Annotated in this window: 109 protein-coding genes and 1 pseudogene (2 of these 110 only partly in view); 39 read left to right on the forward strand and 71 right to left on the reverse strand. The window is 62.3% G+C overall.

The annotated features are described in order from the left end of the window. Positions 1 to 343, forward strand: the 3' end of a protein-coding gene (locus EKN06_RS05160) for a metal-dependent hydrolase (RefSeq protein ID WP_127611743.1). The gene continues 482 nt to the left of window position 1, outside the view; only the last 343 of its 825 coding nucleotides appear in the window; its start codon lies beyond the left edge, outside the window; the stop codon is at positions 341 to 343. Here EKN06_RS05160 and EKN06_RS05165 read toward each other — a convergent pair. The 3 genes and pseudogenes from EKN06_RS05165 to rplU all read right to left on the reverse strand — a co-directional run. Continuing rightward, complete coding sequence (locus EKN06_RS05165) at positions 340 to 732, reverse strand: hypothetical protein (RefSeq protein ID WP_127611744.1); 393 nt, start codon at positions 730 to 732, stop codon at positions 340 to 342. The two genes, EKN06_RS05160 and EKN06_RS05165, sit on opposite strands and share 4 nt — an antisense overlap. A 205-nt stretch (positions 733 to 937) precedes the next feature. After that, the gene (rpmA, locus tag EKN06_RS05170; protein WP_127611745.1) at positions 938 to 1207 is read right to left on the reverse strand and encodes a 50S ribosomal protein L27; all 270 of its coding nucleotides are present in this window, start codon (positions 1205 to 1207) and stop codon (positions 938 to 940) included. Between the two features lie 35 nt (positions 1208 to 1242). Then, positions 1243 to 1590 (reverse strand): annotated as a pseudogene (rplU, locus tag EKN06_RS05175) (50S ribosomal protein L21); the annotation flags it as partial. Positions 1591 to 1854: 264 nt separating this feature from the next. On the opposite strand from rplU, the gene EKN06_RS05180 reads away from it, so the two are divergent. Beyond that, positions 1855 to 2397, forward strand: coding sequence for a hypothetical protein (locus EKN06_RS05180; protein WP_127611747.1), 543 nt, complete (start codon positions 1855 to 1857; stop codon positions 2395 to 2397). A gap of 1 nt (position 2398) precedes the next feature. Here EKN06_RS05180 and EKN06_RS05185 read toward each other — a convergent pair whose 3' ends face one another. From EKN06_RS05185 to coxB, 15 genes are all read right to left on the reverse strand, one after another. Then, on the reverse strand, positions 2399 to 2857 hold the full coding sequence (locus tag EKN06_RS05185; protein ID WP_338068068.1) for a molybdenum cofactor biosynthesis protein MoaE: 459 nt from the start codon (positions 2855 to 2857) through the stop codon (positions 2399 to 2401). A 1-nt stretch (position 2858) separates the two neighbouring features. After that, positions 2859 to 3104 (reverse strand): MoaD/ThiS family protein, encoded by a 246-nt coding sequence (locus tag EKN06_RS05190; protein WP_127611749.1) that lies wholly within the window; start codon positions 3102 to 3104, stop codon positions 2859 to 2861. Positions 3105 to 3108: 4 nt separating this feature from the next. Continuing rightward, the gene (gene moaA, locus EKN06_RS05195) at positions 3109 to 4116 is read right to left on the reverse strand and encodes a GTP 3',8-cyclase MoaA (protein WP_127612008.1); all 1008 of its coding nucleotides are present in this window, start codon (positions 4114 to 4116) and stop codon (positions 3109 to 3111) included. An 18-nt stretch (positions 4117 to 4134) separates the two neighbouring features. Further along, the gene (locus tag EKN06_RS05200) at positions 4135 to 4458 is read right to left on the reverse strand and encodes a Rossmann fold domain-containing protein (RefSeq protein ID WP_240654606.1); all 324 of its coding nucleotides are present in this window, start codon (positions 4456 to 4458) and stop codon (positions 4135 to 4137) included. Beyond that, a complete protein-coding gene (locus tag EKN06_RS05205) occupies positions 4458 to 4829 on the reverse strand; it encodes a dihydroneopterin aldolase (RefSeq protein ID WP_127611750.1) in 372 nt (123 codons plus the stop codon). Before EKN06_RS05205 ends, EKN06_RS05200 begins: the two co-directional genes overlap by 1 nt. Further along, positions 4826 to 5725: a class I SAM-dependent methyltransferase gene (locus tag EKN06_RS05210; RefSeq protein ID WP_127611751.1), complete on the reverse strand. Its 900-nt coding sequence runs from the start codon at positions 5723 to 5725 to the stop codon at positions 4826 to 4828. The genes EKN06_RS05205 and EKN06_RS05210 overlap by 4 nt, the downstream gene beginning before the upstream one ends. Before the next feature lie 13 nt (positions 5726 to 5738). Further along, entirely contained in the window at positions 5739 to 7145 is a 1407-nt protein-coding gene (gene thrC / locus EKN06_RS05215; protein ID WP_127611752.1) for a threonine synthase, read from the reverse strand. 11 nt (positions 7146 to 7156) lie between these two features. Further along, a complete protein-coding gene (locus EKN06_RS05220) occupies positions 7157 to 7762 on the reverse strand; it encodes an SURF1 family protein (RefSeq protein ID WP_240654607.1) in 606 nt (201 codons plus the stop codon). Further along, complete coding sequence (locus EKN06_RS05225) at positions 7759 to 8202, reverse strand: DUF983 domain-containing protein (RefSeq protein WP_127611753.1); 444 nt, start codon at positions 8200 to 8202, stop codon at positions 7759 to 7761. The genes EKN06_RS05220 and EKN06_RS05225 overlap by 4 nt, the downstream gene beginning before the upstream one ends. Continuing rightward, positions 8202 to 9023: a cytochrome c oxidase subunit 3 gene (locus EKN06_RS05230; RefSeq protein ID WP_127611754.1), complete on the reverse strand. Its 822-nt coding sequence runs from the start codon at positions 9021 to 9023 to the stop codon at positions 8202 to 8204. The genes EKN06_RS05225 and EKN06_RS05230 overlap by 1 nt, the downstream gene beginning before the upstream one ends. 145 nt (positions 9024 to 9168) lie before the next feature. Then, positions 9169 to 9744, reverse strand: coding sequence for a cytochrome c oxidase assembly protein (locus EKN06_RS05235; protein ID WP_127611755.1), 576 nt, complete (start codon positions 9742 to 9744; stop codon positions 9169 to 9171). Beyond that, positions 9741 to 9905: a hypothetical protein gene (locus EKN06_RS15590; protein ID WP_164843873.1), complete on the reverse strand. Its 165-nt coding sequence runs from the start codon at positions 9903 to 9905 to the stop codon at positions 9741 to 9743. Before EKN06_RS15590 ends, EKN06_RS05235 begins: the two co-directional genes overlap by 4 nt. After that, entirely contained in the window at positions 9902 to 10840 is a 939-nt protein-coding gene (locus tag EKN06_RS05240; protein WP_240654608.1) for a heme o synthase, read from the reverse strand. Before EKN06_RS05240 ends, EKN06_RS15590 begins: the two co-directional genes overlap by 4 nt. A gap of 120 nt (positions 10841 to 10960) precedes the next feature. Next, positions 10961 to 12655 carry a cytochrome c oxidase subunit I gene (gene ctaD / locus EKN06_RS05245; RefSeq protein ID WP_127611756.1) on the reverse strand — a complete coding sequence of 565 codons (1695 nt, stop codon included), beginning with the start codon at positions 12653 to 12655 and terminating at the stop codon, positions 10961 to 10963. A 28-nt stretch (positions 12656 to 12683) separates the two neighbouring features. Further along, positions 12684 to 13712 (reverse strand): cytochrome c oxidase subunit II, encoded by a 1029-nt coding sequence (gene coxB, locus EKN06_RS05250; protein ID WP_127612012.1) that lies wholly within the window; start codon positions 13710 to 13712, stop codon positions 12684 to 12686. A 311-nt stretch (positions 13713 to 14023) separates the two neighbouring features. On the opposite strand from coxB, the gene pyrE reads away from it, so the two are divergent. The 7 genes from pyrE to ruvX are packed head-to-tail and all read left to right on the forward strand — an operon-like array spanning position 14024 to position 19658. After that, positions 14024 to 14605, forward strand: coding sequence for an orotate phosphoribosyltransferase (gene pyrE, locus EKN06_RS05255; RefSeq protein ID WP_127611757.1), 582 nt, complete (start codon positions 14024 to 14026; stop codon positions 14603 to 14605). Between the two features lie 12 nt (positions 14606 to 14617). Continuing rightward, positions 14618 to 15403, forward strand: a complete 786-nt coding sequence (locus EKN06_RS05260; protein WP_127611758.1) for a pyridoxine 5'-phosphate synthase — start codon at positions 14618 to 14620, stop codon at positions 15401 to 15403. Next, on the forward strand, positions 15400 to 15837 hold the full coding sequence (gene acpS, locus EKN06_RS05265) for a holo-ACP synthase (RefSeq protein WP_127611759.1): 438 nt from the start codon (positions 15400 to 15402) through the stop codon (positions 15835 to 15837). The genes EKN06_RS05260 and acpS overlap by 4 nt, the downstream gene beginning before the upstream one ends. After that, a complete protein-coding gene (lepB, locus tag EKN06_RS05270) occupies positions 15837 to 16763 on the forward strand; it encodes a signal peptidase I (RefSeq protein ID WP_127611760.1) in 927 nt (308 codons plus the stop codon). The genes acpS and lepB overlap by 1 nt, the downstream gene beginning before the upstream one ends. Further along, positions 16763 to 17899, forward strand: a complete 1137-nt coding sequence (locus EKN06_RS05275; RefSeq protein WP_127611761.1) for an AI-2E family transporter — start codon at positions 16763 to 16765, stop codon at positions 17897 to 17899. Before lepB ends, EKN06_RS05275 begins: the two co-directional genes overlap by 1 nt. After that, positions 17899 to 19188 carry a DUF3089 domain-containing protein gene (locus tag EKN06_RS05280; RefSeq protein WP_127611762.1) on the forward strand — a complete coding sequence of 430 codons (1290 nt, stop codon included), beginning with the start codon at positions 17899 to 17901 and terminating at the stop codon, positions 19186 to 19188. The genes EKN06_RS05275 and EKN06_RS05280 overlap by 1 nt, the downstream gene beginning before the upstream one ends. Next, positions 19185 to 19658, forward strand: a complete 474-nt coding sequence (ruvX, locus tag EKN06_RS05285) for a Holliday junction resolvase RuvX (RefSeq protein WP_127611763.1) — start codon at positions 19185 to 19187, stop codon at positions 19656 to 19658. The genes EKN06_RS05280 and ruvX overlap by 4 nt, the downstream gene beginning before the upstream one ends. 290 nt (positions 19659 to 19948) lie before the next feature. Here ruvX and EKN06_RS05290 read toward each other — a convergent pair whose 3' ends face one another. From EKN06_RS05290 to argH, 4 genes are read right to left on the reverse strand one after another with little or no spacing between them, the layout of a single operon-like run. Beyond that, complete coding sequence (locus tag EKN06_RS05290; protein WP_127611764.1) at positions 19949 to 20728, reverse strand: precorrin-2 dehydrogenase/sirohydrochlorin ferrochelatase family protein; 780 nt, start codon at positions 20726 to 20728, stop codon at positions 19949 to 19951. Between the two features lies 1 nt (position 20729). Continuing rightward, positions 20730 to 21989 (reverse strand): diaminopimelate decarboxylase, encoded by a 1260-nt coding sequence (gene lysA / locus EKN06_RS05295; protein WP_127611765.1) that lies wholly within the window; start codon positions 21987 to 21989, stop codon positions 20730 to 20732. A gap of 6 nt (positions 21990 to 21995) precedes the next feature. Next, positions 21996 to 22250: a hypothetical protein gene (locus tag EKN06_RS05300; protein ID WP_127611766.1), complete on the reverse strand. Its 255-nt coding sequence runs from the start codon at positions 22248 to 22250 to the stop codon at positions 21996 to 21998. Next, the gene (gene argH / locus EKN06_RS05305) at positions 22247 to 23629 is read right to left on the reverse strand and encodes an argininosuccinate lyase (RefSeq protein WP_127612013.1); all 1383 of its coding nucleotides are present in this window, start codon (positions 23627 to 23629) and stop codon (positions 22247 to 22249) included. Before argH ends, EKN06_RS05300 begins: the two co-directional genes overlap by 4 nt. A 55-nt stretch (positions 23630 to 23684) precedes the next feature. Here argH and EKN06_RS05310 point away from each other — a divergent pair, with 55 nt between their 5' ends. Further along, positions 23685 to 24296 (forward strand): TlpA family protein disulfide reductase, encoded by a 612-nt coding sequence (locus EKN06_RS05310; protein ID WP_338068070.1) that lies wholly within the window; start codon positions 23685 to 23687, stop codon positions 24294 to 24296. Between the two features lie 18 nt (positions 24297 to 24314). On the opposite strand, the gene EKN06_RS05315 is transcribed toward EKN06_RS05310, so the two are convergent. After that, on the reverse strand, positions 24315 to 25115 hold the full coding sequence (locus tag EKN06_RS05315; protein ID WP_127611768.1) for a universal stress protein: 801 nt from the start codon (positions 25113 to 25115) through the stop codon (positions 24315 to 24317). 236 nt (positions 25116 to 25351) lie between these two features. On the opposite strand from EKN06_RS05315, the gene EKN06_RS05320 reads away from it, so the two are divergent. Then, positions 25352 to 25759, forward strand: a complete 408-nt coding sequence (locus tag EKN06_RS05320; RefSeq protein ID WP_127611769.1) for a DUF3775 domain-containing protein — start codon at positions 25352 to 25354, stop codon at positions 25757 to 25759. Beyond that, a complete protein-coding gene (locus EKN06_RS05325) occupies positions 25759 to 26304 on the forward strand; it encodes a YbhB/YbcL family Raf kinase inhibitor-like protein (protein WP_205693808.1) in 546 nt (181 codons plus the stop codon). The genes EKN06_RS05320 and EKN06_RS05325 overlap by 1 nt, the downstream gene beginning before the upstream one ends. A gap of 14 nt (positions 26305 to 26318) precedes the next feature. Here EKN06_RS05325 and EKN06_RS05330 read toward each other — a convergent pair whose 3' ends face one another. The 4 genes from EKN06_RS05330 to EKN06_RS05345 all read right to left on the reverse strand — a co-directional run bounded on the left by EKN06_RS05330 (position 26319) and on the right by EKN06_RS05345 (position 28901). Continuing rightward, on the reverse strand, positions 26319 to 27215 hold the full coding sequence (locus EKN06_RS05330) for a helix-hairpin-helix domain-containing protein (RefSeq protein WP_127611770.1): 897 nt from the start codon (positions 27213 to 27215) through the stop codon (positions 26319 to 26321). Positions 27216 to 27224: 9 nt separating this feature from the next. After that, positions 27225 to 27794, reverse strand: a complete 570-nt coding sequence (locus EKN06_RS05335) for an HPF/RaiA family ribosome-associated protein (RefSeq protein ID WP_127611771.1) — start codon at positions 27792 to 27794, stop codon at positions 27225 to 27227. Positions 27795 to 27832: 38 nt separating this feature from the next. Next, positions 27833 to 28279, reverse strand: coding sequence for a DUF2267 domain-containing protein (locus EKN06_RS05340; protein ID WP_127611772.1), 447 nt, complete (start codon positions 28277 to 28279; stop codon positions 27833 to 27835). A gap of 139 nt (positions 28280 to 28418) precedes the next feature. Continuing rightward, positions 28419 to 28901, reverse strand: coding sequence for a response regulator (locus EKN06_RS05345; protein ID WP_127611773.1), 483 nt, complete (start codon positions 28899 to 28901; stop codon positions 28419 to 28421). A 402-nt stretch (positions 28902 to 29303) separates the two neighbouring features. Between EKN06_RS05345 and EKN06_RS05350 the strand changes: the two genes are divergently transcribed. After that, entirely contained in the window at positions 29304 to 29729 is a 426-nt protein-coding gene (locus EKN06_RS05350) for a BLUF domain-containing protein (RefSeq protein WP_127611774.1), read from the forward strand. On the opposite strand, the gene EKN06_RS05355 is transcribed toward EKN06_RS05350, so the two are convergent. Further along, positions 29711 to 31306, reverse strand: a complete 1596-nt coding sequence (locus EKN06_RS05355) for a bifunctional aminoglycoside phosphotransferase/ATP-binding protein (protein ID WP_127611775.1) — start codon at positions 31304 to 31306, stop codon at positions 29711 to 29713. The genes EKN06_RS05350 and EKN06_RS05355 overlap by 19 nt on opposite strands. Positions 31307 to 31553: 247 nt before the next feature. On the opposite strand from EKN06_RS05355, the gene EKN06_RS05360 reads away from it, so the two are divergent. The 5 genes from EKN06_RS05360 (at position 31554) to EKN06_RS05380 (ending at position 42497) form a co-directional block, all read left to right on the forward strand. After that, complete coding sequence (locus EKN06_RS05360) at positions 31554 to 32591, forward strand: universal stress protein (RefSeq protein WP_127611776.1); 1038 nt, start codon at positions 31554 to 31556, stop codon at positions 32589 to 32591. Beyond that, positions 32591 to 40807 carry a GH36-type glycosyl hydrolase domain-containing protein gene (locus EKN06_RS05365; protein WP_127611777.1) on the forward strand — a complete coding sequence of 2739 codons (8217 nt, stop codon included), beginning with the start codon at positions 32591 to 32593 and terminating at the stop codon, positions 40805 to 40807. The genes EKN06_RS05360 and EKN06_RS05365 overlap by 1 nt, the downstream gene beginning before the upstream one ends. Positions 40808 to 40951: 144 nt before the next feature. Continuing rightward, the gene (locus EKN06_RS05370) at positions 40952 to 41371 is read left to right on the forward strand and encodes a CBS domain-containing protein (RefSeq protein WP_127611778.1); all 420 of its coding nucleotides are present in this window, start codon (positions 40952 to 40954) and stop codon (positions 41369 to 41371) included. A gap of 12 nt (positions 41372 to 41383) precedes the next feature. After that, positions 41384 to 42076, forward strand: a complete 693-nt coding sequence (locus EKN06_RS05375; protein ID WP_127611779.1) for a hypothetical protein — start codon at positions 41384 to 41386, stop codon at positions 42074 to 42076. Then, positions 42060 to 42497 carry a baeRF12 domain-containing protein gene (locus EKN06_RS05380; protein WP_127611780.1) on the forward strand — a complete coding sequence of 146 codons (438 nt, stop codon included), beginning with the start codon at positions 42060 to 42062 and terminating at the stop codon, positions 42495 to 42497. Before EKN06_RS05375 ends, EKN06_RS05380 begins: the two co-directional genes overlap by 17 nt. On the opposite strand, the gene ppsA is transcribed toward EKN06_RS05380, so the two are convergent. Further along, complete coding sequence (ppsA, locus tag EKN06_RS05385; protein WP_240654609.1) at positions 42472 to 44898, reverse strand: phosphoenolpyruvate synthase; 2427 nt, start codon at positions 44896 to 44898, stop codon at positions 42472 to 42474. The genes EKN06_RS05380 and ppsA overlap by 26 nt on opposite strands. A gap of 26 nt (positions 44899 to 44924) precedes the next feature. Then, a complete protein-coding gene (locus tag EKN06_RS05390; RefSeq protein ID WP_127611782.1) occupies positions 44925 to 45287 on the reverse strand; it encodes a response regulator in 363 nt (120 codons plus the stop codon). Positions 45288 to 45730: 443 nt separating this feature from the next. On the opposite strand from EKN06_RS05390, the gene EKN06_RS05395 reads away from it, so the two are divergent. The 3 genes from EKN06_RS05395 to EKN06_RS05405 are packed head-to-tail and all read left to right on the forward strand — an operon-like array spanning position 45731 to position 48404. After that, positions 45731 to 47068 (forward strand): erythromycin esterase family protein, encoded by a 1338-nt coding sequence (locus tag EKN06_RS05395; protein WP_127611783.1) that lies wholly within the window; start codon positions 45731 to 45733, stop codon positions 47066 to 47068. A 2-nt stretch (positions 47069 to 47070) separates the two neighbouring features. Further along, positions 47071 to 47736: a dienelactone hydrolase family protein gene (locus EKN06_RS05400; protein WP_127611784.1), complete on the forward strand. Its 666-nt coding sequence runs from the start codon at positions 47071 to 47073 to the stop codon at positions 47734 to 47736. After that, positions 47733 to 48404 (forward strand): phosphoribosyltransferase, encoded by a 672-nt coding sequence (locus EKN06_RS05405; protein ID WP_240654610.1) that lies wholly within the window; start codon positions 47733 to 47735, stop codon positions 48402 to 48404. The genes EKN06_RS05400 and EKN06_RS05405 overlap by 4 nt, the downstream gene beginning before the upstream one ends. A 167-nt stretch (positions 48405 to 48571) precedes the next feature. On the opposite strand, the gene EKN06_RS05410 is transcribed toward EKN06_RS05405, so the two are convergent. After that, positions 48572 to 49195, reverse strand: a complete 624-nt coding sequence (locus EKN06_RS05410) for a CC0125/CC1285 family lipoprotein (RefSeq protein ID WP_127611785.1) — start codon at positions 49193 to 49195, stop codon at positions 48572 to 48574. A 219-nt stretch (positions 49196 to 49414) separates the two neighbouring features. On the opposite strand from EKN06_RS05410, the gene EKN06_RS05415 reads away from it, so the two are divergent. The 3 genes from EKN06_RS05415 to EKN06_RS05425 all read left to right on the forward strand — a co-directional run bounded on the left by EKN06_RS05415 (position 49415) and on the right by EKN06_RS05425 (position 52859). Next, entirely contained in the window at positions 49415 to 51316 is a 1902-nt protein-coding gene (locus EKN06_RS05415) for a PAS domain-containing sensor histidine kinase (protein ID WP_127611786.1), read from the forward strand. Then, the gene (locus EKN06_RS05420) at positions 51306 to 52097 is read left to right on the forward strand and encodes a response regulator transcription factor (RefSeq protein WP_127611787.1); all 792 of its coding nucleotides are present in this window, start codon (positions 51306 to 51308) and stop codon (positions 52095 to 52097) included. The genes EKN06_RS05415 and EKN06_RS05420 overlap by 11 nt, the downstream gene beginning before the upstream one ends. Before the next feature lie 111 nt (positions 52098 to 52208). Next, positions 52209 to 52859 carry a BON domain-containing protein gene (locus EKN06_RS05425; RefSeq protein ID WP_127611788.1) on the forward strand — a complete coding sequence of 217 codons (651 nt, stop codon included), beginning with the start codon at positions 52209 to 52211 and terminating at the stop codon, positions 52857 to 52859. A gap of 152 nt (positions 52860 to 53011) precedes the next feature. On the opposite strand, the gene EKN06_RS05430 is transcribed toward EKN06_RS05425, so the two are convergent. The 4 genes from EKN06_RS05430 to EKN06_RS05445 form a co-directional block, all read right to left on the reverse strand. After that, positions 53012 to 53812, reverse strand: a complete 801-nt coding sequence (locus tag EKN06_RS05430) for a universal stress protein (RefSeq protein WP_127611789.1) — start codon at positions 53810 to 53812, stop codon at positions 53012 to 53014. A 113-nt stretch (positions 53813 to 53925) separates the two neighbouring features. Next, positions 53926 to 54228, reverse strand: a complete 303-nt coding sequence (locus tag EKN06_RS15780) for a hypothetical protein (protein WP_127611790.1) — start codon at positions 54226 to 54228, stop codon at positions 53926 to 53928. A 14-nt stretch (positions 54229 to 54242) separates the two neighbouring features. After that, the gene (locus EKN06_RS05440; RefSeq protein ID WP_127611791.1) at positions 54243 to 54725 is read right to left on the reverse strand and encodes an Hsp20/alpha crystallin family protein; all 483 of its coding nucleotides are present in this window, start codon (positions 54723 to 54725) and stop codon (positions 54243 to 54245) included. Positions 54726 to 55043: 318 nt separating this feature from the next. Continuing rightward, the gene (locus EKN06_RS05445) at positions 55044 to 55625 is read right to left on the reverse strand and encodes a GNAT family N-acetyltransferase (protein WP_164843936.1); all 582 of its coding nucleotides are present in this window, start codon (positions 55623 to 55625) and stop codon (positions 55044 to 55046) included. A 214-nt stretch (positions 55626 to 55839) separates the two neighbouring features. Between EKN06_RS05445 and EKN06_RS05450 the strand changes: the two genes are divergently transcribed. From EKN06_RS05450 to EKN06_RS05460, 3 genes are all read left to right on the forward strand, one after another. Next, positions 55840 to 56985, forward strand: coding sequence for an AI-2E family transporter (locus EKN06_RS05450; RefSeq protein ID WP_164843937.1), 1146 nt, complete (start codon positions 55840 to 55842; stop codon positions 56983 to 56985). A gap of 78 nt (positions 56986 to 57063) precedes the next feature. Then, positions 57064 to 57825 carry an SDR family oxidoreductase gene (locus tag EKN06_RS05455; protein WP_127611794.1) on the forward strand — a complete coding sequence of 254 codons (762 nt, stop codon included), beginning with the start codon at positions 57064 to 57066 and terminating at the stop codon, positions 57823 to 57825. 35 nt (positions 57826 to 57860) lie between these two features. After that, positions 57861 to 58052: a hypothetical protein gene (locus EKN06_RS05460; protein WP_127611795.1), complete on the forward strand. Its 192-nt coding sequence runs from the start codon at positions 57861 to 57863 to the stop codon at positions 58050 to 58052. Here the strand turns inward: EKN06_RS05460 and EKN06_RS05465 are convergent. Genes EKN06_RS05465 through acsA form a run of 5 tightly spaced genes read right to left on the reverse strand, consistent with a single transcriptional unit; the run spans position 58049 to position 63251 of the window. After that, positions 58049 to 58327 (reverse strand): acyl carrier protein, encoded by a 279-nt coding sequence (locus tag EKN06_RS05465; RefSeq protein ID WP_127611796.1) that lies wholly within the window; start codon positions 58325 to 58327, stop codon positions 58049 to 58051. The genes EKN06_RS05460 and EKN06_RS05465 overlap by 4 nt on opposite strands. After that, entirely contained in the window at positions 58324 to 59616 is a 1293-nt protein-coding gene (locus EKN06_RS05470) for a dihydrolipoamide acetyltransferase family protein (RefSeq protein WP_240654611.1), read from the reverse strand. Before EKN06_RS05470 ends, EKN06_RS05465 begins: the two co-directional genes overlap by 4 nt. Continuing rightward, entirely contained in the window at positions 59537 to 60511 is a 975-nt protein-coding gene (locus tag EKN06_RS05475; protein WP_127611798.1) for an alpha-ketoacid dehydrogenase subunit beta, read from the reverse strand. Before EKN06_RS05475 ends, EKN06_RS05470 begins: the two co-directional genes overlap by 80 nt. Further along, on the reverse strand, positions 60508 to 61503 hold the full coding sequence (gene pdhA / locus EKN06_RS05480) for a pyruvate dehydrogenase (acetyl-transferring) E1 component subunit alpha (protein ID WP_127611799.1): 996 nt from the start codon (positions 61501 to 61503) through the stop codon (positions 60508 to 60510). The genes EKN06_RS05475 and pdhA overlap by 4 nt, the downstream gene beginning before the upstream one ends. Next, positions 61500 to 63251, reverse strand: a complete 1752-nt coding sequence (gene acsA, locus EKN06_RS05485) for an acetate--CoA ligase (RefSeq protein ID WP_127611800.1) — start codon at positions 63249 to 63251, stop codon at positions 61500 to 61502. The genes pdhA and acsA overlap by 4 nt, the downstream gene beginning before the upstream one ends. A 160-nt stretch (positions 63252 to 63411) precedes the next feature. Between acsA and EKN06_RS05490 the strand changes: the two genes are divergently transcribed. Beyond that, entirely contained in the window at positions 63412 to 63987 is a 576-nt protein-coding gene (locus tag EKN06_RS05490) for an NAD(P)H-dependent oxidoreductase (RefSeq protein ID WP_127611801.1), read from the forward strand. 55 nt (positions 63988 to 64042) lie between these two features. Then, positions 64043 to 66685: a cation-translocating P-type ATPase gene (locus EKN06_RS05495; protein ID WP_127611802.1), complete on the forward strand. Its 2643-nt coding sequence runs from the start codon at positions 64043 to 64045 to the stop codon at positions 66683 to 66685. A 6-nt stretch (positions 66686 to 66691) separates the two neighbouring features. Here EKN06_RS05495 and EKN06_RS05500 read toward each other — a convergent pair whose 3' ends face one another. The 6 genes from EKN06_RS05500 to EKN06_RS05525 form a co-directional block, all read right to left on the reverse strand. After that, a complete protein-coding gene (locus EKN06_RS05500) occupies positions 66692 to 67873 on the reverse strand; it encodes an efflux RND transporter periplasmic adaptor subunit (protein WP_240654612.1) in 1182 nt (393 codons plus the stop codon). Further along, entirely contained in the window at positions 67870 to 70236 is a 2367-nt protein-coding gene (locus tag EKN06_RS05505; RefSeq protein WP_240654613.1) for an ABC transporter permease, read from the reverse strand. Before EKN06_RS05505 ends, EKN06_RS05500 begins: the two co-directional genes overlap by 4 nt. Continuing rightward, positions 70230 to 70958 carry an ABC transporter ATP-binding protein gene (locus tag EKN06_RS05510; protein ID WP_127611803.1) on the reverse strand — a complete coding sequence of 243 codons (729 nt, stop codon included), beginning with the start codon at positions 70956 to 70958 and terminating at the stop codon, positions 70230 to 70232. Before EKN06_RS05510 ends, EKN06_RS05505 begins: the two co-directional genes overlap by 7 nt. Positions 70959 to 71038: 80 nt before the next feature. Continuing rightward, a complete protein-coding gene (locus EKN06_RS05515) occupies positions 71039 to 72073 on the reverse strand; it encodes a sodium:calcium antiporter (RefSeq protein ID WP_127611804.1) in 1035 nt (344 codons plus the stop codon). A gap of 64 nt (positions 72074 to 72137) precedes the next feature. Beyond that, positions 72138 to 74591 carry a cation-translocating P-type ATPase gene (locus EKN06_RS05520; RefSeq protein ID WP_164843938.1) on the reverse strand — a complete coding sequence of 818 codons (2454 nt, stop codon included), beginning with the start codon at positions 74589 to 74591 and terminating at the stop codon, positions 72138 to 72140. Between the two features lie 22 nt (positions 74592 to 74613). After that, a complete protein-coding gene (locus EKN06_RS05525; protein WP_205693809.1) occupies positions 74614 to 75051 on the reverse strand; it encodes a universal stress protein in 438 nt (145 codons plus the stop codon). Between the two features lie 206 nt (positions 75052 to 75257). On the opposite strand from EKN06_RS05525, the gene EKN06_RS05530 reads away from it, so the two are divergent. The 4 genes from EKN06_RS05530 to EKN06_RS05545 all read left to right on the forward strand — a co-directional run bounded on the left by EKN06_RS05530 (position 75258) and on the right by EKN06_RS05545 (position 80152). Then, entirely contained in the window at positions 75258 to 75623 is a 366-nt protein-coding gene (locus tag EKN06_RS05530; protein ID WP_127611807.1) for a PilZ domain-containing protein, read from the forward strand. A 202-nt stretch (positions 75624 to 75825) separates the two neighbouring features. After that, positions 75826 to 77031, forward strand: coding sequence for an acetyltransferase domain-containing protein (locus EKN06_RS05535; protein WP_127611808.1), 1206 nt, complete (start codon positions 75826 to 75828; stop codon positions 77029 to 77031). 243 nt (positions 77032 to 77274) lie between these two features. Beyond that, positions 77275 to 78597, forward strand: a complete 1323-nt coding sequence (locus EKN06_RS05540) for an NAD(P)/FAD-dependent oxidoreductase (protein ID WP_127611809.1) — start codon at positions 77275 to 77277, stop codon at positions 78595 to 78597. Positions 78598 to 78829: 232 nt separating this feature from the next. Continuing rightward, positions 78830 to 80152: an NAD(P)/FAD-dependent oxidoreductase gene (locus EKN06_RS05545; protein ID WP_127611810.1), complete on the forward strand. Its 1323-nt coding sequence runs from the start codon at positions 78830 to 78832 to the stop codon at positions 80150 to 80152. A gap of 63 nt (positions 80153 to 80215) precedes the next feature. Here EKN06_RS05545 and EKN06_RS05550 read toward each other — a convergent pair whose 3' ends face one another. The 9 genes from EKN06_RS05550 to EKN06_RS05590 are packed head-to-tail and all read right to left on the reverse strand — an operon-like array spanning position 80216 to position 90062. Further along, entirely contained in the window at positions 80216 to 81679 is a 1464-nt protein-coding gene (locus EKN06_RS05550) for an aldehyde dehydrogenase family protein (RefSeq protein WP_127611811.1), read from the reverse strand. Positions 81680 to 81736: 57 nt separating this feature from the next. Next, positions 81737 to 82135, reverse strand: a complete 399-nt coding sequence (locus EKN06_RS05555; protein WP_127611812.1) for a RidA family protein — start codon at positions 82133 to 82135, stop codon at positions 81737 to 81739. A gap of 2 nt (positions 82136 to 82137) precedes the next feature. Continuing rightward, entirely contained in the window at positions 82138 to 83325 is a 1188-nt protein-coding gene (locus tag EKN06_RS05560; protein ID WP_127612018.1) for an alanine racemase, read from the reverse strand. A gap of 7 nt (positions 83326 to 83332) precedes the next feature. After that, entirely contained in the window at positions 83333 to 84178 is an 846-nt protein-coding gene (locus tag EKN06_RS05565) for a GNAT family N-acetyltransferase (RefSeq protein ID WP_240654614.1), read from the reverse strand. Further along, the gene (locus EKN06_RS05570) at positions 84175 to 86025 is read right to left on the reverse strand and encodes an ABC transporter ATP-binding protein (protein ID WP_240654615.1); all 1851 of its coding nucleotides are present in this window, start codon (positions 86023 to 86025) and stop codon (positions 84175 to 84177) included. Before EKN06_RS05570 ends, EKN06_RS05565 begins: the two co-directional genes overlap by 4 nt. Then, on the reverse strand, positions 86022 to 86846 hold the full coding sequence (locus EKN06_RS05575) for an ABC transporter permease (RefSeq protein WP_127611814.1): 825 nt from the start codon (positions 86844 to 86846) through the stop codon (positions 86022 to 86024). Before EKN06_RS05575 ends, EKN06_RS05570 begins: the two co-directional genes overlap by 4 nt. Next, complete coding sequence (locus tag EKN06_RS05580; protein ID WP_164843940.1) at positions 86843 to 87823, reverse strand: ABC transporter permease; 981 nt, start codon at positions 87821 to 87823, stop codon at positions 86843 to 86845. The genes EKN06_RS05575 and EKN06_RS05580 overlap by 4 nt, the downstream gene beginning before the upstream one ends. Then, positions 87823 to 89373 (reverse strand): ABC transporter substrate-binding protein, encoded by a 1551-nt coding sequence (locus EKN06_RS05585; RefSeq protein WP_127611816.1) that lies wholly within the window; start codon positions 89371 to 89373, stop codon positions 87823 to 87825. Before EKN06_RS05585 ends, EKN06_RS05580 begins: the two co-directional genes overlap by 1 nt. Continuing rightward, positions 89370 to 90062 (reverse strand): haloacid dehalogenase type II, encoded by a 693-nt coding sequence (locus tag EKN06_RS05590; protein WP_127611817.1) that lies wholly within the window; start codon positions 90060 to 90062, stop codon positions 89370 to 89372. The genes EKN06_RS05585 and EKN06_RS05590 overlap by 4 nt, the downstream gene beginning before the upstream one ends. 1150 nt (positions 90063 to 91212) lie before the next feature. Between EKN06_RS05590 and EKN06_RS05595 the strand changes: the two genes are divergently transcribed. Together EKN06_RS05595 and lptB are read left to right on the forward strand one after the other, a co-directional pair. Continuing rightward, positions 91213 to 92361 carry a hypothetical protein gene (locus EKN06_RS05595; RefSeq protein ID WP_127611818.1) on the forward strand — a complete coding sequence of 383 codons (1149 nt, stop codon included), beginning with the start codon at positions 91213 to 91215 and terminating at the stop codon, positions 92359 to 92361. Positions 92362 to 92428: 67 nt separating this feature from the next. After that, positions 92429 to 93193, forward strand: a complete 765-nt coding sequence (gene lptB / locus EKN06_RS05600; RefSeq protein WP_276317268.1) for an LPS export ABC transporter ATP-binding protein — start codon at positions 92429 to 92431, stop codon at positions 93191 to 93193. A gap of 93 nt (positions 93194 to 93286) precedes the next feature. Here lptB and terL read toward each other — a convergent pair whose 3' ends face one another. From terL to EKN06_RS05615, 3 genes are read right to left on the reverse strand one after another with little or no spacing between them, the layout of a single operon-like run. Beyond that, positions 93287 to 94699: a phage terminase large subunit gene (gene terL, locus EKN06_RS05605; protein WP_127611820.1), complete on the reverse strand. Its 1413-nt coding sequence runs from the start codon at positions 94697 to 94699 to the stop codon at positions 93287 to 93289. Continuing rightward, entirely contained in the window at positions 94696 to 95172 is a 477-nt protein-coding gene (locus EKN06_RS05610; RefSeq protein ID WP_127611821.1) for a DUF5681 domain-containing protein, read from the reverse strand. Before EKN06_RS05610 ends, terL begins: the two co-directional genes overlap by 4 nt. Further along, positions 95169 to 96638: a site-specific DNA-methyltransferase gene (locus EKN06_RS05615; protein ID WP_127611822.1), complete on the reverse strand. Its 1470-nt coding sequence runs from the start codon at positions 96636 to 96638 to the stop codon at positions 95169 to 95171. The genes EKN06_RS05610 and EKN06_RS05615 overlap by 4 nt, the downstream gene beginning before the upstream one ends. A 354-nt stretch (positions 96639 to 96992) precedes the next feature. On the opposite strand from EKN06_RS05615, the gene EKN06_RS05620 reads away from it, so the two are divergent. Then, on the forward strand, positions 96993 to 97730 hold the full coding sequence (locus EKN06_RS05620) for a phage terminase large subunit family protein (protein ID WP_127611823.1): 738 nt from the start codon (positions 96993 to 96995) through the stop codon (positions 97728 to 97730). A 209-nt stretch (positions 97731 to 97939) separates the two neighbouring features. Here the strand turns inward: EKN06_RS05620 and EKN06_RS05625 are convergent, their stop codons facing one another. The 5 genes from EKN06_RS05625 to EKN06_RS05645 all read right to left on the reverse strand — a co-directional run bounded on the left by EKN06_RS05625 (position 97940) and on the right by EKN06_RS05645 (position 102627). After that, entirely contained in the window at positions 97940 to 98869 is a 930-nt protein-coding gene (locus EKN06_RS05625; protein ID WP_127611824.1) for an electron transfer flavoprotein subunit alpha/FixB family protein, read from the reverse strand. Further along, entirely contained in the window at positions 98869 to 99615 is a 747-nt protein-coding gene (locus EKN06_RS05630; protein ID WP_127611825.1) for an electron transfer flavoprotein subunit beta/FixA family protein, read from the reverse strand. Before EKN06_RS05630 ends, EKN06_RS05625 begins: the two co-directional genes overlap by 1 nt. Before the next feature lie 412 nt (positions 99616 to 100027). Next, entirely contained in the window at positions 100028 to 100885 is an 858-nt protein-coding gene (locus EKN06_RS05635; protein WP_127611826.1) for an HTD2 family dehydratase, read from the reverse strand. 3 nt (positions 100886 to 100888) lie between these two features. After that, positions 100889 to 101590 (reverse strand): SDR family NAD(P)-dependent oxidoreductase, encoded by a 702-nt coding sequence (locus EKN06_RS05640; RefSeq protein ID WP_127611827.1) that lies wholly within the window; start codon positions 101588 to 101590, stop codon positions 100889 to 100891. Then, complete coding sequence (locus tag EKN06_RS05645) at positions 101587 to 102627, reverse strand: alpha-hydroxy acid oxidase (RefSeq protein ID WP_164843942.1); 1041 nt, start codon at positions 102625 to 102627, stop codon at positions 101587 to 101589. The genes EKN06_RS05640 and EKN06_RS05645 overlap by 4 nt, the downstream gene beginning before the upstream one ends. A gap of 201 nt (positions 102628 to 102828) precedes the next feature. Between EKN06_RS05645 and EKN06_RS05650 the strand changes: the two genes are divergently transcribed. Both EKN06_RS05650 and EKN06_RS05655 read left to right on the forward strand, forming a co-directional pair. After that, positions 102829 to 104163 (forward strand): MFS transporter, encoded by a 1335-nt coding sequence (locus tag EKN06_RS05650; protein ID WP_240654634.1) that lies wholly within the window; start codon positions 102829 to 102831, stop codon positions 104161 to 104163. A 19-nt stretch (positions 104164 to 104182) separates the two neighbouring features. Further along, the gene (locus EKN06_RS05655) at positions 104183 to 105877 is read left to right on the forward strand and encodes an MFS transporter (protein WP_127611830.1); all 1695 of its coding nucleotides are present in this window, start codon (positions 104183 to 104185) and stop codon (positions 105875 to 105877) included. Here the strand turns inward: EKN06_RS05655 and EKN06_RS05660 are convergent. Genes EKN06_RS05660 through EKN06_RS05670 form a run of 3 tightly spaced genes read right to left on the reverse strand, consistent with a single transcriptional unit; the run spans position 105874 to position 108760 of the window. After that, on the reverse strand, positions 105874 to 106713 hold the full coding sequence (locus EKN06_RS05660) for an SDR family NAD(P)-dependent oxidoreductase (protein ID WP_164843945.1): 840 nt from the start codon (positions 106711 to 106713) through the stop codon (positions 105874 to 105876). The genes EKN06_RS05655 and EKN06_RS05660 overlap by 4 nt on opposite strands. Next, positions 106698 to 107237, reverse strand: coding sequence for a nuclear transport factor 2 family protein (locus tag EKN06_RS05665; RefSeq protein ID WP_164843946.1), 540 nt, complete (start codon positions 107235 to 107237; stop codon positions 106698 to 106700). Before EKN06_RS05665 ends, EKN06_RS05660 begins: the two co-directional genes overlap by 16 nt. Continuing rightward, positions 107234 to 108760, reverse strand: coding sequence for an aldehyde dehydrogenase family protein (locus EKN06_RS05670; RefSeq protein ID WP_205693810.1), 1527 nt, complete (start codon positions 108758 to 108760; stop codon positions 107234 to 107236). Before EKN06_RS05670 ends, EKN06_RS05665 begins: the two co-directional genes overlap by 4 nt. 113 nt (positions 108761 to 108873) lie before the next feature. On the opposite strand from EKN06_RS05670, the gene EKN06_RS05675 reads away from it, so the two are divergent. Continuing rightward, positions 108874 to 109818 (forward strand): SDR family NAD(P)-dependent oxidoreductase, encoded by a 945-nt coding sequence (locus EKN06_RS05675; protein WP_276317269.1) that lies wholly within the window; start codon positions 108874 to 108876, stop codon positions 109816 to 109818. A gap of 62 nt (positions 109819 to 109880) precedes the next feature. Here the strand turns inward: EKN06_RS05675 and EKN06_RS05680 are convergent, their stop codons facing one another. From EKN06_RS05680 to EKN06_RS15600, 5 genes are all read right to left on the reverse strand, one after another. Continuing rightward, entirely contained in the window at positions 109881 to 111053 is a 1173-nt protein-coding gene (locus EKN06_RS05680; RefSeq protein WP_127611834.1) for an acyl-CoA dehydrogenase family protein, read from the reverse strand. Continuing rightward, complete coding sequence (locus EKN06_RS05685) at positions 111050 to 111961, reverse strand: hypothetical protein (RefSeq protein WP_127611835.1); 912 nt, start codon at positions 111959 to 111961, stop codon at positions 111050 to 111052. The genes EKN06_RS05680 and EKN06_RS05685 overlap by 4 nt, the downstream gene beginning before the upstream one ends. A gap of 46 nt (positions 111962 to 112007) precedes the next feature. Beyond that, complete coding sequence (locus EKN06_RS05690) at positions 112008 to 112973, reverse strand: phytanoyl-CoA dioxygenase family protein (protein WP_127611836.1); 966 nt, start codon at positions 112971 to 112973, stop codon at positions 112008 to 112010. A 156-nt stretch (positions 112974 to 113129) separates the two neighbouring features. Beyond that, positions 113130 to 113537: a Zn-ribbon domain-containing OB-fold protein gene (locus EKN06_RS05695; protein WP_164843948.1), complete on the reverse strand. Its 408-nt coding sequence runs from the start codon at positions 113535 to 113537 to the stop codon at positions 113130 to 113132. A gap of 1 nt (position 113538) precedes the next feature. Then, positions 113539 to 114448, reverse strand: the 3' portion of a protein-coding gene (locus tag EKN06_RS15600; RefSeq protein WP_164843949.1) for a thiolase family protein. Its footprint extends 167 nt past the window's final position; only the last 910 of its 1077 coding nucleotides appear in the window; the start codon falls outside the window, past its right edge; the stop codon is at positions 113539 to 113541.

A 114448-nucleotide genomic window follows, 5' to 3' on the forward strand; every position in this document is an offset into this window, starting at 1 on the left:
CGAGCACAAGGCCGTGGCCTACGACACCTACCTCAGCGCGACGCGGGACTGGCCGCGTTTCCGCCGATGGAAATTGAAGGCGCTGCTCATGTTGCTGACGACGCGCAACTTCCTGCGACTGCGTTATGGCGGCGCGGTCGAGCTCCTGCGCCAGGACGGCATCACCGGATGGCGGGCACACTGGGGCCTGCTGCGCTATGCGTTCGTGTCGCCGGGCATGGTTCGGCGCATCATCCCGGCGTGGATCGCCTATTTCCTTCCCGGCTTCCACCCATGGAACCATGACGACAGAGCCCTGATCGCCAAGGCTCTTAGTCAAAAGATCCTAGCCAAAGATTCCTAGGCTGCGATCAGCGGACGCATTTCGGGCATCGCCCCCCTGTCGGAAAGCGACGGGAGGCTGGTGGTCAGCTGAGCCAAGGCGTCTTCCGATTCCGCGAACAGACCCAGATGACGCCAAGGCGGCGCGAGCCAGACCTGAGCCTCCCACACACGCCGCAGCGGATGCAGCAGCGCCGTCCCGATCAGCTTTGCACCATAAGCAAATGGCCCAGTGACGGCTGGTCCAGATACGGCTGGCCCAGTTACGGCCGGCAGGGTGATGACAAGCCCGTAACCGATCGCTCCCACGCGCAGTGGATCGTGCCGCGTCGGGACGGCAATCCGCGACAGCGCCGCGCGATCTTCCGGCCAGGCCGGGCGTATGAACAAGTTCTCGCTACGAATGAACATGGCTGCTCAATCCCTTCAGGCGCGGCATGGATGCCACGCGCGCGTTGCATATTCGTGGCAAGCCGGCCCTTTTCGAACCGGCTGCCAAGTGCAGGGAGAGCAAATGAAAAAGGGAGACGGGCTATGGGCCCCTCTCCCTTTGCGGCCGGTCCGTCAAAGAACCGGCGGGGCCATCCCGTTAGGATGGCCCGTAATCGACCATCCGTTACTCGGCGGCTTCCGCCATCGCTTCGACCGATACGAACTTGCGGCCGAGCTTGCCCTGATGGAAGCGGACCTGTCCTTCGGTGAGTGCGAACAGCGTGTGATCGCGGCCAATGCCGACATTGCTGCCGGGATAGAACTTCGTACCGCGCTGGCGGACGAGGATATTGCCGCCGATGACAGCTTCGCCACCGAACTTCTTCACGCCAAGGCGACGGCCGGCCGAATCGCGACCGTTACGCGATGAACCGCCTGCTTTTTTATGTGCCATGGTTTAATGCTCCGAATTCGTGTTGGCGGCGATCAGGCCGCGTCTTCAGTCTTTTCATCGGCCTTCTTCGCGGCGGCCTTCTTGGCGGCGCCGACCGAAGTGATGCGCAGCAGCGTCAGCTGCTGGCGATGGCCGTTCTTGCGACGATAGTTGTGGCGGCGACGCTTTTTGAAAACGATCACCTTTTCCGACTTCGCCTGCGCGATGATCTCTGCCGAGACGATCACTTTGGATGCGTCTTCAAGCGTTTCGCCTTCGCCGGCGAGCAGGATGTCGCCCAGCGTGATCGTGTCGCCGGCTTCACCCGCCAGCTTCTCGACCGCGATCTTGTCTCCTGCGGCAACGCGATACTGCTTGCCACCCGTGCGCACGATTGCGAACATTTTCTTCAAACCCGTTATCTGCGCCCGTTCCATGAGATTTGGAGGACCGGACCAATTGCCGTTCCCGCAGATGCCATGTCTGGGGCGATGAACCGGTCGCCGCGCAATTGCCACGCCACGAGCCGGATTGAGCGCTGCCCGTTAATCGAGAAGGTCAGCCCTGTCAACGCGGGATTGGGGGATTTGTCCCCATAACGCCCACTTCCGGCGACGAAACAAAGGTGGGTGCTGGCGGGCGCAAATCAACCTGCTATGGGAGGCGGGATGCTGAACGATTTCAACTCCCACCTGTCCCGCGCGCTGGTTACCGCCCTTACCATGGCCGTACTTTCGGGATGTGCCGCCGATACGACGAAATATCCTTCGCTCGCCCGGCGCGACGCAGAACGGATGACCGGCGGTGCCGCCGTGGCAGAGCCGACCGAAACAGCACCTGCCACACCTGCGCCGCCGCCCGCCGACCTGCCGGGCAAACTGGCTGCCATCGAACGTGCCGCCAATTCGTCGCACGAGACGTTCCTGTCGCGCGAAGCCGTCGCCCGCAGCCGCGCACGTGCCGCGGCGGGATCGGCACCGGGCACATTGTCATGGTCCGACGCAGAAGTTGCCCTATCCAGCCTCGAATCGGCGCGCAGCGATACGATGTTCTCGCTGGCCGATCTCGATTCGCTGCTGGCGACCGGCGCGGTTTCGCAAGCCGATACCGGCATTCCGGCGGGCCTTCCTGCAATCGCGGCCTCGCGCGAGCGGGTCGCAGCGCTGGTGGCGGCCGAAGATGTCGTGCTGGCGCAATTGCGCGGGCTTTAGTTCAGGGTACGTCCTGCCAGCGGGTCAGGTCGGCATGGTCGCTGTCGCGCGGTTCGATCCAGCGCCAGCCTTCGCCGGTTTTTTCCCGTTTCCAGAACCACGCGCTGCTTTTCAGGTGATCCATCAGGAAATCCGCCGATGCGAAAGCATCGCGGCGATGTTTCGCGGCACAGGCGACCAGCACGATCGGATCGCCCGGCATCATTACTCCGACGCGGTGGACTACCAGCACCGCCATCAACGGCCAGTGCGATTCGGCCCGCACGACAAGCTGTTCCATGCCCGGCAAAGTGAGCGGTGCGAAATGGCGAAGTTCCAGCGCCTCTACCGCGTCGCCGGGTTCCTGGCGCACTTGGCCCAGAAAGCTGACGATACCGCCCGCGCTTTCGCGGCCATTGGCAAAATCCGCCAATTCGGCGTGCGGATCGAACGCCCCGCCGGCAATGCGCACCCGGCGCAAGTTAGCCCCCGCTGACGGGAGGGAGGAAAGCGAGCTCGTCACCGTCGCCGGCCATGACCTCACCCGGCGCGACAAGGTTGCCATTAAGCGCCATGCGAATTTTCGCGCCGACCAGTGCGACCGCCAGTTCAGGCTCCAGCCGTTCGGCGATCGCGGCGAGCGTCAGCGGTTCCGCGACATCCAACGCGATTTCGCCCGCGCCCGCGACATCCTCCAGCGGTCCCAAGAACAGCAGCAGCAAGGCCATCGAATCAGCCGCCCGTCACCGACATGTGTCGGGCAAGCGCAGGAGCCTCGCCCTTTTCGCGAATCGCGAAGTTGTGCCGATGGGGCTTTATCGTCATCGCCTCGGTCAGCGCGGCATGCAGCGCCGCATCGGGATCATCGGACCGCACGGCGGCGCGCAAGTCCACCTGCTCCCGCCCGCCGAGGCAAGCGTACAGTTGCCCGGTCGTGGTCACCCGGACCCGATTGCAGCTGTCGCAGAAATTGTTCGTCAATGGCGTGATGAGGCCGAGCCGCCCGCCCGTCTCCTCCACTGTCACATACCGCGCCGGGCCGCCCGACCGGTGCGCATCGTCGCGCAGCGTCCAGCGCCGTTCCAGCGTTTCACGCACTTGGGTGAGTGGCAGGTAATGATCGACCCGTTCGCCATCGACCTCGCCCAACGGCATGACCTCGATCAGCGTCAGTTCGTGCCCTTCGCCATGCGCCCAGGCGATGACGTCGGCGATCTCGCCTTCGTTCACGCCCTTCAGCGCAACGGTGTTGATCTTGACCGCAAGGCCCGCCGCCTTGGCCGCCGCGATGCCGTTCAGCACTTGCGAAAACCGGTCGCGGCGCGACAGTTCGGCAAACCGTTCGGCGTCCAGCGTGTCGAGCGAGACGTTCACTCGCCGCACGCCCGCTTCGAACAGGTCTTCGGCAAATTCGTCAAGCCGGGTGCCGTTGGTCGTCAGCGTCAGTTCGTCCAGCCCGTCGCCCACCTTGCGGCCCAGCGCGCGAACAAGGTCGATCATGTCCCGCCGCACCAGTGGTTCGCCGCCGGTCAGTCGGATCTTGGTCACGCCGCGCGCGATGAAGGCAAGCGCGACCTTGTGAAGTTCTTCAAGCGAGAGCACTTCTGCCCGCGGCAGGAACTGCATCTTTTCCGGCATGCAATATTGGCAACGCAAATCGCACCGGTCCGTCACCGAAAGGCGCAGATACGTGATGCGGCGTTGAAAACCGTCGATCAAAGGTGAATTGCCGGAAACCATCACGTTCGAAATGACAGATCATCCGGCAATGAGCAATTGCCCTGTGATGCCTTCGTTGCCCGCAAGGAAGCTGATCGTCGCTGCAATCGCGGTTTCGTCCGGCTCAGTTCCAGCTGGAGCAACCGCATTTATCCGCAGCGGCGCATATTTGCGAGCCAGCGCGGCGATCGCTTCGTTGCGCCAGCGGTGCGGTTTACCCTCCGCATGATCGAAACGGACAACGATCGATTCGCCATCAACCAACGCGGCTTCGATCTGCGGCAATATTTTTGTGTGAAAGCGGGCCGCGGCGGCAAGCGGTTCTGCGCCGCGCATTTGCGCCTGAATGACCCGCCCCGTCATCAGCGGCGGTTCCGCACCAACGTCATGCCGATCTTCTCGTCCGCTTCGGCAATAGCCAGCTTGACGATCTTGACGGTGACCTTGCGAACGCGCTCATCCTGTAGAAACAGCGTTTCGCAGATGTGTTCGCCGACCGCTTCGATCAGTTTGAAATGCACGCCCGGTGGCAGCGCGTCAGTGGCCGCGAATTTCAGGTCCATGTAGTTCTTGCTGGCGCCAAGCGGCGTGTCGGGGTCGAACCGTTCGACCATCGCGAGATCGACTGCGATGGATATCCGCAACGGCTGCGGCTTACCGGTTTCTTCGGAATAGATTCCGGTCAGAACGTCAACGACGAGATCGTCGATCTCAAGCGTCAGGCTGTCGGTCATTGCTGGCCCTCGTCGTTGACCCAGCGCGCAAAGATCGCGGTAGGGAGGATGCGGGACCCATCGCCGGATTCGCGCACGGCGAGCTCACCATGTTCGATCCGGCCGGGCAGCCCGTCGAATTTTTCGGCGAGCAGGCCTGCAAGCGCGAGCGAGCTCATCCGCACGGCATAGGCGGTCAGGAACAGAAACCGCGAATCGGCGTCGAGCAATTGGCGGCAATCGGTGACGAGGCCGGGCAAGGCATCCTCCAGCCGCCACACCTCTCCCGTCGGGCCGCGCCCGAATTTCGGAGGGTCAAGGATAATGCCGTCATACCGTCGCTCGCGCCGCACTTCGCGCGCCGTGAATTTGACCGCATCGTCGACCAGCCACCGGATCGGCGCGTCCGACATGCCCGACAGCGCCGCGTTCTCGCGCGCCTGCGCCACCGATTTCTTGCTCGCGTCGACATGTGCGACGCGGCCCCTGCGGGCAAGGCTGAGCGAACCGACGCCGGTATAGCCGAACAGGTTTAGGCAGAGCGGATCGTCCAACCCATCAAGCTGTGCGTCCATCCAGTCCCACACCGGGGCCATGTCCGGAAAGAAGCCGAGATGCCGGAACGGCGTGCACTGCGCGGTGAAATTGACCCCGCGCCAGCTGAGCGGCCAGCCGTCGCGCGGGACATTGCCGATGAAATGCCAGCGCCCGCCGCCATCTTCATCGCTGGCGGGGATGAATTCGCCGTCAGCATCCCACTGCGCGATGCGCGGCGTCCACATCGCCTGCGGTTCGGGGCGAATGAAGCGATATGGTCCATACGATTCGAGCTTGCGGCCATCGCCGCTGTCGAGCAGGCGATAACCGTCCCAGCCCTCTCCGGTCAGGAGCGTCGGGATTTCGACCAGTTCCGCCATCAGCGCGGCCCCGTCATGACGGGCTGGCGGTGGCCCGCTCGGCAACGAAGGCAGCCACGGCTTCGTATGTGCCGGGCAGTTCTTCGTAACGTTCCTCACGCTCAAGCAAGTCGCCGATACGCGGCGGCAGCGCAGGGGTCTGGCCGATCGCCTTTTCCACTGCCGGCCCAAACTTCGCGGGATGCGCCGTGGCCAGCGTCACCATCGGCACGCCCGCGGGAAGCTTGGTGGCCAGTGCCGCGTGCAGGCCGATGCCGGTATGCGGATCGATCACCTCGCCGCAATTTTCCCATGCCCATCGCATCGCCGCCGCGGTCTGGTCCGCATCGGCGCGTTCGGACGAGAACAGCGCCGCCGCCCCGTCACGCTGCGCATTGGTCAGCTGCATCGCCCGGGTCGTTTCGAACCCGCGCATCTGGTCTGCCAGGGCGATCCCGTCGCGCCCGCCGGCATCGAACAACAAGCGCTCGAAGTTCGACGAAACCTGAATGTCCATCGACGGGGCATCGGTCGGCGTGACGCCGTGGGCGGAATAATCGCCGCTGGAAAGCGCGCGGTGCAGGATGTCGTTGATGTTGGTCGCCACGACAAGGCGTTCGATCGGCAGCCCCATTTTTGCTGCGACGTACCCGGCGAAGACGTCACCGAAATTGCCGGTCGGCACACTGAACGCGACTTTGCGATAGGGCGCGCCCAGCTGAACCGCAGCGGCGAAATAATACACCACCTGCGCCATCAGCCGCGCCCAGTTGATCGAATTCACCGCGCTTATCCGGAACCGCCCAGTCATCTCCGTATCGCCGAACATGCGCTTCACCATCGCCTGCGCATCGTCGAAACTGGCGTCGCAGATGGCGATGTTGTGGACGTTAGGCGCGATCATGCTGGTCATCTGGCGACGCTGCACTTCGGACACCCGGCCCTTTGGGTGCAGCATGAAGATATCGATCTTCGCCCGCCCCGCCACCGCGTCGATCGCGGCGGAACCGGTATCGCCGCTGGTCGCGCCGACGATCGTCAGATGCTGTTCGCTGTCCTTCAGGAATTCCTCGAACAACAGGCCGAGCAACTGGAGCGCGACATCCTTGAACGCCAGCGTCGGCCCATGGAACAATTCAAGCAGCCACTGCGTCTCGTCGAATTGCTTCAACGGGGTAACCGCCTTGTGGGCAAAGGTGCCATAGGCCTGCGTCGTCAGTTCCAGCAGCCGTTCGGGCGCGATGCAGTTTCCGACAAACGGCTGCATGACCCGCGCCGCGAGTTGCGCATAGGGCAGACCCGCCATCGCGGCGATTTTATCCTTGGCGAACGTCGGCCATGCGCGCGGCACGTAAAGCCCGCCGTCACTAGCCAACCCGGCCAGCGTGGCGCCACGAAAATCGAGCGCTGGCGCGCTACCCCTGGTCGAAACATATTCCATGGGCCGCGCGCCTACCCCTGCTCGCCCCGCTGCGCAAGCCGCCGCTTTAGCGCGAGGCCATAGATTACCAGCGCCGTGGCCGCGAAGAAGAACCACTGGAAAGCATATGCCAAATGGTTGTTGGGAATTTCCGCGGGATTGGGCGCGCCCATCGCGGCAAGCCCGGCCAGCGGCGGATCGGCGATCAGGCGAACACCGCCCTCACCGAGCGGTGCGATCGTACCGGCAACTTTGTCGCCTGCCCACTCGCGCGGGGCGGGATCGAGCGTCCAGCCCAATACCACTTCGGCCTCGCCGCCATCGACCGCGCAACGTGCCGTCAGCGCCCATCCGGCCTGTCCGTCCGCGCTGCGACCGCTTACCGCGCCGGTGGACAGCACGTTACGGCAGTCGAGGGCGCTACGGCGATAGAGCCAGCGGTGCGGATCGGAATCCGCCAGCGGAAAGGCCACGGGTTCGGTCGACCGCGCCGCTTGAGCATAACGGTCGAGAAGCGCTTCCTTCCACTGGAGCCGTTCCAACTGCCAGATGCCCAGACCGATCATCGTCGCGACGGCGGCCAGCACGACGATGGTCGCAAAGACGGGGATGCGCCCGAACTGGCGAATGTTGCTCACGATTCGCTTTCGTCAGCCTCATGCCGGGCGGGTTCGACATCGCGGCTTCCCGCCTCGCGTGCGTCACGCCGAAATTCGACGACCATCAGCGCACCCTTGGCGACACGCAGGCCATAGACGACCATGATTGCCGTCAACGGCACCCAGATTATTGCATGGACCCAGAACGGAGGGTGGAAAGCCTGATCAAAGACGATGGCGGCCACCGCCAGCACGGTGCCGATGGCCAGCGTCAGGAACGCGGCGGGACCGTCGCCGACATTGAAACTCGCGTAATCGAGCCCGCACTTGCCGCATGTGTCGGCAAAGTTGACGAGGCCCGAAAACATCGTGCGAGCGCCGCAGCGCGGGCATTCGCCCAGCGCTGCGGATTTCATCACCGAAGACGCAGCGGGGACCGGCGGTTCATCCGGCAACCCGCTGTCGTGCAAATTGTTCATCAGTGAACCGGAGCGCCTGCACCGCCCCAGATGTATACCGAGACGAAGAGGAACAGCCACACGACGTCGACGAAGTGCCAATACCAGGCGGCCGCTTCGAAGCCGAAGTGCTGCTTGGGCGTGAAGTGGCCCTTGTAAGCGCGCACGAGGCAGACGATCAGCATGATCGTGCCAACGATGACGTGGAAGCCGTGGAAACCGGTCGCCATGTAGAACACCGAGCCGTACGTGTTCTGACCGAACACGAAAGGCGCGTGGGCATATTCGTAGGCCTGGATCGCGCTGAAGATCAGGCCCAGGATAATGGTCGCCCACAGGCCCTTTTTCAGGCCGTCACGGTCGCCATGGATCAGCGAGTGGTGCGCCCAGGTGACGGTCGTGCCCGAGCAAAGCAGGATCAGCGTGTTGAGAAGCGGCAGGTCCCAAGGGTCCATCACCGCTTCAATCGCCTTGGGCGGCCACTGACCCCCGACCACGTCGGTCAGGGCCGACGGGAACAGCGAAAAGTCGAAAAACGCCCAGAACCAGCCGACGAAGAACATCACTTCCGAAGCGATGAACAGGATCATGCCGTAACGCTGGTGAAGTTGCACCACCGGGGTGTGCGAACCTTCGTGCGCTTCCTTCACTATGTTGCCGAACCAGTTGTACATCGCGATCAGCACGCCAAGCAGGCCCGCGATCAGCAGATATTCGCCAAAGCGATATTCATGCATGAACAGCGCAAGACCCGAGGTCATCACCAGCGCGCTGAACGAGAGGATGAACGGCCAGGGATCCGTCGGCAGGATATGATAGTCGTGGTTCTTGGTGCCGGCCATTTCGTGTCTTCCCCTGAAAATTCAGCCTTGGTGCACAGCGAAGGCATGGCTTCGCCCGGATGGTTGAGCGCGGCCTTTAACCCCGCCTGCGCGGGCGGTCCAGAGCCTTTGAGCGGGTTTTACGCCCAAATTGCCCGAAACACCCTTAGCCCTTCGTGCTTTCGTAAAATGTGTAGCTCAATGTGATCTGTTCGATGTCGGCGGTGTCGGGATCGTCGATGATCGCCGGGTCGACGTAGAACAACACGGGCATACGCACTTCTTCGCCGGGCTGCAGCGTCTGTTCGGTGAAACAGAAACATTGGACCTTGGTAAAATATATGCCTGCCTGCACCGGCGTCACGTTGAACGTGGCGGTCCCGGTAATCGGGCGGTTCGAATTGTTCTTCGCGAGGAACGTCGCCATGTCGCGCGCGCCGATCGTCACCGTCTCTGTCGCGCGTTCGGGCCGGAAATCCCAGGCAAGGCCCGGCGCTGTATTGGCATCGAAGCGAATCGACATCTGTTTGTCGGTGATGGCGACGGCATTGGCCTGCGCTGCGTCGACCCGCTGCGTCGTGCCGTTGAGCCCGGTTACCTGACAGAACATGCGATAGAGCGGGACCGAGGCGTACCCCAGCCCCAACATGGCAAGAGCGATGCCCAGTGCGGAAAGTCCTACTTTTGCATTGCTCTTGGGCGTGTTGCTGTCAGAGGGCGTAGCGAAATTGGCGGAGGTCATTTCGCCTGCTCCGCGGCGGCGGCGGCCCGCGTTTCCGCGTCGGGAAAGCGCACGATGGTCAGCGCGAAGAACAGCACCACCAAGCCGACCAGAACGAGGCCCAGCGCCTTGTTCCGCGACCTCTGGCTGGCCTGCAGCTTTTCCTGTTCTTCGGGCGTCATGCGATCCATCCTGCGTTAGCGGCGAACCTGTCGACGACGAGCACGCCGAACAGGGCAAAAAGATAGAGTATCGAAAAAGCGAACAGCCGCTTTTCAGGCTTCATCGCATCGTCAACCGCGCTGGTTCGCAAGCCGACGGGCAGCGAAAAGCCGACGAAGGCCAGCGAAAGCGCGATCGCGCTGATGCCGTAGATCACGCCGGCTCCGCCGAGGAACCAGGGCGCCAGCGCCACCGGGGTCAGCAGGATTGCGTAGATCAGGATCTGGCGGCGCGTGGAGGTTTCGCCGGCGACGACCGGCATCATCGGGATGCCGACGGCGGCGTAATCCGTCTTAACGAACAGTGCGAGCGCCCAGAAGTGCGGCGGGGTCCACATGAAGATGATCGCGAACAGCACGATGGGCATCAAGGTCACTTCCTGCGTGACCGCGATCCAGCCGATCAATGGCGGAAACGCCCCTGCCCCGCCGCCGACGACGATGTTTTGCGGCGTGCGCGGTTTGAGCCAGATCGTGTAGACGACCGCGTAGTACACAATCGAGATCGCCAGCAGCGCCGCGCTGAGCCAGCCAGCCGCCAACCCCATGATCATGACCGACCCAGCCGAAAGGGCGATGCCGAAGTCGCGCGCGTTGGTCCGGTTGATGCGACCCGCGGGAATCGGGCGCTGCGCGGTGCGCTTCATCCCTGCATCGATTTCGGATTCGTACCACTGGTTAAGCGCAGCGGCCCCGCCTGCGCCGACAGCAATGCACAAGATCACGGCGAATCCGATCACGGGATTGATGTGGCCCGGTGCCGCCAACAGCCCGCACAGGCCGGTGAAAACCACCAGCGACATCACGCGCGGCTTCGTCAGCGCGAGAAAGTCGCGCCATTCGGTCGGCAGTGCAACGGAATGATCGGCGGTGATCATCGGCGTCCTATGAACCATGCGGCCCCGCGTTTGAAGGGCCGAATTGCGAAGCCGCGAAATGCGGAACATCGCTTCAAGCAGAACGCCCCGGGAATGGTCCCGGGGCGTTCGTCTTTGTGCGTCTGATGCCCGGCGCGCTTAGTGAGCGGCCTTGTCGTCGATGACAGGCAGGGTTTCGAACTGGTGGAACGGCGGAGGGCTGGACAGCGTCCATTCCAGCGTCGTGGCACCTTCGCCCCAGTAGTTGGGAGCAGCCTTCTTGCCCGCGACCAGCGAGTAGATGACGTTAACGAAGAAGATCAGCATCGAGACCGACATGATCATGTAGCCATCGGTCGCAACCTTGTTCCACAGCTCGAACGCCGGAGTGTAGTCAGGGTAGCGGCGCGGCATTCCCTGCATGCCCAGGAAGTGCATCGGGAAGAACAGCGTGTTCACGCCCACGAAGAAGAACACAAACTGCAGCTTGGCGAGGAATTCGCTGTGCATTTTGCCGAACATCTTCGGGAACCAGTACCACCAGCCGGCAAACAGCGCGGTGACCGCACCCAGCGACAAGACGTAGTGGAAGTGCGCCACCACGTAGTACGTATCGTGAAGGTTGTCGTCGATGCCGCCGTTGGCCAGCACGACGCCGGTGACGCCGCCCACGGTGAACAGGAAGATGAAGCCCAGCGCCCACCACATCGGCGACTTGAATTCGAGGCTACCGCCCCACATCGTCGCGATCCACGAGAAGATCTTGATGCCGGTCGGGACCGCGATGACCATCGTGGCGGCCGTGAAGTACATCTTTTCGTTAACCGACAGCCCGACCGTGTACATGTGGTGAGCCCACACGATGAAGCCGACGACGCCGATCGCGACCATGGCATAAGCCATGCCGAGATAGCCGAAAACGGGCTTCTTGCTGAAGGTCGACACGATCTGAGACACGATGCCGAAGCCCGGCAGGATCATGATGTAAACTTCGGGGTGACCGAAAAACCAGAACAGATGCTGGTAAAGGATCGGGTCGCCACCACCGGCAGGATCGAAGAACGTCGTGCCGAAGTTGCGATCGGTCAGGAGCATCGTAATCGCGGCGGCCAGCACAGGAAGGGCGAGCAACAGCAGGAACGCAGTGACCAGCACCGACCACACGAACAGCGGCATCTTGTGCAGGGTCATACCCGGCGCGCGCATGTTGAAGATGGTGGTGATGAAGTTGATCGCGCCCATGATCGAGGCGGCACCTGCAAGGTGCAACGAGAAGATCGCAAAGTCGACCGCCGGCCCGGGTGAGCCCGAAGTCGACAGCGGAGCATAAACGGTCCAGCCGGTGCCTGCGCCCATGCCCGTGCCGCCCGGCATGAACGCCGAGGTCATGAGCGAGATGAAGGCAAAGAAAGTCAGCCAGAACGAGATGTTGTTCATCCGCGGGAACGCCATGTCGGGCGCGCCGATCATGAGCGGAACGAACCAGTTGCCGAAACCGCCGATGACCGCGGGCATGACCATGAAGAAGACCATGATCAGGCCGTGCGCCGAGATCAGGACGTTCCACAGGTGCAGCGTTTCGTCGAAATTCGCCCCGTTGCCACCAAGGAAGCTTGTCCACCAGCTGAGATACTGGATCCCGGGTGCGGCGAGTTCGGCGCGCATGATGCCTGACACCGCGCCGCCGATGACACCGGCGAAGATCGCGAAGATCAGGTAAAGCGTGCCGATATCCTTGTGGTTCGTCGACATGAACCAGCGCTGGAAGAACGGCGGCTTGTGATCGGCATGGCTATGCAGATCGTGCGCGTCGTCGTGAACCGGCAGGGTTTCGGGAGTTGCGGTAGTTGCCATGGTCTTGCCCTATGCGGAATTTCTTGGCTCAGGCCGTCGTGCTGTCGGCGGCGGCAGGCTTTTCAGCCTCGGGTGCGGTCTTGTCGGAAGGCGCGGCTACCGCTGCTGCGGCAGGAGTAGCTGCAGCCGGCGCCGCTTTTGCTGGCGCCTGCTTGCTCGACGGAAGTTCGCCACCCTGTTCGAGCACCCAGGCTTCGTACTGGGCCATCGGCAAAGCTTCGACCGCAATCGGCATGTAGCCATGGCGTGCGCCGCAAAGTTCCGAACACTGGCCGTAGTAGACACCCGGTTCCTTGATGAACATCGTCTTTTCGTTCAGGCGACCTGGAACGGCATCCAGCTTGAACCAGAGCGAAGGCACCGCGAACGAGTGGATCACGTCCATGCCCATCGTCTGGATCCGGATCGGCACGCCGACGGGAACGACCATGCGATTGTCCACCGCCAGTTGCGAAGGCTCGCCGTTGGCGATCGCCTCTGCCTCCGGCAGCATGTTCGAAATGACCTCGAACCCGCCGTTGTCGGGATATTCGTAGCCCCAGTACCACTGGTAGCCGTTTACCTTGACCGTCACCGCATTCTTGGGCGGCGATTCGTATTGAGTCGCAAGAAGGTCGATCGACGGCACCGCGATGCCGAGCAGAATGAGCACCGGCAAACCGGTCCAGATCACTTCGATCAGGGTATTGTGGCTGGTTTTCGAAGCGACCGGGTTACGGCTCTTGCGATAACGCACCATGACCCAAAGCATCAGCAGCAGGACGAACAGCGTGATGACCGTGATAAGCGGCATCAGGATCGCATCGTGCATCCAAGAACCATAGTCGCCGATCGGCGAGTACTGGTCCTGGAACCAGATCGCGCCGTCCTCCGGCATGCCTTTGCCCGGCGTCGGTTTCATCGGAACATAGCCGCCGGTCGCCACCTCTGCAGCCGCAGCAGTCGCTACCGCGACGGGTGCGTCGGCGGTTGCAACGGCAGCCATGGCCACCTGAGGCAGGATGGCCAGCGAAGTCGCGGCCCCTGCGATAAACTGAACAGTACGGCGGATTCCCATCACCAGTCTGTCGCCTTCCTTGCGTATTTTCAAAACAATCGGACCCCGCTGCAACTGCAGGTCGGGTACCAGATTGTCCCCGGAACGTCCCCGGATCGTCGTCGCACGCACCCCCTGAAGGTCCGCTTGCGAGGGGGCCTATACGCGCGCTTGCGGCACGTCTCAAGCACCTCTAGGGGATATTTTTGCACTGCGGCGCAGCGTACCGTCCATCGTACCATTGGCTCACCCTGTCGCTGCGTGGCCTGCCCACCGCCGTTCCGGCCCTCTAACGGGTCGCTCGAACGATGCCAGAAAGACGATTGCCAAGCATGACCGACGAAGACGTCCTCTCCGAATTCCGAGCTGCCGGCGCCCTTCTCGAAGGGCATTTCCTGCTCTCGTCCGGCCGTCACAGCGCGCATTACCTGCAGTGCGCTCGCGTTCTGATGAACCCCGACCGTGCCGGCAGGCTTGCCGTAGCGCTTGCCGCAAAACTGCCGCGCGACCTGCGCGCCAAGATCGACAAAGTCGTGTCGCCCGCAATGGGCGGTCTGATCATCGGGCATGAAATGGGCCGCGCGCTCAACGTCGATGCGGTGTTCGTGGAACGCCCCACCGGCACGTTCGAATTGCGCCGGGGCTTTTCGATCGAGCCGGGCGAACGGATCCTGCTGGTCGAGGATGTCGTCACCACGGGGCTTTCCAGCCGCGAAGCGATCAAGGCCGTTGAAGCCGAGGGCGGCAAGGTCGTCGCTCTCGCCTGCCTTGTCGACCGGACTGGCGGTCAGGCCGAATTCGACGTGCCATTCGAACCGCTCGTGTCGTTGACGTTCCCGACATATGCCGACGACGAACTGCCTCCCGAACTGGCTGCCACCCCTGCGGTGAAGCCGGGCAGCCGCAAGGCCTGAGGACGACGAGCGATGAGCGAATTGCCGCCCCCACATAACGTGCGCCCCAATTACTTGCGCCCCGACAGGCTGCGCCTCGGCGTCAACATCGATCATGTCGCCACGATCCGCAACGCGCGCGGCGGAGATCATCCCGATCCGGTCCGCGCGGCCGAAATCGTCGCGGCGGTGGGCGGCGACGGCATTACCGCGCACTTGCGCGAAGACCGCCGCCACATTCGCGACGGCGACCTTTCGCGCATTCAGTCGGCGACCGGCCTTCCGCTCAACCTCGAAATGGCGGCGACGGACGAGATGCTCGAAATCGCGCTGGCCCACAGCCCGCACGCCGCGTGCATCGTGCCGGAAAAGCGAGAGGAGCGGACCACCGAAGGCGGGCTGGACGCAGCAGGTCAGCACAACCGCCTCGCTCCGATCTGTGCGCGTCTGGCCGATGCCGGCATCCGCGTGTCGCTGTTCATCGAAGCGGAAGAGCGTCAGATCGAGGCCGCCATGCGGCTTGGCGCGCCGGTGGTTGAATTTCACACCGGCGAATATGCCCACGCATTCATCGACGGCGATCGGGACAAGACGGCGCGCGAACTGAAGCGAATCGCCGACATGGCCGCGCTCGCCGTGAAAAACGGGATCGAGCCTCATGCCGGGCATGGCCTCAATTACGACAATGTCACGCCGATTGCCGCTATCCCGCAGATTGCCGAACTGAACATCGGGCATTACCTGATCGGCGAAGCGGTGTTCGTCGGGCTGGAAAGCGCGGTGCGCCGCATGCGCGAATTGATGGACGAAGCGCGGTGATCATCGGCATGGGGTCCGACCTTTGCAACATCGACCGGATCCAGAACTCGCTGGATCGGTTCGGCGAGCGATTCGAACTGCGCGTATTTACCGAAATCGAGCGCCGCAAGGCTGCGCGAAGGCCGTTTACCCGCGCCGGCACCTTCGCCAAGCGATTCGCCGCCAAAGAGGCATTTTCGAAAGCGGTCGGCACCGGGTTCAAGCGCGGCGTGTTCATGAAGGACATCGGCGTCGTCAACGCACCGTCGGGCGCGCCGACGCTTGCCCTGACTGGCGGCGCGGCCTTGCGGCTGGCCGAAATGACGCCCGATGGGCACAAGGCGCACGTTCACCTGACCCTGACCGACGATCATCCCTGGGCGCAGGCCTTTGTCGTGATCGAAGCGCGTCCCGTGATCCCTGAAAGCCCCGTCATTCCAGAAAGCCTCTCCTGATGTCGCTGTTTCGAAAGCGGGAAACCGTCCCGCCAGCTCCGCAGAGCCTGACGAAAGAACGCGACGACGGTCATTCTTGGTTGCAGGAGATCATGGGCCTGCTGGTCATGCTGTTCGCGGTGATCGCGTTCCACAGCCTTGTCGCCAAGCCGTTTTACATACCGTCGATCTCAATGATGCCGAACCTGCTGGTCGGAGACAGGCTGATCGTCAGCAAGTATCCCTATGGCTGGTCCTGGGTATCGGCGAGCTTTCACATCCTGCCGCGTAGCCAGACCCGCGTCCTGCCCGGCACGCCCGAATATGGCGACATCGTCATTGTCGTCCCGCCCTATGCGACCGACGACTGGATCAAGCGCGTCGTCGCCCTGCCCGGTGATCGAATCGCGGTTGAGGACGGTCGCATCGTGTTGAACGGCGTCGTCGTACAGCAACAGGTGGAACCGCCGCTCGATCTGCCGGTCGATGCCAACGCGCCGTGCGAGGACTATACGTTCCCTTATCTGCGCAAGCGTCTGCCTTCGGGCCGCGAGGTTTGCGAACTGCCGATGCTGCGCGAAACGCTGCCCAATGGGGCAAGCTACGTCGTGATCGACCACATGGAAAACCAGCCACTCGACGACATGGCCGAAATCGTGGTTCCCGCGGATCATGTCTTCCTCATGGGGGACAATCGCGACCACAGCGCCGACAGCCGCGAAATGACAGAGGGTAAGGGTCTGAACGGTCCGGTGCCGCTCGCGAATATCGGAGGTCGGGCCGAGTTCATCACATTTTCTCTCGATGGAACCGAAGGTTGGAACCCGTTGTCGTGGTGGGACGCCTTGCGAACGGGCCGCGCCTGGCGCAGTCTGCGTCCGGTAATCCGCGAACAGGCCCCTTCGGTTGCGCAAGAGACCGTTTCGCACATGGGGGAACAAGCCTGATGGATGTCGACAGCGCGCAGCCGCAATCGCAGAGCCCGACCACGATAGCCGATCCTCGGCTTCGGTTCGAAGCGCACAGGGCGGCCGTTTGGGCGCTGGTCGTGGTTCTGGTGGGTCTTGCGATCTACTTGTCGCAGGCGTTGCTTGTCATTTTCGGCGGCATGGTTTTTGCCGCGATCATTGACGGCGGAGCGCGCCTGCTTGGCCGCATCATGCCTGTCGGACGCGGCATCCGCATCGGCATCGTCCTTCTACTCGGTCTTGCCTTCGTCGCGTGGGTCGTGATCTTCGCCGGCACGCAGATCGCGGACCAGGCGGCAAAATTTCCCGCGCTGATCGAGGAGCAAGTCCTGCGCGCCATCGCCTGGCTCAACCAGCAGGGTTTCGCGATCAACAGCGAAAGCATTTCAGGCCTGGTCCAGCAATCGGCTGGCGGCGTAGGGCAGCTTACGCGCGCGGTCGGCGGGATCATCGGCGGGTTTACCACCCTGTTCCTGATCCTCATCATCGGCATCTACATCGCATTGGAACCACGCCTTTACGAACGCGGCGTCGCTTGGATGCTCCCCGATTCGAGCCGTGACAGCTTCCTGGAACTGGCGGACAAGATGGCCTTCGCCCTGCGTCGGCTGATGTTCGGACGGCTGGTCGGCATGGTGTTCGAAGGGGTCATCACCTGGGCCGCGCTGGCGCTTTACGGTGTGCCGATGGCGGCACTTCTTGGCCTCTTGACCGGGCTGCTTGCCTTTATCCCCAATCTGGGCGCGCTGGTTGCCGGGCTGTTGATGGTACTTGTCGGATTTTCGGGTGGCACCGACATGGCGCTTTACTGTGTGGGAGTATATCTCGTCGTGCAGACGTTCGACGGGTACATCGTCGTGCCGTTGATCGCAAAAAAGACCGTCGATCTGGCCCCCGCTCTGGTGCTGGGCATGCAGCTCATATTCGGCATCCTGTTCGGCATTATCGGACTGGCACTCGCCGATCCGCTGGTGGCGATGATCAAGGTTATGCTCGAACACCGCAGCGAAACGGCCGAACACGAGCTCGAAGGGGAAAGCCCCCAAACAGCGGGAGGCGGACCGGCAGGGCGCCAGACGCCCGACCCTTCCCCCGTTCCGGAGCCCGCAACCTGATGGTCCGCAAATTTCTCTACTTCGTCGCGTTCTGTGTGGTTCTGGTGATTGCCGGGGGCATCGTGCTCACCATCTGGTCCAAGGAACTGACCGAACTGGCGTTCACGCCCAAGGGCGAATTCGTCGCGCAAGACCCGCTGGCAGGCAATGCGTACGAAGATTCGGCGATGTGGATCAGCCGTCCGGGCATGGGCGCGTCGGACCCTGCCAAATGGCGGCCGCAGATGGCGCCCGGTAATGAAATGCCGTCCAAGGCGGCTGTCTTCTTCATCCACCCGACCAGCTACTTGTCGCGCGACAATTGGAACGCGCCGCTTGACGATGTGAACGCGCGTTCGGGGGCGGAAATGTTTGTGCGCGGGCTGGCCAGCCCGTTCAACCGATCCATCGACATCTGGGCCCCGCGTTATCGCCAGGCGGCCGTCGGCGCATTCCTGACAAAGGGCGAGAACAAGGCCCGCGCCATCGATCTGGCCTATGCCGACGTGGCAAAGGCGTTCGACTATTTCGCCGCCAGCATCGGCAAGGACCAGCCCATAGTGCTGGCCGCGCACAGCCAGGGTGCGCTGCATCTCAAGCGGCTGCTCGCCGAAAAGGTCGCCGGCACCCCGCTCGCCGACAAGGTGATCGCCGCATATGTCGCCGGCTGGCCGATATCGATGGAGCGTGACCTGCCGGCCATGGGGCTTCCCGCCTGCGCCACCGCCAATCAGGCGGGCTGCGTGATGAGCTGGCAAAGCTATGCCGAACCGGCTGACGCATCGCTGCTGTTCGCCGCCTATGACGAGGGCGTGACGCTCGACGGGAAGCCGCTGGCGAAGACCGACACGCTTTGCACCAACCCGATCACCGGCACGATCGACGGCGAGGCACCGGCCAGCGCCAACACCGGGACGCTGGTCCCCAATGGCGACATCACGAACGGCAAGATCGTCGTGGGCGCCGTTCCCGCACGATGCTCCGAAGACCACCTGCTGCTGGTCGGCAACCCGCCGATCATGGGCAACGCGGTCCTGCCGGGCAACAATTACCACGTTTACGATATCCCGCTGTTCTGGATGAACATCAGGCAGGATTTCGCCCGCCGCGAAAACGCCTGGCTCGAATCACACGGCCTGCCCAGCGGTCAGGCGGTGCCTGCACCTGCTGCGCCCAGCCCGATCCCTTCAGCCAGCCCAGTCCCTTCGGAAAGCCCGGTCCCTTCGGCCAGCCCGATCATGACCAGGGCCAGCGCGAGCCCGGCCATGGCCGCAACCCCTGCGCCGTCCCCTGCCGCCAGCGCCCGGTGATAACCGACAACGCGCACGCTTTTGCCGCCGCCCTGCCCGACGGCGGCGTGCTGCTGGGACTGGACCCCGGGACCAAGACGGTGGGTATCGCGACTTGCGATGCGGGCTGGCGCTTTGCAACGGCGGGAAAGACGATCCCGCGCGGGAAATACGCGGCGCTGCGCACGGCTCTGGCGGAGCTGGCGAAACAGCGTTCGATCAAGGGTTTCGTGCTGGGCCTGCCGCGCAATATGGACGGAACAGAAGGACCAAGGGCGCAAGCAACGCGAGCATTGGCGCGGAACCTGGAGGACAACTTTGCGCTGCCGATCCTGTTATGGGATGAGCGGTTGTCGACGATGGGCGCAGAGCGCGCGATGATCGATCAGGACATGAGCCGCGCCAAAAGGGCCGAACGGATCGACAGCCACGCGGCGGCCATCATCCTGCAATGTGCGCTGGACGCGATGGTGCGCGACGCGCTGGATTGAGTTGGTCGGATAGAGCCGCCCGCTCCGCCCACAAACGGGGCGGAGGGGCCGCTCGAACTGGATCAGGCCTTGGCCGCTTCGTTGATCGCGTCCTGCTTGACGATCATCTTCGTCGCCATGATCGATGCGCCAAAGCTTACGACTACGCCTGCTGCTGCCATTACTACCAACATGATGATTCTCCGTACTGAAAAAGGGGCCTTAACAATCCCTGTTAGTACCTCCGAATCATTAAAGCTTGGTTATTGCGAGGCGATGATTGATCCCGGTTCGAAAAATACTGTCGGGAGTCAGGCTGGCATCCGCAAGACGACGACAAGCCCCGCACCCTCTAGTCCGCGCAATGTGTCTTCCGCCGGCATCCGAATCGCATCGGCCCGTGCGCGAATAAGAATCGCTTCGGGCACATCGGCATCGTGCGCCACGACATCGGCACTGCCCAGCAGCCTTGCTTCGCGCAGGGTGAGATCGTCGGGATCGCGGGATCGCAAGCTGATTTCGTGAATGCCCTGCGGCGCGCTGTCGCCATCGCCCGCCAGCCAGCGCTCCACCGCATCGTCCCCGCGCTGCGCAAAGATGTCGAGCGCCCCGCCCTCGTCCAGCGCGGCGTCGAGCGCGCGGCGACGTTCCGCCGATCCAGGCCAGCGCGCCTTCATTCCGGCGCGGCTCTCGCCAAGCGCGCTCGCCAAAGCACCGAGCCGCTGTGGCAGGATGCGCTCAAGCCGCAGGCGCAGGATTTTGGCAAGCCCTGCCGACGCGCCGCCCGTTCCCACCGCGATCAGCACGGGATCGCGATCGACGATCGACGGCACGGTGAAGTCGCACAGGGCGGGCCGGTCGGTGACGTTGACCAGCAACCCCTTGCACCGCAGCCGGATGGCCGCGGCCTCTGCCTGTTTCTCGTCCTCCATCGCGACGAAGCCTAGCACCGCGTGGTGCGCCTCCGGCTCACCGACGCATTCGCCGCCGGCCCGTTCGACCAGCCGCCGTTTCGCGTCCGCCGCCTCGCCCTCGCCCAGCACCACGACCTTGCGGCCCGTCAGGCGGAAAAAGAGCGGGAGCGACTGCATCCTATTTCAACCAGTCGGGCACTTGTTCGGCGGCCAGGATCGTGGCCGGATCGATGCGATTGGCAACCACGGCATAGCGGTCGCCGCTCACCAGCACTTCGGGCACCAAGGGCCGCGAGTTGTAGGTATTGGCCATCGTCGCGCCATAGGCCCCGGCTGTGCGGAAAGCGACGAGATCGCCGGTCTGGACCGCGTCCATCTCGCGATTTTTGGCGAAAGTATCCGAACTTTCGCAGATCGGGCCGACGACGTTGGCCGTGGTCCGCGATCCCGTTGGCGCGACGGCGACGACATCGTGCCAGGCATCGTACATGGCCGGGCGCGCCAGATCGTTCATCGCCGCATCGACAACGATGAACGGATGGTTCGCCCCGCGCTTTACCCGCACGACCTGACTGACCAATACGCCCGAATTGCCGGTGATGACGCGGCCCGGTTCGAACATCAGCGTCACTCGCCAATCGCGGGTTACGTCAGCCACCATCGCGCCATATTCGGCAGGGGTCGGCAGCATTTCGCCCTCGCGATAAGGCACGCCCAGTCCCCCGCCCAGATCCATGTGCGTGATGACGAAGCCATCGCGCCGCAGGTCCGCCATCAAGCCGCCCATCTTGGCAAAGGCGGCGCGGCTGGGGTCTAGGTTGGTGATCTGGCTGCCGATATGCACGGCAAGCCCGCGCAAGTTCAGGCCCGGCAGGCCCGCCAGCCGCGAAAAGATGTCCTTGGCCGCGAAAAAGGGCACGCCGAACTTGTTGTCCGCCTTGCCCGTGCTGATCTTGTCGTGCGTGCCGGCATCGACATCGGGATTGACCCTGAGCGCGGCGGTGGCGGTCAGTCCGCGTTCCGCCGCGATCCGCGCGAGCTCGATGCCCTCTTCCTCGCTTTCGAGGTTGAATTGCCCGATCCCGGCCTCAACCGCTTCGGCCATTTCGGCATCGGTCTTGCCCACGCCTGAAAACACGATGTCCGCCGCCGGTATGCCCGCGGCCAGCGCGCGGCGCGCTTCGCCGATGGACACGACGTCGGCGCCGAACCCTTCGTCGCGCAGCACGCGCAGGACGGCAAGGTTGGGGTTGGATTTCACCGCAAAGGCGAAATGGGTGCTGCCGGCAGGCGTCAGCGCTTCGCGAAAGACGCGGGCATGACGGCGCAAGGTCGCTTCGGAATAAACGTAAACGGGCGTTCCCACCGCGTCGGCGATCACCGGCAGCGGCACGTTTTCGGCATGGAGCACGCCTTCATGGTACTGGAAATGGTCCACGCGGGCTTATCCTTCGGGCGGCAGGTCGAACGGATCGGCTTCGCGCTCTTCGGAACGGGTGCGCAATTCGACATTGCGTTCGGGCGCGGCCTGAGTTGCCCGTTCGAGCAAGTCATTGGCATCGGGCTGATGGTCCGCGCCGAACGGGGTGGGCGGCAACGATGCGCCGGGCTTGGGCTCAAGATCGGTCTGTTGTGCGCACGCGCCCAGCGTCAATGTCAGCGCAAACGCCAATCCGGCAAAGCCAATTCCATGCTTCATGCGCCCTGCTCCATCTTCAGAACCTGCCTTGCGTCGGCCACGCGCTTGACCACTTCGGACGGTGCCGTGCCGCCATGGCTGCACCGTGCCGCGACCGACGCTTCGACCGACAGGGCATCGTACACCCGTTCATCGATCCGCGCGTCGATGGCCTTGAGGTCTTCCATCGAAAGCTGGTCCAGTGCCACGCCTTTGCTTTCGGCAAGCTTGACCGCCGCGCCGGTGATGTGATGCGCTTCGCGGAACGGAATGTCCGCCTGACGCACCAGCCAGTCGGCAAGATCGGTCGCGGTGGCGTAGCCCAGTTCCGCCGCCTGACGCATGCGATCGGTGCGAAACGTGGCTTCGGCCACCATGCCGGTCATCGCCGCGATGGACAGCGCCAGCAGCGATGCGGCTTCGAACACCGGCGGCTTGTCGTCCTGCATGTCCTTCGAATAAGCGAGCGGCAGCCCCTTCATCGTGACCATCAGCGCTGTGAGGCAGCCGACGATCCGGCCCGCGTGGCCGCGCACCAGTTCGGCGGCGTCGGGGTTCTTTTTCTGCGGCATGATGGAACTGCCGGTCGACAGCGCGTCGGGCATCCGGATGAAGCCGAAGGGCTGGCTGGCCCAGATGATCATTTCTTCGGCCAGACGCGACAGGTGCAGCGAACATTGCGCCGCCGCCTGAAGGTAATCGAGCGCGAAGTCACGATCCGACACGCCGTCGAGGCTGTTGTCCGTCGGCTTGGCAAAGCCCAGCGCGCGCGCCGTGCTGTCGCGGTCCAGCGGAAATCCGGTTCCGGCCAGCGCTGCGCTGCCCAGCGGGCTCTCGTTCATGCGCACCCGCGCATCGGCAAAACGCGAACGGTCGCGGCGAAACATCTCGTAATAGGCCATCAGGTGATGGCCCAGCGTCACCGGCTGCGCGGTTTGAAGGTGGGTAAAACCCGGCATGATGCTGTCGACATTCTCTCCTGCGCGCGTGACCAGCGCGCGTTGCAGGGCAAGCAGGCCGGCGTCCGCCTGATCCATAGCGTCACGGACCCACAGCCGGAAATCGGTCGCCACCTGGTCATTGCGGCTGCGCGCGGTGTGCAGCCGGCCCGCCACGGCGCCGATCAACTGGGTCAGCCGGTCTTCGGTCACCATGTGGATGTCTTCGAGATCCCAGTTTTCGGGCACCCCGTTCGCTTCATACTCGGCGGCGACCTGATCGAGCCCGCCCGAAATCGTGGCCGCGTCTTCGGTCGATACGATCCCCTGCGCGCCCAGCATCGCGACGTGTGCCTTGCTGGCCGCGATGTCCTGTCGCCACATGGCCTTGTCGAAAGGAATCGAGGCGTTTATCTCGCGCATGATCGCGGACGGGCCCTGAGCGAAGCGTCCGCCCCACATCTGGTTCGCCTGTTCGCCACCATGAGTACCGCCAGCATCAGTTTTGGAGGCCGAGTTGCCCGTCATCGAATCGCGTCCATCCTTGCGTCTTGCCGCCATTGCGCTGATCTGCGCCGTCCCGGCAATCGCCGCGTGCGATAGGCAAAGCGAGTCTCCTGCGCAACCGGAAGCGTCGGCCCCTGCTGCGCAAGGCGAACCTTCGGGTCCGGCAACCGGCACGTTCGACACGTCGCACGCCGGCAACACGATCCCCGATGTTGCCATTGCCCTGCCCGACGGGACGGAAAAAAGCCTGTCCTCGTTCAAGGGCAAGCCACTGCTTGTAAACCTTTGGGCGACGTGGTGCGGCCCGTGCGTGCTCGAAATGCCGATGCTCGACGCACTGGCCGTGAAACACGACGGGAAGCTGCAGGTGCTGACCGTGTCGCAGGACCTGAAGGGCGCTGCGGTCGTGGAACCGTGGTTCGCGGCAAAGGGTTTTGCCAAGCTGCAACCCTGGCTGGATCCGGATAACGACCTGACATTCGCCTTGGAAAGCGGCGTATTGCCGACGACGGTGCTATACGACGCCGACGGCAAGGAGGTGTGGCGCATGATCGGCGATCACGACTGGTCTGGTCCGGAGACCGACGACATGTTGGCAAAGGTCCTGTCGCCCGGCGCGTGAGGCGGTTCGAACCCCGCGTCAGTGCGCGATCAGCAGCGGGAATTCGCTTTCCTGCAACATCGAGCGGGTCACCCCGCCGAAAACGTATTCCGCCGCACGCGAATGGTGGAACGCGCCCATCACGATGTATCCGGCGTTTGCCGCACGGGCCCGTTCGAGGATCAGCGAATAAATCGCGTCGTCCCGCTTGCCGCGCACCATTTCCACCACCGGATGAATGCCGTGGCGCGATAGATAGCTTGCGGCGGAGTTGGCCGAATGCGTGCCCTTGTCATCGATATCGAACAGGATCGTTTCGGTGGCGAGCGCAAGCAGCGGGACCGCCGCGCGAAGGGCGGTTTCGGCCTCGTGCGATCCGTTCCATGCGATCAGCGCCGTATCGGCCAGCGCGAGCCCCCGCGCCTTTGGCGGCACAGCAAGCACGAGGTGCCCGGTCTCGCACGCGGCCTTACCCGCAAGGTTGCGCAGGTCCTCCCGCTCTTCCAGCGCGGCGCTGGACAGCACGATGAGATCGGCAAGGTCGGCGGCCTGTTCGATCGCGCGTGCCGGATCGTCCAGCACATCAGTCCAGCTCCACGACACGCCTTCGCGGGCGAGACGCTCTTCAAGCCGCTTGCGATTGGCGGTTTCCGCCTCCCGCTCGTCGGCCAGAAGGCTCGCGCCGCCGGCACCGCTGAAATAATCGCCGATATATTCGGGCATGATCGCGACATCGAGGCATTCGAGATGGCCGCCGACTGCACGTACGACATCGAGCGCGGCCTGATAGCGGGCTTCCTGCCCATCGTCGTCGTGGACCAGCAGCAAGACGTTCTTCATCGCGAGGCATCCTTATCCGGCAGTTTTTCGAAACGGTTCCGAGCCCAAACCCTAAGTCGCTTCGAATCGCCCGCCATCGGGAAACCTACGGATGGGGACCCGAGGGATGAGGAGACTGGGGGTGCGGAGACTGGGGCCAAGGGCATGCGCCTCTCTCCGGTTGATTGCGGATGGGGACGTTCCGGCGCCGGCGTTACGCAGGACTGGCGAACCCGTGAACGGAGGAACGGTGCCCCATGAGCGACGTCCTGAGCGAAAAACCCGAATTGTCGATCTCTGCCGACAAGGTCTGTTTCGTCGTCGCGCTGGCGCGCGATTTCGACGTGAAGGAAGACATCGACGACACCGAACCCCTGCCCGACGACGATGACGAAAATATCGTCTTCACCGATTTGCCCAACGATTCCTACGAAGCGGAACTAAGGGTTTTCATCGACGAACTGGACGAGGACGAACAGATCGATCTCGTCGCGCTGGCATGGCTGGGCCGAGGCGACAGCGAGCTTTCAGAATGGGACGATCTTCGCGCGCAGGCCGCCGCGGCGCATAACGACCGAACGGCGGAATACCTGATGGGCCTGCCGATCTTGGCCGACCTGTTGCAGGAGGGGTTGAGCGCGTTCGACTTGTCCTGCGACATCTGATGTTCCGGCGATTGTGGACTTTGGCGATCGCCGCGATGCTGCTCGGCATTTCGGGCGGCTGCGGCGACGCAGACAAGGCTGATAGCATGTTGATCTCCCTTCCCGACTTGCCGCCCGACGGCATGATACCGCGCAAGTTTACGTGCGATGGCGACGATTTCTCGCCAGCCCTGGCGTGGACCGATCCGCCAGCCGGCACGCAAAGCTTCGTCGTGATCGTCGACGACCCCGATGCGCCGGGCCGGACATTTGCTCACTGGGCGGCCTTTGACATCGGCGCTTCGGTGCGCCGGCTGGGCGAAGGCGCGGGGAACGCCACTGCGGCCGGATTTTCACAGGCAAACAACGATTTCGGTACGGTCGGCTATCGCGGCCCATGCCCGCCGCGCGGCCATGGCGCGCATACCTATCGCTTCAGGTTGCTCGCGCTTGACGTGGCGAAGCTTCCGGCGGGCCGATCGCCAACGGTGGCGCAAGTCGAACGGAACGCCACGCGGCACGAGCTTGCCAGTGCGATGGTGACCGCCCGCTACCGCCGCGATTGAACGCCGGTTCTGGTCTATGCCAAACCGCCGCTGTCGCCTGTCACTTCAGCTTCCCGCCCGCGCACGACACGTTGCGCGGCATGGGTGCCGCGACGTTCGGTTACGACCGTGCACTGATCCTCTGGCAGGTCGTCGGTATGGTAGAAAATGACGACCCAATCACGGTTCCTGCCCAGCGCGTGCGCCCGTTGCGTATTGGAATAAAGCGCGGTGAAGTGCCAGCCGTCGCGGGTAGTGTGCAGGATCGGCAGCCAAGCCACCTTTTCCGGATTGAACCGTCGCGGCGCGATCTTCGGCAAAGTGCCATCTTCCGCCCGTGCGCGGTATTCGCGGTCGACGTCGAGCAAGGTCGCAACGTCGGGCCGTGGCTGTCGCACCTCGGGAACGGACCGGCCGCCCCGCCCCAACCGTACTTGCCGTCCCAGCCTTTGGGCTAATCCATCCCGGACCATCCGCAACCGCCGCTCCCCAAAACCGGGCAGCCCGGCAAGGCGACCGTCGTAGGCCGCCATTTCCAGCGTCGCGAGGTCGTCGATGTGCAACCCTTCACATATCCGCGCGGCAAGCTTTGCGCCGATGCCGGGAAGGGTGGTGAACAGGCTCGCCGGATCGGTATCGCCACGCAATCGGTCAAGCTGGCTCCATCCGCCGGTGACGACCATCTCGGCAATCGCCGCCGCGATCCCGCGCCCGATGGTCGGCAAAGCTTCCAATCCGGCGCGCCCCCCCTTGGCCATCACGGATGCGACCGGCGTCGCCAAGCCGGCGACGGTATCCGCCGCCCGGCGATAAGCGCGCACGCGGAATGGCCCTGCCTCCTGCTGTTCCAGAAGATCGGCATATTCGTGCAAGCGGTCCGCAACGACGCGGTTGACCGCAAGGTCGGCCAGCGGCTTCGTGGCGGTGGCCATCGCAGCCGGTCAGATTCGCAAGTGATGCCGGTCGAGCGGCTTGACGAGGCTCGCCTGCGGCCCCTTGTCACCCTGCGACGGCACGAAGCTGACGCGGGCGCCGACTTCGATGTCGTCCATCCGCCCGTTGGCCAGCGCATTTCGGTGGAAATAGACCTCCGACCCGTCGGCGTCTTCGAGAAACCCGTATTCACCCGATGGGTCGATGCGCGCGACTTTTGCGGTCGGCGCTTCTTCGTGAGACTTCACCGCCCCCTGCATGCGACGCACTTCGTCCTGCAACCTGCGGCGCACGCGCTTGAATGCGTCGTCGATGGCGAACATCGCATGGCTGTGCCGTTCGTCCAGATCGTGGCTCCGATCGACATCGACATGGCGTCCGCCGGGCAAAGACAGGTGGATGTTCACGCCAAACTGGCCGCCGGTGCGATGTCGTCCGCTTGGCGGCCTGATGACGACGCGGGCAGCGATGATCCGGTTAAAAACGCTTTCCAGCGCATCGACGCGTTCGCGCACGTGTGCGCGCAATTCGTCGCTGATTTCGCCACCTTGCAGATCGATCTGGACGGGAACTTCCATGTCCGGCGCCCTCCTTTTTTTCATCAATGATGCGTCGCTCAACCCGCGACGGCGTCAGTTTCCAGAACCCAGAGCGCCCGGATGCCGTGAGGCAAGGCGTTGCGGACCTTGGCGATTTCCCCTGCCGAAACATGACGTTCGAGCACGGCGAACACCGCAGCCACCGCGACTTTGGGATCGACGGGTCGGATATCACCCATCCATTTCGACACCTCTTTGAGGAACTCCTCGCCCGTCGTGATGGCGGTGGGCGTCTTTGCGGGCTGATAGAGATCGTAATAGACCCCGCGAACCATCAGCGGCAGCTGCGCCGCCAGATGCGCGGCAAGGTCGGGCTGAAGCCGGTCACGCAATTTGTGGAGTACTGTCGACAATACCTTCCACGCGACGTGCCGGTCGGGTCCGACGAATTGCGTTATTTCATCGAGCCAGATGTTGGTCGTCTGGATCGTCTTGTCGAACACGTCGAGACCGGTCGTACTCATCGTCATCCTCCATATCGTCAAACGGTGCACTGAGGCGGGGCAGTTCGGGCGGGGCGCATTATCGTTGTGTGTCGCCCACTTTTCGCACCACAGATCTTCGAAAATTGACCATCCGCGATGGCTTGCTGCGGCGGGGCACTCACAATGCCTGAGCGGCTTGCGCCGCTGTCTGCCTTCGCGATTTTGCAAATCTTGCGAAAATCGCCTCGCGGATAGAAGCTGGCATCATCGCGCCTCTTGCGGATTTGCCGCGGGCGTGGTGCGCCGCGCTCGCGGCAGCGTCGATCTCGTCCAGTGCGAAAACGCCTTCGCGCGAATCAAGTTCACCCATCAATTCCATCGCGTGATCCGGGTCTGCGACCGCCAGCAAGATAGCTGCCCCCGATCGGGCGGCGATGTCGTTCACAGCTGTCGCCGGAAATCCGTTCGCTTCGAGATCGCCGACGACGATCAGATCTGGCCTGTGATCTTTCACTGCCGATCGGGCGCGTGGCTGATTCCACACCTGGTCGAAGCTGGAAATGCCGCGCAGTTCCAATTGCGTCATGATCCCCCGGCTGATCACCATGTTATCTTCGATTATCAGCGCATGGCACATCGAACTGGCTCTCCCGAATCTCATGCGCAGAGCGTGCGGCAAACCCGCCTGTTGCTCACTTGGGAAATGTCCCAATGACGCGCCGCTCCATTTCCCGCCAGATTGCAGGCGAAGACACGATCATCGTTTATCTTCAACGTGTGAGGGGCGGACATGTCCATGCCGGGCGAACAGCAAGGTGCAGAAAGTACATCGCATCGAAACCCGGCAATCGGATCGGCGGCCATTCGCGCAGCGCTGCTGTTCGCAAGGCCGCGTCCGGCGACAGTCGAACCGACGGCCCGAGAGGATCGAAGACCTGAGATGACGGAACGGGCTTCGACCGACAGGCCACGCAGGCGTGACGATCCCGGCCATGGATAGCCGTATTGACGGACCAACCGCATATCCTGACCGCATGGCACTATCATCTGAGGGAACGGGACGTTGATATCACTTGTTTGCGTCAGTCAGCCGACATGCTGGACAAGAAGCCGAAAGGAGACGCTGGACGATATCCAGGCGGTGTCGCAGGCGCGCAATTCCGCGCTCAACGTCACAGGGGTTCTGATAGCGACCACGACCCATTTCGCACATGTGCTTGAGGGGCCGAAGGACGCGGTAGAGTCCGTCTTGACCAGCATTATGAGCGATCCGCGCCATTGCCGGGTCAATGTCGTCCGCAGAACGCCGATTTTCCGCCGGCGATTTCCTGTCTGGCGTCTGGCCCGCATGGACCGCGGGCGGTTCGCCAGTTTCGCACTTGCCGGAACACTAAAGCGTTTGCACACGGCGCCCGATCGCGAAACCCTGCATCATTTCGACCAGCTTACCGATGCGCTTGCCCGGTCATATCACACTACTTTGACGTAGCGATCGGGATCGGGATCGCCTTGGCGCAGGGCCGCCAGCGCTTTGCGACACCGCTCCAGCGTTTGCGCTGGCGTTCCACCGGCATCGATCCGCACCCAGTCGCCAAGCGATCCGATATCGCGCGCCAACTGGCGTTCGACCACATCCGTGCCGGCATCGGAGGCATCGCCCCGGCGACCGCGCACCCGGTCGTTCAGGATCTCGCGCTCTGCATCCAGCCACAATCCCGCAAATGGCACGCCAAGACTCCTCGCCAGCGCTTCCATCCGGGCTCTGGTATCGGGAAAATCGAAGACCGCGTCGACGATCACCGGCCATCCCGCCGCCAGCGTGTCGCGCACCCTTTCGATCAGCGCGGCATAGACCGCTTCATGCGCCGCCGGGGTATAGGCGCTATCGGGCAGGTGTGTTTCCGGGTCCACGCCCGCAAGCAATTTGCGCAGGACATCGGTGCGAATCCAGCGCGCGCCCGGTGTGGTTCCGATCAGCGGCGCGAGATGGGAGGCAAGGGTCGATTTCCCGCTCCCGCTGCGCCCGCCCACGGCGATAAGACGCGGGGTCGGTGCCATCAGGAACCCATGCGCCGCAGAAAGATAGCCATGCGCCTGATCGACTAAGCGGGCACGTTGCGCGGCCTTATCCTGACGATCGGCTGCGCTTCCCAGAACGTGCGTCCGCACTGCCGCCCGCATTGCAAGGAACAATGGCAGCGCCGCGATCCCGCCGGTTTCCCCGCGCCTGTCGCAATAACGATTGAAGACCAGCGATGCTTCTGCGTGCAGGCCGCGATGCCACAAATCCATCAACAGGAACGCCAGATCGTACAAAACGTCGCTGGTCGCCAGATCATCATCGAATTCTAGGCAGTCGAACGGGGTCGGTCGTCCATGCCAGATGCAGATATTGGCAAGGTGCAGATCACCGTGACAATGCCGGACCAACCCATCCGCCGCCCGGCGGTCGAGCAGCGGCGCGATCTCTTCCGCCCGCGCGAGGCTGTCGGACCAAAGCCGGTCCCGGTCCTCCGCCCCAAGGATACTGGGCTTCAGCGCCGCCATGCTGGCGTGGTTGCCGTTGATGACCTTGCGCACCCGATCGGCGCCGCAACCCGCCACAATTTCCGCCGCGTCGTGAAACCGCGCGACGCTATCGGCCAATTCGCGCATCATTCCGGGATCGAGAGAGCCTTTTTCGGCCAAGGTCGCGAGCAGGCAATCGGGCGCGAAGCGTCGCATCATGACGACCCAGTCGACCGGAACGCCATCATCAAAACCAAGACTGCCATCGGGCCTCCGCGTCACGGCGCGAACGGCCAAGTACAGATCGGGCGCGGTGCGGCGATTGAGCGTCAGTTCCGCCTCGCACACCGCCCTGCGCCGTGCCGGAGTCGAGAAATCGAGGTAAGGATAACGAACCGCGCGTTTCAGCTTGCAGGCGATGTCGCCGGCAAGGAACACGATGGCGGCGTGCGTATCGATCCGTTCGACCGGTTCCGTAATGCCATAGGTCGCCGGCTTCGACAGGAAGGCGATGACATCGTGCTGCCCGTCATCATGCTGATCGTCGAAGCGTTCCAAGACCCGTTCCCGTTGCTGCCGGCTAATGCGATCACACCTGCGCGAACGGCGGCGTTGCGCATTCCGTAGTTTCCCGGAACGATGCCCCACGCTTTACCCGTAAAATTGCGGATTCCGGGGAACGCCACCTTACCCCGATGTGATGCCCGTCAACCAACGACCGAAGTGCGTCCTGACGACAGACTTGTCAGCATGGCTTTCCTGCCCCGGATTTCGGCGCTTCGGCAACAGGCAAGGTGGGTAAGTCATGGCGATTTCCGCGTTTTCTTTTCAGGATACCGTCATCGCCCGCAAGGGCATCGCTCCACCGGTGGTGGCCCCGCCTGTGATCGCCTGCGTCGATACATCGCCGCGCTCGTCCGAAGTCGCAAGGGCTGCGGCCAATTACGCCCATTGGCTTGGCCGACCGCTTATCCTGTTTCATTCTGTCGAATACGACCGTTCGCGAACCGCCCTTCCCGATCCGCTCGACTGGCACTTGCGCCGATCAGAAGCGCTGCGCCATCTCGAACGGTTGCGCGATGATCTTGCTGGACTGGGTCTTTCGATCGCGGTGGAAATCGACGAAGGCAACTGGCGGACGGCGCTGGAAGACCGCATGAACGTAAGGCCCGCGCCGATGGTCGTCATCGGGGCGTCGCGCCATTCGAACACCGGGCACACTGCCGAATTGCTCATCGATTGCGGCGCAAGAAGCCTGCTCGTCGTCCCGACCAAGGGCGATGTCCCGCGCGATTCCGATAAACCCCGTATCGCCATTCCAGTGGACGGATCGAAATTCGCCGAAGCCGCGCTGGCCGAAGCGATTTCGATTGCCCGTTCGCACGACGCGGAGCTGTTGCTGATCCACGTCACGCCTCCTTCGGGGATCGAAGAGTTTGGACCGCCTGCCAGCCGCGACGTCGAACTGGGCCGGTTACTGGACCGTCGCAACGAACAGATGGCCTGCATCTTTCTTGAGCAAACCTTGCGCCGTTTGCGCGATCAGGGGCTTACCGCGCGGAGCCGCTCGCTGAAAGGCGACCCACGATCGTGCCTGCATAGCGTGATCGCCGAAGAACGGCCCGAACTGGTCATCCTGTCGACGCGTGGCCAAGGGATCAAGTCCTGTCAGGACCTGGCGCTGGGTAGCACCGCGAACTACCTGCTCGATCACCTGACCGCCCCGATCCTGCTGGTCGGCTCCACTCAGGCCCGGCGCGGTCACGAGACTGCGCACACCGCGCGAGGCGGGTTTGCGGGAGCGACGACGGAAAGCCAGCGCGGTCCGCTCAACGCGCTCTGATGGCGGACGCATTCACAGACCCGGTCGCGGCCCATGGCTGGGAAACGGGAAAAACGCTCTCCTTCGGTCAGCGTCAGGAACGCCCCCGCGCCATCGCAGCATGGCGTTCGATCGAACGTGTCGGGCCATGGCTTTCGGACGCGACCGCTGTCGCGGCAAAGGCCGAGCCTGCCGTATCGTCCGCCGCCGAATGGCTGCTCGACAACAGTTACCAGGTCCAGCGCGCGATGCTGCTGGTGCACGAAGATATGCCGCAAGGTTTCTATGCCCGGCTGCGCCCGATGACATCGGGCCATGCAGTCGGCGAACCGCGTATTCTTATGCTGTCGCACGACCTGTTGCACGCCACCCATTTCCAGCTCTCACGCGAAAGCGTGCTCGCCTATCTCGAAGGGTACCAGACGCACCATCCGCTCGACATCGCGGAGCTGTGGGCGCTGCCTGCTATGTTGCGGATCGCCTGCATCGAACGGCTGGTCGCAGGGTTTGCCGTCGTGTTCCCGCCAGTGCCGGCTCCGTTCGACATCAGCCTGAGCAGCCAGGACTTTATCGGCGCGCACGAACCCGCCGACTGCGTTGCCCGCGCGATCGCCAACCTCGGCGTGATTTCGAACATCATTTGGCAGGAGATTTTCGACCATAGCAGCCACGTCGACCGCAGTTTGGACCGCGATCCGGCGGCGGCATATGGCGCGATGGATTTCGACACCCGCGATGCATGCCGCCAATCGGTCGAACGGATCGCTGGAATGTGCACGTCGGGCGAAGTCGAAGTGGCCGATGCCGCCGTCGCCATGGCCGCGCGCCATCCCGACCTGCCGCTGCGTCACGTCGGTTACTGGCTTGTCGACGACGGGCTGGTCGAGCTTGAACAGTCGCTGGGCATAGTTCCGCCCCGTGGGCAGCGCGTCGCGCGATGGCTGATGCGGCGACCTGGCCTTACTTATGCGGTCGCGCTGTTTGCGTGTGGCATAGTCGGCCTCATCCCAGCGGCGCTGTATCTTGCGTTGCACGATGCCAGCGTGTCGCAATGGGCGCTCGGCCTCGTATTCTCCGTCCTTCCGGCGACAGTGCTGGCCGTCACCGTGGTCAATTGGCTGGTGACGCTGACAGTGCCGCCGCGACGGCTGGCAAAGCTCGATTACAGCGAAGGGCTGGACCCCCGCTGGCCCACCGTGGTGGCGATGCCGGTCATCGTCGGCAGCGTTGCCGAAGTGCCCGCTTTGCTCGCAAGGTTGGACGCGCACTGGCTCGCCAATCCGGGCGCGCGGGGTTACGTCCTGCTGAGCGACCCGGCCGATGCCGGGGCTGAGCGCGTGCCTGGGGACGAAGCGGTAGAGACCGCCCTGCAACGGGGCGTACGCGCATTGAATCGCCAACGTGGCGGCGGGTTTGTTCTGCTCCACCGCATACGCCGACACAACCCGGCGCAAGCGTGCTGGATGGCGTGGGAGCGCAAGCGCGGCAAGATCGACGAGTTCAACCGGTTCCTGCTAACCGGCGACCGATCCGCCTTTCCGGTCACCGCCGGGCGGGTCGACAGCCTTGCCGGTGCAAAATTCGTCGTCACCGCCGATGCCGACACCCGGCTTCCGCCCGGCAGTGTCGCACGGCTGGCCGGCGCGCTGGCCCATCCGCTCAATCGCCCGGAGTTCGATGACGCGGGCCGGGTCGTTTCGGGCTATACAGTGCTGCAACCCAGGGTTGAAATCGCCCCCCACGGCAGCGACACGCTGTTCGCCCGCCTGTTCGGCGGCGACACCGCGATCGACATTTACTCCCGCGCGGTCAGCGACGTCTATCAGGACCTGACCGGCACCGGCAATTACGTCGGCAAGGGGATCTACGACGTCGCCGCCTTCTCGCGCAGCCTGGATAGGCGGATTCCGGAAAACCAGTTGCTCAGCCACGACTTGTGGGAAGGCTTGCACGGCCGCGCCGCGCTGGCCAGCGACATCGTCGTCTATGAAAGCTTTCCCGAAAGCTATGCCGAATATGCCCGCCGATGGCATCGTTGGGTTCGTGGCGACTGGCAATTACTGCCGTGGCTGTTCGGACGCGTTCCGGGGCCGGACGGAACGCGCATCGCCAATCGCCTGACGCTGTTCGACCGGCTGCGCATCTGGGACAACATGCGCCGCAGTCTCGTTCCCGCCAGCGTGGTCCTGTTGCTACTGGCCGGATGGTTCGTCCTGCCCGGCTCTCCCCTGTTCTGGACTGCGGTGGCGCTGCTGGTTCCCGGCGCATGGCTGTTCACCGATCTTGTCACGGGGGTTGCGCGCGGGCGGCGGCGCGGCGTGCTGACGGGCACGTTCCGGCAGGCGGGCGAACACCTGCAGCGCTGGGCGTTGCAGGTCGTGTTCCTGTTGTCGGACACCGTGACCGCTCTTCACGCCATTACGGTCACCCTGCTGCGGTTGCGGCGAGGCAATATGCTTCTGCAATGGACCAGTGCCGCACATATCAATTTGCACCTTGCCCGTGGGAACATGCGGGTGGGGCAATGGGGGGCGACGTGGTCGTCGCCGGTCGTCGCTCTCGCGTTCGTTCCGCTGCTGGCATTCGATCCCCATGCCCTGCCAGTGGCCCTGCCGCTCATCGCGCTCTGGCTCGCCGCGCCCGAAATCGGCTGGCTGACCGCACGCTCGCGCCGACTCAGGATCCAACCGCTGGGCACGGATGATCGCGCCTACCTGCGGCGGATCGCACGGCGAAGCTGGCTGTTCTTCGAACGCTTCGCGGGGCCCGAAGACCACTGGCTCCCGCCCGACAACCACCAGGAAGCGCCGATCGTCGCGACCGCGCACCGCACATCGCCGACCAATATCGGAATGCTGGCGATCTCGGCCCTTTCCGCGTGGCGGCTGGGCCATATCGGCCATACCGAATTCACCGTTCGGATGCGCGCCATGCTCGACACGCTGGACCGGCTGGAACACTGGAACGGTCATATCCTGAACTGGTTCGACACTCGCTCGCTCGCCCCGCTGGAACCCCGTTATGTGTCGACCGTCGACAGCGGCAACCTCGCCGTCAGCTTGATCGTGCTGGCCAGCGGGTGCCGGGAAATCGCCGCCTCACCCGCATTCGGGCAGCAACGCTGGGACGGGCTGGACGACTGTTTGTTCCTTTTGTTGGAGGGTTTGCACGACAGCGATCTTGGCGGACCATTGCAGCAGCAAGTTCGCGATTTGCGCCGCAGGATGAGCGCCCATTCCGGCGAGGCCGAACGTTGGCCTGACATGATCGCCGATGCGCTGGCGCAGATGGAACGGATTCGCGATGATCTCGTGCGCACGCTCGATCAGGCCAAAAGCGTCGATCCCCACAGCCTGCATTCCGTGCGCGATTGGCTGGAGCGGAGCGAACATCACCTGCATGAATGCCAGCGCGAACTGAAAGGGAATGCATCGACGCTGGGCGCTGGCGCGATACGCGAACTGGAACGCATCGCGAGGCGCGCCGAAGACATGGCGGAGGCGATGGATTTCCGCCCGCTCTACAATCCGCACCGCAAGTTGTTCCACATCGGTTATGACGTAACGGCACAGCGCATCGACCAGCATTATTATGACCTGCTGGCCAGCGAGGCCCGGCTGGCCAGCTATTTCGCCATCGCCAAACGGGATGTGCCGCCCGAACACTGGTTCCACCTTGGCCGCCCGATCGTGAAACATCGGCGCGAACTTTCGCTGGTGTCGTGGAACGGGTCGATGTTCGAATACCTGATGCCTTCGCTGTTCCTGCGAAGCGATCTGGCGACGCTTCTGGGCGAAACGGAAACGGCGGCGGTGGCGATACAAAAGCACTACGCCGACAGCCGCGACGTGCCGTGGGGCGTTTCGGAATCGGGGTTCGCATCATACGGCAATGATGGCGCATGGCGATACCGGGCGTTCGGCGTGCCCGCCCTGGGCCTGCGACGCGGGCTCGAAGACGATCTCGTCATCGCGCCCTATGCCACCGCACTGGCACTATCTGCCGCTCCGCATGAAGCACTGACCAATTTGCGCCGGTTGGCCCGATGTGGCGCGGTTGGCCGCTTCGGCTTTCACGAAGCACTGGATTTCACACCAGAACGCATGGGCGACGCAGGGCAACCGATGCTGGTGCGGTCGTACATGGCGCATCATCACGGGATGAGCATCGCGGCCATCGCCAACGCGCTGACGGACAATGCGATCGTCGACTGGTTTCACGCCGACCGGCGGATGGAATCGGTCGATCTACTGCTCAATGAACGTATCCCGTGGGAACTGCCACAGGAACTGGAAAGGCTGGAAACCCCTCCCGTCGCCCCTGTCGCGACCGCGCTGCTGCCCCGTCCGCAGGCCTGGGAGCCCGATCCCGGCCCCGCGACGATGGTAAAGCTGCTAGGCAACGGTCGGCTTTCCTTGCGGCTCGGCACGGACGGCTGCGGCGATCTGGCGTGGAAAGGCAACGTGCTCACTTCACCCACCGGCGCTGACAGGGACAGAGGGCAGTTCCTCTACCTTCGCGACCGGGCGGGCGGCATGGTCTGGTCGCCCACCCCAGCCCCGATGGACGGCGCGGCAGGGAATGGCGCGGGCGGGAATGGCGCGGGCGGGCGACGCGTCGTTTTCCATCCGCACAAGGTCGAATTCCGCTGCCACGCGGGCAGCATTGCCGCCTCGCTCGACGTGGTCGTGTCCCCATCGCAAGAAGTCGAGATCCGCCGCCTTCGGCTCGTTAACAACGGGCCGGAAACGGTCTTGCTGGATTTTGCCAGCCACGCCGACATCGCACTGGCCGAAGCTGGCGAATGGGCGCGCCACCCGGCATTCGCGCGACTGTTCGTAGAGGCGGAGGCACACCGGGACATCGATGCGATATCGTTCACGCGGCGCCCGCGATCGCCCGAAACGCCCGGGCTGGTCATGGTGCAGGGGCTGGTCGCTTCGCCCGACGTCGTGCGGCTGAAAGCGATCGAGGTTTCGCGGCGACGGACGCGCGAACGGCTTGGCCATGCGTCGGACTTCCCCCGTTTTGGCAGCGACGAGCGTCATCCCGGCAAATATCCGCTCGATCCCGCGGCTGCGTTCCTCGCTGAAATTACCCTGCCCCCGCATGGCGAGGCGGTTGTCGCGCTGGTCACGACAGTTGCGTCGCTCCACGACGAAGCTCTGGATCTTGCGCGCCGTTACGGCTCGCTCGCATCGCTCGAATGGGCCGAACAGGACGCCGGCGACAGCGTGCGGCACGACTTGCGCACCATCGGCCTTGCGCCTGACAGGATGCAGGATGCCGAACTGCTGTTTTCGGCGCTGGTCGACCCTGCGGGTCCGCGGCGACCGATCGACGGACCGGCAGCACGGGAGGACTTGTGGGCGTTGGGGGTGTCGGGCGACCTGCCGGTCCTGTTGCTGGAACTTGGTGAGGAATTCGATGGCGGCGCCTTGCGCTTCGTGCTGGCGGCACACCGGTTGTGGCATTGGCGCGGCGCGGCGGTCGATCTGGTCCTGCTGCATCCCGGCCTGCCCGGTTATGTCGAGCCGCTGCGCGACCGGATCATCGAAATCATGCGCGATTGCGGCAGCGACGAATATCTTGGCCAGCGCGGCGGCGTGACGCTTGTCGGCAGCGAACAGTGCGAGGAACAGAGCCTCCGCGCCCTGCGCAAGGCGGCTGATGCGATGCTTCGCGACGATGGCGGCGACATCGCGGGCCAATTGCGCGAACGCGTATTGGGCCGGATACCCGTGCCGCTGTTCCATGCGACGGGGCCGACGCGGACCGCGCACCAACATGCGGACGGTGGTCCTGTCGAAGAACCGCTGTCGCTGATGAACGGATATGGCGGGTTCACCGCACATGGCGACTATCGCATCGAATTGCAGCCGGGCGATCGCACGCCCGCGCCATGGGCGAACGTGCTCGCCAATCCCGAATTCGGTACTATCGTGACCGAGGCCGGCTTGGGCTTCACATTTGCCGCAAACAGCGGGGAAAACCGGCTGACCCCGTGGCATAACGACGCGCAGCGCGATCCGCAGGGAGAAGCACTGTACCTTCGCGACGAGGAGACGGGCGACATCTGGTCGGTCGCGCCGCAGCCTGCGGGCGACGGTTCGGCCTGCCACATCGAACATGGCCTTGGCGAAACCCGCTGGCTGCGCAACTCGCTGGGGCTTGGGCAGGAGATGCGATGTTTTGTCGCACCCGACGATCCGGTGAAGGTCGTGACTCTGCGGCTGACCGAAAGCACAGGGGTCGCGCGCCGGGTGACGGCAACCTTCTTCGCCGACTGGCTGCTGGGCACCAATGCGGGAGAGCCCGCACCCTTGCGCGAAAGCCGCTACCACCCAGAGCTTGCCGCCCTGTTGGGCCGAAATCACTGGCAGCGCGATTTTCAGGACCGCGTAGCCTTTCTGGCCGGAATGGACGCGCCCCACAGCCTGACTACTTCGCGCGCCGATTTCCTTGGCTCTCCGCCCGACTGGCGCCGCCCTGCCGGCCTGCATGCATGGGGCATGGGCGAACGGGCGGAGAACGGGGGCGCAGATGCCATCGCCGCGCTCCAGTTCCATCTCGACATACCGGCGGGCGAAATGGTGGAATTGACGTTCCTGCTGGGACAGGTGAGCCGCGAGGATCAGCTCGCCGATATGCTGAACCGTTGGCGCGCACCCGGCGCAATCGGGGCGGCCCGTACAAAATTAGGCAAGCTGTGGGACCGGCGGTGCCATGCGCTGCAGGTGAAAACGCCCGACTCTGCGTTCGACCTGATGATCAACCGCTGGCTCCCCTATCAGACCGTTTCGTCACGGCTTTTCGCGCGAGCCGGTTTCTATCAGGCGTCGGGCGCGTACGGCTATCGCGACCAGTTGCAGGACGTGCTCTCGCTAATGTTGCCCGAACCGGCATTGGCGCGCGAACAGATCCTGCGCGCGGCGGAACATCAGTTCGAGGCGGGCGATGTCCTGCACTGGTGGCATCCCCCGTCCGGCAAGGGAGTTCGCACGCGGTATTCCGACGACCTGCTATGGCTGCCGCATGCGGTCGCCCGCTATGTCGGCGCGACCGGGGACGCAGCGATACTGGATGTCCGGATCCCGTTTCTGGAGGCGCGAGAGCTCGCTTCGGACGAGCACGACCGGTTCAGCGCCTTCGCCACAGGCTCGCAGGCGAGCCTGTACGAACACTGCCTGCGCGCATTCGACCGGGCGTTCCGGTTGGGCGGGCGCGGATTGCCGCTGATGGGCGATGGCGACTGGAACGACGGAATGAACCGCGTCGGTGCCGGTGGCCGGGGGGAAAGCGTGTGGCTTGCATGGTTTCTTGCCGCCACGATCCGCGACTTTGCCGCGATGTCAGAGGCCACCGGCCGCACCGATTTCGGCCCACGCTGGCTGCCGCGCCGTGACCAGCTGATCGCAGCGGTCGAACGTCATGGCTGGGACGGCGAATGGTACATGCGCGCCTTTGACGATCAAAGCCGTCCTTGGGGGTCGCGCACCAACGACGAATGCCGGATCGACGCGCTGGTGCAATCGTGGGCAGTGATCGCAGGCGGGAACAAGACCCGCGCGAAACAGGCGATAGCCAGCGCTTTCGACCGACTGGTCAAGGACGGGGACAGCCTCGCCCGACTGCTCGACCCGCCGTTCAACCGTACCGCCCGCGATCCGGGTTATATCAAGGCCTATCCCCCCGGCATCCGTGAAAACGGCGGCCAGTACAGCCATGCCGCCGCGTGGCTTGGCATTGCCTGCGCCATGCTGGGCGACGGCGCGAAAGCCAAGGAGGTGTTCGACCGGATCAACCCAATCCGCCATTCCGACAGCCGCGAGAAAGCGGCGACTTATGCCATCGAACCCTATGCCGTCGCAGGCGACATCAGCGGCGGCGACGAACATCTGGGGCGCGGCGGCTGGAGTTGGTACACCGGGGCAGCGGGCTGGGCATGGCGGCTTGGGGCCGAGCACATTCTAGGTATTCGGCAGCAGGCCGGGCGCATCGCCATCGACCCATGCTTGCCGCCCGATTGGCCGGCCTATTCCGCGACGTTGCGCGGCGACGGCACCATCGAAATCGCAGTCAGCCGGGGCGATGCCGCGCAATGCAAAGTAGACGGCCAGTCGGGCGACGCATTGTCCGTCGCCTTTCCCGGCAAGGGCAGGACGACACGGGTGGAGATTACTGTCGCGCCGCAGGCTCCGGCGGAACGAAGCGCCCCCGCCGATGCGCAGGCCTGAAGCGCACTGGCGTGTGGTGCATAGGTCCGAAAGGCACTCGCCCTTGTGTCTTCTACGGAGCGAACGGACGCGCGACTTTATGCAGAATGCCCCGACCGCAACCGGCACGGCACACGACCGGTCGGCATGGAATGGAGGCCGGTGATGAAAGTTAAGGACGTCATGCACGAAGGGGCCAGCTGGATCGATCCGGACGCCCCCCTTCCCGACATCGCCGCCCGCATGGAAAAGGACGACATCGGCGCACTTCCCGTGGGCGAAAACGATCGGCTGATCGGCATGGTCACCGACCGCGACATGGTCGTGCGCGGGCTTGGCCACCATGACGATCCGCTACAGCTGACCGCCCGCGACGTCATGACCAAGCCCATCGTGTTCTGCAACGCGAACGAAGATCTGGAAGATGCGGTCCGCATCATGGAACGCAAGCAGATCCGCAGGCTTCCCGTTATCGACGAACATCACCGGATGGTGGGAATGCTTAGCTTGGGCGACGTCGCGGCCAAGGCACCGCCGTCGCTTTGCGCCGAAACCCTGCGCGCGGTTGCCGCGCATCACGCCTGACCGCGACCGCCCATGCTGAAATGGATCATACTGGCGATCGTCGTCCTGATCGTCATTGCCGTCGCCGGGGTCGTCTTCTGGGTCCAGACCGAAGCGCCGTTTCACCGCGAACACATCTCGCAAGGATCGGGCAAACGCGCGCTGATATTGTACCACCCCAGCCGCGACGCGCATTTTTCGGACGATCTGACAATGGCGCTGGCGCGTGGCTTTGCGGAAGCCGATTTTCCCGTCGACCGCTGGACAATGACCAGCCGCACGCCGTCAAAGCCAAAGGGGTACGCGATCGTCGCAGTGGTTTCGAACACCTTCTTTTCCGCGCCCGATTGGCCGACGCTGCGCTATCTGAAGCGCGCGCGGCTGGAAGACCAGAACGTCATCGCGATCATGGCCGGCGGCGGCAAGACCGAGCGCGCCGAACAGAAACTGGGCTTCGCGCTCGAACGCACCGGCGCTCACGTGCTGGACCTGCGCCCGCTGTGGACGACGCGGCCCAACGAGCCGGGATCCGAAGGCCCCGCCAATCGCCAGGTCGCGATGAAGATCGCCCGGTCGATGGCACGCGAAGCCGGCCAGCTGGTCCGCGAACGGAACGCAACCGCCGCGGATCAAGCGCCCGCGACGCGCGAAAATCCCGTCCAACCTGCCCCCGCACCAACGAACGACTTGCCCCAAGGAGCCGAAGCCCGTGAAACTGCCCCATGATACCATCGTCCTGATCGCGGATGGCGCCCGCATGTTGCTGCTGCGCAATCATGGCGACACGGTCTATCCCGATTTGCGGGTGATCGAACACCGCCACTGCGAAAGCCTCGCCAACCGCGACCTTTTGTCCGATGCGCCGGGCGTATCTTCGGGAGGCGGCTTTCCGGGCAGCAGCACCCTTGCCAAGACCGATCCGCACAGCGCCGAGGAATCCCGGTTCCTGGCCTCGGCCGCAGACGCGCTTGGTCAGATCGCAAAGCGCGAAAACGGCGGTATCGTCGTAGCGGCCAGCCCGGTGGCATTGGGCGAATTGCGCCGCGCCTATACCCCGGCCACGAAGGACAAGTTGATCGCAGAGATCGACAAGGATTACACGCGCATGCCGGTCGAGGAAATCACTCGGCAGCTTGCCGAGCTTTGACCGGGCGTCCAGATCTGCGGTCAGGCGCGGTCTTGGCCAGCCTGCTTTCAGTCTCGGCGATAGAGTGGATCGTCCTTACGAAACTGTCGGGATCCAGCGATATGGAATCGATCCCCTCTCGCACGAGGAAGGCGGCGAAGTCGGCATGATTGCTGGGCGCCTGCCCGCAAATGCCGACCTTGATCCCATTGGCGTGCGCGCGGACGATGACATCCGCGATGGATCGGGTGACCGCGGGATTACGTTCATCGAACAGTGGCGCGAGGATTTCGGAATCCCGGTCGACCCCCAGCATCAATTGCGTGAGATCGTTCGATCCGATCGAAAAGCCATCGAAACGCTGCGCGAAGTCGTCTGCCAACACGACGTTGGCCGGTATTTCGCACATCATGTAAACGTGCAGGCCATTCTTGCCCCGGCAAAGCCCGTTCGCGGCCATTTCCGCCAAGACCCGGTCCGCTTCGTCAGGGGTCCGGCAGAATGGAACCATGACCACGACGTTGTCGAAGCCCATGTCATTGCGCACCCGGGCCAGCGCCTCGCACTCCATCGCGAACCCTTCGCGATAGCGTTCGTCGCAGTAACGCGATGCGCCGCGAAATCCGATCATCGGATTTTCTTCCACCGGCTCGAAGTTTTTCCCGCCGATCAGACGGGCATATTCGTTGGTCTTGAAATCGCTCAGCCGCACGATGGCGGGATGCGGATACCATGGCGTCGCCAGCCGGGCGATGCCCCGCGCCAGAGTGTCGACGAAATAGGCCCTGCCGTCGGCATGTCCGCGCGTAAGTCTGGCGATGGTGCGCCGGTCGGCTTCGCTCACCCGTTCGGGGTGAAGCAATGCCATCGGATGGGCGCGAACCAGATTGGCGATGATGAATTCCATCCGCGCCAACCCGACGCCCTTGGCCGGCAATTGCCACCAGGCGAAAGCCGCACCGGGATCGGCGGTATTCACCATTACCTGCGTTCGGGTGACCGGAAGCGTGCCGACGTCGATATCCTCGCACGTGAACGGAAGCGCGACATCGTAAACGTGGCCCCGGTCCCCGCTGGCGCACGATAGAGTGATGGGCTCGCCATTCGCGATCTTCGTGGTGGCATGGCCGGTGCCCACCACCGCCGGGACGCCAAGCTCGCGGCTGACGATGGCGGCGTGGCTGGTCGTGCCGCCGTGGTCGGTCACGATCCCTGCGGCGCGCTTCATCACCGGCACCCAGTCGGGATCGGTATTCGCGGCGACCAGTATCGCGCCGTCGGGAAAGCGGTCGAGGTCTGCGACAGAACCGATGACGCAGGCCTTGCCCGTGGCGATGGCCGTACCGACCGCCGCGCCGGACAGCACCGGTTTCGCCTCGGCTTGCAAGGTATAGCGCCGCAACATCGCACGGCTGCGCCCCGACTGCACCGTTTCGGGCCTCGCCTGCACGATGAACAAGTCGCCGTCGGGGCCGTCCTTGGCCCATTCGATGTCCATGGCCCCACCGTAATGGAGCTCTATCGCCACGGCCCAACGGGCGAGCCGCAGCACTTCGTCGTCCGTCAGCACGAGCCGTTCGCGGAGCCGGCGCGACGTTCGCAACAAACGCGTCGGCTCTTCTTCACCCCGGCCATAGACGAGCCGGACGCTCTTGTGGCCGCAATCGCGCCCGATGATCGGCTGGACCCCGTGCCGTTCCAGCAGCGGCTTGAACACCATGTAGCGATCGGGCTCCACCTGCCCCTGCACCACGGTTTCGCCAAGCCCCCATGCGGCGCTGATCATGACGACGTCGGGAAACCCGGATTCGGTATCGATCGTGAACATCACGCCCGAACCCGCGCGATCGGACCGAACCATCTGCTGCACGCCGACGGACACTGCGACAGCCAGTTGGTCGAAGCCCTTTGCCTCGCGGTACGCGATGGCGCGGTCGGTGAACAACGAGGCGAAGCAGCGCCGGCTCGCCGCGATCAGGGCATCGGCTCCGCGCACATTGAGAAAGCTTTGCAACTGCCCTGCGAAACTGGCGCCCGGCAGGTCTTCTGCCGTGGCGCTCGACCGGACCGCCACGGCCGGGCGGCGCTGGCCCAGTTGCCGGGCAAGTTCGCGGTAGGAATCGGTCAGGCAAGCGGCAATCGTGGCGGGCATGGGTGCGGATAGAATCGCGGCGCGGATCGTTTCCCCCACCTGTTCCAGCGTCAACTTCTGCGCGGCCAGCGATTGCAGCGCCCCGCGAATTTGCGGTTCCAGCCCATTTTCGGCGACAAAGCTGCGAAAGGCGCGAGTTGTAAGCGCAAAGCCGGGCGGAACCGGGACACCGGACGGGGCAAGTTCGCGGGTAAGTACGCCAAGCGATGCGTTCTTGCCGCCGACTAGCGCAATGTCGTCCATGGTGAGATCGGCAAACGGAATCACCATGGGGTCTTGCTTGCGGCCCGCCATGGTCAGTGCAGGCTGCCCCGGCGGCACAGCGCCACGTTCACCGCCGTGTCGATCTGGTCCATGCGGAACGGCCCCTCGCAGCTGCTTGCCCGCTGAATGATGTTCGGCGCGCGGATCGGCTTGCGGCTGACCAACAGCACCGGGATCGATGCTTCGGCCGATATCCGCTGCACGGCGTCCAGCGCGGAAATTTCCTCCATCGCGTCACCGATCACGATGATGTCGGGCAATCGGCGGTCGGCGGCGGCCAATGCCTGCTGCCGCGTCCATGTGTGGTCGAACGATTCAAAGCCTAGCGGTTCGAGATATTTCTGCATTGCCCGCCGGATGGCGATGTCGTCATCGATGATGAGTGCGTGGCCCACTGTCGTGATTCCCTTTATGGAATGCGAACGGACAATGGCGGGGGCCAACCCGTGGCGCGCTCCGCAAATGTCCGTATCGGGGCGCGGGGCAAACTGCGAACAGGCATCGTTTTACGGAACATTACGAATGCATCGGACGACCTCGCCAAGCTATTCCTTGGTTGTCAGACAGGAGCGGCGATGTCGTTTTGGACCGGATCGTAAAGAAAAAGTCCTGGCCCGAGATTGTGCGATGATTGGCTGACCGAGCCTGCGGCGATACCCAAAACATGATGCCTCGACAGCATCACGGGCCAGGGGACGCCGCAGGCTTTTCGCTGCGCATCGCCCGTGGAACATCGCCCGCCAGTCGCACACGAAATGCCAGCCAATCGCTCCGTAATTTCACCAGATGCAAGCTGGCGATGCAGATCGCATAGATTTTCCGGCAAGGAGGAAACGTCATGCCGGCAACCGCATATCAACGGATCGACGGAAGCAGCGCCGACCTTTCGCGCGTGCTCCATCGCGCGGCAGAACCCTTGCCCGACCCGGCCGATGCCGCCGCCTTCGGCGCGTTCTTCGACCGGTATGGCGATGCGCGGGTAGTGCTGCTGGGCGAAGCGACCCACGGCAGCAGCGAATTCTATCGCGCGCGCAACGCCATCACCCGGCGACTGATCGAACATCACGGCTTCTCCATCGTCGCGGTAGAGGCTGACTGGCCCGACGCCGCACGCATCGACGATTATGCCCGCCACCGCGCCCCGCGCCCCCGGCGCGGCGACGTATTCGCGCGCTTCCCGACATGGATGTGGCGCAATATCGAAGTGCTGGAATTTGCCGACTGGTTACGCGGCCACAACGAAAAGACGGCAGAAGCAGAACGCGCATCGTTTCACGGGCTCGACGTCTACAGCCTCGAAGAATCGATCCACGCCGTGCTCGCCTATCTCGACGGGGTGGATCCCGTCGCCGCGGCACAGGCACGGGCACGATATTCCTGCCTGACCCCTTGGCAGGACGACCCGGCGCGTTACGGCCTTGCGGTCGAACGCGGCGGGCGCGACAGTTGCGAAGATGCCGCCGTCGCGCAATTGCGCGAATTGCTCGACGAACGGCTGGCACACATGAAGAACGATGGCGAACGATGGTTCGACGCGCTGCAGAACGCGCGCATCGTGCTGGCGGCGGAACGGTATTATCGCGCCATGTATCGCGGCGGCGCGGAAAGCTGGAACCTGCGCGACAGGCACATGTTCGGCACGCTGCAGGCGCTTCTCGCGCATCGGGGGGAAAGCGCGAAGGCTGTCGTCTGGGCCCACAATTCGCACATCGGCAACGCGGCCGCGACCGCGATGGGCTGGCGCGGCGAATTCAACATCGGCGAACTGTGCCGCATGGCCCACGGCGACGAAGCGGTCGCCATCGGTTTCGGCACCGATCGGGGACGGGTCGCGGCGGCAACCGACTGGGGCGGGGACATGGAAAACAAGAAGGTCCGCCCTGCCCGGCCCGACAGTTGGGAATACGCCTTTCGCCACGCCGGATACGCCCGGTCGCTGACCGACTGGCGCGGCCCTGCCAAACGCGAATTGGCCGATGCCTTGCGTCAGCCCTGGCTGGAACGGGCGATCGGCGTCGTCTATCGCCCTGAAACCGAACTTCTCAGCCACTATTTCGAAGCCGTGCTGTCGGAACAGTTCGACGCCTTCATCTGGTTCGAAGAGACGACGGCGGTAACGCCGCTGGGTAAGGAGCATCCGCACGGTGCTCCCGAAACCTATCCGTTCGGGTTGTGACCATGGAAGTCCAGACCCACAGCCCTCGCTTTTTCGGATTGGGCCCGCTCAACCTTCCCGCCGTTCTGCGCATGCCGGACGAGCCGCGAGGTTTGATCGTGTTCGCCCACGGCAGCGGCAGCGGGCACCGCAGCCCGCGCAACAACCAGGTGGCCGAAGCCCTGACCGAATCCGGTTTCGCAACCCTGTTGTTCGACCTGCTGACCGTTCCCGAAGAACGCGATCGGTCGAACGTGTTCGACATCCAATTGCTCGCGACGCGGTTGATCGACGCCGTGGTCAGGCTTGGCGCGAAACCCGAACTTTCCGGACTGCCCATCGGGCTGTTCGGGGCGAGCACGGGTGCCGGCGCGGCGCTGCTGGCGGCTGCCGTGCGACCCGACCTGATCGACGCGGTCGTATCGCGTGGTGGGCGGCCCGATCTGGCCGGGCCAGATGCACTGCAAAAGGTTCGCGCCCCGACCCAGCTGATTGTCGGCAGCGTCGATTATCAGGTCATCGAGCTGAACCGCGCGGCCGCCAACATGATGAATTGCCCGCACGAAATCGTCATAATTCCGGGTGCGGGCCACCTGTTCGAAGAACCGGGTGCGCTGGCTCAGGTCATTCAGGCCGCGACCCGTTGGTTTTCGGACCACCTTGGTGCAAGCAAGGGAGCGAAGACTTGAGCGATATCCTTCCTTTTGCCAATCGCGTGAGTGCTGGTCGCATGCTGGCCGCGCGGCTGAAACACCTTGCCAGCAGGCATCCGATCGTTCTGGCCCTACCGCGCGGCGGGGTGCCATTGGGGTACGAGGTCGCCCGCGCGCTCGACGCCGAACTCGACCTGCTGATGGTGCGCAAGCTGGGTGCGCCGGGGCACCAGGAATTCGCCATAGGCGCGGTGGTCGATGGTGAAGAGCCGCAGATGATCCTGAACGAAGAAGCGATGCGGCTGCTGTCGCCCAGCAGGGAATACGTGCAACAGGAACTGAGCCGGGAACTGGTCGAACTGGAGCGCCGCAGGCGCCTTTACATGGGCACCAAGCGCAAACCGCAGATGGCCGGGCGCACGGTCATCATCGTCGACGACGGGGTCGCTACCGGATCGACCGTAACCGCCGCATTGCGCGGGGCGCGCCGCAACAACCCGGCCTATTTGGTGCTTGCCGTACCGGTCGCACCGCCCGACACGATAGAGCGGCTTCGCCCGCTGTGCGACGAGATCGTCGTACTGGCGATGCCCGAACCATTCTATGCCGTCGGGCAGCACTACGTCGACTTCACGCAAGTGGAAGATCGGGAAGTGATGGAACTGCTCAAAGCGGCGACCAATCGCGACGAGGGCGTCGGCTGAGCTTGATTACAGCGCAGGCCTGATCCCTGAACGGTCGCGACCGTTCATGCGTGTCTGCGCGCCTGCCGCACACTTGCCCCGGCTTTTCAGCGCGCTTCATTCGGTGTAGAAAATGTAGGGGATGCCCGGCGCACTGCCCCCGACAGGAACCGGACATCCCCTGCCCGCTATTTACTAGCGGGCGGGTGCCGGTCGACCCGTGGTCCGATTTCTTCCAGCACCTTACGGGCGTCGTAAGCTCGATCGTCGGCGCTCGGTCTGGTCCCCCGACCCAACCGAATGTCCGCCGTCGCTTCGAACTCTTCCACCCGTCTTTCGTCGATTCCGTCGGCCCAGAACGGGTCGGCGTGATAGGGGTCCCACGCATACCAGCCCCGGCCTGGCATGTAATAACGCCAATATGGCAGCCACGCCCCGTATTCCGGACCATACCACGGGCGATAAAACGGATCGCGCCGGATTTCCCGGGTCACCTTGTGATCCATTTCGCGATCTATGATGGCAAACCAATCATACCCTTGTTGAACCGTCAGTTCGGCCGCCCGATAAAGCAGATAGGCTTCGACCGTTTCGCGCGACGTCAGCGAATTGCCGCTGAATTTCACGCGATAGCGACCCTCGGCCAGCCGCTCGTCGGAATAGCCCCCGGCTATAGCCGAAGACGCGGATTCCGGTTGATAGGGCGTGGGGTGCGCGCATCCCAACATGACCGCCACAAGCGACAGTGCCGCTGCCCGCGCAAGTCCGCGCACTGATATGGCGCGCACGGAAACTCCACGGGCTGAATTCATGATACTGTGCCCTTTAATGTTTCAGCAAAATCCGCCTGCAGTGAAGCGCTCCTGCCGCGTCCGTCCTATTGGTAATATTACCAAGGGCTTCGACCCGACCGCTCCGCGAAATGCCCACCACCGCTCCGTATAATCACGGATGGCTGTTTCCGGTTCGCGGCGTGCACTGCTTTTTCCATCCGCTTGTGTTATGACGGGCCGGGATCTGAAAGCGGGACAATGGCTCGAAGCGGACGCGACGAAATTGACAATATACCTCACGACGAACTGACCGCACTTTTGCTTGAGCGGGTTCCTGCCGCGATCGCGCTGGTCGATCCCGATATGCGCTTCATCGCGTGCAACCGGCGCTGGATCACCGATTTCAAGCTTGATCCGGACAATGTGATCGGCCGTTCCCATTGCGACCTGTTTCCAGAAAACGCCGAAAAATGGCGTGAGATGCACGCCCGCGCGCTTGCCGGTGAAAACCTGACCCATGAACTGGACCGGTCCGAACAAGACGATGGATCGACCGACTGGCTGAGGTGGAGCCTTGCGCCGTGGCACGACGAAGCGGGCAAGGTCAAAGGCGTTCTGTTCGTATCCGAAGTGCAGAAGTCGCAGCTGGAGAAGGACCTTCGCGCGCGCGTCCTGAGCGAAGAATTGTCGCTTTTCATCGATATTGCCGACAACTTCGCGCTGTCCATGCTGGATGACGCCGGCAAGGTGACGATCTGGAATTCCGGTGCGGAACAGCTGTCCGGATGGACCGAGGCCGAAATGGTCGGGAAGACCTTCGACATGATGTTCGAAGCGTCTGATCGCGATCATGGCTTGCCGGAGCGACAGCTTGCGCTCGCCCGGGAAAACGGCGTGTTCAGGGACCGGTGCTGGCGGGTCCGCAAGGATGGAACCCGCTTTCTGGCCGACGTGACGATCACCCGGATTGCCGGTGACGATCAACTGCCCAGCGGATTTGGCCAGATCGTGCGCGACGTGACGAAAGAGGATATCCAGTCCCAATCGCTCGAAGCCAGTGCCGTGCTGTTGCGATCCATCCTCGACACCGTGCCCGACGCGATGATCGTGATCGACGAAGTCGGGATCATGCTGTCGTTCAGCAAGGCGGCGGAAAAGCTGTTCGGATATTCACACGAAGAAGTCATCGGGAAAAACATTTCGATGCTCATGCCTTCACCCGATCACGAACAACACGACGAATACCTTGCCCGTTACCGCCGGACGGGCGAGCCACGGATCATCGGCACCAATCGCCGCGTGCTGGGCATGCGCAAGGACGGCACCATTTTCCCGCATGTGCTGCGTGTCGGCGAAGCGCGCGGCGGGGGCCGCAGGATGTTCGCAGGGTTCCTCCACGACCTGAGCGATCAGGAAGAGACCGAATCGCGCCTGCAGGAATTGCAGCGGGAACTGACGCACATCGCCCGCGTCAGCGAGATGGGCACGCTCGCGACCGCGATTGCGCACGAACTGAACCAGCCGCTGATGGCGATCTCTAACATCGTGCAGACGTCGGTCGCGCTGGTCGAAGGCGGCGACAAGGAGCACCTCCTGCTCGCCGCCCGCGCCTTGGAAGAAGCGGGTCGCGAAGCGTTGCGCGCTGGCGAAATCGTCAAACGCCTGCGCAGTTTCGTGTCACGCGGAGAGCTGGACCGAACCATCGAGAATTCGGGCGGTCTCGCCCGCGACGCTTGCGAACTGGCCGCGGGCGACGCCAAATTCCGCAATGTCGCATGGCGCGTAGTCGTCGCCGACGATGCGGAAGATATCCTGGCGGACCGGATCGAGGTGCAGCAGGTCCTCGTCAACCTGGTGCGCAATGCGATGCAGGCGATCAACCGCGACGGCGAAATCGAAGTCAGCGTCCGCCCGGATGGCGACACGATGCATTTCACGGTTTCCGACACCGGCCCCGGCGTGCCCGAAGGCCGCATCGGAACCTTGTTCGAACCGTTTTCGACCACCAAGCCGACCGGCATGGGCATGGGACTGGCCATTTGCCGTACGATCGTGGAAGCTCACGGCGGCAAGATCTGGCACGAACACAACCCCAATGGCGGTGCTGCCTTCCATTTCACATTGCCCAAGTTCAATTCGGAGAACGCCGATGCAGACTGATCGCAAGCTAGTGCATGTCGTCGACGACGAAGAATCCATCCGCCGGTCGCTCGATTTCCTGTTGTCGACCGCCGGATACCGGGTCCAACGGTGGGAAGACGCCCACACGTTCCTGAAAGGCGCAGACAAGTTCGAACCGGCATGCGCGCTGGTCGATGTGCGCATGCCGGGCATGGACGGCATCGAACTGCAAAAGGAAATGACCCGGCTTGGCTTCAACTTCCCGGTCATCGTGTTGTCCGGGCACGGCGATATCTCGATGGCGGTCAAAGTCATGCAAGCCGGCGCGGTCGATTTTCTCGAAAAGCCGGCCGACCGCCAGCACCTGCTCGACGCCGTGAAAGCCGCATTCGAAAGCCGCAATGATTGCGAGGAGCAGCGTAATCGCGCCGATTGGGCACAGGCGCAGCTTGGCCATCTCACCGCCCGCGAACGAGAAGTGCTCGAAGGTCTGGCCTGCGGCTATCCGAACAAGACTATCGCCTACGACCTCGGCATCAGCGCGCGCACGGTGGAGGTGTACCGGGCCAACGCGATGGAAAAGCTGGGCGTCACGAATTTCGCCAATGCCCTGCGCATCGCCTTTGCCGCCGGCCTGGGGTCCGAACGCCGCTGGCTGGCAACGCACAGCGATCCGGCGCAGCAGCGCAAGCAAGGCCCTGCTGCCGACGCGGGCGGTACGACCGGCAGCCAATCGGAAACCGCCCCCTATGCATCCCCGACGCCCGACGCGCCCGGGGCACCCACGCCGATAAGTAAAAACGCGGCCAACTCCGGATAATACCGCATCCCGCAAACCGGCCACCCGTTGCAGGAAGGTGCGCGCAGCCGATCGGCCGGGTCACCCCGCCCGGGATTCGCCTGCAGTCCATCCAGGCAAGGGAGACATGCCATGAAAAGCGACAGCCAACTGCAACACGACGTTCTCGAAGAATTGAAGTGGGATCCCAGCGTCGATCACACGGACATCGGTGTTTCGGTGGTCGACGGCGTCGTCGCGCTTAACGGCTATGCGAAAAGCTATGCCGAAAAGATTGCCGCCGAACGTGCGGCCAAGCGCGTGGCAGGTGTCAAGGCCATCGCCGAAGAGCTCAAGATCCGGTACCCTTCGGATGCGAAGAACGCCGATCACGAAATCGCCCGGCGCATCCTCGACATCTTCAGCTACAACGTCCTGATCCCCGAAGAAAATATCCAGGTGAAAGTCGAAAAAGGCTGGGTAACGCTGACCGGCGACGTCGAATGGAATTACCAGAGCGCCGAAGCCGCCAAGGCTGCGGGCAAGGTATCGGGGGTGCTGGGCCTCACCAACAGCATCGCGATCCGGAACAAGGCCGACATCTCGGATGTCCGCAAGCGGATCGAGGACGCGTTCAAGCGGCAGGCCGGACTTGACGCCGCATCGGTCACCATCGCCGCCAGCGGCAACAAGGTGACGCTGGGCGGCAAGGTAAAGGCGTGGCACGAACGCAAGCTGGCCGAACAGGCCGCATGGGGCGCGCCGGGCGTGACGCAGGTCGAAGACCACATCGTCATCAGCTGACCGCGCCTTTCTTGAACCCCACCCTTGTACCTGGGGCCTGATGACGCAGCAAATGCCCGCGGGAAGCAAGTTTCCCGCGGGCATTTTGCGTTTTGCCGTCTTTGCGCCAGCTCGTGTTGGCGCGTTGCCTCTATTTGCGGCTGACGGGCGGCTCAGTGAGCCACAAACAAGGGGATCGGGCTTTGCGACAACATGGTTCGGGTCACTCCCCCGAACACCGCCTCTGCGACTGACGGCGTGCCATAGGCGCCCATCACGATGAAGGCCGCATTGCGGTTTTCGGCATGTTTCAGGATTACGTCGGCGACCGCGCCTCGGGTCTCCCGTTCGACGAGGTCTGCCGCGATGCCGTGGCGCGAAAGATACGTCGCCGCATCCTTCATCGCAAAGGCGCCCTCCGGCTGGTTGACCTCCAGCAAGACAACCTCGTTCGCGCGGGTCAAGAGCGGAACCGCGGCGCGCAAGGCTTCGTTGCCTGCCCGCGAACCATCCCACGCGACGACCACGGTTCCGGTAGCGTCCATGCCGCGGCATTGCGGCGGCACCGCCAGGATCGGACGTCTTGACGCCAGCGGCAGCCGTTCGGGCCGGGCGTGGCGTTTCTCATCCGCGTCATCGCCCAATCGCGCGGACACGACGATAAGGTCGGCCATCTGGGACGCGTCGATCATCGCCTCGACCAATGTGCCGTAAGTCTCCCCCATCGACCAAGCGACATCTTCTGTCGCCAGCCGCTGGGTCAGCCGGGCAACGTTCTTGCCCTCTCGCTCCTGCTCCTTGACCATGACGGTCGCTTCGAACGAGTCCGCGTAATAATCGGATATGATCATCGGCAGCGCCATGACGTCGAGGCATTCGAGATGACCGTTCAAGGCGCGCGTGACGTCGAGCGCCACCTGCAAGCGCGCCTCTTGTCCCGTATCGTCGTGCACGAGCAGCAAAATATTTTTCATGGCGAAGTTCTCCTGCCGGATCCTTCGCAAACCCTATGGGGCGGCGAGAAATCGGCTATCGGGAAAACTACGGAGCCAATGGCGTTGGTGACGCGCCGTGGCGCGCCATGCCGTCATCTCGCGATGCCGCACCCGGGGTCGTTACCCGTCGGCCAATCGTCGACATTCAAATCACAAGGCGGAACATCGTCGGGCGACATATCATCGACATTCATATAGTCGGGCGGCGTTTCGTCTGGGGGCATATCGTCGGGTGAGGGAAATTCCTCCGGCGAACGGTCCGGCTCGTCGATATCGGGCGACGGCGGATAAGTCTCCGGCGGCTCTTCGGGCTGAGGCTCGGCCGGCACCGGCTCGATCCCGGGGGGTTCCTGGGGTTCGATCCGGTCCGGCTGGCTGGGAGGGACGCTGGCCACGCTATGTCGCTGCGTCAGCTGACCGCGATCTTGCGAACGCGGCTTACGGCCTGCTTGTCCTTCTTCAGGTCGATCTTGAGCACGCCATGACGATACTTCGCCTCTATCCCTTCGGGGTCGACGTCTGCGGGCAGGGAAAGCTGCCGCCGGAACGAACCGTAGCTGCGCTCGCTGACGAGATAGTCACCCGTCTTCTCTTCGCTTTCGGCGCGCTTTTCACCCGATATCGAAAGGATGCCGTCGGCGTACTGCACGTCGATATCCTTTTCCTCCAGCCCCGGCAGTTCGACCGCCAGTTCGTAATGGTCCTTGCGATCCTTTAGCTCCACAGCCGGGCTGAATTCCATGACCGACGGCATGCGGAACATGCTGCGCATCGTGCGCGGAAAGCTCATCTCATCAAACAGCTGGTCGATTTCGTCGCGAAGGCGACCGAAGACGGCAGGCAGGTTGTGCTCGCGCGCGGTCTGGACAGGCAGGGTTGCTTGCTCGTTCATGGCGAATTGCTCCTTGGTTCGGCACGCCACGGCTTTGCCAGCGAGGCGTGTTCCAGCGGGTTAATCGTCACGACCGCCAAGCGGGATTGGGTAATTTACGGAAGGGCCGCCAGCTGCAAATGGTGTCTGCGTAATGACCGCATCGGGAACTTTACGAGTTAGCACGGGCATCCCTTCGCGCATATTATCGGGGATGCAGGCGGTCCTGCCCGGCGACCCGTCCCCGCCCGAGAGACCCCGGGGCCGCCTGCACAATTTCCCGCCCTTCGACAGACTGCAAACATGCGCGCGACGGGCGCGGTGGCCAGCCGGATCGGCTCAGTTGAATTCCGCTTCCACCAGCACCAGCGTGGGATCGCCATCATAAGCCCGCGCCCTGAAACCCAGCGTGCGTTCCACCTCCAGCGCGTCGTGGTTTGCCCTGCTTTCGATCGAGCGCAGCGTTTTCAGCCCCCGTTCGCGGGCTAGGTCGGCCGCATGGCGCAGCAGGGTCCAGCCGATGCCCTTGCCGCGAAATTCGTCCGCCACCACGACCGCGACTTCGGCGATCTCCAACCCCTTGTCTGCGACCAGCATTACGCTGCCCGCCAGCGCTCCCGATGCGTGGTCGAAAGCCAGCAGGTGTTCGGCCTGGCGATGATCCACCTCGATCATGCTGGCGATCTGATGGGGTTTCACGACGCTGAGACCGGTCAGGAAACGAAAGCGCAGGTCTTCTACGTCCATCCGGTGAAACAGGTCGGCCAGCGCAGGACCATCGGAAACCGTGACCGGCCGCAGGTCGAGCTTCATCCCGCTGCGGGTTTCCAGTTCCTGCGAAAAAGGTTCGCCAAGCGTGCGGTCGATCGCGTTGCCCATTGTCGTTCCTGTCTTTTCCCCGGGCGCGCGGCGCGCAGCCATCTTCAGATCCCTTGCGAGTTGGTCACCCATCGCGAAATTCGTAGAGTTCCCGATGGCCCCCGACACAAGGAACGCCAAAAGGAGTGGGCGACCGGCGCGCTACGGAGAATCCCTGATCGCGGCGGCGATGCGGTCCGCCCATCGTCGATCGTCAGCAGCCCGTGGGGACCAAGCGTGCGCCAGGAACAAAGCAATCGCGCGTCAGGATCGCGCCATGGCTAGGGGCCAGCCCCCGACCGTCGGCACGCGTCCCGACAACAGTGTCCCGGGGTTTGGCCCGGCACCAGCGGGTCGACGCGAATTCGCGGTCCGGCTGGTCATGGTCGTCATGGCTATTATCGCGACCTATGTGCTTTACGAACTGATCGACCTCGTCCTGCTCGCCTTCGCGGCGATCCTCGTCGCGATAACCTTGCAAGCCGCGGCCGATCCGCTGGTACGCACGGCCGGAATGCGGCGCGGGCCCGCACTGGCGATAAGCGGCACGCTCATGGTCATGTTGATCGCGCTGATCGTGGCCGCGTTCGGAGCTGAAATCGGGAGCCAGATGGACTTCGCGCTGGAACGCCTGCCGACCGCGGCGAGCGAACTTGTCCGGCGGCTCGAGGAATTGGGCATCTCGCACCAGATGCTCGCCGAATTGCGCGACCTTGCCGCCGGCGAAAAGGCCGCATTGTTGGCGGCCAGCGTGGCTGCCGATGCCGTGGGTATCATTGCGGCAGGAGTGCTGGTGATCGTCACCGGCGTCTATCTGGCCGCACAGCCGCGGGTCTATTTCGACGGCATGCTCGCGTTCGTGTCGTCGGCGCGAAGGCGCGCGGCGATCGAAGCTCTGTGCCTCGATGTGTCGGGCGAATTGCGGCACTGGCTCGTGGCTCAGATCATCCTCATGGTGCTGGTCGGTTCGCTCACCGGAATCGGCGCATGGATGCTGGGTCTGCCCGCGCCGATGGCGCTTGGCCTGATCGCCGGGTTGTTCGAATTCCTGCCCTATATCGGTCCGCTGCTCACCACCATTCCGGCCATCGCGCTCGGGCTGGCGATCGATATCGAAACCGCGATGCTGATGCTGGGCTGGATCTTCATCGTCCAGCAGCTCGAAGGCCTTTTTCTCACGCCCATGATCCTGAACAAGGCGGTCCGGCTTCCGCCTGCGGTTTCTTTGCTGGCACTTGTCGGCGCGGGGCTGCTGCTCGGCACGGCGGGCGTCCTGCTGGCGGCACCGGCCGCGGTCGTCGGTTATGTGATCTATCGCCGGATGCTCGGCCGGCGCGACGCGTTCGCAAGCGCCCTGCCCGCCGACCCTGCCAATTTGCCGCCCGATATTCAGCACGACGTGCCACCCGCCGCAATCCTGTGAGAGCGCGCTCTCCGTATCATCCCGAATGAAGCTTGCCTTGCCCCGCCGGTAGAAACCCGATCCGGGAAGGATGCGCGGATGATCGGGATAACCGGCATTGCAACAAAGGACTTGCGCCTCGTCGTTACGGGCGGCGCACGCGGCATCGGCGCGGCGACCGCGCGGTTGCTGGCACGCGATGGCGCGCGTGTCATGATCTGCGACGTCATCGACGATGAAGGCGCGACGCTGGCCGGCGAGCTTGGACCCGGCGTGCGCTATCAGCGGCTCGACGTGACGAGCGCCGATGACTGGAACGATGCGCTTGCCGCCGCCGAAGCCGCGTTCGGGCACGTCAACGCCCTGTTCAACAACGCCGGCATATTGGGGTTGGGCAGCGTCACCGAATGCACGCCCGACGATTTTCGTCGGATCATCGAAGTCAACCTCACCGGCATGTTCCTGGGTATTCGCGCCTCGGTTCCGGCCCTGCGGCGCGCAGGCGGCGGCGTCATCGTCAACACATCGTCCACCGCCGGACTGCAAGGATATGGCGGGCTGGCCGCCTATGTCGCCAGCAAGTGGGGCCTGCGCGGCCTGACCAAGGCGGCGGCGCTCGATCTTGCCCCCGATGACATCCGCGTCGTTTCTGTCCACCCCGGCCCTATCCGGACGCCGATGACTGCAAACATGTCGGACGCCGTGGCCGCGGCCCAACCGATCCCGCGTTTCGGAGAGGCGGACGAAGTCGCAAGGATGGTCCGCTTCCTGTTGACGGAGGCGAGTTATTCCACCGGCAGCGAATTCGTGATCGATGGCGGCGCAGTGACGGGACAAGTCATTCCGCTTGGCGAGGAATAGGCACGACATAACAAAGACAGAGGATAGAAAAAGGCATGTTTCCCAATTCCCTGATCGAATGCATCCGCGACGGGCGGCACCCGCGCCAGTCGGAACTCGAAGCCTTGAGCGATCGTCTCTGGCGCGAAGGGTTGTCGCACATCGCGGTTTGTCAGCCCGGACTCGCCCGCGTCATGGCACGGGTGGCCACGCTGGGGGCCGAACGCGTCCGTGCGGCTTGCGCCTAGCTGGCGCTATCTGGTGAAGACGACGTTCCAGCACCAAGCCGGTCGCCCAAGTATCGGACGCCGCCGCCGATCGTGACCAGTTGCCCGACGTCGGCATCGGGAATGTCGATACCCAGCTTCTTGCTCAACGCGATCACGATGTTGAAAATATCCATTGAATCAAGGTCGATCGCTTCGCGCAGATCCTCGTCCTCGGCAATGACAGCCAGATCGGCTTCGGGCGCGATATTGCCTATTTCCTCCAGCATGGCGGCGCGAAGGTCGCTTTCGTTCATAGCACTCCCGGCTCCTGCATCAGTTTGTCGATCCGCAGCAGCAGCAGCGCGCCCCGGTGGCCGTCGTTGGCGCGATGATCGCCCGCCAGCGATACTTGCACGATCGGCCGCACGGCCAGCGCATCGCCCACCGCCCATGGCCGGGGCAACGCTGCGCCAAAGCCGATGATGGCGACCTGCGGCGGATAGATCACCGGCAACAGCGCCTCCACCCCCCGATCGCCAAGGTTCGACACGGTCACGGTCGGATCGCTGATTTCCGACGAATGGAAACGCCCGTTGCGCACCCGCCCGACAAGCTCGCGCATCTGGGTCATCAACCGAGCCAGTGGCAATTTGTCGACATCGTGGATCGCGGGCGCAGCCAGCCCACCGCCGCGAATGGAGATCGCAAGGCCGGTGTGGATGGACGACGATGGCTGAAACTTGCCATCTTCGTAGAAACCGTTGAATTCGCCGTAATCGAGCAAGGCCAGCGCCACCGCCTTGAGCTGGAGCGCGCCCATCAACAATCGTTGTTCAGGCAGGCGCTGGGCATTATAGGCGTTCAGCCAAGCGGTGGCGGCCGACATGTCCATCGAATGGGACAGGTAATAATGCGGTATCTCTCGCTTTGATCGCGCCATCGCCGCGGCAATCGCGCGGCGCATGGGCCCAAGGTCGGCGGCTGCCGATGCCGCAGGCTTTGCCGCCTGCCCCTCGACATCCGTAGGCCCCTGGACATCCGCATGCCCCTCGACATCCGACACCACGATGGCGCCGCCCGCGCCGGTTCCGGTCAGTGCCGAAAGATCGATGCCGCGCTCTTGCGCCAACTTGCGTGCAGCCGGGGACGCCAATGGTACAGCGGACGGAGGCGGCGGCACGTGTTCGGGTGCCGCAACTGGCGGGGCTTCGACCGTGAGCGGAGGAGCTTCGACCGCAACCGGCCCAGCGTCGACCGCGACAACCGGTGTGACGACCGCCGCTTCCCCCTCCGCGCGGATCGATGCCAACGGCGTTCCGACCGGCACCTTGCTGCCCGGTTCGACCAAAAGCTTTTCCAGAATGCCCGTTTCGAAAACCTCGACCTCTATCGCGCCCTTTTCGGTTTCGACGACCGCGATGATGTCACCGTGCGCGATGGCATCGCCCGGCTTGCGCAACCATTCGACCAGCGTGCCCGCCTCCATCCCCGCGCCCAGCGACGGCATGGCGAACAGGCCCACGTCAGCGGCCCAGAACCGCGCGGGCGGCGGATACGATCCGCTCCACGCTCGGCAGGGCCGCTGCCTCGAGATGCGCGGCATAGGGGATCGGGACTTCCGCGCTGCACACCCGGGCCAGCGGGGCATCCAGCGTCCAGAATCCGCCTTCGACGATGCGGGCCATGATCTCCGCCGAAATGCTGCCCGAACGCCATCCTTCGTCGACGATGACGGCCCGGCGGGTCTTGGCCACGCTGGTCAGGATCGCCGCTTCGTCCAGCGGACGCAGAACGCGAAGGTCGATCACTTCGGCGCTGATGCTTACCGCCGCCAGCTGCTCTGCCGCGGCCAGCACTTTGCCCAGCGATCCGCCATAAGTGATCAGGCTGACATCGCCCCCTTCGCGACGCACGACGGCCCTGTCGATGTCGCATGTCGGCTCACCCGCGATATCGGCGCTGTCGTTGTAGAGTAGCGCGTTTTCGAAGATCAGCACCGGGTCCGGATCGTCCAGCGCGGGCTTCAGCATCCAGCGGGCATCCTCCACCGTGGCCGGGGTCAGGACGCGCAGGCCGGGGATATGCGCGAACCAGCCTTCAAGGCTGTGGGAATGCTGCGCCGCCAGTTGTCGCCCGCCGCCGGTCGCCATGCGGATCACGACGGGCACGTTGAACTGGCCGCCCGACATGTGGCGGATCGTTGCGGCATTGTTCATGATCTGATCGAGCGCGAGGAGCGAGAAGTTGCATGTCATCAGTTCCACGATCGGGCGCATGCCGCCCATCGCCGCGCCGATGCCGATGCCGGTGAACGCGCTTTCCGAAAGCGGCGTATCGCGAACTCGGCCAGGGCCGAATTCCTCAAGCAGGCCCTTGGATACCGCGTAACTACCGCCGTAATGGCCCACGTCCTCGCCCATCAGGAACACGCGCGTATCGGCCAGCATCGCCTCGCGGATCGCTTCGCGCATAGCCTCGCGATAGGTCATGACCGTCATGCCCGCGCCTCCGCCCCGACATGGCGGGTCAGCGTGTCGACCGGCTCCCACGTGCCCTTTTCGGCAAAATCTGTGGCGTCGGCGACTTCGGCGGCGACTTCGGCTTCGATTTTCGCAATGTCGTCATCGTGCAATTCACCCGCGGCCACGGCCCAATCGCGAAAGCGGACGATGGGGTCGCGCTTCATCCAATCCTCGATCTCCTTCTTTTTACGGTAAAGCTGCGGATCAAACATCGAATGGGCGCGAAAGCGATAAGTCCGGCATTCGAGGAAGAACGGCCCCTTGCCATCGCGAATAGCGGCGACGGCGCGACGGGCCGCAGCCTCCACATCCACCACGTTCATGCCGTCGACGACTTCAGACGGTACCCTGTAACCCGCGGCCTTGGTCCGCAGGTCCGTTTCCGATTCCGACAGGGTCAATGCGGTGCCCATGGCGTAAAGGTTGTTTTCGCACACGAAAAGCACGGGCAAACGCCACAACGCGGCAAGGTTCATCGTTTCGTGAAATTCGCCTTCGGCCGCCGCGCCTTCGCCAAAAAAGCAGGCCGTGACACCGGCGCGCGACTGCATCGCGTCGGCCAACGCAAGGCCCGCCGCAATCGGCATTCCACCCGCCACGATAGCGTTGCCGCCGTAAAAGCGGTTAGCCGCATCGAACAGATGCATCGATCCCCCGCGCCCGCCGCTGCACCCTTCCTGCTTGCCATACATTTCGGCCATGATCCGCCGGGCCGATATGCCGCGCACCAGCGCGTGGCCGTGCTCGCGGTACGTGGCAACCACCGCGTCGTCGGGTGTTAGCGCCTGCATCACGCCAACGGCTACAGCCTCCTGCCCAATGTACAGATGCAGAAAGCCGCGGATCTTTTCCTTCGTGTAAAGCTCGGCGCACCTTTCCTCGAATCGCCGCACGCGGATCATCTGGCGCAGCAGTTCGCGGCAATGGGCATGGTCGAGCTTTACGCGCACGGCGGCGGCATCGGTCATGGCGACCCCTCCAGCGTGGAAGTGTCCCCTTCGGGCAGCCCCAGTTCGCGTGCCTTTAGCAAGCGGCGCATGATCTTGCCCGATCGGGTGCGCGGCAGGGTGTCGCGAAATTCGATCTGGCGCGGCGCGATCGCGGCGCCAAGCTTGGCCCGCGCGTGGCCCATGATCTGTTTACGCAGCGCATCGTCCGGTTCGTAGCCGGTGTGCAGGGTGACGAACGCCTTCACGATTTCGCCCGCGCGTTCGTCCGGTATGCCGATGACCGCCGCCTCCGCCACGGCAGGATGCTCGACCAGCGCGCTTTCCACCTCGAACGGACCGATCAGGTGGCCCGACGACTTGATGAGATCGTCGGCGCGTCCCACAAACCAGTAATAACCGTCGGCATCGCGCGCGGCGATATCGCCTGAAAGATACCAGCCGTCGCGAAACGCCCGGTCATAGCGTTCGTCTTCGTCGAGATAGGCGCGAAACATGCTGGGCCAGCCGGGACGAAGTGCCAGTTCGCCAGACTCCATTGCACGGTCGATCACGCGCAAGTGTTTGCCGCTGGTATCGACGATCGCCGCCTCCACCCCTGGCAGCGGCTTGCCCATCGAACCGGGCATTACGTCCATGCTGGCGAAATTGGCGATCATGATGCCGCCGGTTTCGGTCTGCCACCAATTGTCGTGGAATGGGCGCCCGAAAACCTTGTGGCTCCATTGCACCGCTTCGGCATTCAGCGGTTCGCCCACGCTCGCCATGAAGCGCAGGCGCGACAGGTCGCGGGCGTGGGCAAGCTCTGCCCCCGCCTTCATCAGCAGCCGGATCGCGGTGGGCGCGGTGTACCAGACGGTCACCTGCTCACGCTCCAGCATGGCGTACCAGCGTCCCGCGTCGAATTCGGCCTCGTCCACCACCATCGTCACGCCGTTCGTCAGCGGGGCGATGATGCCATAGGACGTGCCCGTGACCCATCCCGGGTCGGCGGTGCACCAGAACACGTCGTCTTCGTGCAGATCGAGGGCGATCCGTCCGGTGGCATGATGCGCAACGACCGCTTCGTGCACATGGACCGCGCCCTTGGGCTTGCCGGTCGTGCCGCTGGTGAAATGCAGCAGGGCCATGTCTTCTGGACGAGTGGCGATTGTGGTGAAATCGGCAGGAGTCCGAGCCAAAGCCTGCGTCAGGTCGACCACCCCTTCGCACGGCTCCCCCCCCTCTCCCACCAACAGGACATCCCGCAGCGATGGCAGTTGGGCGCGATCCGGCGCGACCTTTTTCGCGTAGTCGCGAGGCGATGCAATCAACACTTCGGCCTTGCCGATGGCCATCCGCGCGCGCACCGGTTCGGGGCCGAACGCGGAATAGAGCGGGCAGAACACGCCCCCCGCCTTCAACGTGCCGATGGCGGCGATGTAGAGTTCGGGCACCCGGCCCAGCAATGAAAAGACCCTAACCCCGCGCCCGTGCCCCATATCGCCGAGCAAGCGGGCAAACCGGTCGGTTTCGACCTTTAGCTCGGCATAAGTGTAGCTTCGCCGCGTTCCGTCCTTGCCGAACCAGCGCAAAGCCTCGTGCGCGCCGCGGTCATGCGCGACGTGCCGATCGACTGCTTCGTACGCGATGTTGAGAGCGCCATGCGGCAAATGGTCGAGCAATTTGCGCAATTCGCCCCACCCAAGGGTCTTAAGCGCCTCGTCGTAGTCCGGCATGTTCGCTGCCGCCCGCTCCGCCGCGGATTTCCGTATGGGCGGCAGCGCCATCAGGCGGATCGGTTCAAGGCGCAGATGAATGACGGCATGTCACCCTTGTCGCGGGGCCATGCCGCCGGGTAACCTAGGAATATCCCGTATCGGGATGGCCCGCCCGCCCTCCGGGATTCTACGCATATCGCCCAAGGTTGCCCCGGGCCTTGATGGCGCGATGTCCAGAATCCTCGTCATTGACGGCCACCCCCACCCGGATCCCGGCCATTTCGTACACGCGCTAGCCCGGTCCTATGCCGATGCCGCGCGGCAAGTTCACGAAGTCCGGGTAATCGAAGTCGCGAAGCTGGATTTTCCGGTTCTGCGCGATCCCGAAGACTGGAAGACGGGCGAGCTGCCGGTGACACTACAAGAAGCGCAGGACGACATCGGCTGGGCCGCACATATCGTCATTCTGTACCCCCTGTGGCTCGGTGACGTTCCGGCTCTGCTGAAAGCATTTCTCGAACAGGTCGCCCGCCCCGGCTTTGCGATCGATCCGCTGGGAGACGGCTTCTTTCACAAACTGCTGACGGGACGGTCTGCTCGCGTCATCGTCACGATGGGTATGCCCGCCGCCGCCTATCGGCATTTTTTTCGCGAACACAGCGTAAAGAGCCTGAAGCGCAATATTCTGCATTTCGTAGGCATCAAGCCTGTCCGGATCACCTTGATCGGCGATGTGGACAGCGGTGCCGGACATCGGGAAACCTGGCTGCGCAAGATCGCGGATCTTGGCCGCGAGGGGCGATGATCTTCACCACGACCAGGTTCGTCGGGCCGGAATTGTCGACCAGCGCCGATAAGTAATGGACGCGTTGGGCCACCACGACTGGCATGCCCACACCGCAACCGCAGCGCTCTATCTGCTCGACACGCGACCGGCGGGGTTGGACGAAGAAGAGGCCGCTCGTCGGCTCGTCCGGTCAGGGCCGAACGCCATGCCCGAGCCGCGCGCCACCGGTGTTCTGCGCGCATTCCTCGGCCAATTCGCCAGCCCGCTTGTCTATCTCCTGCTGCTGGCCGGCGTGCTGTCGCTCGTTGTCGGTGATCGCTGGGATGCCTGGTTCATCTTTGGCGTCCTGATCACGAATGCGACGATATCGACGTTTCAGGAAACCAAGGCCGATGTCAGCGCGCGTGCCTTGCGTTCGCTGATCCCGCAGATGGCGCATGTGCGCCGGTCGGGTCTCCCCCGTGACGTACCGTCGGTCGAAATCGTGCCGGGCGATATCGTCGAATTGCAGAGCGGGATGCGAATTACGGCGGACCTGCGGTTGCTGGAAACGCTGGGCCTGCAGATCGACGAAGCGCCGCTGACTGGCGAATCCCTGCCCGTGACGAAGGATGCGAAACTGGTCCTTTCCGAAACCACGACCGCGCCCGATCGCCGCAACATGGCCTTTGCCGGAACCACGGTCGCCGCCGGACGCGGGTTGGCGGTGGTGGTCGAAACCGGGCGCCATACGCGTTTGGGTCATATCGGCATCTCTTTGGAAGAAGCCGCGCACATGGGGATCGACACCCCGCTGGTGCGGCGGCTGGCACATCTTGCCAGGCAGATCGCGATCGGTGCCGGGGCGCTGATACTCATGCTGTCCATCGTGCTGTGGCTACAGGGCGAAGAAGCGCGGTACATTCTGCTGCTCGCCATCGCGCTGGCCGTGGCCGCCGTGCCCGAAGGATTGCCTGTGGCAGTGACAGTGGCCTTGTCTGCGGCATCGCGCCGGATGGCACGGCGCAACGTGATCGTCCGCGAACTTCCGGCGGTAGAGGGGCTAGGCGCATGCACCCTCATCGCGACGGACAAGACGGGCACGCTGACGATGAACCGCCTGACCGTACACCGCGTCCTGTTTCCCGATAGCGCGGCCATGGAACGTGAGGGGTGGCAAGACCGCGACGGCAGCCGAATGTTGCAGGAACTCTCGCTGGCTGCCGGCCTGTGCAACGAAGCGCACCTTACCGATGCGGGCAGCCCCGTCGGCGATGCGGTCGATGTCGCCCTGTTGCAGTTTGCCCGTGAAGCCGCGCTTCATGCAGAGTGCGGCGGGCATGGCATCGATGCGAACGGGATGATCGCCGCCGAACGGCTTTCGATCATCCCTTACGAACCGGAACTGCGGTATGCGGCGGTGGAAGCAGAATATGGCGGGGAAACGCGGATCGTGGTCAAGGGTGCGCCCGAAACCGTGGTGCCGATGTGCAGCGGCGACACGACCGGGCTTGCCACGTTGGCCGATGGTTTTGCGGCCGAAGGTTATCGCGTGCTGTTGCTGGCATCGGGTGGGGCCGACGGGCGCACGGGCCACATACGCGACCGGTTGCAGGGTCTGACGCCGCTGGGTTTCGTCGGGCTGACCGATCCGCTGCGGCCCGGCGTGATCGAAGCCGTGGCCCATTGCCGCGAAGCCGGGATCGACGTGCGCATGATAACCGGCGATCACCCCGCCACCGCCAAGGCCATCGCGCGGCAGATCGGCCTTTCCGTCAACAACGGCAGCGTGCTCACCGGGTCAGAGCTGGCTTCGCTGTCGCCCGAAACGCTGGGACCCCGCGTTGCCGCCGCGCACGTATTCGCGCGCATCGAACCAGAGCAGAAGCTGACCATCGTCCGCACGCTTGCCGATCAGGGCCACATCGTCGCGGTGACGGGCGACGGCGTGAATGATGGCCCTGCGCTGCAAGCAGCCGATATCGGCATCGCGATGGGGATCAAGGGCACCGACGTCGCGCGCGGGGCGGCGGACCTGATTCTGGCCGATGATAATTTCGCGTCCATCGTTTCGGGCGTGGAAGAAGGCCGGATCACGTTTTCCAACGTGCGCAAGATCGTGCTGTTCATGCTGGCGACCGGGGTCGCCGAAATCGCGATGTTCCTGGCCGCGCTGGCAGCCGGACTTCCGCTGCCGCTCACTCCGATCCAGCTCCTGTGGCTGAACCTCGTCACCAACGGGGTGCAGGATATCACCCTGGGCTTCGGGCGCGGCGAAGGCGATGAATTGAAACATCCGCCGCGACGCGCACTGGCCATGCTGGTGGATCGCGAGGCGCTGATCCTCATGGCGCCGGGCGCACTGGTGATGACGATACTGGCGATCTGGATGCTCGACGCGCAGCTTTCGGCGGGACAATCGCTTAATGACGCGCGCAATGCCGTGCTGCTGATGGTCGTTTTGTTCCAGAATGCATTCCTGCTGGCGGTGCGCCATTTGCGCAGCCCGTTCTGGCGCTGGCGCGCGCCCGAAAACGGATGGCTGTTCGCCGGGCTGGGAACCGCGCTCGCGCTGCAGGCGGGGGCGATGCACCTGCCCTTTACCCAGCGCGTGCTTGGCATCCACGCCGTCGATGCAGCGGTGCTGGTCCAGTGCCTTGGCGCGGCGCTGCTGGTACTTCTGGTAACCGAAGCTGCCAAGATCTTCATATACCGCGCGCCGGCACCGGAAAGGTAGGGCCGATTAACGCCGGCGAATGCGGGTCCCATCGTCCACGATGCGACCGGGGTTGAGCACGACCCGATCGCCCGGCGAAAGCCCGTTCAGCACTTCGCCGAACTGTTCGTTCAAATGTCCGATCACGACATCGCGCACCCGCGCGCGACCGTCGGCATCGATCAGCACCTGCCACCCACCTGTTTCCCCGCGAAACAGCGCGCCCACCGGCACGCGCACGACATCTTCGTCGCGCCACAGGATTATCGTGCCGTCCACCTGATACCCATGGCCCAGCGACGCGATCGCGGCCGCAGCTTCTGGCGCGAAGTCGACGATGACGTTCACGCGCTGCTCTTCGATGCCCAGGGCGGAGATTTTCAGCCGGCCGAACGGTTCGACGATGCGAACCTTGCCCGGCAGCGGGTTCGGACCGCCCCAACGGGTAATCTCGACCGCCGCGCCCGGCTTGACCTGCACCGCCTCGCGCGAAAGCAGGTCGACGACGACTTCGATCTGCGCAGGATTGCCAATTTCCATCAGCGGCGTACCCAGGGCAACGACGCCCTCGCTTTCGTTCAGCCGGCGCAAGACAACGCCGCTGACGGGCGACCGGACTGCCACCGCACCGCCGTGCGGCAGGCCCGTTGCCGCCGGTTCCGCCATGGCCGATTGCAGCCTGCGGCTTTCCGCGCGGGCGCGCTGCACGTCGGCCTCGGCTGTCCGGGCCGCCGCGCGCGTCGCGTCCAACTGCGCCTTGGGCAGGAAGCCGCGCCTTGCCAGTTCCTCGGCCCGCGAAAGGTCGCCGCGCGCAAGGTCGAGCGCCGCAACAGTCGCGCGCTCGGCTGCCCGCGCTGCATTGAGCGCATCGCCAAGTTCGCCGCGTGTCCGCGTGTCGAGCGGTGTCGACGGCGCCCCGGCCATCCGGGCCAGCACTGTGCGGTTCGCGAAGACCGGGTCGCCGGCATCAAGCTCGATCCGCGTGACATAGCCTGTGACTGGCGCCGACACTGTGTAGAGATCGTGGACCCGCGTCACGCCGTCGTCGGTGATGCCGACCTGCATGGGGCCGCGCGTCACTTCCGCCTCGTCCACCCGGACGGCTTCGGGCCAGAACGCAAAGGCGAGCCCCGCACCGACAAGCACCGTCACCAGCAGCGCCCAGCGCCAGCGCACGATCCGCGCCCAGATTGTCTGTGCCTCGATCATTCGTGCGACTTCAGGACGCGGACCATGTCGAGCCCGGTGACGCGCCGGATGACGACGGCAGCAGTCAGTAAGGCCGCGATCAGGATTACGACCGCGGCAAACCCGTAAGTCGCGCGTGAAGGTGCGAAGGGCAGGCGAAACAGGTCGGAACTGAACATCGCGGTCATCAACTGAGCCATCCAGTAACCGAGAAAACACCCGACAGGCAGGGCCAACACGACCAACAACGCAAGCTCCCCCAACAGAACGGTCGCGACCTCGGTTTTGTGATAACCCAGCACGCGCAATGTGGCGAGTTCGTGCGCGCGTTCGGAAAACAGGATCCGCGCGCTGTTGTAAACGACGCCGACCGCGATCGCGCTGGCAAAGGCAACGTAAAAGCCAATCATGGTGATGATGTTCCGGTCGATCATCGCTTCGAACAATCGCATCGCAGCCACGCGCTCGGTCACGCCCAGCACGATGGGCATTTCGTTAAGGTGGGCAATGATGTCATCGCGATGGGCGGGATCGATCTTCAACTGCGCGGCACCGACCACGGCCCCGTCACGCGCCATCCGTTCGACCACTGCGTTCTCGGCATAGGCCCGGGTGCCGACGAGTTCGTCGATGGTGCTCGTCACCGGAACCAAGGTTTTCGTGCGCCGTCCGCCAAGCAATTCGATCTCAACCTCGTCGCCCGCCCGCACGTCCAGCCGTTCCGCCAGCAACCGGCTGAGCATCACGCCCGATACCGGCAGCGGCACTGCCCGCCCGTCGGCATCGATGCGGGCGGTCAGCGTCGCATCACGGGCCGCACCTTCGATTGCTGCACGTTCGCTGCGTGGCCCGTGGACCAGCCGGACGGGAACGGTGCGCGTGGCTTCGACCGCGATGACACCGGGTAGAGCGGCGAGTTCGTAAATCACATCTTCGTTCCGCGCTTCGATGAAGGATACGGTCAGATCCTGCTGTTGCGCGCGAAAGAAAAAATCGTTGAGCATGATCCGCGAGGAATCGATAAATTGCACGGTGGAAAACAATAGCGCGAGCGACAGGGCGACGCCGAACGTCGTGACGGCAGACCGCCCGGGCCAGCGTGCAATGTGGCGCACGATCATGTGGCCCACAGACGTGAAGCCGGCGCGGCGGCTGACCCGTTCGACCATGCCCACGCGATAGACAGGCGGCTGGGGCGGCGACATGGCGACGGCAGGGTTCAGCCGCACCGCCGTCCTGACACCGCCCATCGCACCCAATGCCGCCGATCCCGCAGCCAGCGCGCCGCCCGTGACGAAAACGGGTGCGGACACGCGGTAATCGAGGAACGGGAAACGATAATAATCGCCATATAGCGTGGTCATTTCGCGCCCCATCCACCAGCCCAGCAGCGATCCCAGCGCGATGCCGATGGCCGCGACGGCCAGCGCGAATTTGAGGTAGTGCCAGCCAATGGCATAGCTGGAATAGCCGAACGCCTTGATCAGCCCGATTTCCTGCCGTTCGGTCCGGATCAGGCGGCCCAGCACGATGTAGACGAGGAAGGTCGACACCAGCAGGAAGATTGGCGGGATGACCCGCGTCATTGCCTCGAGCTGCATCAATTCGTTGTCGAGAAACGCGTTCGAAGGGTGGTCGTCGCGGCCATAGGCGCCAGTCCCACCATAAGGTTCGACCAGCGCGTCGAGCCTGCGGATCACTTCTGATTCGACCGCCCCTCTATCCAGCACGACTGCGATGGAGGTGATGGCCTGCGTGCGGTTCGTCGCCGCCTCCAGGGCCTTTTGCCCCATCCACAGGATGCCGAACCGGCTTTCGTCGGGTACCAGTTCGCCCGGCGCGATGGCCCAGATATAGTCCGGCGCAAGGCCGATGCCGACGATCTTCAACCTGTCGCGATTGCCATAGATGACAGCGTCGATCTCGTCGCCCGGCACAATCCCGTTGGCGTCGGCAAAGGCCTTATCGACCACAACCTCGCCGGACTCGTCGATACCCGGGCCGCGCCCGCGAAGGATTACCAGTTGGTTGAGATCTGATTTTCCGCCGTCGCCAACCGAATTGATGACCGCCCGGATCGCTTCTGTGCGTCCCGGCATTTCCAGCGTGGCATATTGTTCGATCCGGCCTTCGGCGCGCGCGACTCCGTCCAGTTCCCTGACCCGGTCGACGATGCTGCGCGGCGCGCGGGTCATCGACGCAAAGACGTCCGCAAAGTGATTGCGTTGGTAATAGGCATCGCGCGTTTCGATCAGCGAGCGGTGGACGCCCAGCGACATCACAAATGTCGACATGGCGGCCGCGATCACCAGTGCGATGGCAAATGCCTGACCGCGCATGCGCCAAAGATCGCGCGCCAGCTTCCTGTCCAGCGAGGTCACCATTTAATCTCCGCCGCCGCGATCCGAGTCTCGTTGACGACGATCGACGCGATCCTGCCGTCGAGGAAATGGAACACCCTGTCCGCCATCGCCGCGATCCCGGCATTATGGGTGATGAGGATCAGCGTCGTGCCAAGTTCAGTGTTGGCGCGGGCCAGCGTTTCGAGCACGCGCACTCCCGTTCCGCTGTCCAGCGCGCCGGTCGGTTCGTCGCACAACAGCACGCCGGGCCGCTTGGCGATGGCGCGGGCCACGGCGACGCGCTGCTGTTCGCCGCCCGAAAGCTGAGCCGGGAAATGGTCCATCCGCGCGGCCAGGCCGACCCGTTCCAGCGCTTCTTCGGCGGGCATCGGGTCGGCGGCAATGTCAGTAACCAGTTGCACGTTTTCGCGCGCGGTGAGGCTGGGGATCAGGTTGTAGAATTGAAAGATGAAGCCGATGTTCGCGCGGCGAAACCGGGTCAGGTCGGCATCGTCGAGCGCGGTAAGTTCCGTGTCGCGATACCACAGCGTTCCCGACGTCGCCCGGTCCAGCCCGCCAATGATGTTGAGCAAGGTCGACTTGCCGCTGCCCGAAGGGCCGAGCAGGACGAGCACCTCGCCCACCGCGATATCGAGATCGACGCCGCGCAGCGCCTGCACTTCGGTTTCGCCGGTGACGTAAATCTTGCGCAAGTCCCGCCCGTTAAAGGCGGACTTCGACGCTGGTGCTTCCTCGTCTGCCATCGACCGGTGATACGAAGTCGCCGCGCGTTCGTGGCTACGCAGAATAACGGAGTGCGCGTCTGGCAACGGCCCATGCATCGTCAGGGCAGCCGCAGCGTGATCAGGTAGACGGTGCCGACAATGTAAAGCGCGATTGCGGCGATCGAATCCTCGCCCATCCACAGGAACGTGCGGTCGCGACGTTCAATGAGGCCCAGCACGAAAATGCCCGACATCGCCAGCGCGAGCAGCGCGGCGACCGCCTCGAACGTGCCGGCCCGCGCCAAAACCGGATCGCCGCGCGCGACAAGGTCGATGATGAAGATGATGCTCAAGTTGAACAGGTTGGACCCGAACACTTCGCCCACGGCCAGTTCGTAACGCTTGTGCCGCACAGCGCCGACGATGGCGCTCAATTCGGGAAGCGAGGTTGCCGCAGCCGCGAAGGTCAGGCCGACCACACCCACGCCAAGCCCCGAACCGCTGGCGATCCTGTCCGCCGCCGACGCCAATACCACGCCGCCTGTAAGCACGACCGCCGCCAGGCCGCCCAACGCAAGCAGAAGCGGAGTCCAGCCGACGTCTTTCGGCCCGTCGTCGGCCATGATCCCCAGATCGGGGGGATTGAGTACGATCCACATTGGCCGGCGTTCTGACCGGTTCGATATGCCGAGCGAAACGATGCACAGAATCAGAATTCCTGTCGACCACAGCCCCACCGGCCCGTGGACCCCGGCCCCGCCCACCACGATGGCCATCGCGACCGTCGCCAGCAGCAGCATGCCCAGCACGCCTTGGATCAGCGTCACGGGATGCGCGATTACCGATGTCAGCGGCCGCGAACCCAGCGCCATGTCGGCCAGCGCCAGCAGCAGGATATTGAAGCTGGCGCTGCCAAGGATGTTGTTGAGCGCCAGCAGCGGCGCGCCCATTGCGGCGGCGCTGGTGGCGGTGGCCAGTTCGGGCAGCGACGTGATCCCGCCCAGCACCAGCATCCCGGCCAGCCCCTGCCCCAGCCCGGTCTTTTCGCTGAGGATCACGACATGACGGGGCAGCCGGCTTCCGGCCCACCACACGGCTGCGGCCGCAAGAAGAAAGGCAGCAATCGCGCCTGTCAGGGATATGTCGCCGTCCACGTACCGAACCGAGCGGGTGGCGAGGGGAAATCCTATTGGTAACTTTGCGGAAACGCGGTGCGCTTCAAGCTTTGGCAGAGTCCGTCGTGAACAACAGGATCGCTGCGCCCAAGGCGGGTAATATGCCGCAAGCCGTCGCCGCTAGCCAGTCACCGATCGACAACTGATGCATGTGCGTCGCTCGTCCCAGCACCTCGACCTGAGAGAACGCGAAGCCGGCCGCTATCGCGCACATCGCCACCATCCGCCCGGCCACGGTCGCGCCTCGCGTCAGGATCAGCAACATTGTCGCCAGCGCCGTGAAGAGCGCGACGATTGCCATTGCACGGCCATGTTCGGGCCATGTCCCGCCCTCTGCGCCAAGCACGAATACCGTCAGGATCGCGCCCCCGATCGCAGTGCCAGTCACCGCGATGGCCAGCCATTCCAAAGGTGCGAAAAACCGGTTCGTTCGTCCGTCCCGAACGGCCAGCCCGTCGTCTGCCGGTTTCTGGAAGCTGAGGATCGCCGCCGGGTGGATCAAAAGTTCGAGGAGGACGATATGCACCGGCAGATAGAGCAACGGATATCCCAGCAGCGGAATCAGCGCCGCCGTCGCCACCAGCGGAATGTGGACCATTAAAAGGAAGGCGAAGCTCAGCCGCAAGTTGCGGAACAACTGCCGGCCTTCAGCCATCGCGGCGATGATCGTGCTGAAATTGTCGTCCATCAGCACGATCTGGCTGACTTCGCGCGCGCTGCGCGTGCCGCGCAAGCCCATCGCGATGCCGATGTCGGCGGCGCGCAGGGCCGGCGCATCGTTCACGCCGTCGCCGGTGACCGCAACGATGCGTCCGGCATCCTGCAATGCCTTGACCAGCATGACCTTTTGCGCCGGACTGGCGCGAGCGACGATGCCCAGCCGGCGCAGATCGTCCTGTCCCATGCTTTTGAGCGTCTGTTCCAGCCGGTCGCCGGAAACGGGGTCGGGCGCTTCGGTCAATCCGGCCTGACGCGCAATGGCCGCCGCGGTATCGAGATGATCGCCGGTCACCATGACGACCTGGACACCGGCGGCGCGCGCCTGTGCCATGGCTTCGCGAACGCCGGGTCGGATCGGGTCGCTAACCGCGATCAGGCCCGCGAACTTGCACCCCCCATCCGGCTCGGCCATCGGTTCCCGCGCGAAGTCAGTCCAGGCACACGCAATGACCTTTTTCGCTTCGCCCGACAGGTCGCGCACCTTTTCGAGCCAATCGTCATGCGTCGCAGCGTCCATGTCGCATAGCGCCAAAACGGTTTCGGGCGCGCCCTTGACGGCCAGCACGCCAACCTCGCTCGGTCGCATCCAGAACGCGCTTTCCCTTCTGCGGCTCTCGGTAAAGGGAAACAGGCGCAGCCGTATCCATGCAGGATCGACCGGGGGGGCATGGTCGAGAATGGCGACGTCCAGCGGATCGATGCCATCTTGCTGCGCCGCAAGCGAAGCGATCTTCAGCAACCAGTCCAGACCGTCGGCGGTCGCAGGGATGGCATCGCTGAACTTCAGCTGCCCTTCGGTTATTGTGCCGGTCTTGTCGGTGCAGATCGCCGATGTCCGCCCGATGTTTTCCACCGCTACCGCATTGCGAACCAGCGCGCGCCGCTTTGCCAGCCGGTAGACGCCAACGCCAAGGAAGAAGGTCAGGACGACCGGAAATTCCTCCGGTATCGCCGCCACCGCCAGCACCGCCGCGCTGAGGAACGCGTCGGTCCAGCCGAAGCCCTGCCACACCCTGACCGCCGCAAGTATCACGCAAATCACCAGCGCGACGACCAGAAGCCGTTTGACCAGTCCCGCGACGGCGGTCTGCAGCGGCGTCCAGGCCTGAGGCCCATCGACGACGGAACGGACGACTTCGCCATAGATCGTATCGCGGCCCACCATCAGCACCCTGATCCGCGCCGCGCCCGTCAACAGGCGCGTGCCCGCAAAGACCCAGGTCGCCTCCCCCGGTTCGCTTTCCTTGGAACAGGCGCGTTTGATGACCGGAAAGGCCTCTCCGGTCAGCGAAAATTCCTCGGCCTGCAACAAGCCATCGGCCGCCACGACCACGCCGTCTGCGGGAAAAGTCTCCCCCGCCGCGATTACGGCCAGATCGCCGGCCACCACGTCTTTGGCTGGAATCCTGCGCGCTGCGCCGTCGCGGATCACCATCGCTTCTGACGCAAGCGCGCTGCTCAACCCTTCGATGGAGGCCTGCGTGCGGCGATGGAGATAGAAATCCATCCCCAGCAGCGGCACGATCGCGACCAGCAGCACCCCCGCGTCGAAAATCTGTCCGAAAAGGGCGAGGATAGCGCTCGTCATCAGCAGGAACCACAACATCGGGTCCCGGGCAGTGTCCCTTGCTATCGCGGCCCCCGAACGCTGCCGCTGTTCGGCGATCAGATTGTTGCCGAACCGCACCCGCATGGCGCTGGCCCCGATTTCGGGCAGCCCTTCGTCTGGCATCATGCGGAGCAGGTATGCCCGGTCTGCGGGAATGTCGCGTTTCATGCTCGCAGGTTCGGGCGCGCTTTCATTCCCGGACCACCAGCACCGATTGCGACGCATGGCGCACGACTCGCGAGGCATGGGCGCCGATCAACCAGTCGCGCATCGCCGGACGATGTGAGGAAAGCACGATCAGGTCCGCTTCGACCTGCCCAGCCAGGGTCAGGATACCGCCGCCGATGCTGCCCGTCCCCACCATCGTTTCGAACGGCAAGTCCTGAATGAGATCGTCGCCGAGCGAAGACAGGCGTGCCTTGGCCGTGGAGACCAGCTTGCGATAGCCGATGGCCGACCACTGCACCTGTCGCGTCGCGACGGAATCTTCCACCACGGTCGCAAGCGTCAGTCGCGCCGCAAAGCATCGCGCCAATGCACAGGCGGCAGGAACCGCCTTGGACCAGGAACTTGGCTCGTCAAGGTCGATCGGCACAAGGATGCTGGAATACATCTGTCGTCCTTCCACGACCGGCAGCGGCGACCGGTCGAACGACGGGTCCAATTCGTTCTTCGCAGGGGGAATGCGTCCATGCCTATTGGGGATTATCCATAGCCGACCCGGATCGAGCGGAATCATATCGCAAACGGTAATTTTAGGCTGCGCCTGCGAACGCGATCTTAACTTTGTCCGGCGTAAGACAGGGGACGCGAACACAAAGGCCCTGCTAACAAATGACGCGCCGCGATAACGAACGTCTGGATTCGGATCGACTGGTCGACTGCCGCATGGACGGACGGTCGTTCAAGGCCGTGCTGTACAACGTGTCGGTTACCGGTTGCATGATTGAAATGGAATTCAATCAGGTCGGAGAAGGCGATCGTCTGTTCCTGAAGGCGGAGGGCAATATCCGGTTGAGCGGACTTGTCGTCTGGCAAAACGAACGAAACGCCGGGGTCCGGTTCGACGATCCGCTGCACGAAGCCGTCGTGCGTTTCCTCGGCTACGATCCCGTTCGCTCAGCGCTGGAGCCTCCCACCGACAGGTTCGGCCGCCTGCTGCCCAAGCTGCCGCGGTCCGATCCGGCCTATAACAAGTAGGGACGGAGCAGCGGTCTGTGGATCGCTCCTGCGCGGCAAGGGATGCAGTCGCCGTCCATGACATTTGCTACAGAACAATTATTCGCCGAAGCTTCGATCATCGGCATAAACGGCCAAATCCACAGGCAACTCGCCATCTGTGACTGAATAATGCGTTCAGGATCCCACATGATAATGTAGAGTCTGAGGATAGGTCGAACATATGGCTAGCAGCATATCGATCCCGGTGGAATCTGTCGGCAACGCAGGCACTTACAAGGCGCATGCCAAAGTTGCCGCCCGTCTTGTCTGCATAGACGCGCTGCGCGGTTTCGTCATGGTCCTCATGCTGCTGGATCACTTGCGAGAGACCTGGTTCGTCAATTACATGGTGACCGACCCGATCGATGCGACCACCATCCTTCCCGCCATCGGCTTCGCCCGCTTTGCGGTGAGCTTTTGTGCCCCGATCTTTGTCGCTCTGACGGGTATCGGTGTCTATCTCTACAGCATCAATCATACGGTTGAGGAAACCACATCCTATCTGCTGAAGCGTGGTTTCCTGCTGATCGCCATCGAGTTACTGTTTCTATCGCCGCTTTATTGGGGGATTGTGCCGCAACCGACGTTCTGGCTTCAGGTGATCTGGTGCATCGGCCTTTGCATGATTGCGCTGGCCGTGTTGATGCGCCTGCCGCGCCCGGCCCTGATCGCTTTGGGCCTCGTCCTCGTCTGCTTCCACAACCTGCTCGATCCTGTCCGGCTGACGCCCGACGATGCGCTATTCCCGCTATGGGCGATATTGCACCAGCGCGACGTGATCGCACTGCCGTTCGGTTTCGTCGCCAAGACGACTTATCCTATCCTTCCCTGGCTTGGTGTCATTTCGCTTGGTTTCGGGATCGGCAACTGGTTCCGCCCCGAAATTGCGCCCGAAACCCGACAGCGCTGGTTGCTCATGCTCGGTTTCGGAATGATCGCCGCGTTCATCGTCCTGCGTCTGCTCAACGTCTATGGCGACAAGCCGTGGGTCATGGTCGAAGGCAGCCCGCTTCGCACCGTCATCAGCTTCATCTCGATGACCAAGTACCCGCCGTCGCTGCTCTTCCTTTTGCCGACGCTTGGCGGCGGCGCACTTTTGCTCGTGCTGTTCGAGAGGATACAGACGTCACGCCTGACCGACGCCTTGGCGGTTTTCGGGGGCGCGCCGTTCTTCTTCTATCTGCTTCATCTGTCGGTCCTTCGCATTCTCTATCACAGCGCACTCGCGATCTGGGGGCCGAACGATGGGCAGGCCTATATGTTCGACAATTACAACTGGGTGCTTGTCTGGTTCATCGCGATGATCGTCCCGCTTTACCTGCCGACGGCCTGGTATTCGCGGCTGAAGCGTCGCCGCCGTGACATCAAGTGGCTGAAGTATTTCTGACCTGCGTGCGAATGGCTGACCGGCGCGAGGATGAACCCCGCTCCACTAACCAAGATGCAGCAGATTCAGCCGTCGCCGAACGCCATGCGCCAAGTCACGGCCTGCCTCGATCTTTGGCTTGAAAACGATCGAGCGCGCTGCAAAATCGACTGAAATCGGGACGTCTTCGACATAATATTTTGAGCGTTGGGTGCCATCACCTGTCGGTCGAAGCCATCTTTTCGCGGTTTGGGGCCTACATCAATGTCACCTTTCGTCGAACGCATCGCCAGCGATGAACACCTGCCGCGATCTGCCGACGTCGTCATCGTCGGCGGCGGGATCGTCGGGGTCACCGCCGCATATTTCCTAGCGAAACAAGGCGTCTCGGTTGCCCTGATCGAAAAGGGCCACATCGCCTGCGAACAATCCAGCCGCAACTGGGGCTGGTGCCGCCAGCAAAATCGCGATCCGCGCGAATTGCCGCTTTCGTCGGTGGCGATGCGACTTTGGGACGGTTTCGCGGCGGATTTGAACCGCGATGTCGGATTTCGCAGGTGCGGCCTGTTCTACGCTACGGACAACGAAGAAGTTCTGGCCCAATGGGCTGAATGGCACCCGTTCGGCCTCGCCAACGGCGTCGAAACGAAGATGCTCAGCGCGGCCGAGATCGCCGAACGCATTCCGGCGACCCAGCGCAAATGGATCGGCGGCGTTTCTTCCCCCAATGACGGCAAGGCCGAACCAGCCATCGCCGCCCCGGTAATCGCCGAAGAGGCGCGGCGGCTGGGCGCGACGATCCATCAGGGATGCGCTGCCCGCAGCCTCGATATTGCGAATGGCCGCATCGTCGGGGTGCACACCGAAAAAGGGCTGATCAAGGCCGATGCCGTCCTGTGCGCCGCCGGTGCCTGGGCTGCTCGCTTCCTGCGCCCCCACGGGATAAGCTTTCCGCAAGCCGGGGTTCGGCAAACCGCGTTGCGCACCAAGCCCACGGTCGATGTCGGCAGCTGCCTCTATTCACCCGATTTCGCAATGACACGCCGCCTTGACGGCAGTTACACGTTGGCGATCAGCGGCAAGGCGACGATCGACATCACGCCGCAAGGGCTTCGCTATGCACGCGAATTCCTGCCCCAATTCGCGCGCAGGCTCAAAAACGTCAGGCTTGCCGTTGGCCGATCGTTCATTTCCGGCCCGGAATCGCTATCGGCATGGCTGACCAACAACGACCGCATTTTCGAAAATAACCGCGTGCTCGATCCCGAACCTCAGCAATGGCTGGTGCGCAAGATACTGGCAGGGGTTCGCAGCACTTTTCCCGAACTGGCCGATATCGAGGTCGACAGCGTCTGGGGCGCATTGGTCGATTGTTCTCCTGATGCCGTGCCCGTCATTTCCAAGGTCGAGCAGGTCGACGGTCTCGTGCTGGCCGCTGGCTGTTCAGGCCATGGCTTCGGCATGGGGCCGGGCATCGGATTGCTGGCCGCGCAATTGCTGCGCAACGACGACCCTTGTGTCGATCCGACGCCGTATCGCCTGTCGCGGCTTGTGGACGGTTCGAAACTGGTCATCGGCGGGCTCTGAGCAAAGTTCCTGTGACCGGCTGACGCTCGCCTCCCATTCATTCAGCACTTGAGCCGGCTTATATGAGCGGATCGGTTTACGGCGGCGCCACGCGGCAGCGCATCTGCTGCATTTGACCGTCAATTTGGAACAATCTGTCGGCTAGGAAATGCCATAGGTATGGGGCGGCGCGCGCGTTTCACCGCGACTGCTGGTCATTTCGACAAATCGTATCAGAACCCGAGGCAGATCCATGTCCCCATTCATTGAACGCATCGCCAGCAACGACGCCCTGCCCGACGCTGTCGATGTGGTCATCGTGGGTGGCGGGATCGTCGGCACTGCCGCAGCCTACTTCCTGTCCAAGCAAGGGCATTCGGTCGCCCTATTGGAAAAGGGCTATGTCGGCTGCGAACAGTCCAGCCGGACCTGGGGCTGGTGCCGGCAACAGAACCGCGATCCGCGTGAGATGCCCCTGACGATCCTGTCGATGAACCTGTGGGACGGACTGGCGAGCGAAATCGGGCGCGATCTTGGGTTTCGTCGCACCGGTCTCGAATATGCGACCGATGACGAGAAAGTGCTGGCCCAGTGGGAGTCCTGGCTGCCCACGGCGAAGGAGTTCGGCGTCAATACGCGGATGCTGACAGGTGCCGAAGCAGCGCAGCGCATTCCCGAAAGCCGCCGCAAATGGAAGGGCGGCCTGCACAGCGTCGACGATGGCAAGGCCGAACCTTCTCTGGCCGTGCCGGTCCTTGCCGAGGGAGCACGCGCCAACGGCGCCACGATCCATCAGGGTTGTGCCGCCCGCGCGCTGGACGTTACCAACGGGCGCATTACCGGCGTCCATACCGAGGCAGGGACCATTCGTACGAGCGCGGTCCTGTGTGCGGCAGGGGCGTGGGCCTCGCGCTTTTTGCGACCACACGGCATCAATTTTCCCCAGGCAGCCGTGCGCCAGACCGTATTGCGCACAAAGCCGACCGCCAATGTCGGCGAAGTTCTCTACTGTCCCGATTTCGCCATGACACGCCGGCTTGACGGCAGCTACACCGCCGCGATCAGCGGTCGGGCAACGCTCGAGCTGACGGCGCAGGGCATCCGCTATGCGCGCGAATTCATGCCGCAATTCATCCAGCGCCTGAAGGCTGTCCAGATGAGCATCGGCAAATCGATGTTCTCAGGACCGGAATCGCTGGGAGCGCTACTGACCAACGACGACAAGTTGTTCGAAAAGAACCGCGTACTGGACCCGGCGCCGTTGCAGCGGCTCGTGAACCAGATCATCGAAAACGTGCGCGGCACCTACCGCGAACTGGCTGACGTCGAGATCGATTCTACGTGGGGAGCATTCGTGGACTGCACGCCGGATGCCGTGCCGGTCATTTCCGGCATCGACGCGATCGAGGGGCTTTATCTCGCTGCGGGTTGTTCGGGCCATGGTTTCGGAACGGGCCCGGGCATCGGGTTCCTGGCGTCGCAGTTGATCCGCAACGAAACCCCCAGCGTCGATCCCGCACACTTCCACCTGTCACGCCTGACCGACGGGTCAAAGATAAAGGTCGGACCGATCTGACGGGACACTGACGCCTAGGGGACGGACAGGGGGCGGGCACATCGGCTGCCCGCCCCCTGCCCTTCAGGAAGGCTCGCCGTAGCCGACGATCGCCTTGATCTCGAGAAACTCTTCCATTCCGAAAACGCCGTATTCTCGCCCAATGCCGGACTGCTTGTAGCCACCGAAAGGCGCCTGCGGGTCCCACGCGGGATAATTGAGATGCACTTGCCCGGCGCGGATCCGGCGCGCCACGGCGCGGACCTGCGCCATATCCGTACCCTGCACATGGGCGCCGAGCCCGTAGACCGTATCGTTGGCGATTTCGACCGCCTCGTCGATGGTATCGTACGGAATGATGACAAGCACCGGCCCGAAGATCTCCTCCTGCGCGATGGCCATGTCCGACCGCACTTCGGAAAACACGGTCGGCTTGGCGAAGTAACCGGCCGTCATGCCCTCGGGCCGCCCCGGGCCGCCACAGATCAGCTTCGCCCCTTCGGCCATGCCCACCGCAATCATGCGTTGTACGCGGTCGTACTGCGCCTTGTTCGCTATGGGGCCGTGGGTGGTGGATTCCGCGAACGGATCTCCGACCACGAATTCCCCCACCGTGGCCGCTGCGATTTGTTCCACTTCGTGCAGCTTTTCGCGCGGGACGATCATCCGTGTCGGTGCGCTGCATGACTGACCGTCATTGCGCATGCACGATCCGATACCGGGCGCGATCGCGCGATTGAGGTCTGCATCGGGAAGGACGATATTCGGCGACTTTCCGCCCAGTTCCAACGCAACCCGTTTCACCGTTTCCGCCGCAGCCTGAGAAACCAGAACGCCCGCGCGCGTGGAGCCCGTGAGCGAGATCATGTCGATGTCCGGATGGCGCGACAGGGCCTCGCCCACTTCCGGTCCGGTTCCGTTCACGACGTTGAAGACGCCAGCCGGGAATCCGGCATCTTCGACAGCTTGCGCAAAAAGCAACGCGCTGAGCGGGGAAAGCTCGCTCGGCTTGAGCACGGTCGTACATCCCGCTGCAAGCGCCGGCGCAACCTTGGCCGTGATCTGGTAAAGCGGCCAGTTCCACGGCGTTATCAGGCCACACACCCCGATCGGCTCACGAACGATCGCGGTGCTTCCCTGCATTTCAAGAAACCGATACGTTTGCAGGTTTTCCGCAGCAACGCGAATGTGTTCGGCCGCGAAAGGCACTTGCGAGCTTCTGGCGAAGCTGATCGCCGCACCCATTTCCAGCGAGATCGCCGCCGCAAACAGCTCTGAACGCTGCAGAATAAGCTCGCGCAACGCCAAGAGGTATCTCGCACGTTCCCCCGGCTCGGAAGCGGCCCAGGCAGGAAATGCGGCACGGGCAGCCGCCACCGCCGCATCGACGTCGGAACTGTTGCCAAGGACAATCTCCGCCACCGGACGTTCGGTGGCGGGATCGATGACCATCGCCGTTTCGGAACCGAGGGGCGAGCGCCATTCTCCGTCGACGAACATGCGGCGCAACAGGGCCGCATCACGAAGGTGGCCAACGGGATCTGTCATTGCATTTGTCCTGAAACTGGCATGAGGCTTGGTGCCATATCGACTTGACGCGTCTATTTACAGATCGTCATCCCGACAGTCGGCAATCGCCTCGATTTCGATCAGATAACCATAGTGCAGTTCGGGAACCGGCACGACGACGCGGGCGGGCTTTGCTGCGCCCATTGCCTCGGCGTAGATCGCGTTGAAGCGGGGCCAGTTCTCGACCCCAACGACATAGGCGATCGCCTTGATCACGTCTTCCGGACCAAGCCCGGCTGCGGCCAGCACGCGCAGGACATTGTCCATCGCGGCGCGCACCTGCTCCTCGAACGGGAGATCGGCGGTATGCGTGCCGTCGGGCCGCACGCCCAGCTGGCCCGAGACATAGACGATGCCTCCGTGGCGGACGCCCGCGCTGTAATGTCCGGCCGGGGCCGCACTGTCCGGCACGACGATCGGTTCGATCCTTGCCATGATTACCAACCTCTCATCCGCGGCCAGTAGGCCGTTATTTCCGGCCTGCCATCGGCGATGACGTTATACCCTGCATGCTGTGCGCCAGTGGCACAGGCATGGTTCGGCAGAATGCGCAAGCGAGTACCAATCGGCAGGTCGGGGAGAGTGGCGGAGCTTCCTTTGCGCAGTGCAAGGATGCCATGCTCCTGACTTGCCTGATCGACAATCAGGTCGGGATAGGGCTTGCCGTCTATATCGCAGACGAGGCCATAACCCTGATCCACCGCCTGGTTGCTGGTCCCGCGATCGCGCGACATCGCCATCCATCCGGCATCGACCAGGATCCAGCCTTTCTCCGGCTTCGTCCCGATCACCGTTGTCAGCACCGAGATAGCCAGGTCATCAATCTGGCAGACGCCGATCCCGTGCATGACGAGATCGAAAAAGATGAACACCCCTGCCCGGACTTCCGTCACGCCGGTAAGGTCCCGCGCGAAATGGGCGGTTGGCGTAGATCCGACGCTGACGATGGGACAATCGAAACCGGCGCGGCGCAGTGCGTCCGCCGCATCGACCGCCGCCGCCCGCTCTTCCTCGGCCGCCTTGGCCAATGCTTCGGGATCGTGGAGGCTGTAGGATTCGCCCGCATGGGTCAGCACCCCGGCAAGCGGCACACCCGCATCCTGCATGGCTTGCGCCACGGCGATCAGCTTGGGATCGTCAGGGGTGATGCCGCCGCGATGGCCATCGCAATCGACCTCGATGAAAGCTGCGGGGCAGGATCCCGCTGCCTTGCCAGCGGCGCCCAGTGCCGCCGCCTGTTCCGCAGTGTCGATCGTCAATTTCAGATCGACGCCGCCAGCGTGGATCTGCGCCGCGCGTGCGGCCTTGTTCGGATCGAGACCGACCGCATAAGTGATATCGGTAAAGCCGCCCTCACGCGCGAAATATTCCGCTTCGGCAAGGGTCGAGACAGTGATCGGTCCCGGACCGTCGGGAAATATCCGCCGCGCTGCATCGACGGACTTCGCGGTCTTGAGATGGGGACGCAAGGTCACGTTATGTTTCGCGAGCAGCCCTTTAAGCCGTGCGATGTTGCGATCCATCCGGTCGCGATCGAGGATCAAGGCGGGGGTCGACAAAGTCTGCAACGTCATCATGGTCGTATCTGACGCATCCCCAGGAGCGCTCAACAGGGTATCGTTCATCATCTTCCTATCCGAGAGAATTGCTGCAAAGGGCAAAGATGCACGCTTGCGAGGAAATCCGGGGCAAGCTTCCGCGCACCATCGCTTCTTCGGAACCGACCCGAACCAGTCCGCCCGCTTCCAGCCATTCGCCGAGGCCCGAACGGGCCGATGTGTTGACCCTCACGAACCGGCCGGCAAGACCCGCCATGGCATGTGCAATCAGGGCGGCGGCCTCTTCGAAATTCGGTGCGATCACAGGGCCGATCACATGGCCACGCCCGAATTCCCGGCACACCGCATAGCCCCTGACGCCACCGTCCTCACCGCGCAGAACACTGGCCCTGCCAACTTTGGCCAATGCGTCGAGCAGCCGGGCGCGCGGCATGCCTGCGGCACTTTTGTCCAGCTTTGTCATGGCGGGCCAATCGGTGTCGGTCGCCGGCTCCAACCGGTACGCACGGTCCGGGGCGGTGAGCGGTCCGGCGATGCCTTGGTGCTGATTGGTGACATCAAAACCTTCGAAGCCGCGACGGCGGTACAGCTCCAGCCCATCAAGCGTCGCATTCAGGATGACCGAACGGTCGCCGGCACCCGCCAGGAGCCCGTCGACGATCCGCGATCCCAGCCGCTGTCCGCGGTAGGCGCCATCGACGATGATCATGCCGACAGTCGCGAAATCGGGACCATAGTTCCAGCGCATCCCGGTGCCGATCAATCTGCCGTCATGGCGCAGTGCCAACCCCTCGCCCAAGGCATGGGCAAAGGCCCAGTCCGCGAGCCGGTATGGCCAGTTGAGCGCCATCGAAAGACCATGCGCATCCTCGAGGTCATCGACCCCCAGCGCGGAAATCTGAATCTCTGAAGTCGTCACGACATCACCGTGGTTCTGCCTTGAACGCCGTGCCCCGAAGGCCTTAGTTCGCCCCAATCCCGGTGACACAGGATCGATTGCCCGTCCCGCTCGCGCCGGGGTGGCCATTCGGTGTCGCAGGCGCCGACGATGGCCTGCGAGCAGCGCGGCAGGAACGGGCACAGCGCAGGCGAAATCGCATCGCGCGCGATCGCCGGGGCGTCCGCTGCGCTGCGCCGCGCAAGCCAGCCGGTATCCATCTCTGGGACGGAATCGACCAGCAGCCGGGTATAGGGATGATGCAACCCTTCGCTAAAGCGCGCCCGACTGACGAGTTCGACGACGCTACCGGCGTAAAGCACCAGCAGATCGTCGCAAAAGGCGTGGGCGTTCGAAATGTCGTGGCTGATGAAGATCGTTGCGATGCCGAGATTGCGGCGCAGATCGTCGATCAGATCGAGGATCGCGGCGGCGACCACGGTGTCGAGCGCTGAGGTCACTTCGTCACATATCAGCACGTCGGGCTCGGCGGCGAGCGCGCGGGCCAGATTGACCCGCTGCTTCTGACCGCCCGAAAGTTCGCTGCTGCGCCGCGCAAGCACATCGGTCGGCAACTGGATAAGGTCGAGCAGTTCTGCCACTCGTGCGTCCGCCGCCGGTCCCTTCAACCCGTGATAGAACGCCAGCGGCCGGGCCAAAATCTCTCGGACGGTCTGGGCCGGGTTGAGCGCGGTGTCGGCGTGCTGGAACACGATTTGGACGCGACGCAGCTGTTCGCGGCTGCGCCGAGCCATGGCGCGCGGCAGGACTTCGTCACCAAGCATGACATCGCCCTGTGCCGCGGGCAGCAGGCCAGCGATGACGCGAGCGAGTGTCGACTTGCCCGAACCGGATTCGCCGATCACGCCCAAGGCGGCGCCGCGCCGGATCGAAAAGCTGACGTCGCGCAGCACCGGTTTTGCCGGCATCCCGTCGCGGATGCGCCCATATCCGGCAGTGATCGAGGATACCGTCAGCACGTTGTCGGGGGCGGCCTGGGCATCGGGCCGGGCCTCGGGCTGGGCGGCGGCCATCAGGCTGCGCGTATATTCGCTCGCCGGCGCGTTCAGGATCTGCTCGACCGATCCTTCCTCGCACATGGTGCCGTCCTTAAGCACGGCAATGCGATCGGCGACTTGCGCGACGACGGCAAGATCGTGGCTGACGTAGATCGCAGTTGCACCGCTCTGCTTCATTGCCAGCTTTATGGTCTTCAGCACTTCGACTTGCGTGGTCACGTCGAGCGCGGTGGTCGGCTCGTCGAGGATCACCAGTTCCGGTTCCGTAATCAGGGCCATGGCTACCATGACGCGCTGTAACTGACCGCCCGAAACTTGGTGCGGATAGCGTGAGCCAATGGTTTCGGGCGAAGGCAGCGCCAGCGATGCGAACAGCTCCACCGCGCGCGCCTCTGCCGTTTTCCGATCGGCAAGCCGATGCACCAGCAAGGGTTCGATGACCTGCGAGAGGATCGTACGCGACGGGTTGAAGCCCGAAGCCGCGCTTTGGGCGATATAGGAAACACGTCGGCCACGCACTCGCGTCAGTTCCGAACGGCTCATCTTGTCGATGCGCATGTCGCCAACACGGATGACATCGGCCGCAATGTCGGCGCCAAAGCGTGAATAACCCATCAAGGCCAGTGCGATGGTGGTCTTGCCCGAACCGGATTCACCGATCAGCGCCAGTACTTCGCCCCGCGGTATGGCGAACGAAATGTCCCTGACAATGGGGATGCGGTTGCCGCTCGCCTCATGCACAGCGATGTCGAGGCCGCGCACCTCTACAGCGATTTCTTTGGCCGCGATGTCCCTGCCCGCCACGCTCACGATCTTGCCCCCGGCTTCAGGGCGTCGATCAGCAGGTTCGCTCCCACCGTCAGCGTCGCGATGGCGATGGCGGGCACGATGATCGCCGAAGCCCCTTCGGACAGGCCGGAAATATTCTCTCGTACCAGCGAACCGAGGTCGGCCAACGGCGGCTGCACGCCAAGCCCGAGGAAGCTGAGGCCCGAAAGCAGCAGCACAACGAAAACGAAGCGCAGTCCCATGTCGGCCATCAGCGGATGGATCATGTTGGGCAGAATCTCGCGCCAGGCGATGTAGGCCGTACCCTCGCCCCGCGCACGAGCCACCTGCACGAAATCGAGCGAGATCAGGTTCACCGCCAAGGCGCGCGCGATACGGAAATTACCCGGCACGTAGATCACCGCCATGATCACCAGCAGCAGCACAAGCGACGATCCGAACGCTGCCACCAGAACAAGCGCGAAAATCTTGGACGGGATCGACGTCAGTGTGTCCATCGAACGGGAAAGAACCTCGTCGATCCAACCGCCACGGATCGCGGCCACAAGCGCCAGCGAGGTGCCAGTCACCACCGCGAGCATCGCCGCGCCGAGCGCAAGGAAAACGGTATAGCGCGCACCCCACAGCAACCGGCTCAAAACGTCGCGGCCCAGATAGTCGGTGCCGAGCCAAAGCTCGCGCGACATCCCGGAAAAGACGCTTTCGTCGACGAACGCGCCGGGCGAATGCGGTGCGATGACCGGCCCGAGCGCAGCGATCAAAAGCCAGAGGATCACCAGGGCAAGGCCGATCCGGCCTGATGCCGGCAAGGTCCGTAGGGCTGCAAAAATCCTGCCGGTCATGCCCGCAGCCTCGGGTTTGCAAGAATGGCAATAACGTCGGCCACTAGCATCATGGCTAGATAAACTCCGCAGAAGATCATCGCGCAGGACTGCAACAGGGGCATGTCGCGGCTCGTCACCGCGTTCACCATCAGGCTGGCCAGGCCGGGATAATTGAAGATCGTCTCCACGATCAGTGCCCCGCCCATCAGGTACGACAGTGACAGCGCCATCGCGTTCACCACCGGTCCGATGGCATTGGGCATGACGTGAAACAGCACGATCCGGCGAAACGGAACGCCCTTCAATCGGGCCATTTCCACGTATGGCCGTTCGAGTTGATCGACAACGGCGGCGCGGGTCATCCGCGCCATCTGCGCCACCACGACAAACGTCAGCGACAGCACCGGCAGGGCAAGCGAACGCAGCGTCTCGGTCCAGCTCGCTTCGTCCGGAGCGAGCGAGATCGAGGGCAACCACAGCAATTTGACCGAGAAGATGAGGACACCCAGCGTGGCAACGAGGAATTCGGGCGTAGCAACCAACGACAGGGTGACGATGTTCAGCACCCGGTCGATCTTGCCGCCGCGATTGATCGCGCTGACAATGCCGATGACCAGAGCCAGGATGACGGATATGACCGCGGTTATCCCCGCCAGGACCAACGTATTTGGCAGCCGCTGAGCGATAATGTCGCGCACCGGCATATTGGCGACGTAGGATACGCCGGGATCGCCGGTAACGATCGATGTCAGCCAGTCGAAGTAACGCACCGGCGCCGACCGATCGAGACCCATCTCGTGGCGCAGCGCGGCGATCTGTTCGGGTGTGGCACTTTGACCCAGCAGTTCCTGCGCCGCGTCACCGGGCAGCAATCCGCTGATCGTGAACACCACTGCGGACACCAGAAACAGGGTCAGCAAGGACGACGCGAAACGGTAAAGAATCAGCGGCGCAATACGAAGCCAGGCGGGGCGAGAGTTCTCCGATCGAGCCATCACGCGTCGTCCCACCAAACATATTCGCCGAAACGGTAACCCATGAAAGCGCCCAGCGGGATTGGTCGCAGGCCCTTGATTCGGCTGTCATAGCCGTCGATCAGGCTGATGAAGACCGGGATCGCGATGCCGCATTTGTCATGCACGATCTGCTGCATTTCGCCGTAGATTTCGGCCCGCAGCGCCTCATCTGCTACGCCCCGCGCTTCGACCAGCAGGCGATCGAAGCGTTCGTTCTTCCACCCGCTCTCGTTCCAGTTTGCCTTGGAATCGAAAAACAGGCTGAAGATGAGATCCGCCGTCGGACGAGGGTTACAATTACCGAAAGACAGTGGATGTCGCATCCAGTGAGTCGAATAGTAGCCGTCGGCCGGCATCCGATTGACGGCAAAGTTCAATCCGATGCGGGAGCCATATTCCTGCATGATCGACGCCATGTCCACCGACCCTTCAGCCGCCGTGGAACAATAAAGCGGCAGACGAACGCCGGTCAGGCCAGAGCGCTGGATATGCCAACGGGCCTTGTCGAGATCGAGCACGGTTTGCGGCACTTCCGGATTGTAATAGGGCTGGAACGGCGCAATGGGCTGATCGTTGGCGATCGTGCCAAAATTGCGAAAAACCGCTCGATTGATCAGCGGCCGGTCGATCATCAGCTTGACCGCCTGAACGAAATCGGGGTTACCGGTCGGCAATGCGTCCTGGCGCATGACCAGATTGGTATAAAGCGACGAAGGCGTCACCATCGCCCGGTAATCGGGGCTGGCCTCCACCCGGCGAACGGAGCGCGGATTCATCGCATTGATCATCTGCACATCGCCCGAGAGCAAGGCGTTTACGCGGCTTACCTCGTCGGGAATCGCGATCAGTTCGATGCGATCCAGTTTTGGACTGTCGGGGATCCAGTATTCGTCATTGCGCGACAGTTCGGTGCGAACGCCCGGCCTGAAATCCACAAGGCGGAACGGCCCGGTGCCATTGCCGTCGGGTCGCGTTTGCCCTGCCTTGACGATCAGCATATGCGGCGTGGCCAGCAGGGTCGCCAAGTCGGCATTCGGCGCAATCAGGCGCACGACGACACCGTAACGGCCATCGCTGCGCACGTCGGCAAACTGTTCCGCCAAAGTCGACATCTTGGAACCTACAGAGGGATCCTTGTGCCGCAAAAGCGAAAACACGACGTCCTTGGCTGTCAGTTCACTGCCGTCGTGAAACAGAATGCCGCGCTTCAGCTCGATCTGCCAGGTGATCAGGTCGGCGCTTTCGAACGCGCTGGCCAACGAGAGCTCAGCCTTCAACGACCCGTCTTCGATGCAGGTGAGGCCGTTGTAGAGCATGAAGTGACGGATGTAATCGAGCGCCGTCCCGCCCTTGCCTGGATCAAGCGTATCGGAGGTTGACGCCGAATGCGTCGCAATTCGGATCATGCCGCCACGCTTCGGACGAGAAGTATCGCGCCCGCCGCAAGCGCCAAGGGCCAGCAGGCCGGTCCCGGCCAGACCGGCGCCAATTACGCTGCGCCGGGTAATATTGGGATCGAATGCCGTCACAGTCCGACCACAGCGGGGAGGCAGCCGATGTGCGGAATTTCAATGTCTCGGTAATTCGCATTCGACGGCTCATGCCCACGCCCGACAAAGACGCGGCAGCCAAAGCCGAGGTCGGTGGCGGTGTTCTGATCGTAACGGAAGCTCGACGAGACGTGCATCATCACTTCCGGACCGCAACCGAGCTGATCGAACATGTATTCGAACGCTTTCATGCGCGGCTTGTAGGCCTGTGCGCTCTCTGCCGTGTAGACCCGGTGGAAAGGTGCGCCGAGCATGGCGACGTTCCGGTCGATCTGCTCGTTCATTGCATTCGACAGGATCACCAGCGGAATCTTGTCGCCGATCTTTGACAGTCCGCCCGGCACATCGGCATGCGGCCCCCAAGTGGGCACCGCCTCGTACACGGCATCGCCATCGGCTTCGCGATATTCGACCCCCATCGCTTTCGAAGTCCGGCGCACGGCATTGCGCAATACTTCGCGGTATGGCTTCCATGCGTCGAGCGTTTCGTCAAATCGATAGGCCGAGAAGAGACGGCACATCTCATCCATCGCTTCTGGCGCGAGCCGGTCGGAGAAAAACTCCCGCGCCATTTCCGACATGCGAAAACGGATGAGCGTCCCGTAGCAATCGAAGCTGATGTACTGGGGCCGGAAATCTGGGGTAAATTTCACACTGTCGACAGTCATTTCGCAAGGTTCCTCTTGCCTAGCCGCTGCGCCAAGCAGTTCCGGGACACATATGGCCACTCCTGCCGCGCTACATGTGTCCGATTTTCTCACGCAGGACGCAGCGGTTGCGGAATTGCCCATTCTGCGCGGCATGTCGTGCCGACAAGGTGCGGTCGTTTCAAGGCAATCGCGTCGAGGCCGATTTGCGCCCCCAATACTTACGGCGACAGGGTTGCTGACCCAGTGATCAGGCGTAGCTGGACCTCGACGATCCCTGGTACTTTACCCAAAATGCAAATCCGACAACAGCATGATCGCGAGCGAATATCGGGCCCTGTCAGCCGTTACTGCGGGATTTCATTGATCGCTGACGTCGACGCGCTCTTGGACCGAACCCGCACACAGGATGAGAAAAACGATCGGGAAGTCGCGTGCCCAGCATCCTGCCTATGACGGCCCGGCACAAATCTCAGGTTTATGCTTTTGCGCGGCCCGAAACGGTCATCCGGACGAAACCTCGCGACGATTGGCCCGTTGCTCGTCGACACGACTGAGACGCTAGCGCTTCAAAATATTATGGTGTTGGCCGCAGGCGCTGATCAGAACGCCGTTCTCACGCATGAATGTCATCGACATGAGTACACCGCCCGCGAACATGGGACTAATCGAGCGGGAGAATACGGCACTCATTCGGTACTCGACGGAGATGCAACATTCTCCATGCAACCGAATCGGCGCGACAGCGCATGAAATATAATTATAAAATATGGTGAATGGCGCAGTCCTGACCTAACCAGTCTGGGGGGAATTTTTCCGTGTTAACCCCCAAAAAAACACGGAATATCGGCGAAAAAACACGGAAACGCGCCGTGGAGAAGGCAAAACCCCAGCATTCCCGCGGGTTTGGCAGGAAACTGCGCTTTTCGAGAACACGGAAAGAATACGGACCGATCACGGAACGGAAATGCGCTAACACGCAATGCAGCCCCCTAGAATAGCGACGGTCGCAATCGCTTGGATAAGATTGACGGTCGTCAACGATCATGGCCCATCTGGCGAGGCAGAATATTAAAGTCTGTCGGGATTCGGCTCGGGACACGACATTGGAGGCTTGGTCATGCGCCGTTGGATTGGCTGTGTGCTTGCGCTGATGCTGACTGGTTGCTGGATGAGCGCGCGCCCCGACATACCGGTTGGCGAACTCGTACAGCCGGCCGGGCTTCCCGGTCGCTATTGGGTCCTCCCGCTGGAAGACACCGGGTCTGGCCCGGGGTTGATAGAGTTCAGGACCGGCGAGGACGGTGGCATGATCGGCGATGACGCAGAGAATTCGGGTGGTAAGACCTTTCGTCTCGTCCGCACGTCCGTGCCGGGCGTCTACGTCAAGATCACGGATTACGACGATGACACGGTCTTGTACGGCCTACTCGAACATAGGGATTTGGGTACGTGGCAGGACTACGGCATCGAAGCAGTCGCCCAGGATGCCTCCACCGGGCCGAACCTGGCCTGGATGCAGGACATTGCCGACCGCTATGAACTGACGATCGACGCCCGCGATTCCGACAAAACGCACATCAAGGGCAAGTTGGATGGTCTGGCGATCCCCTCGCTGTTCGCCGATCCCGCTTTTTTGGCCACACTGCACGTCGCGCCTTCACGGCTCTTCCTGCCCAATCCTCCGCCACCGGAAGAAAGGGAGGATCTCTTCCCCAGCGGTGGGCCGTCGCTGCACTTGCAACTCGATCAGCCGAGCCTGCCCGGCGCAGAGTGGATTTCTCCCCCCGGGCTGGAAGGCGAACACGCGCAAGGCCAGTCCAACACGCATTTCTACCGTTCATACGGCATGCGCTTCGTACGCCTGGCCGATGGTCGTTTCGAGGTGCGCGCAGACGATCTGCAGAACTCGTCGGGAAACCCCCAGGTGCTGGGCGTGCTCCCAATTGAAGGTCTGGAGAACGAATACCTCGCGGTGAGCTTCGATCACTGGAAGTACGACGACAAGGAACGGGATTACCTGACTCTCTCGATCCTTGGCCGCACGGAGACGGGATGGTCGGTTTCCAACATCCTCGCGCGTGGTACCGACACTCTTGCTGGGAGGCAGGACCTCTTGTCCCAGCCAATGGCCGAGGCGGCGCAGCGACAAGGTGCATCGCTCGACGGCTTCAAGCTACGTGGCGGACTGTCAGCGCAGGCGCTATTGGCCCTATTGCGCGACGGCCAGTTCACGACGGGGCTGGAAGTGGACAGGCAGCGAGCGGAACATTTCGGCGCCAGCGTCTCCCGCCAAACCGAATCAACGACTGCGCCATGACATCGGTCCAAGCTCCGCCTGGATACCTTCACGCCACGGATGAAGGCCTTTTTTGGTCAATCTGTCAGTGACCGGCGGGATCATCAGAGGACTGGAAGTCCAATCTCTATCCAAACATTTCGGTTCGCGATGCGTGTTGCGCGATGTCTCGCTGCAGGTTCATCCTGGCGAAATCGTCGGGCTCTTTGGGCGTGACGGAGCGGGCAAGACATTGTGCTTCGAAGCGATCATGGGTCTGACCCACCTCGATTCGGGGCGGATTCTCCTGGACGGTAAAGACATCACCGACCTGACCATCGACCGACGCGCACCCCTCGGCCTGAGCTTCCTGTCACAGGAGACCTCGATCTTCCGAGGCATGACAACGGCACAGAACATCGCGGCTGTCCTCGAACTTCATGAACCTGACGAAGCGCGTCGCAAGCAGCAGCTCGAGGAATTGCTGTCGGCATTTGACATCGACTATGTCCGCGACACGCCGGCGATGCGCCTTTCTGGCGGTGAACGACGCCGCTGTGAAGTAGCGCGCGCCATGGCCGAATCTCCTTCCATTATGCTTTTCGACGAGCCGTTCGCCGGCATCGATCCGCTAACCGTCATCAGCATCATGAAGGTGATCCGCGAGCTGCGCGGACGAGGTGTGGGCATTCTGGTTTCCGATCAGAACGTGCATGCCATGATCGACCTGATTGACCGAGCCTATGTCCTGCACATGGGTATGATCGTGTTCGAAGGGACGCCGCAAGCCATGATCGCCGATGATAACGTGCACACCCTCTATCTTGGTCCTGATCGGAACCCTGGCGGAGACCCGGTGATATTGCAGCCGTAGTCGCAATTCAGGGCGCCACGCAGGTCTGTCAATCAAGGCGATACAATGATTGATCGAAAGGTATTGGAATGCTGCAGGTCCACGCACCAACCATCACAGATTTTTCAGGAGCGTGTGAAACTGTGCGTAGTCCGACGCCGCGAGTAGCTGGACCGTGGAATCGACCTGATCGTTGAACTTGCATTGCGGGAACTGGAACAGTTCTGCCTCGTATGCGGCGAGCCAGGCCGCTTGGGTTGGCAGCCAGATCTGACCCTGCTCGAACTTGACGCTCTGTTGCGCCCGTTCAACTTTCCCCTTTGAGGGGGTGATCGAAACCAGCCATTTGTGTCCCTCTATCTCGCGGACCGTTTCGAGAAGGCTGATGCCACTAGCCTTCTTTTCGACGACGACGAGTTTAGCCTTCCACTTCGCCTTGAGGTCTTTCACAGCCTTGACCAGCGCCGGGAAACCAGGCCGTTCCCGCCACACATCAAGCAGGAAGTAACCGTCAGGACATTTCGCCCAGGTCGTGCAGACTGTGAAGGCGTTGTCCTCATCGCCCTCGTAGGCCGTATCCCAGCTCTGGATTATGGCCTCGGTCTGCGACGGCTTTGGCTGTGTTTGGTATCGCTTGATCCAGACCTCCTTGAAGGTCGCGCCGCCTGGCGGAACCGGTCTCTGGTTGAACTGCGCCTCGAAATCATGCTCGCCCATCTGCTTTTTCAGCTGGGCAAGGTCGTTTTCGTCATGGCGCGATGGCTGGAGAATTCGACCAGCATCAAACCGAGCCTTCCATCCGCCGGCAACAATGTCATAAACCTGTTTCGTCGGATTGATCGCGGGCATGATCAGCTCTTCCCATCCGCCAACTTCCATCAGGTGCCCGGGAAGGTCCTCGGCATGGAGGCGCTGGGCAACGACAATGATCCTGCCCTTCTTGGGATGGTCGAACCGGGTGTGAACCGTCGAATTAAACCAATCGATACTGTTCTGGCGTGCTGTCGGTGAATGCGCCTCGTTCGCCTTCAAGGGATCATCGATGATTATGAGATCAGCGCCCCGCCCGGTAAGCGTGGCGTCAACCGATGTGGCGAAACGATAGCCGCCCGCCGTCGTACCGATCTCGACCTTGCTCTGCTTCTTGGGATCGAGATAGGTGTTGGGAAAAACACGACGATACCAGGCCGACCGCATCAACCGGAGCGTATCGGAGCTGAATTTTTCGGCGAGCTGGGCCCCATTGGAGGCACAGATGATCCGCGCCTTCGGATTTTGGCCCAATGTCCAGGCGGTATAGGCAATCGAGATCAGGTAGGTCTTGAGGTAGCGTGGCGGGATGCACACAAGCCCGCGACGCACGTCGCCCTGAAAAACCTTCTCGAGCAGGCGGCAGATAATGTGAATGTGCATTGCCGGTTCGATTCGACCCGGTTCGAGCACAGAAAACGCGCGCTGCGCAAAGGCACCGAAGTGTTTTCGACATAGCCCATCAACGAGGCGACGGAGTTCCAGTGCGTCGGTCATTTTCCGGCGGAACCCTGCCCATTCCCGGCTGGATCATCAGGCTTCGTGGCAAAGACCTGGAACTTCTCGCGCAGCGCAATCCACTCTGCAAGAGTCTCGAAGTCGGCCGCGGACTCTTCCGCCGTTGGCGGTATCTCTTCTACCGGATCGAATTTTGCATCGAGTTCGAGCTGCTTGTCCGTCGCCTTTGGATCACCTGCCGCCGCCTTGTTCGCGAGCTGATGGTAGGTCACCTCCTTTTTTGGCATGGTCTTTGGAACGCCGTCGATGTTGACGGTAATCTTCTTTTCAAAGGCCTCCTTGTACAGGGTCTTCTGGTTCTTCGAGCCCTTGGGCCGTCCCTTGGGATTAGGCGAAGGACAACCCTTCTTCCAATGCGTGGCGGGATCGGTCTTCCCCTTCCCCCACTTCGACGGCTCCTTATCATCCTCATCAGTCATGATCATTTCCCCCTGGTTATGGGCGCCGATCATTCGGGCCTCAGTTCCTCGTCCTCATGCAGATCGATCAGCCGCGCTTCTGCGAGTTCGGCAAACGTCATCCCCGACTGGACATGGATTGCGTCCTTCCCCGTCACCGCCTCCCAGCGCCGGATCGATCGGTCGACGTAAATCGGATCGAGCTCGATGCCGCAGGCGAGACGGCCGCTTCGTTCGGCGGCGATCATTGTGGTGCCCGAACCCATGAACGGGTCGAGCACCAGGTCACCCGGATTGGTGACATCGAGCAGTGCGTCTTCGACGAGCTCGACCGGTTTGGGCGTCGGATGATCGGCCAGCGCGCTGGCCGCCGACGAGCCCTTGCGGTTGGCGCCAGGATAGCTCCAGGAATTCGTGCGATCACGGCCATGCCGGCCCAGTTCGACGTTGTTCGTGGCGGGTTTCTTGCCGTTGCAGAACACGGCGATGTTTTCATACTGGGAGCGGTAGATGCTCCCGGTCATTCCTCCCGAGCCCTTGGTCCATATCGCCACGTTGTTGCGGGTCAGGCCGACATTCCGACCAGCCATGAGCAGCAGGTCTATCTGGCGAAAGTCCATGCAGGCGAATATGATCGCCCCCTCACTGGTCACCGTTCGACAATGGCCGAGGTAGGTGGTAAGGAAGGTGAAGAATTCGCCATCCTCCATCTCGCCGACGGCCATTTGGAAATTCAAGTGCTTGTGCTTCCCTAACCCACTGACAAATCCTTCAATTTTGCAGTTGTACGGCGGATCACTAAACACTGCTTGGGCTTCGCGACCATTCAGGACGTTGCGATAGGAAGACTCGTCCAGCGCATCACCGCACAGCAAACGGTGCTCGCCGAGGTGGTACAGGTCCCCGAGTTGGGTGACAGGCGGCGCATCGTCGGTTTCCGCCTCTTCGTCGCCTTCCTCGGAGGGCTCGACGGGATCCGGATTGATGATGATCTGGTCGATCAGCGGCACGGTGAACCCGGTGCTGAGCAGTTCGATACCGGCTGAGCGGATTTCGATCATCCGTTCGCGCAGGATGTCGAGGTCCCAGGTACCCGTTTCACCCAGACGGTTGAGAGCAAGGGACAGGGCTTCGAGCTCGATTGGCTCGAGGTGATCGACAACTCTGCATTCGATCGTCTCGATGCCAAGCTGTTTTGCTGCTTCCCACAGGACGTTTCCGGCAACGATCGCATCGTTTCCGTCGATCAGGATCGGCAGGACGATGCCGAATTCCTGTACCGACCGCATGACCGCGTGCACTTGCTCGGGGGCGGTCTTGCGTGTTCGATGCGGAGCCGGTTTTAGCGCTGCGATCGGCCGCATCACCGTTCTCATGTCCGGTTGGAGGTCATTCCTGCCGTGCCGATACTTGACTGCCTCTAGCTGTGTGGCCTTCGTGTTTCGCGAACGTCGTTCGGTCGACTTGCGCTGTAACTGCCCCTTAAGCCGGTCGGGCAGGCGGCGATCACCGCGCGCCATGATCGGTCTCCCAAATGGCATTGCGCGGGTCCGAATGGATTACGGGAACCGTGCCCGTACCCGCCGAAAGCTCAAATAAATTGGATGGGACTTCAACCATAACCTTCCCCGCCTCGTTGGTGGAGAAGGAGTGGCGGTTAGTTGCGCACGGTCCTGCCTCCACGTGTGGATGCAAGACCTGGCCTCATGAAACTAGAGGTCCATTGGCAACGACAATACCAGGTCGGTATCTGACCAATGGATCATAACCCTTGATCTGACGCAAGGCGGATTTATGATATTTCTTTGGTTGAGCGATGACGAGTTTCGGCAATCGACGACCCGATCAAGGCCAAGGACGCCCATTCCGAAACCGTGCGCGAAGCCGCGATCAACTGGTTCTCGGGTACAGCAATCAGCCGCCTCAACAATCCCAAGACCGACAAGATCATCGTTGTGGCGCAGCGCCTGCACATGGAGGACCTGCCCGGTCACCTGCTGGCATCCGGTGGTTGGCATGAGCTCTGCCTCCCGCTGGTCGCATGGCGTGACCAGATGATCCCGGTATCCAAGGTCGGAACATCCCGGTACGAGACCGGCGAAATTTTTCATCCAGCCCGTTTCAGCGAGGACAACATTGCCTCCCTACGATCGGAAATGGGCGAACGCGATTTCGAAGCGCAGTACAACCAGCGCCCCCTTCCCCCGGGAGGCGCACTGTTCAAGGCGCAATGGCTCCAGCGCTACGACAAGCCGCCCGAACGGCATCAGGTGGAAGGCATCTTCCAGAGCTGGGACACGGCCTATTCGACAGACGAGACCAACGACTATTCGGCGTGCACGACATGGGCACTGTCAGGCAAGCGCTGCTACCTGCTCGATGTGTTTCGCCAGCGGCTCGAGTTCCCCGACCTTGAAAAAGCGATCTATCGTCTGCGCGAGGAGTGGAAGGCCGATCTGGTGATCGTTGAAAATGCCGGCTCGGGACAGAGCGTCGCTCAGAACATCCGAAACAAACCGCACAGTCTCTGGCTTCAACCTCTCCTGCCAGCAGGATCCAAGCAGGATCGGGCATCGCAACAGTCGCCGAAATTCGAGCGCGGCGAGTTTTAGCTTCCGACGGATGCGCCATGGCTGAAGGCGTTCGAGGATGAATTGCTCGCATTCCCGCAGGCCAAGCATGACGATCAGGTCGACAGTGCAGTGCAGTTTTTGGCTGCTGTCGACACGGGACGGCTTAAACAATTCATGGAAGTAGCTAGGCGCAGATGATGGACGGCACCTTGCGGCACCGCCCCATTCTGTTTCGACTAGCGCCCGGATCAGAGCTTTTCGGTCAGCTCCGGGACGATCTTGAACAGATCGCCGACGAGGCCGATGTCAGCGACCTGGAAGATCGGGGCGTCCTCGTCCTTGTTGATGGCGATGATGGTCTTGCTGTCCTTCATGCCGGCAAGGTGCTGGATCGCGCCGGAGATGCCGATGGCGATGTACACTTCGGGTGCGACGATCTTGCCGGTCTGGCCGACCTGGTAGTCGTTGGGAACGTAGCCTGCATCGACAGCGGCGCGCGATGCGCCCACGCCCGCGCCCAGCTTGTCGGCCAGCGGCATGATGACCTGCTGGAAGGTCTCGCTGTCCTTCAGCGCGCGGCCGCCCGACACGATGACCTTCGCGCTGGTCAGTTCCGGACGCTCGTTCTTGGCGATTTCCGCGCCGACGAAGCTGGACAAGCCGGCATCGCCCGCACCGCTCACGTCTTCGATCGTGGCCGAGCCGCCGGTCGTTTCCGCCTTGTCGAAGGCGGTGCCGCGCACGGTGACGACGAGCTTGGCATCGGTGCTTTCGACCGTGGCGATGGCGTTGCCGGCATAAGTCGGGCGGGTGAAGGTCTTCTCGCCTTCGACCGACAGGATATCGCTGATCTGCATGACGTCGAGCAGGGCTGCGACGCGCGGCGCGATGTTCTTGCCGTGCGAAGTGGCGGGCGCGATGAACGCGTCATGGTGACCCATGAGTTCGACGATCAGCGGCGCGACGTTTTCGGCCAGCGCGTTGGCATAGGCGGCGTTGTCGGCAAGATGAACCTTGCCCACGCCCGCGATCTGCGCAGCCTGTTCGGCCACCGCGCGGCAGCCGGACCCTGCGACCAGCAGGTGGACTTCGCCGAGCTTGCCCGCGGCGGTGACCGCCGCCAGCGTCGCGTCGGCCATGGCGCTGTTGTCGTGTTCGACCCAGACGAGCGTCTTCATCACGCGACTCCCATGTTCTTGAGCTTGGCGACCAGTTCGTCGACATCGGCGACCTTGATCCCGGCCTGACGGACCGGCGGTTCGGCGACCTTCAGCGTCTTGATGCGCGGAGTGATATCGACGCCGTAATCGGCGGGCGTCTTCACATCGAGCGGCTTCTTCTTCGCCTTCATGATGTTGGGCAGCGAAGCATAGCGCGGCTCGTTCAGGCGCAGGTCGGTGGTGACGATGGCGGGAAGCGAGAGCTTCACCGTTTCGAGACCGCCGTCGACTTCGCGCGTGACGGTCACGCTATCGCCTTCGACGACGACCTTGCTGGCGAAGGTGCCCTGCGGCAGGTTCATCAGCGCGGCGAGCATCTGGCCGGTCTGGTTCGAATCGTCGTCGATCGCCTGCTTGCCAAGGATGATGAGACCGGGCTGCACTTCGGCGGCTGCGGCCTTCAGGATCTTGGCGACGGCGAGCGGTTCGACTTCGTCATCGGTTTCAACCAGGATCGCGCTGTCGGCGCCCATGGCCAGCGCGGTGCGCAGCGTTTCCTGCGCCTTGGCCGGGCCGACGGAGATCGCGATGATTTCCGTGACCGCACCCGATTCCTTCAACCGGATCGCCTCTTCGACGGCGATTTCGTCGAACGGGTTCATGCTCATCTTCACGTTCGCGAGATCGACACCCGTACCGTCCGCCTTCACACGCGGCTTCACGTTGTAATCGATCACCCGCTTCACGGGCACCAGGCCTTTCATAACCTTCTCCGTCACAACCGATTAGCGCGAAATAGAGCTTCTCACAGCTAGCCTCGGCAACTCTAATCAGATGCATTCGCTTGCCCCCAAAGGACGCGCTGCGCCAAGAGCAGATGTGGTCGATCAATCATCTTACCATCAAGAGTTAGGACCCCAGCCCCCAGATTGGCAGCAAATGCACCGACTACGCCGCCTTTTCAAATCGTTCGGGGCGATCAGCCGGCACGAACAGGAGCGAACGCAAACTTCCACGTCCGCCGGGTTTCCAATTTTTGCCTGGGACCATCTGCCCGCACCTCAATATCATGCCCACAGTTTCGTCAGGCAGTTTCTCGATCTGTCGTTCCATCACGCCCAGAGCATCTTTATGAGCTTTATGTCGCACCATCAACTGTCGGTGACAGAAGATCGGTCAGCGCCAGCTTGCGACCGCCTTCATTGCGGTAGCGCCATCGGCGCTCACCGTACATGAATGCATCTCACCGCATTCAATAGGCTCCGCACGTAATTCAAATGGATCGGGTGCGCACAGAGGTGCGACTCCGCGAAAGCGGTATCGATCTGGCAGTCGTCCGCCAGCGGCATCCGCGCAATGGTAATAGAGAAGGGTTGCTTGCAACGGACCTTGCACCACCAGCCCCGGATAACCTTCGGCTTGCGTCGCATAGTCCCGATCATAGTGGATACGGTGGCTGTTGAAGGTCAACGCAGAGTATCTGAAGAGAAGCGGCGTTGACGGTGCGATTACTTTAATAGACCCGCGCGCTTGTTCCGCCTTCGGTTCCGAAAAATGTCGGTTCTGCTCCGGTTTTGTAGCTTCGCGGTAGACAATAGTCTGGCGGTCTTCGATGCAGAGACGAGCATCGGAGTAAATCAGGTGCTCTACCGTCACAAAACACAGCGTTCCGTTCCTGCCTTCCTTTTGCTCGATGGCCGCGATGCGCGAATGCCGATCGACCGCGGAGCCAATGAGGATATTGGCATGGAATTCGATCTCACTGGCCGCCCACATACGGCGGGGCAGCGGTACGGGTGGCAGAAATCCTCCCCGCAGTGGATGTCCGTCAACATCCAGCCGATCCTGAGGAGCAGGATCGATGGACAGGCAAAAATGAATTAGGCGCGGCGCAGGATCGCCGTCTTTCGTGATCCTGCCAGAGGGCAAGCTATCAAAACCGGGCAGCGTCGCCACGAACCTGTCGACCAGAGATGGCTGCAAAACATCCCTTACCGTCTCGGTACGCCCAAGCCATTCCTGCAGGTTCTCCATGCTTCAACTTTTATCCGCGTCGGCAGATGGTATGCCTTGCGGCATCGCCAGTTTAATGGCTGCGCCGGTGACTGCAGCCGCGGCATCGGATACGAGAAACGAGATCACTTTGGCGGCGTCAGTCGTCGCCACCCACTGATCGGGTTTCGCATTTGGCATCGCGCTGCGGTTGCTCGGCGTGTCAAGAATGGTCGGAAGGATAGCATTAACGCGGATACCCTCCCCCATCCATTCGTCCGATAAGGCCTCGGTCAACGCCCTCACGCCAGTCTTGCTGGCAACATAGGCACCCATTCCAGCTTTCGCTTCGATACTCGCGGCCGCCCCGACGTTGACAATGGATGCGCCAGGTTTGCGCAAGAAAGGATAGGCCGCTTTCAGCGTGGTCAGCGCTGACAGAAGGTTCATCTGAAACATGCGCTCCCACATCTCAGTATCCCCGTTGGCAAGCGTCTGCCAGTAAAAACCACCTGCGGAATTTACGACCCCATCGAGTTCACCGAAGGCCTCTGCGATTTCGGCAATGACACCCTCCACCACTGAGCGGTCGGTCAATTCCACGCCACCAAAAACCCTAGCGGCCCCCTCAACCTCGCCACTGCATCCCAGGTCCACGGCAATAACGCGCGCCGACTTGCCCAGCTCCGAGACGATCGCCCGACCCAACGCGCCCATGCCGCCTGTCACCACAATGTTTTTCATCATGCCAAGAACCCGCCATTCACCATCGACTGAAAGAGGCAATCGGTCCCCAATTCATCAAGGCCATTCTTACCCACATCCAGAAGCGAATGCCGCAGTTCGCCAAGAAACATGTCCATCGACCTCGCCACTCCATCTTCTCCGGCAGCAGCCAGACTCGCTGAAAAGATCCGCCCGACCAATACACCGCTTGCGCCCAAGGCTTGCGCCTTGAGTAAGGTGCGACCATTGCGAATGGCCCCATCGACGAAAACCTCCAGTCTGCCGCCTGCCTCCCCGACACACGCTCCAAGCACCTGCGCTGTCGCGGCCGCATCCCTCAGCATGCCACCATGGTTGGAAACCACGACCCCTTTGACACCAATTTCAGCGCAATGCCTGACATCTTCGGGATGCATGACACCCTTAACGATCACCGGAAGTCCAGCCGCCTCGGTGAACCATTCGATATCCTTGAAATCGGCTCTCAAGCGCACCGGGATCGCCCGCTTCTCGATTCCCGCCTCCCACGATGCAATGGGGGCCGTCGGCATGTGAGAGGTATCGGCTGGCTCCCGCAAATCGACCGTCAGCACCATCGCCCGACAGCCTAAAGCTTTCGCGGTCTGGCAAATGTCCCGAAGATAGGCACGGTCGTCACTGCAATAGAGTTGTTGCCACCACTTCGCATCGGGGCAGGCAGCATGCAATGGCTCCAATGCATGTGCGACACTGCTCGGCAATGCGACTAACAGGTTACGACTCCTCCCCGCCCGAAGAACAGCCAATTCCCCATCAGGATGAAATCGCGTCGCCCGCCCGGTCGGCGCGACGATCAAGGGCCCCGCCACGTCACATCCCGACAATCGGCATCCGATAGCCGGAAGCGCACGTTCCGAACCGAATGGCACGCGAGGAATTAACCGCAACTCCGACCATGCACGCTCGTTCATCGCGCCGGTTTCGCTTTCGGCCATGCCAGTCTGGAGATATCGCCATACCGCTTCGTGCAGACTTTGTCGCGCAACCGCCATGACGCCTTCGGCGTCATGCCACTGCATGGGATCTTCGGGAGGGTTCCTCATCACGTCATCGTCGATGTGATAATAAGCAAAGGGATGCAATCTTGATGCCCCCCATTTCGCCTATGCGAACTACTCGCGGTCGAGGCGAATGCGCTTCTATCTCCCTTACATCTATATAGGATGAAAGTCGAAACACCCGGAACACGGGGGCTATCTGTTACGGAGAAGATATTGACCATGGTCCAGAAAGGCGACGATGCCCAATCGCCTTCGGCGTATGACTACTACGTCGTCGGAATCCTTGCCTTGATCTACATGTTCAGCACGATCGACCGGACTCTGATCTCGGTCCTGGCCGAACCAATCAAGGAAGAATTCGCACTATCCGATGGCCAGATTGGCCTTTTGACCGGCGCAGCCTTTGCAATCTCCTATTCCGCCGCCGGAATACCGCTAGGCATGCTGGCTGATCGTCTGGTTCGGGTCAGACTTCTTGCCTCCTTGGTGTCGGTATGGAGCTTTCTAACGGTGGCTAGCAGCCTTGCAACCGGCTGGGTGACGCTTGCGCTGGCCCGTGTTGGCGTGGCAGCGGCGGAATCCGGCGCCTCTCCTGCAGCGATGTCTCTCATCACTGACTATTTCGGCAAGGAACGACGCGGCTTCGCAATGTCGCTCTTTTATGTCAGCACACCCCTCGGAGTCGCGATCAGCTTCGTTCTGGGTGGTTACCTGGCTTCACTGCATGGTTGGCGCAGCGTGTTTGTCTATGCCGGCCTGCCGGGGCTAATCTTGGCTGGTTTGGTTCTGTTCACGATCGCGGAGCCCAAGCGCGGTCAGAAAGATGCCGCGGAAACAAAGATCAGCGATGATATTCGTGCCGAGGCGGACAAACAGAAAAAGAGTCACGTCCGCGAAGCGTTCAATATCATCATGGGAACCCCGGCCATCCTTCTGCTTATTCTTGCAGCCGCCTCGGTCGTCGTTGCCCAAGCATCACTCTCGGCGTTCATGGCTCCATTTTTCATTCGTTTCCATGACATGGACATCGCGCAAGCCGGCCTCACCATCGGGTTAGCCAAGGGTATCACCGGCGTGATTGGCATCGTGGTGGGCGGGATCGTTGCCGACAGGCTGGCAAAAGTCTCCATGTCGGGAAGCCCCCGCGTAGTAGGATTGCTCATGATACTTGCCGCGCCATTTGCGATCACGGCCTTCATCGTGTCGGATTGGCGTGTCGCCATTGCGTTCGTCGCTGCCTACAACATCCTGAACTACACTTATTATGGCGCAACTTTCGCGACCTACATGACCATCGCGCCAGCAAAGCTGCGCGGTGTGCTGGGAGCTATCCTAGCTGTTGCCCTGAACATCGTCGGATACGGCTTCGGACCACCGTTGGCGGGATTGACCAGTGATTTGCTTGCTGGTTTCGGCATTGCCGATCACTTGCGCTGGGCGTTGGTGATCACGTCCATTTTCTTTGCCATCGCTGGCATACTGTACATCGCGACGTCGCAAGCGATCCGCCGCGTGGAGAGTCGGAATTCAGAGCCGGTCGGGTTCGCCGCATGACATCCTGAACAACGCAAGTATGGCAAGTTGGGATCGATGCCACGATAGATATCCGACTTGCCTATCCCCGTTTGAATTAGCACCGCAAGAGCAGCAGGAGGTCGCCGTTTCCACCACGTTCGCACCTTTGCAGATTCCGCTGTTTCGGAATCTCTGGGTATCCAGCATGATTTCCAGTCTCGGAGCAATGATACAGACAGTTGCCGCTGCTTGGATGATGACTTCGCTAACCGGCGATGCGCAAATGGTCGCGCTGGTCCAGACGTTCACGACGCTTCCGATGATGTTGCTTTCCCTGCCATCGGGCGCGCTGGCAGATATCTACGATCGCCGACGCCTGATGTTGCTTGCCCAGACGGTCATGCTGATCGTTGCCACAGGCCTGAGCATTGCGACATTCCTGTCGATGATGACGCCGCTTATGCTCCTTGTCGTCACTTTCATGATTGCGGCAGGCACCAGCCTCCATTCTCCGGCCTGGCAGGCTTCAATTCTCGAAATCGTGGAGCGCGGCGAACTCGATAGCGCTGCCAGTTTGAACAGCGCAGGATTTAACGTGGCCCGCAGCGTGGGACCCGCAGCGGGTGGCATAATCGTCGCCACAGCCGGTGTTGCGGCCGCATTTACAGCCAATGCTATTTCCTACCTTGCCCTGATCTTCACCCTCCTCCGCTGGCGCAAGGTGCCCGCCCGCCCGCCCCTGCCACCCGAACCAGTCACGTCCGCTATCCTTGCGGGAGTTCGATATGTCGCGCTTTCTCCATCCTTGCGCGCTATAATCGTCCGTGCCGGTGCCTTTGGTTTGGCTGGCAGCGGAATCTGGGCACTGACCGCCATTTATGCCCGCGATTCTCTGGATGGGGATGCTTCCACGTTTGGTATCCTGCTCGGCGGATTCGGCGTCGGAGCGATCGGTGGCGCGCTTGTTCGTACGCGGCTGGGAAAATCGCGTGAACGGATCGTCCGGATTGGCACCTTGACCTTCGGCGCCGGCGCTATTCTGCTGAGTTTCACGACAAACATGCTGCTAGCAATCGCGCTCATGGTCTTTTGTGGCGCGGCATGGGTCACAGTTCTCACCTCACTCGGCGTCAGCGTGCAGATCTTAACGCCACGCTGGGTCGTGGGCAGGGCGATCGCGACCAACCAAGTATGCATCTTCGCAGGGATGGCATTTGGTAGCTGGTTATGGGGATTCGTGGCCCAGAATGCGTCGGTGAACATCGCATACCTCGCGTCGGGCCTGACCATGATCGTGAGCCTGATCCTCACCATCCCATTCCGTCTGATAGAACAGGAGTATCTCGATCTCACGCCTGCTCGGACCAGGCCGCTCGACGATTATCAGGGATCGATGGAACCGAACGACGGGCCGATCGTGGTTTCATTAGAGTACAGGGTGAAACCGGAACACGCGGTACGCTTCGCCGAGGCGATGAGGGAGATCGGCCAGGCGCGCAAACGCAATGGAGCGCAACGCTGGGCGCTGTATCAGGATCTCAATAATCCCTGTCGATGGATTGAACGGTTTCACAGCCCGACATGGATGGATCATCTCCGGCGGCAGATTCGCCCGACCATAACGGATCAGTTGCTGCTCGAAAGAGTACGTCACCTCTATGATGACCCAATGAAGGTGGCTCGATTGATCGACCGCAGTCGCGCTCCGCGCGAACAGGGCAAACGAGCACCAATCGTCCAATGGCCTTTCTAGCGGCGAGCTTTCCAATAGCTGTGATGCGACTTCCACTCTGGGTCGGGCCTGATCAACCGGGCGCCGCCGTCAATTGTCAGGAGTTGCCCTGTTATCCAACGCGCATCTTGGCTGATCAGAAAGGCGATGGCATCAGCCACATCGCCCGCATCACCGCTCCAAGGCAATGTGCATCGCCTGGCGCGCTCATCGCGAAGACGGCGAGCCGCGGCCTCGTTAGGGCAATTCCGATCGACCATCGCCGTCCAGACTTCACCCGGACGAACCGTATTGCAACGGATGCCCTCAGGTCCGAACTGCATGGCGATATGGTCCGTCAGGGCCTCCATGGCCGCCTTGGTCGAACTATAAGCAAAGCTGCGGGTTGGATAGGCAACGGCCGTCGTCGACACGTTCACGATTGCCGATCCCGGGCGCATGTGAGGCAGCACGGCCTGGGCCATATAGATTGCGGACTTGCAATTGAGCGCGAACGCCCTGTCGAAATCCTCCTCGACAAATTCGGTCACAACCGTGCCGAAGCCAACGCCGAGATTGTTGACCAAACCGTCGATCCGGCCGAATGCCCCGTGCATCTCGGCAACGGCAGCTTGGCACTGTCGTTTGTCGGCCAGATCCGCGACCAAAACCTTGGCCTGCCCCCCGATATCGCGGATGCGGTCCGAGGTGCGGTTTCCAGCCTCTTCCGAAACGTCGAGCACTCCGATGACATATCCCTTAGTCGCAAGCTTCAGACATGTCGCTTCGCCGATGCCATCAACCCTGTCACCGCCGGAACCGGCACCGGTGACTAGAGCGACCTTTTCTGAACCAGTAGCTGTCATCGTGCGAACCACTCGTAAGAAATGTCGTCGGGCGAAGGCTGCCCCAGCCTGATACCCTGTGCTGGAATTTCTTTCAGCACATCGGATCGAGCCCATTCATCAACCAGAATACGTTCCATCAGCCGCCAGCGCGTGCCAAATCGCTGGAGCCGGTCAAGGTAACGACCTGCCCGCAACCGGGTCGACCTTGTGTCGTCGACCTCGATGTCCTGACATGATATCACGTAGCTTTCGCTAAGTGCACGATCCCCGTCAACGTCGATCCGGTGATTTCCGACCACATGCATCCGACCGGGCCGCGGATTTGAAGGAACGGAGAGCTTTTCCACGAATACCGCGCCCTTAATCGGCATGTCCCCACCCATCCACAAGTCCGCATCCGGGTGGATGCAATCGCCAAGCAGCACATTATCGAAACGATCTACGCCGCGTGCGATAGCGATAATGACACCCCGGATGCTTTCCTTGTCCTCAAGTAATCGAATTCGATCTTCAAGAGCAGGCGTCTCAGTCCCTTCATTTTCCGGATAGATCAAGACGTCGCTTCTTTCTCTTCGACCTCGCCCCAGGCAAGGCTCTGTGGACGCGCCTCGGTCTTGATACCGACTACCTTCGTTTCCAGATATTCCTCGTATCCTTCGCGACCGTACTGGCGGCCAATACCGCTCTGTTTGAATCCGCCGAAGGGAACGTCCATGTGCATCCATACACCGCCATTGACACTCACGGTGCCCGTCCGCAGACGTTTGGAGAATTCATAGGCCTCTTCGTTGGTGGCGGCGGAGACGGTTGCCGAAAGACCGTAAATCGAATTATTTGCAATCGACAGGGCTTCGGCCTCGTCCTTATAGGGAATCACGGCAAGGACCGGACCGAAAATCTCTTCTTGGGCGATCGTATCGTCGGGCTTCACATCGGCAAAAAGGGTTGGTTCGAGATAGCAGCCCTTTGGCAGATGCTCTGGAATCGTGCCACCATGGACGAGGCGATTGCCCTCTGAGATGGCCTTGTCGATATGTGCCAGAACCCGCCTGCGATGATGCTTGCTTATCAATGGCCCCATGAAATTGTGTGGATCGCTCGGGTCACCATACTGTAAGGCAGCCATCATTTTGCGAGCGGCCTCCACGCCTTCCTCATACTGGCTCTCGGGTATCAACAGCCTGCTGCGTGCCACACAGCCCTGCCCCGCATTGTTGCAGATCAACTTGGCCGCTTCGGCAGCCTCTTCCGCGACATTAGCCGATTCCAAGACAACGTAGGCTGACTTGCCGCCAAGTTCGAGCAAAGTTCGCTTTAACGTATCAGACGCAACTGATGCGATGCGGCGACCATTAGGAGCCGATCCGGTAAACGCGATCATGTCGACACGGGGATCAGTGGTCAGCACCTCTCCTGCCAGATTGTCGGCTGCTGTTACGACGTTGAATACTCCGGGCGGTATATCCGTTTCTTCTGCCGCCAGTTTGCCGACAATAGTCGCCATCCATGGCGCGTCAGGCGAAGGTTTGAGTACGAATGTGCAACCCGTAGCAAGCGCCGGTCCCAGCTTGCTTAGCCCGGAGCCCCACGGCCCATTCCATGGGATAATGCCAGCGACTACGCCCATCGGCTCTTTCCGGATCCGGCGCTTGCTGACCACGCCGCGAAAATCGACATCGGGCAGCTCTTCATCGTACGGGAAGTCGACCGCCAGTCGCGCGTAATCTTTCAATCGCTCGATTGGCAGGTCGAAAAGCGTGTCACGGGTCAACCAGACACATGTCCCGACCTCTTTCACCAGCAACGGGCGGATCTCTTCCTTGTGAAGGACCAGCGCCTCGTGAAGCTGCATCAGACAACGCGAACGGAACTCCGCATCGCGCGACCAGTCTGTTTCGTCGAACGCGCGACGCGCAGCGGCAACCGCCTCAACAAAATCTTCAGGGGTGCCGTCCGCCGTGACCCCGATAATCTCATCGGTGGCAGGATTGATGTTGTCAAAGGTCGCACCAGACCGCGACGACACAAGTTTGCCGTCGATGAGCATCCGCCATTCGGCGATCCCGGGATTATTCACGAAGCATCTCTCCAGAGAATTGTCTGAAGGCACAAACTACCATTCGTTTCCTTTCTCTTGATACCCCCCTTCGTCGATATCGAAATCGCGAATTCTCCAAGGCAACCCCGTTCTTGCTGGCGCGGTGCCTAAGGCGACTCCTGCTTTCCTTTCAGAAAACGAGGATTGTCGAAGGACGTCGAATTGGAACATCTAGTAGGCAAGGTCACCATTGTGACCGGCGCAGGTACTGGCATCGGACGGGAAACCGCTTTGATGCTCGCGGCAAAGGGGCAAGATTGATCGTTAATGATTCCGCCCGGGATGCGGCCGACAACGTGGTTGACGAAATCCACAGCAACGGCGGCGCGGCATTTGCCGAATACAGCGCCGTCGGCACTCCGGCAAGCGCCTCGGCGATCACCGATGCGGTCGCCAGTCGCTTTGGCCGAATAGATATCCTCGTTAACAACGCGGGGATATCCCGGCCAGCACCCTTTGGACAAGATTCCGACGCCGACATCGAACTGGTTTTCGCAGTCAATCTGCTTGGGCCGTATAGCCTAATGCGCAGAGTTTGGCCCATGATGATCGCACAAGGGGGAGGCACCATTGTCAATACGGCATCCAGCGCAGCCCTTGGCTCAGGCGCGAGCGGAGCCTATGCACCGTCCAAGGCGGGAATCATCGGCCTCACGAAAGAAGCCGCCATCGCCGGGGAAGAATATGTCATCAGGGTCAACGCAATCATGCCGAGTGCATGGACGACTTTGCTGGACAAGCATCCCGACGAGAGTTTCCGTAATTGGATGCAGCAGCATTTCCCGCCTCGCATGGTGGCTGCCGCCACCACTTTTCTCGCAAGCCCGCAGTGCGACCTAAACGGTCAGATTCTAATCGTAGGAGGCGGCTACGTTTCGCGGCTTTGCTTCAGTATTGACGCAGGAATCACAGACAAAGACCTCACTCCCGAAGCACTGGAGAGCAATATCGATGCAATTGCTCTTGGGAGTCCGATCAGGGAATTGATGTTCCAGCGAGACCTGCAGGATGTGTACTTCGGCCTCTTTCCAAGATGAGAAAGCCATTTCAGGTGCAATAGCTCCCTCGCGGCTCGCTGGAATTCTCGTGATCTCCGGTGTCAATACGAACGCGGCAGATCGAGCACGTGTTCGCCAAGGTAGGATAGGATCAAATTGGTGGAAATGGGAGCAACCCGGTAAAGGCGGGCTTCTCTGAACTTTCGCTCTACATCATACTCCTCCGCAAAACCGAAGCCTCCGAAAGTCTGCACACACATATCCGCTGCGGCCCAGGATGCATCTGCCGCCAACATCTTCGCCATATTGGCCTCGGCTCCGACATTCTCACCGGATTCGTAGAGATGCGCCGCGTGGCTGACCATCAATTCAGCTGCCCGCATCTGGGCATAGGCCTGCGCGATCGGGAACTGGATTCCTTGATTGCTGCCAATAGGCTTGCCAAAAACCTCTCGCTCGCGCGCATAGCCGCTGGCTTTTTCGATGAACCACTTGGCGTCACCTATGCATTCGGCCCCGATCAGGACTCGTTCCGCATTCATTCCGGCAAGGATATATCGGAAACCCTTACCTTCTTCCCCGACCAGATTTTCTGCGGGAATGCGAAGATTATCGAAGAAAACTTCGGTCGTGCTGTGATTCATCATCGTGCGGATCGGGTTGATCCGCAGCGCATCAACCGGTGCATCGCGCATATCGACAATGAACACGGACAGGCCGTCGACCTTCTTTGCAACCTGATCGCGCGGCGTGGTACGTGCAAGCAGGAGCATCAGGTCGCTGTGTTCCGCGCGCGAGGTCCATATCTTCTGGCCATTGATCACGTATTCTTCGCCATCACGGACTGCTGTGGTCCGCAGGCCTAGCGTATCCGTACCTGAGCCGGGTTCGGTGACGCCAAACGCCTGAAGCCGCAGTTCTCCAGAAGCAATTTTGGGCAGATATCGATGCTTCTGTTCGCTGTTGCCGTGACGTAGCAGCGTGTTCATAACGTACATCTGCGCATGGCAGGCAGCGCCATTACAGCCGTTGGCCTGCATCTCTTCCATAATCACGACAGCGGCAGACAACGTCAGACCAGAACCGCCGAATTCTTCGGGGATCAGTGCGGCCAGGAAACCCGCATTGGTGAGTGCAACCACGAATTCTGTTGGATAGCGGCTGTCGCGATCACATTCGCGCCAATACTCGCCCGGAAAGTCCGAACATAGCGCGCGAACGGCCCGCCTGATTTCCGCCAGTTCCTCGTTCTCGAAATCGGAAAGGCTCCTCACTTCTGGTCCTCCCAACCGTCAAAAACGTCGCCAGCCTCTTTCTGAACCATCGATGCCGCCTCCATCTGACCGTAAACGAGCGCGTTGCCGATTGTATCGAGCGTATCGGTTCTGGTGACCCCCCATGCCTTGCAGAGAAGGACGTTCTCACGGATGCCCTCAGCCAATCGCGTCATCACATGATAATACAGCATCGCCGTGGGCCAGACCTGCTTGGGGAGGTGGTAGAGCATGTTCTCGATTCGAGCCCGGTGGGTCTTAAGCAGGCTGGGGCGGTGTTCGACCATGAAGCGAACGTAAGGTGGAATTTCGCCGATGGTCCGCAAATACCAATCATAGAGGAGCGACTTTTCCTTATCGCTCAACCATGGATCGGAGAAATCCAGTCCGGAACGGAAGGCATCCAGATCGACCGACCAGCCTGCTGGGAATTTTGCCGAAACCTCCGGATTTTCCGGGAAATCGAGTCCCTCCATCGCCTCAACGATCGTTTCCATTCCTCGTGGACCTGCGTGGACGAAAGCGATCGCTATCATTTCTAGCGCCTGCGCCTTGCTGAGCCCGTCATTCAGGAATGAATGCATCACGTAACGGGCTCCCTGCACGTAGCCCATCAGCATGTAATAGGCGAGCGTACCCCCACCCATAACGGCCGGCTCGACCCGCAAGGTCAGGCTGCAATAAAGGCGATAGCGCTTGAGAACCTCGGGATTCTTGTCCAACCACCAGTTCAGTCCCTGAAGTGGTAGACCAAACTGGGTCGAATAATGACCGCTGAACGCATCGATTTCCGCCTGCGTGATCTGGGTAGGAGCCGAAAGGTCCAGTCCGCGATGCATCCAGTTTCCTTGGGAAGGATCGAACCCTCCGCTCAATCTACGCAAGTCTTTCGTTGAAATTTCAGCCATCACATGCCTTCGATCTGGAATATTGTTAAAAGCGGGGCGCAACCAATCACCGCGGGGGCCGCAAGATCAAGGCCCGTCCATTCTGGGCCGAAGCCAGTACGCGGTCCCCAGCCCGCAACAGCCGGCGCAATTCGCTCACCGGCAACCGCGCACCCGACGTCCAGCGACAATAAGTATTTTCGTCGATGGCCAGTTTCGTGACCCCGCCCTCATCTTTCCGCACTTCGATGGCATCTTCGGTAAAACTGAGAACCTCGCCCAAAACCGGCAGAGTGCCGGAACGCGGCGCTACGCGCAGGTCCATAGACATGCGAAAACGGTCCGACGTATTGGGCAAACCGCTATGCGGCGTAAACTTGTCGAACATGACCAGATCGCCGGGATAATAGGTTTCGCGCGCCCAATCGTCTTCCGGCAGGACGCCCGGAGGAATTCGGAAACGCGGATGGTCATTCAGATCATGATAGAATTCACCATGATTCAGGCCGGGAACAACCGACAATCCGCCAATCTGCTCATCGATTTCCATCAGCGGGACCCAGCACGTGTAACATTCCATGCCGATGTTGTAGAAACCGTCCTGATGCCGACCGATGAGCGGATCTTCCGGCAATTCGGCCACGGGGGGAGTAATCCGGTATTCGACGATCGGAAACCAGAACGGCCGATCACCCAGAAGAGATGTAAAGAACGCCTCGATAGCCGGCTCTTTGACAAATTGTTCCCAGACCTTGTCCTCATGCAGCTGCTCGATCTTGAGCGGGAAGTCGCTGAGGTCTGCGCCATTCCAGATCGGCTTCTCCGCGGCTGAATCTATCACCCCCAACTGCTTCAGAACATCTAGGTATCTGACCTTCAACCGGGACACCGCGCCCAGATCCAGGACGTTCCGGAAATAGGCATGTCCGAAGCGTGAAATCGTCTCGAAAACAGCATCCGGATCGCCAACTTTTCCAGTCGCGTCATTTAGATGCTTCATTCTTGGCAAGCCTTTTCCGGCAACGACCATCATTAAATACTCCCACCGCGCAGAACACGATTTGGATAGCGCCCACAGTGATGGGAGGTTAGCCGAAGTCGACGGTTCAGCGGCAGGCAAATCACCCGATTGGGTAAGATTTCGCGATATCGATTCTTTGCCTTCATTGCCTGCTGGCGGGCAAGCCAATCATAGGGCCCGAAAATGCGGTACCTTTTCACCATCATCTTCCAGCGCCGCGAAAAAAATCTCGACCGACTCGCCCATAACCGGAAACCGATTTGCAGGGCTAATCGCGAAATGGGCAAGCAAGCGAACCTGATCGACAAGTTCCACGAGACCAACTGCATAAGGCAATCGATCTTTCAGCGGCTCCTGAAATGCGCGGCGATAAGTAACGATGCTTACAAGTGTACCAACGGTCTCGGCCTCTCGCCACTCTACCACACCACCCGTCCGGAACGGGCTGACCGGACTCGGTGGCCAGAAATAGCGACCTGAAGAAAGGCAATAGGGCATAATCAGACACCCCTCCTTCGCTGCCTTCCAAAAAGGATCGTTCAAGAGGTTGCGGATGGGTTGTAGCGTTTCCACCATGCTAACCTCGTTCCAGAATGAGCGCATCTCCAGCAGGAGTTGCCCACATCGCCCGCCGACACCCGGCGACCTGGCGGGTACCACCTTCGCCGCGCAGTTGGGTGACAAGTTCTCGAATCTGACCCCATCCATTCATCTGAGCATGAGAGAGCTGTCCGCCATTCGTATTGACCGGCAATTCGCCATGTAGGCCGATACGGTCGTCCTGTACCCAGCCCAACGCTTCGCCCGCACCACAGAAGCCGAAATCTTCAAGGGCATAGAGCGGCAGAGGCGAAAATGAGTCATACAGACCGAGCAGATCGACATCGTCCGGTGAAATCCCGGCCTGGGCGTAAACGATTTGCGTCCGCGCCTCGGTCAAGGTCATCCGCCGGGTCGATTGCTGGGACATCCCCAACCCGACAGGGCCAAAGATAAATGTATCTCGACCGGCCCTAATCCCCTGCGCACCGTTGATCACAACTGCCCGATGATCGGCCGCGATCGCTTTCGAGACGATAAGGCAAATTGCCCCATCGCCCACCGGCGAACAATCGAGCAATCGCAGCGGATCGACAATAGGCCGCGCGCCGCGATAGTCGTCGATTGTCATCGGATCACGCATGACCGCTTCCGGATCCCGACCCGCATTTGCGCGGAAGGTCATCGGTATTGCGGCAAGAAGTTCTCGATCATAACCATAACGCTGACAATAGAGGTCGAAAGCCATCGCCGCGCCTGCGACAGGCGAGGCCATGCCGAGGTGGCCCTCTTCTCCATGCGGCCCGCCATTTTCCCTGAACTGTTCGTGATAGAACGGATTGTTCGCCTCCCCGATCCTGCCGAGATCGGAATTTTTCATGCCCATCACGCATGCGACGCGGGTCGCCATGCCCGACGCGATGGCCATCGCAGCATGGGCGATTACC

Source organism: Croceicoccus ponticola, assembly GCF_004004515.1.
Classification (GTDB): domain Bacteria; phylum Pseudomonadota; class Alphaproteobacteria; order Sphingomonadales; family Sphingomonadaceae; genus Croceicoccus; species Croceicoccus ponticola.

Coding starts and splice junctions, on each gene's coding strand:
- EKN06_RS05430 (WP_127611789.1), bottom strand. CDS start 53,812: ATGAAAAATATTTTGCTGCTCGTGCACGACGATACGGGACAAGAGGCG.
- EKN06_RS05335 (WP_127611771.1), bottom strand. CDS start 27,794: ATGGAAGTTCCCGTCCAGATCGATCTGCAAGGTGGCGAAATCAGCGAC.
- EKN06_RS05510 (WP_127611803.1), bottom strand. CDS start 70,958: ATGGCAGACGAGGAAGCACCAGCGTCGAAGTCCGCCTTTAACGGGCGG.
- EKN06_RS05695 (WP_164843948.1), bottom strand. CDS start 113,537: ATGGTGGAAACGCTACAACCCATCCGCAACCTCTTGAACGATCCTTTT.
- EKN06_RS05595 (WP_127611818.1), top strand. CDS start 91,213: ATGAGCGCGCGCCCCGACATACCGGTTGGCGAACTCGTACAGCCGGCC.
- EKN06_RS05260 (WP_127611758.1), top strand. CDS start 14,618: ATGAGCGAATTGCCGCCCCCACATAACGTGCGCCCCAATTACTTGCGC.
- coxB (WP_127612012.1), bottom strand. CDS start 13,712: ATGGGAATCCGCCGTACTGTTCAGTTTATCGCAGGGGCCGCGACTTCG.
- EKN06_RS05580 (WP_164843940.1), bottom strand. CDS start 87,823: ATGGCTCGATCGGAGAACTCTCGCCCCGCCTGGCTTCGTATTGCGCCG.
- EKN06_RS05610 (WP_127611821.1), bottom strand. CDS start 95,172: ATGATCGGCGCCCATAACCAGGGGGAAATGATCATGACTGATGAGGAT.
- EKN06_RS05575 (WP_127611814.1), bottom strand. CDS start 86,846: ATGACCGGCAGGATTTTTGCAGCCCTACGGACCTTGCCGGCATCAGGC.
- EKN06_RS05555 (WP_127611812.1), bottom strand. CDS start 82,135: ATGGCAAGGATCGAACCGATCGTCGTGCCGGACAGTGCGGCCCCGGCC.
- EKN06_RS05685 (WP_127611835.1), bottom strand. CDS start 111,961: ATGGCTGAAATTTCAACGAAAGACTTGCGTAGATTGAGCGGAGGGTTC.
- EKN06_RS05465 (WP_127611796.1), bottom strand. CDS start 58,327: ATGAACGAAAGCGACCTTCGCGCCGCCATGCTGGAGGAAATAGGCAAT.
- EKN06_RS05395 (WP_127611783.1), top strand. CDS start 45,731: ATGCCGGCAACCGCATATCAACGGATCGACGGAAGCAGCGCCGACCTT.
- EKN06_RS05290 (WP_127611764.1), bottom strand. CDS start 20,728: ATGCAGTCGCTCCCGCTCTTTTTCCGCCTGACGGGCCGCAAGGTCGTG.
- EKN06_RS05425 (WP_127611788.1), top strand. CDS start 52,209: ATGAAAAGCGACAGCCAACTGCAACACGACGTTCTCGAAGAATTGAAG.
- EKN06_RS05635 (WP_127611826.1), bottom strand. CDS start 100,885: ATGGAGAACCTGCAGGAATGGCTTGGGCGTACCGAGACGGTAAGGGAT.
- EKN06_RS05655 (WP_127611830.1), top strand. CDS start 104,183: ATGGCAAGTTGGGATCGATGCCACGATAGATATCCGACTTGCCTATCC.
- EKN06_RS05165 (WP_127611744.1), bottom strand. CDS start 732: ATGTTCATTCGTAGCGAGAACTTGTTCATACGCCCGGCCTGGCCGGAA.
- EKN06_RS05590 (WP_127611817.1), bottom strand. CDS start 90,062: ATGACTGTCGACAGTGTGAAATTTACCCCAGATTTCCGGCCCCAGTAC.
- acsA (WP_127611800.1), bottom strand. CDS start 63,251: ATGGCGCTGCCGCCCATACGGAAATCCGCGGCGGAGCGGGCGGCAGCG.
- EKN06_RS05300 (WP_127611766.1), bottom strand. CDS start 22,250: ATGAAGCATGGAATTGGCTTTGCCGGATTGGCGTTTGCGCTGACATTG.
- moaA (WP_127612008.1), bottom strand. CDS start 4,116: ATGGTTTCCGGCAATTCACCTTTGATCGACGGTTTTCAACGCCGCATC.
- EKN06_RS05320 (WP_127611769.1), top strand. CDS start 25,352: ATGAGCGACGTCCTGAGCGAAAAACCCGAATTGTCGATCTCTGCCGAC.
- EKN06_RS05615 (WP_127611822.1), bottom strand. CDS start 96,638: ATGGCGCGCGGTGATCGCCGCCTGCCCGACCGGCTTAAGGGGCAGTTA.
- EKN06_RS05460 (WP_127611795.1), top strand. CDS start 57,861: ATGTTTCCCAATTCCCTGATCGAATGCATCCGCGACGGGCGGCACCCG.
- EKN06_RS05240 (WP_240654608.1), bottom strand. CDS start 10,840: ATGGTTCATAGGACGCCGATGATCACCGCCGATCATTCCGTTGCACTG.
- EKN06_RS15590 (WP_164843873.1), bottom strand. CDS start 9,905: ATGACGCCCGAAGAACAGGAAAAGCTGCAGGCCAGCCAGAGGTCGCGG.
- terL (WP_127611820.1), bottom strand. CDS start 94,699: ATGACCGACGCACTGGAACTCCGTCGCCTCGTTGATGGGCTATGTCGA.
- EKN06_RS05400 (WP_127611784.1), top strand. CDS start 47,071: ATGGAAGTCCAGACCCACAGCCCTCGCTTTTTCGGATTGGGCCCGCTC.
- EKN06_RS05440 (WP_127611791.1), bottom strand. CDS start 54,725: ATGAACGAGCAAGCAACCCTGCCTGTCCAGACCGCGCGCGAGCACAAC.
- EKN06_RS05535 (WP_127611808.1), top strand. CDS start 75,826: ATGGCTAGCAGCATATCGATCCCGGTGGAATCTGTCGGCAACGCAGGC.
- EKN06_RS05410 (WP_127611785.1), bottom strand. CDS start 49,195: ATGAATTCAGCCCGTGGAGTTTCCGTGCGCGCCATATCAGTGCGCGGA.
- EKN06_RS05420 (WP_127611787.1), top strand. CDS start 51,306: ATGCAGACTGATCGCAAGCTAGTGCATGTCGTCGACGACGAAGAATCC.
- rpmA (WP_127611745.1), bottom strand. CDS start 1,207: ATGGCACATAAAAAAGCAGGCGGTTCATCGCGTAACGGTCGCGATTCG.
- EKN06_RS05370 (WP_127611778.1), top strand. CDS start 40,952: ATGAAAGTTAAGGACGTCATGCACGAAGGGGCCAGCTGGATCGATCCG.
- pdhA (WP_127611799.1), bottom strand. CDS start 61,503: ATGACCGATGCCGCCGCCGTGCGCGTAAAGCTCGACCATGCCCATTGC.
- EKN06_RS05520 (WP_164843938.1), bottom strand. CDS start 74,591: ATGAAACGCGACATTCCCGCAGACCGGGCATACCTGCTCCGCATGATG.
- EKN06_RS05210 (WP_127611751.1), bottom strand. CDS start 5,725: ATGGCGGAACTGGTCGAAATCCCGACGCTCCTGACCGGAGAGGGCTGG.
- EKN06_RS05475 (WP_127611798.1), bottom strand. CDS start 60,511: ATGACGGTCATGACCTATCGCGAGGCTATGCGCGAAGCGATCCGCGAG.
- EKN06_RS05630 (WP_127611825.1), bottom strand. CDS start 99,615: ATGAAAGGCCTGGTGCCCGTGAAGCGGGTGATCGATTACAACGTGAAG.
- EKN06_RS05415 (WP_127611786.1), top strand. CDS start 49,415: ATGGCTCGAAGCGGACGCGACGAAATTGACAATATACCTCACGACGAA.
- EKN06_RS05325 (WP_205693808.1), top strand. CDS start 25,759: ATGTTCCGGCGATTGTGGACTTTGGCGATCGCCGCGATGCTGCTCGGC.
- EKN06_RS05540 (WP_127611809.1), top strand. CDS start 77,275: ATGTCACCTTTCGTCGAACGCATCGCCAGCGATGAACACCTGCCGCGA.
- EKN06_RS05200 (WP_240654606.1), bottom strand. CDS start 4,458: ATGACGGGGCGGGTCATTCAGGCGCAAATGCGCGGCGCAGAACCGCTT.
- EKN06_RS05190 (WP_127611749.1), bottom strand. CDS start 3,104: ATGGCCTTGCTGCTGCTGTTCTTGGGACCGCTGGAGGATGTCGCGGGC.
- EKN06_RS05640 (WP_127611827.1), bottom strand. CDS start 101,590: ATGATGAAAAACATTGTGGTGACAGGCGGCATGGGCGCGTTGGGTCGG.
- EKN06_RS05375 (WP_127611779.1), top strand. CDS start 41,384: ATGCTGAAATGGATCATACTGGCGATCGTCGTCCTGATCGTCATTGCC.
- pyrE (WP_127611757.1), top strand. CDS start 14,024: ATGACCGACGAAGACGTCCTCTCCGAATTCCGAGCTGCCGGCGCCCTT.
- EKN06_RS05560 (WP_127612018.1), bottom strand. CDS start 83,325: ATGAACGATACCCTGTTGAGCGCTCCTGGGGATGCGTCAGATACGACC.
- EKN06_RS05455 (WP_127611794.1), top strand. CDS start 57,064: ATGATCGGGATAACCGGCATTGCAACAAAGGACTTGCGCCTCGTCGTT.
- EKN06_RS05690 (WP_127611836.1), bottom strand. CDS start 112,973: ATGATGGTCGTTGCCGGAAAAGGCTTGCCAAGAATGAAGCATCTAAAT.
- EKN06_RS05450 (WP_164843937.1), top strand. CDS start 55,840: ATGGCTAGGGGCCAGCCCCCGACCGTCGGCACGCGTCCCGACAACAGT.
- EKN06_RS05365 (WP_127611777.1), top strand. CDS start 32,591: ATGGCGGACGCATTCACAGACCCGGTCGCGGCCCATGGCTGGGAAACG.
- EKN06_RS05315 (WP_127611768.1), bottom strand. CDS start 25,115: ATGAAGAACGTCTTGCTGCTGGTCCACGACGACGATGGGCAGGAAGCC.
- EKN06_RS05645 (WP_164843942.1), bottom strand. CDS start 102,627: ATGCAGTGGCATGACGCCGAAGGCGTCATGGCGGTTGCGCGACAAAGT.
- EKN06_RS05445 (WP_164843936.1), bottom strand. CDS start 55,625: ATGGCTGCGCGCCGCGCGCCCGGGGAAAAGACAGGAACGACAATGGGC.
- EKN06_RS05225 (WP_127611753.1), bottom strand. CDS start 8,202: ATGAACAATTTGCACGACAGCGGGTTGCCGGATGAACCGCCGGTCCCC.
- EKN06_RS05550 (WP_127611811.1), bottom strand. CDS start 81,679: ATGACAGATCCCGTTGGCCACCTTCGTGATGCGGCCCTGTTGCGCCGC.
- EKN06_RS05230 (WP_127611754.1), bottom strand. CDS start 9,023: ATGGCCGGCACCAAGAACCACGACTATCATATCCTGCCGACGGATCCC.
- EKN06_RS05545 (WP_127611810.1), top strand. CDS start 78,830: ATGTCCCCATTCATTGAACGCATCGCCAGCAACGACGCCCTGCCCGAC.
- EKN06_RS05500 (WP_240654612.1), bottom strand. CDS start 67,873: ATGATCGAGGCACAGACAATCTGGGCGCGGATCGTGCGCTGGCGCTGG.
- EKN06_RS05650 (WP_240654634.1), top strand. CDS start 102,829: ATGGTCCAGAAAGGCGACGATGCCCAATCGCCTTCGGCGTATGACTAC.
- EKN06_RS05330 (WP_127611770.1), bottom strand. CDS start 27,215: ATGGCCACCGCCACGAAGCCGCTGGCCGACCTTGCGGTCAACCGCGTC.
- EKN06_RS05495 (WP_127611802.1), top strand. CDS start 64,043: ATGGACGCGTTGGGCCACCACGACTGGCATGCCCACACCGCAACCGCA.
- EKN06_RS05280 (WP_127611762.1), top strand. CDS start 17,899: ATGGTCCGCAAATTTCTCTACTTCGTCGCGTTCTGTGTGGTTCTGGTG.
- EKN06_RS05625 (WP_127611824.1), bottom strand. CDS start 98,869: ATGAAGACGCTCGTCTGGGTCGAACACGACAACAGCGCCATGGCCGAC.
- EKN06_RS05360 (WP_127611776.1), top strand. CDS start 31,554: ATGGCGATTTCCGCGTTTTCTTTTCAGGATACCGTCATCGCCCGCAAG.
- ctaD (WP_127611756.1), bottom strand. CDS start 12,655: ATGGCAACTACCGCAACTCCCGAAACCCTGCCGGTTCACGACGACGCG.
- EKN06_RS05205 (WP_127611750.1), bottom strand. CDS start 4,829: ATGACCGACAGCCTGACGCTTGAGATCGACGATCTCGTCGTTGACGTT.
- EKN06_RS05505 (WP_240654613.1), bottom strand. CDS start 70,236: ATGGTGACCTCGCTGGACAGGAAGCTGGCGCGCGATCTTTGGCGCATG.
- EKN06_RS05180 (WP_127611747.1), top strand. CDS start 1,855: ATGCTGAACGATTTCAACTCCCACCTGTCCCGCGCGCTGGTTACCGCC.
- EKN06_RS05490 (WP_127611801.1), top strand. CDS start 63,412: ATGTCCAGAATCCTCGTCATTGACGGCCACCCCCACCCGGATCCCGGC.
- EKN06_RS05470 (WP_240654611.1), bottom strand. CDS start 59,616: ATGCCGCGCATCTCGAGGCAGCGGCCCTGCCGAGCGTGGAGCGGATCG.
- argH (WP_127612013.1), bottom strand. CDS start 23,629: ATGTGGGGCGGACGCTTCGCTCAGGGCCCGTCCGCGATCATGCGCGAG.
- EKN06_RS05235 (WP_127611755.1), bottom strand. CDS start 9,744: ATGACCTCCGCCAATTTCGCTACGCCCTCTGACAGCAACACGCCCAAG.
- EKN06_RS05275 (WP_127611761.1), top strand. CDS start 16,763: ATGGATGTCGACAGCGCGCAGCCGCAATCGCAGAGCCCGACCACGATA.
- lepB (WP_127611760.1), top strand. CDS start 15,837: ATGTCGCTGTTTCGAAAGCGGGAAACCGTCCCGCCAGCTCCGCAGAGC.
- EKN06_RS05530 (WP_127611807.1), top strand. CDS start 75,258: ATGACGCGCCGCGATAACGAACGTCTGGATTCGGATCGACTGGTCGAC.
- EKN06_RS05340 (WP_127611772.1), bottom strand. CDS start 28,279: ATGAGTACGACCGGTCTCGACGTGTTCGACAAGACGATCCAGACGACC.
- ppsA (WP_240654609.1), bottom strand. CDS start 44,898: ATGGTGATTCCGTTTGCCGATCTCACCATGGACGACATTGCGCTAGTC.
- EKN06_RS05345 (WP_127611773.1), bottom strand. CDS start 28,901: ATGAGATTCGGGAGAGCCAGTTCGATGTGCCATGCGCTGATAATCGAA.
- thrC (WP_127611752.1), bottom strand. CDS start 7,145: ATGGAATATGTTTCGACCAGGGGTAGCGCGCCAGCGCTCGATTTTCGT.